The sequence below is a fragment of the Streptomyces sp. SPB162 genome (assembly GCF_029504575.1).
Classification (GTDB): domain Bacteria; phylum Actinomycetota; class Actinomycetes; order Streptomycetales; family Streptomycetaceae; genus Actinacidiphila.
On sequence record NZ_JAQFII010000001.1, the window covers coordinates 742,446 to 857,788 of the forward strand.

93 protein-coding genes and 8 pseudogenes (2 of these 101 cut by a window edge) are annotated in these 115,343 nt (G+C 71.5%); 43 read left to right on the top strand and 58 right to left on the bottom strand.

Annotated features, from left to right (window positions below):
- Nucleotides 1–89, bottom strand: partial view of a GMC family oxidoreductase N-terminal domain-containing protein gene (locus M2266_RS03460; protein WP_277436764.1) — the 5' end (the start) only. Its footprint begins 1,435 nt before the window's first position; only the first 89 of its 1,524 coding nucleotides appear in the window; its start codon is at nucleotides 87–89; its stop codon lies beyond the left edge, outside the window.
- Nucleotides 90–391: 302 nt separating this feature from the next.
- Nucleotides 392–589, bottom strand: a complete 198-nt coding sequence (locus M2266_RS03465; RefSeq protein WP_277436765.1) for a hypothetical protein — start codon at nucleotides 587–589, stop codon at nucleotides 392–394.
- Nucleotides 590–1,041: 452 nt separating this feature from the next.
- Between M2266_RS03465 and M2266_RS03470 the strand changes: the two genes are divergently transcribed.
- From M2266_RS03470 to M2266_RS03490, 5 genes and pseudogenes are all read left to right on the top strand, one after another.
- Nucleotides 1,042–2,448: a type III PLP-dependent enzyme gene (locus tag M2266_RS03470; protein WP_277436766.1), complete on the top strand. Its 1,407-nt coding sequence runs from the start codon at nucleotides 1,042–1,044 to the stop codon at nucleotides 2,446–2,448.
- A 94-nt stretch (nucleotides 2,449–2,542) separates the two neighbouring features.
- Complete coding sequence (locus M2266_RS03475; RefSeq protein WP_277436767.1) at nucleotides 2,543–3,574, top strand: phytanoyl-CoA dioxygenase family protein; 1,032 nt, start codon at nucleotides 2,543–2,545, stop codon at nucleotides 3,572–3,574.
- Nucleotides 3,571–4,873: pseudogene (locus M2266_RS03480) on the top strand (DUF6271 family protein); the annotation flags it as partial. The gene M2266_RS03475 and the pseudogene M2266_RS03480, both read left to right, overlap by 4 nt.
- Nucleotides 4,874–4,963: 90 nt before the next feature.
- Nucleotides 4,964–5,404: a GNAT family N-acetyltransferase gene (locus tag M2266_RS03485; protein WP_277441055.1), complete on the top strand. Its 441-nt coding sequence runs from the start codon at nucleotides 4,964–4,966 to the stop codon at nucleotides 5,402–5,404.
- 83 nt (nucleotides 5,405–5,487) lie between these two features.
- Nucleotides 5,488–6,669 (top strand): MFS transporter, encoded by a 1,182-nt coding sequence (locus M2266_RS03490; RefSeq protein WP_277436768.1) that lies wholly within the window; start codon nucleotides 5,488–5,490, stop codon nucleotides 6,667–6,669.
- Between the two features lie 46 nt (nucleotides 6,670–6,715).
- Here M2266_RS03490 and M2266_RS03495 read toward each other — a convergent pair whose 3' ends face one another.
- From M2266_RS03495 to M2266_RS03505, 3 genes are all read right to left on the bottom strand, one after another.
- The gene (locus tag M2266_RS03495; protein ID WP_277436769.1) at nucleotides 6,716–10,189 is read right to left on the bottom strand and encodes a hypothetical protein; all 3,474 of its coding nucleotides are present in this window, start codon (nucleotides 10,187–10,189) and stop codon (nucleotides 6,716–6,718) included.
- 1,836 nt (nucleotides 10,190–12,025) lie between these two features.
- Nucleotides 12,026–16,174: a hypothetical protein gene (locus M2266_RS03500; protein WP_277436770.1), complete on the bottom strand. Its 4,149-nt coding sequence runs from the start codon at nucleotides 16,172–16,174 to the stop codon at nucleotides 12,026–12,028.
- Nucleotides 16,175–16,388: 214 nt separating this feature from the next.
- Entirely contained in the window at nucleotides 16,389–18,959 is a 2,571-nt protein-coding gene (locus M2266_RS03505; protein ID WP_277436771.1) for a CHAT domain-containing protein, read from the bottom strand.
- A 167-nt stretch (nucleotides 18,960–19,126) separates the two neighbouring features.
- Between M2266_RS03505 and M2266_RS03510 the strand changes: the two genes are divergently transcribed.
- Entirely contained in the window at nucleotides 19,127–21,214 is a 2,088-nt protein-coding gene (locus M2266_RS03510; RefSeq protein ID WP_277436772.1) for a CHAT domain-containing protein, read from the top strand.
- Here the strand turns inward: M2266_RS03510 and M2266_RS03515 are convergent.
- Nucleotides 21,181–21,618 carry a hypothetical protein gene (locus tag M2266_RS03515; protein ID WP_277436773.1) on the bottom strand — a complete coding sequence of 146 codons (438 nt, stop codon included), beginning with the start codon at nucleotides 21,616–21,618 and terminating at the stop codon, nucleotides 21,181–21,183. The two genes, M2266_RS03510 and M2266_RS03515, sit on opposite strands and share 34 nt — an antisense overlap.
- Before the next feature lie 200 nt (nucleotides 21,619–21,818).
- On the opposite strand from M2266_RS03515, the gene M2266_RS03520 reads away from it, so the two are divergent.
- The gene (locus M2266_RS03520; RefSeq protein ID WP_277436774.1) at nucleotides 21,819–22,022 is read left to right on the top strand and encodes a hypothetical protein; all 204 of its coding nucleotides are present in this window, start codon (nucleotides 21,819–21,821) and stop codon (nucleotides 22,020–22,022) included.
- 82 nt (nucleotides 22,023–22,104) lie between these two features.
- Here the strand turns inward: M2266_RS03520 and M2266_RS03525 are convergent, their stop codons facing one another.
- Nucleotides 22,105–22,503 carry a VOC family protein gene (locus M2266_RS03525; RefSeq protein ID WP_277436775.1) on the bottom strand — a complete coding sequence of 133 codons (399 nt, stop codon included), beginning with the start codon at nucleotides 22,501–22,503 and terminating at the stop codon, nucleotides 22,105–22,107.
- Nucleotides 22,504–22,553: 50 nt separating this feature from the next.
- Nucleotides 22,554–23,042 carry a helix-turn-helix transcriptional regulator gene (locus M2266_RS03530; RefSeq protein ID WP_277441056.1) on the bottom strand — a complete coding sequence of 163 codons (489 nt, stop codon included), beginning with the start codon at nucleotides 23,040–23,042 and terminating at the stop codon, nucleotides 22,554–22,556.
- Between M2266_RS03530 and M2266_RS03535 the strand changes: the two are divergent.
- Nucleotides 23,014–23,494, top strand: a pseudogene (locus M2266_RS03535) (YbaK/EbsC family protein). The gene M2266_RS03530 and the pseudogene M2266_RS03535 overlap by 29 nt on opposite strands.
- Before the next feature lie 46 nt (nucleotides 23,495–23,540).
- Here M2266_RS03535 and M2266_RS03540 read toward each other — a convergent pair.
- A complete protein-coding gene (locus M2266_RS03540) occupies nucleotides 23,541–24,812 on the bottom strand; it encodes a low temperature requirement protein A (protein WP_277436776.1) in 1,272 nt (423 codons plus the stop codon).
- Nucleotides 24,809–25,354: a DUF6328 family protein gene (locus M2266_RS03545; protein WP_277436777.1), complete on the bottom strand. Its 546-nt coding sequence runs from the start codon at nucleotides 25,352–25,354 to the stop codon at nucleotides 24,809–24,811. The genes M2266_RS03540 and M2266_RS03545 overlap by 4 nt, the downstream gene beginning before the upstream one ends.
- Nucleotides 25,355–25,676: 322 nt before the next feature.
- Between M2266_RS03545 and M2266_RS03550 the strand changes: the two genes are divergently transcribed.
- Entirely contained in the window at nucleotides 25,677–26,543 is an 867-nt protein-coding gene (locus M2266_RS03550; RefSeq protein ID WP_277436778.1) for an SGNH/GDSL hydrolase family protein, read from the top strand.
- A gap of 40 nt (nucleotides 26,544–26,583) precedes the next feature.
- A complete protein-coding gene (locus M2266_RS03555; RefSeq protein WP_277436779.1) occupies nucleotides 26,584–26,829 on the top strand; it encodes a hypothetical protein in 246 nt (81 codons plus the stop codon).
- 191 nt (nucleotides 26,830–27,020) lie between these two features.
- On the opposite strand, the gene M2266_RS03560 is transcribed toward M2266_RS03555, so the two are convergent.
- Entirely contained in the window at nucleotides 27,021–27,170 is a 150-nt protein-coding gene (locus M2266_RS03560) for a hypothetical protein (protein ID WP_277436780.1), read from the bottom strand.
- A gap of 74 nt (nucleotides 27,171–27,244) precedes the next feature.
- On the opposite strand from M2266_RS03560, the gene M2266_RS03565 reads away from it, so the two are divergent.
- Nucleotides 27,245–27,994 (top strand): sigma-70 family RNA polymerase sigma factor, encoded by a 750-nt coding sequence (locus M2266_RS03565; RefSeq protein ID WP_277436781.1) that lies wholly within the window; start codon nucleotides 27,245–27,247, stop codon nucleotides 27,992–27,994.
- Nucleotides 27,991–29,394, top strand: a complete 1,404-nt coding sequence (locus M2266_RS03570) for a M48 family metallopeptidase (protein ID WP_277436782.1) — start codon at nucleotides 27,991–27,993, stop codon at nucleotides 29,392–29,394. The genes M2266_RS03565 and M2266_RS03570 overlap by 4 nt, the downstream gene beginning before the upstream one ends.
- A 7-nt stretch (nucleotides 29,395–29,401) precedes the next feature.
- Here M2266_RS03570 and M2266_RS03575 read toward each other — a convergent pair whose 3' ends face one another.
- Nucleotides 29,402–31,015 (bottom strand): APC family permease, encoded by a 1,614-nt coding sequence (locus M2266_RS03575; RefSeq protein ID WP_277436783.1) that lies wholly within the window; start codon nucleotides 31,013–31,015, stop codon nucleotides 29,402–29,404.
- Between the two features lie 232 nt (nucleotides 31,016–31,247).
- On the opposite strand from M2266_RS03575, the gene M2266_RS03580 reads away from it, so the two are divergent.
- A complete protein-coding gene (locus M2266_RS03580; RefSeq protein WP_277436784.1) occupies nucleotides 31,248–31,418 on the top strand; it encodes a hypothetical protein in 171 nt (56 codons plus the stop codon).
- Nucleotides 31,419–31,436: 18 nt separating this feature from the next.
- On the opposite strand, the gene M2266_RS03585 is transcribed toward M2266_RS03580, so the two are convergent.
- Both M2266_RS03585 and M2266_RS03590 read right to left on the bottom strand, forming a co-directional pair.
- Nucleotides 31,437–32,303, bottom strand: a complete 867-nt coding sequence (locus M2266_RS03585) for a geranyl diphosphate 2-C-methyltransferase (protein ID WP_277436785.1) — start codon at nucleotides 32,301–32,303, stop codon at nucleotides 31,437–31,439.
- 124 nt (nucleotides 32,304–32,427) lie between these two features.
- Nucleotides 32,428–33,582 carry a family 2 encapsulin nanocompartment cargo protein terpene cyclase gene (locus tag M2266_RS03590; protein WP_277436786.1) on the bottom strand — a complete coding sequence of 385 codons (1,155 nt, stop codon included), beginning with the start codon at nucleotides 33,580–33,582 and terminating at the stop codon, nucleotides 32,428–32,430.
- A 395-nt stretch (nucleotides 33,583–33,977) separates the two neighbouring features.
- On the opposite strand from M2266_RS03590, the gene M2266_RS03595 reads away from it, so the two are divergent.
- A complete protein-coding gene (locus M2266_RS03595) occupies nucleotides 33,978–35,399 on the top strand; it encodes a family 2B encapsulin nanocompartment shell protein (protein ID WP_277436787.1) in 1,422 nt (473 codons plus the stop codon).
- Nucleotides 35,400–35,441: 42 nt separating this feature from the next.
- Here M2266_RS03595 and M2266_RS03600 read toward each other — a convergent pair whose 3' ends face one another.
- Complete coding sequence (locus tag M2266_RS03600) at nucleotides 35,442–35,855, bottom strand: nuclear transport factor 2 family protein (RefSeq protein ID WP_277436788.1); 414 nt, start codon at nucleotides 35,853–35,855, stop codon at nucleotides 35,442–35,444.
- An 83-nt stretch (nucleotides 35,856–35,938) separates the two neighbouring features.
- Between M2266_RS03600 and M2266_RS03605 the strand changes: the two genes are divergently transcribed.
- Nucleotides 35,939–36,508: a PadR family transcriptional regulator gene (locus M2266_RS03605; RefSeq protein WP_277436789.1), complete on the top strand. Its 570-nt coding sequence runs from the start codon at nucleotides 35,939–35,941 to the stop codon at nucleotides 36,506–36,508.
- 101 nt (nucleotides 36,509–36,609) lie between these two features.
- Nucleotides 36,610–38,187: an APC family permease gene (locus M2266_RS03610; protein ID WP_277436790.1), complete on the top strand. Its 1,578-nt coding sequence runs from the start codon at nucleotides 36,610–36,612 to the stop codon at nucleotides 38,185–38,187.
- Nucleotides 38,188–38,202: 15 nt separating this feature from the next.
- Here M2266_RS03610 and M2266_RS03615 read toward each other — a convergent pair whose 3' ends face one another.
- The 4 genes from M2266_RS03615 to M2266_RS03630 form a co-directional block, all read right to left on the bottom strand.
- Entirely contained in the window at nucleotides 38,203–38,538 is a 336-nt protein-coding gene (locus M2266_RS03615) for a hypothetical protein (protein WP_277436791.1), read from the bottom strand.
- A 248-nt stretch (nucleotides 38,539–38,786) separates the two neighbouring features.
- Entirely contained in the window at nucleotides 38,787–39,785 is a 999-nt protein-coding gene (locus tag M2266_RS03620; protein ID WP_277436792.1) for an SCO0930 family lipoprotein, read from the bottom strand.
- A gap of 174 nt (nucleotides 39,786–39,959) precedes the next feature.
- Nucleotides 39,960–41,435, bottom strand: a complete 1,476-nt coding sequence (locus tag M2266_RS03625; protein WP_277436793.1) for an NADH-quinone oxidoreductase subunit NuoF family protein — start codon at nucleotides 41,433–41,435, stop codon at nucleotides 39,960–39,962.
- Nucleotides 41,432–42,172, bottom strand: coding sequence for a hypothetical protein (locus M2266_RS03630; protein ID WP_277436794.1), 741 nt, complete (start codon nucleotides 42,170–42,172; stop codon nucleotides 41,432–41,434). The genes M2266_RS03625 and M2266_RS03630 overlap by 4 nt, the downstream gene beginning before the upstream one ends.
- Nucleotides 42,173–42,887: 715 nt before the next feature.
- Here M2266_RS03630 and M2266_RS03635 point away from each other — a divergent pair.
- The gene (locus M2266_RS03635) at nucleotides 42,888–43,958 is read left to right on the top strand and encodes a helix-turn-helix domain-containing protein (protein WP_277436795.1); all 1,071 of its coding nucleotides are present in this window, start codon (nucleotides 42,888–42,890) and stop codon (nucleotides 43,956–43,958) included.
- A gap of 58 nt (nucleotides 43,959–44,016) precedes the next feature.
- Here M2266_RS03635 and M2266_RS03640 read toward each other — a convergent pair whose 3' ends face one another.
- The 5 genes from M2266_RS03640 to M2266_RS03660 form a co-directional block, all read right to left on the bottom strand.
- Nucleotides 44,017–44,823, bottom strand: a complete 807-nt coding sequence (locus M2266_RS03640; RefSeq protein ID WP_277436796.1) for a sigma-70 family RNA polymerase sigma factor — start codon at nucleotides 44,821–44,823, stop codon at nucleotides 44,017–44,019.
- Nucleotides 44,824–45,099: 276 nt separating this feature from the next.
- Nucleotides 45,100–46,584 carry a DUF1996 domain-containing protein gene (locus M2266_RS03645; protein ID WP_277436797.1) on the bottom strand — a complete coding sequence of 495 codons (1,485 nt, stop codon included), beginning with the start codon at nucleotides 46,582–46,584 and terminating at the stop codon, nucleotides 45,100–45,102.
- Nucleotides 46,585–46,588: 4 nt separating this feature from the next.
- Complete coding sequence (locus M2266_RS03650) at nucleotides 46,589–47,326, bottom strand: DUF4142 domain-containing protein (RefSeq protein ID WP_277436798.1); 738 nt, start codon at nucleotides 47,324–47,326, stop codon at nucleotides 46,589–46,591.
- Nucleotides 47,327–47,685: 359 nt separating this feature from the next.
- Entirely contained in the window at nucleotides 47,686–49,047 is a 1,362-nt protein-coding gene (locus M2266_RS03655; protein WP_277436799.1) for a glycoside hydrolase family 16 protein, read from the bottom strand.
- A 106-nt stretch (nucleotides 49,048–49,153) separates the two neighbouring features.
- Nucleotides 49,154–50,650 carry a glycoside hydrolase family 64 protein gene (locus M2266_RS03660; protein WP_277436800.1) on the bottom strand — a complete coding sequence of 499 codons (1,497 nt, stop codon included), beginning with the start codon at nucleotides 50,648–50,650 and terminating at the stop codon, nucleotides 49,154–49,156.
- 486 nt (nucleotides 50,651–51,136) lie between these two features.
- Between M2266_RS03660 and M2266_RS03665 the strand changes: the two genes are divergently transcribed.
- Both M2266_RS03665 and M2266_RS03670 read left to right on the top strand, forming a co-directional pair.
- Entirely contained in the window at nucleotides 51,137–52,198 is a 1,062-nt protein-coding gene (locus tag M2266_RS03665) for a right-handed parallel beta-helix repeat-containing protein (RefSeq protein ID WP_277436801.1), read from the top strand.
- 56 nt (nucleotides 52,199–52,254) lie between these two features.
- Nucleotides 52,255–53,307: a methyltransferase gene (locus M2266_RS03670; RefSeq protein ID WP_277436802.1), complete on the top strand. Its 1,053-nt coding sequence runs from the start codon at nucleotides 52,255–52,257 to the stop codon at nucleotides 53,305–53,307.
- 75 nt (nucleotides 53,308–53,382) lie between these two features.
- Here M2266_RS03670 and M2266_RS03675 read toward each other — a convergent pair whose 3' ends face one another.
- The 7 genes from M2266_RS03675 to M2266_RS03705 all read right to left on the bottom strand — a co-directional run bounded on the left by M2266_RS03675 (nucleotide 53,383) and on the right by M2266_RS03705 (nucleotide 58,790).
- On the bottom strand, nucleotides 53,383–53,715 hold the full coding sequence (locus M2266_RS03675) for a TcmI family type II polyketide cyclase (protein WP_277436803.1): 333 nt from the start codon (nucleotides 53,713–53,715) through the stop codon (nucleotides 53,383–53,385).
- Between the two features lie 34 nt (nucleotides 53,716–53,749).
- Nucleotides 53,750–54,205 carry an SRPBCC family protein gene (locus M2266_RS03680; protein ID WP_277436804.1) on the bottom strand — a complete coding sequence of 152 codons (456 nt, stop codon included), beginning with the start codon at nucleotides 54,203–54,205 and terminating at the stop codon, nucleotides 53,750–53,752.
- A gap of 1 nt (nucleotide 54,206) precedes the next feature.
- The gene (locus M2266_RS03685; protein WP_277436805.1) at nucleotides 54,207–54,464 is read right to left on the bottom strand and encodes an acyl carrier protein; all 258 of its coding nucleotides are present in this window, start codon (nucleotides 54,462–54,464) and stop codon (nucleotides 54,207–54,209) included.
- Nucleotides 54,465–54,534: 70 nt separating this feature from the next.
- On the bottom strand, nucleotides 54,535–55,818 hold the full coding sequence (locus M2266_RS03690; RefSeq protein ID WP_277436806.1) for a beta-ketoacyl synthase N-terminal-like domain-containing protein: 1,284 nt from the start codon (nucleotides 55,816–55,818) through the stop codon (nucleotides 54,535–54,537).
- Nucleotides 55,815–57,083, bottom strand: a complete 1,269-nt coding sequence (locus tag M2266_RS03695) for a beta-ketoacyl-[acyl-carrier-protein] synthase family protein (protein WP_277436807.1) — start codon at nucleotides 57,081–57,083, stop codon at nucleotides 55,815–55,817. The genes M2266_RS03690 and M2266_RS03695 overlap by 4 nt, the downstream gene beginning before the upstream one ends.
- On the bottom strand, nucleotides 57,080–57,520 hold the full coding sequence (locus M2266_RS03700; RefSeq protein WP_277436808.1) for a cupin domain-containing protein: 441 nt from the start codon (nucleotides 57,518–57,520) through the stop codon (nucleotides 57,080–57,082). The genes M2266_RS03695 and M2266_RS03700 overlap by 4 nt, the downstream gene beginning before the upstream one ends.
- A gap of 55 nt (nucleotides 57,521–57,575) precedes the next feature.
- The gene (locus tag M2266_RS03705; RefSeq protein WP_277436809.1) at nucleotides 57,576–58,790 is read right to left on the bottom strand and encodes a SchA/CurD-like domain-containing protein; all 1,215 of its coding nucleotides are present in this window, start codon (nucleotides 58,788–58,790) and stop codon (nucleotides 57,576–57,578) included.
- 233 nt (nucleotides 58,791–59,023) lie between these two features.
- Between M2266_RS03705 and M2266_RS03710 the strand changes: the two genes are divergently transcribed.
- The 4 genes from M2266_RS03710 to M2266_RS03725 all read left to right on the top strand — a co-directional run bounded on the left by M2266_RS03710 (nucleotide 59,024) and on the right by M2266_RS03725 (nucleotide 63,663).
- Nucleotides 59,024–60,664, top strand: coding sequence for an FAD-dependent monooxygenase (locus M2266_RS03710; RefSeq protein WP_277436810.1), 1,641 nt, complete (start codon nucleotides 59,024–59,026; stop codon nucleotides 60,662–60,664).
- 137 nt (nucleotides 60,665–60,801) lie between these two features.
- Nucleotides 60,802–61,254 carry a hypothetical protein gene (locus M2266_RS03715; protein ID WP_277436811.1) on the top strand — a complete coding sequence of 151 codons (453 nt, stop codon included), beginning with the start codon at nucleotides 60,802–60,804 and terminating at the stop codon, nucleotides 61,252–61,254.
- Nucleotides 61,255–61,413: 159 nt separating this feature from the next.
- Nucleotides 61,414–62,100, top strand: a complete 687-nt coding sequence (locus tag M2266_RS03720) for a class F sortase (protein WP_277436812.1) — start codon at nucleotides 61,414–61,416, stop codon at nucleotides 62,098–62,100.
- A gap of 150 nt (nucleotides 62,101–62,250) precedes the next feature.
- Complete coding sequence (locus M2266_RS03725) at nucleotides 62,251–63,663, top strand: pyridoxal-phosphate dependent enzyme (RefSeq protein WP_277436813.1); 1,413 nt, start codon at nucleotides 62,251–62,253, stop codon at nucleotides 63,661–63,663.
- 27 nt (nucleotides 63,664–63,690) lie between these two features.
- On the opposite strand, the gene M2266_RS03730 is transcribed toward M2266_RS03725, so the two are convergent.
- The gene (locus M2266_RS03730; RefSeq protein ID WP_277436814.1) at nucleotides 63,691–64,158 is read right to left on the bottom strand and encodes a DUF5990 family protein; all 468 of its coding nucleotides are present in this window, start codon (nucleotides 64,156–64,158) and stop codon (nucleotides 63,691–63,693) included.
- A 306-nt stretch (nucleotides 64,159–64,464) separates the two neighbouring features.
- Here M2266_RS03730 and M2266_RS03735 point away from each other — a divergent pair.
- Both M2266_RS03735 and M2266_RS03740 read left to right on the top strand, forming a co-directional pair.
- Nucleotides 64,465–65,337, top strand: a pseudogene (locus M2266_RS03735) (discoidin domain-containing protein); the annotation flags it as partial.
- Between the two features lie 247 nt (nucleotides 65,338–65,584).
- The gene (locus M2266_RS03740) at nucleotides 65,585–66,166 is read left to right on the top strand and encodes a beta-1,3-glucanase family protein (RefSeq protein WP_277436815.1); all 582 of its coding nucleotides are present in this window, start codon (nucleotides 65,585–65,587) and stop codon (nucleotides 66,164–66,166) included.
- Nucleotides 66,167–66,215: 49 nt separating this feature from the next.
- Here M2266_RS03740 and M2266_RS03745 read toward each other — a convergent pair whose 3' ends face one another.
- The 3 genes and pseudogenes from M2266_RS03745 to gdhA form a co-directional block, all read right to left on the bottom strand.
- Entirely contained in the window at nucleotides 66,216–67,754 is a 1,539-nt protein-coding gene (locus M2266_RS03745; protein ID WP_277436816.1) for an ATP-dependent DNA ligase, read from the bottom strand.
- Nucleotides 67,755–67,865: 111 nt separating this feature from the next.
- Nucleotides 67,866–68,495, bottom strand: a complete 630-nt coding sequence (locus M2266_RS03750; RefSeq protein WP_277436817.1) for an alpha-ketoglutarate-dependent dioxygenase AlkB — start codon at nucleotides 68,493–68,495, stop codon at nucleotides 67,866–67,868.
- 68 nt (nucleotides 68,496–68,563) lie between these two features.
- Nucleotides 68,564–69,896: pseudogene (gene gdhA, locus M2266_RS03755) on the bottom strand (NADP-specific glutamate dehydrogenase).
- Nucleotides 69,897–70,199: 303 nt separating this feature from the next.
- Here gdhA and M2266_RS03760 point away from each other — a divergent pair.
- A pseudogene (locus tag M2266_RS03760) lies at nucleotides 70,200–70,742 on the top strand (alpha/beta fold hydrolase); the annotation flags it as partial.
- 405 nt (nucleotides 70,743–71,147) lie between these two features.
- On the opposite strand, the gene M2266_RS03765 reads toward M2266_RS03760, so the two are convergent.
- From M2266_RS03765 to M2266_RS03775, 3 genes are all read right to left on the bottom strand, one after another.
- Complete coding sequence (locus M2266_RS03765; protein WP_277441057.1) at nucleotides 71,148–73,694, bottom strand: SpoIIE family protein phosphatase; 2,547 nt, start codon at nucleotides 73,692–73,694, stop codon at nucleotides 71,148–71,150.
- 187 nt (nucleotides 73,695–73,881) lie between these two features.
- Nucleotides 73,882–75,507, bottom strand: coding sequence for an MFS transporter (locus M2266_RS03770; RefSeq protein ID WP_277436818.1), 1,626 nt, complete (start codon nucleotides 75,505–75,507; stop codon nucleotides 73,882–73,884).
- A 123-nt stretch (nucleotides 75,508–75,630) separates the two neighbouring features.
- Entirely contained in the window at nucleotides 75,631–77,004 is a 1,374-nt protein-coding gene (locus M2266_RS03775; RefSeq protein WP_277436819.1) for a wax ester/triacylglycerol synthase family O-acyltransferase, read from the bottom strand.
- A gap of 230 nt (nucleotides 77,005–77,234) precedes the next feature.
- On the opposite strand from M2266_RS03775, the gene M2266_RS03780 reads away from it, so the two are divergent.
- Entirely contained in the window at nucleotides 77,235–78,311 is a 1,077-nt protein-coding gene (locus M2266_RS03780) for a M4 family metallopeptidase (protein WP_277436820.1), read from the top strand.
- Nucleotides 78,312–78,327: 16 nt separating this feature from the next.
- On the opposite strand, the gene M2266_RS03785 is transcribed toward M2266_RS03780, so the two are convergent.
- The 6 genes from M2266_RS03785 to M2266_RS03810 form a co-directional block, all read right to left on the bottom strand.
- Nucleotides 78,328–81,213 (bottom strand): glycoside hydrolase family 3 C-terminal domain-containing protein, encoded by a 2,886-nt coding sequence (locus M2266_RS03785; RefSeq protein ID WP_277436821.1) that lies wholly within the window; start codon nucleotides 81,211–81,213, stop codon nucleotides 78,328–78,330.
- A gap of 135 nt (nucleotides 81,214–81,348) precedes the next feature.
- Nucleotides 81,349–82,710, bottom strand: coding sequence for a M1 family metallopeptidase (locus M2266_RS03790; RefSeq protein ID WP_277436822.1), 1,362 nt, complete (start codon nucleotides 82,708–82,710; stop codon nucleotides 81,349–81,351).
- The gene (locus M2266_RS03795) at nucleotides 82,710–86,693 is read right to left on the bottom strand and encodes a Pls/PosA family non-ribosomal peptide synthetase (RefSeq protein WP_277436823.1); all 3,984 of its coding nucleotides are present in this window, start codon (nucleotides 86,691–86,693) and stop codon (nucleotides 82,710–82,712) included. The genes M2266_RS03790 and M2266_RS03795 overlap by 1 nt, the downstream gene beginning before the upstream one ends.
- A 362-nt stretch (nucleotides 86,694–87,055) precedes the next feature.
- Nucleotides 87,056–87,490, bottom strand: a complete 435-nt coding sequence (locus tag M2266_RS03800) for a subtilase-type protease inhibitor (RefSeq protein WP_277436824.1) — start codon at nucleotides 87,488–87,490, stop codon at nucleotides 87,056–87,058.
- Between the two features lie 335 nt (nucleotides 87,491–87,825).
- Nucleotides 87,826–88,323, bottom strand: coding sequence for a VOC family protein (locus M2266_RS03805; protein ID WP_277436825.1), 498 nt, complete (start codon nucleotides 88,321–88,323; stop codon nucleotides 87,826–87,828).
- 133 nt (nucleotides 88,324–88,456) lie between these two features.
- Nucleotides 88,457–89,350, bottom strand: a complete 894-nt coding sequence (locus M2266_RS03810) for a polysaccharide deacetylase family protein (protein ID WP_277436826.1) — start codon at nucleotides 89,348–89,350, stop codon at nucleotides 88,457–88,459.
- Between the two features lie 249 nt (nucleotides 89,351–89,599).
- On the opposite strand from M2266_RS03810, the gene M2266_RS03815 reads away from it, so the two are divergent.
- The 3 genes from M2266_RS03815 (at nucleotide 89,600) to lnt (ending at nucleotide 92,848) form a co-directional block, all read left to right on the top strand.
- A complete protein-coding gene (locus tag M2266_RS03815; RefSeq protein ID WP_277436827.1) occupies nucleotides 89,600–90,517 on the top strand; it encodes a hypothetical protein in 918 nt (305 codons plus the stop codon).
- An 88-nt stretch (nucleotides 90,518–90,605) separates the two neighbouring features.
- Complete coding sequence (locus tag M2266_RS03820) at nucleotides 90,606–91,202, top strand: histidine phosphatase family protein (protein WP_277436828.1); 597 nt, start codon at nucleotides 90,606–90,608, stop codon at nucleotides 91,200–91,202.
- Between the two features lie 125 nt (nucleotides 91,203–91,327).
- On the top strand, nucleotides 91,328–92,848 hold the full coding sequence (gene lnt, locus M2266_RS03825) for an apolipoprotein N-acyltransferase (protein WP_277436829.1): 1,521 nt from the start codon (nucleotides 91,328–91,330) through the stop codon (nucleotides 92,846–92,848).
- Here lnt and M2266_RS03830 read toward each other — a convergent pair.
- The gene (locus tag M2266_RS03830; RefSeq protein WP_277441058.1) at nucleotides 92,820–93,719 is read right to left on the bottom strand and encodes a Gfo/Idh/MocA family oxidoreductase; all 900 of its coding nucleotides are present in this window, start codon (nucleotides 93,717–93,719) and stop codon (nucleotides 92,820–92,822) included. The genes lnt and M2266_RS03830 overlap by 29 nt on opposite strands.
- 236 nt (nucleotides 93,720–93,955) lie before the next feature.
- Between M2266_RS03830 and M2266_RS03835 the strand changes: the two genes are divergently transcribed.
- On the top strand, nucleotides 93,956–94,333 hold the full coding sequence (locus M2266_RS03835; protein WP_277436830.1) for a hypothetical protein: 378 nt from the start codon (nucleotides 93,956–93,958) through the stop codon (nucleotides 94,331–94,333).
- Here M2266_RS03835 and M2266_RS03840 read toward each other — a convergent pair.
- The 6 genes from M2266_RS03840 to M2266_RS03865 all read right to left on the bottom strand — a co-directional run bounded on the left by M2266_RS03840 (nucleotide 94,321) and on the right by M2266_RS03865 (nucleotide 98,631).
- Nucleotides 94,321–94,815: a hypothetical protein gene (locus M2266_RS03840; RefSeq protein WP_277436831.1), complete on the bottom strand. Its 495-nt coding sequence runs from the start codon at nucleotides 94,813–94,815 to the stop codon at nucleotides 94,321–94,323. The genes M2266_RS03835 and M2266_RS03840 overlap by 13 nt on opposite strands.
- A 78-nt stretch (nucleotides 94,816–94,893) precedes the next feature.
- Nucleotides 94,894–95,571, bottom strand: coding sequence for a uracil-DNA glycosylase (gene ung / locus M2266_RS03845; protein ID WP_277441059.1), 678 nt, complete (start codon nucleotides 95,569–95,571; stop codon nucleotides 94,894–94,896).
- Nucleotides 95,572–95,725: 154 nt separating this feature from the next.
- Nucleotides 95,726–96,490 carry an SDR family oxidoreductase gene (locus M2266_RS03850; protein ID WP_277436832.1) on the bottom strand — a complete coding sequence of 255 codons (765 nt, stop codon included), beginning with the start codon at nucleotides 96,488–96,490 and terminating at the stop codon, nucleotides 95,726–95,728.
- A gap of 23 nt (nucleotides 96,491–96,513) precedes the next feature.
- The gene (gene fabG, locus M2266_RS03855) at nucleotides 96,514–97,275 is read right to left on the bottom strand and encodes a 3-oxoacyl-ACP reductase FabG (protein WP_277436833.1); all 762 of its coding nucleotides are present in this window, start codon (nucleotides 97,273–97,275) and stop codon (nucleotides 96,514–96,516) included.
- 139 nt (nucleotides 97,276–97,414) lie between these two features.
- On the bottom strand, nucleotides 97,415–97,813 hold the full coding sequence (locus M2266_RS03860; protein ID WP_277436834.1) for a DUF3037 domain-containing protein: 399 nt from the start codon (nucleotides 97,811–97,813) through the stop codon (nucleotides 97,415–97,417).
- Nucleotides 97,810–98,631, bottom strand: a complete 822-nt coding sequence (locus M2266_RS03865) for a HipA family kinase (protein WP_277436835.1) — start codon at nucleotides 98,629–98,631, stop codon at nucleotides 97,810–97,812. Before M2266_RS03865 ends, M2266_RS03860 begins: the two co-directional genes overlap by 4 nt.
- 312 nt (nucleotides 98,632–98,943) lie before the next feature.
- On the opposite strand from M2266_RS03865, the gene M2266_RS03870 reads away from it, so the two are divergent.
- Nucleotides 98,944–99,438: a Rieske (2Fe-2S) protein gene (locus tag M2266_RS03870; protein ID WP_277436836.1), complete on the top strand. Its 495-nt coding sequence runs from the start codon at nucleotides 98,944–98,946 to the stop codon at nucleotides 99,436–99,438.
- 390 nt (nucleotides 99,439–99,828) lie between these two features.
- Here M2266_RS03870 and M2266_RS03875 read toward each other — a convergent pair whose 3' ends face one another.
- Entirely contained in the window at nucleotides 99,829–100,482 is a 654-nt protein-coding gene (locus M2266_RS03875; protein WP_277436837.1) for an isochorismatase family cysteine hydrolase, read from the bottom strand.
- Nucleotides 100,483–100,674: 192 nt separating this feature from the next.
- Here M2266_RS03875 and M2266_RS03880 point away from each other — a divergent pair, with 192 nt between their 5' ends.
- The gene (locus M2266_RS03880; RefSeq protein ID WP_277436838.1) at nucleotides 100,675–101,133 is read left to right on the top strand and encodes a pyridoxamine 5'-phosphate oxidase family protein; all 459 of its coding nucleotides are present in this window, start codon (nucleotides 100,675–100,677) and stop codon (nucleotides 101,131–101,133) included.
- Between the two features lie 160 nt (nucleotides 101,134–101,293).
- On the opposite strand, the pseudogene M2266_RS03885 reads toward M2266_RS03880, so the two are convergent.
- Nucleotides 101,294–102,803 (bottom strand): annotated as a pseudogene (locus M2266_RS03885) (SDR family oxidoreductase).
- A 282-nt stretch (nucleotides 102,804–103,085) separates the two neighbouring features.
- Between M2266_RS03885 and M2266_RS03890 the strand changes: the two are divergent.
- The 6 genes and pseudogenes from M2266_RS03890 to M2266_RS03915 form a co-directional block, all read left to right on the top strand.
- Nucleotides 103,086–103,844 (top strand): SDR family oxidoreductase, encoded by a 759-nt coding sequence (locus M2266_RS03890; RefSeq protein ID WP_277436839.1) that lies wholly within the window; start codon nucleotides 103,086–103,088, stop codon nucleotides 103,842–103,844.
- A 199-nt stretch (nucleotides 103,845–104,043) separates the two neighbouring features.
- A complete protein-coding gene (locus M2266_RS03895; protein WP_277436840.1) occupies nucleotides 104,044–104,793 on the top strand; it encodes a TetR/AcrR family transcriptional regulator in 750 nt (249 codons plus the stop codon).
- Between the two features lie 157 nt (nucleotides 104,794–104,950).
- Nucleotides 104,951–105,304: a YciI family protein gene (locus M2266_RS03900; RefSeq protein ID WP_277441060.1), complete on the top strand. Its 354-nt coding sequence runs from the start codon at nucleotides 104,951–104,953 to the stop codon at nucleotides 105,302–105,304.
- Complete coding sequence (locus tag M2266_RS03905) at nucleotides 105,304–106,533, top strand: RNA polymerase sigma factor (protein ID WP_277436841.1); 1,230 nt, start codon at nucleotides 105,304–105,306, stop codon at nucleotides 106,531–106,533. Before M2266_RS03900 ends, M2266_RS03905 begins: the two co-directional genes overlap by 1 nt.
- 311 nt (nucleotides 106,534–106,844) lie before the next feature.
- Complete coding sequence (locus M2266_RS03910) at nucleotides 106,845–107,747, top strand: DUF72 domain-containing protein (RefSeq protein WP_277436842.1); 903 nt, start codon at nucleotides 106,845–106,847, stop codon at nucleotides 107,745–107,747.
- A gap of 25 nt (nucleotides 107,748–107,772) precedes the next feature.
- Nucleotides 107,773–107,967: pseudogene (locus M2266_RS03915) on the top strand (LLM class flavin-dependent oxidoreductase); the annotation flags it as partial.
- 37 nt (nucleotides 107,968–108,004) lie between these two features.
- Here M2266_RS03915 and M2266_RS03920 read toward each other — a convergent pair.
- The 3 genes from M2266_RS03920 to M2266_RS03930 form a co-directional block, all read right to left on the bottom strand.
- Complete coding sequence (locus M2266_RS03920; protein ID WP_277436843.1) at nucleotides 108,005–108,256, bottom strand: hypothetical protein; 252 nt, start codon at nucleotides 108,254–108,256, stop codon at nucleotides 108,005–108,007.
- An 81-nt stretch (nucleotides 108,257–108,337) separates the two neighbouring features.
- Nucleotides 108,338–109,543, bottom strand: coding sequence for a hypothetical protein (locus M2266_RS03925; protein WP_277436844.1), 1,206 nt, complete (start codon nucleotides 109,541–109,543; stop codon nucleotides 108,338–108,340).
- A 54-nt stretch (nucleotides 109,544–109,597) separates the two neighbouring features.
- A complete protein-coding gene (locus M2266_RS03930; protein ID WP_277436845.1) occupies nucleotides 109,598–109,909 on the bottom strand; it encodes a calcium-binding protein in 312 nt (103 codons plus the stop codon).
- Between the two features lie 85 nt (nucleotides 109,910–109,994).
- Between M2266_RS03930 and M2266_RS03935 the strand changes: the two genes are divergently transcribed.
- Nucleotides 109,995–110,891 (top strand): LLM class flavin-dependent oxidoreductase, encoded by an 897-nt coding sequence (locus tag M2266_RS03935; protein ID WP_277436846.1) that lies wholly within the window; start codon nucleotides 109,995–109,997, stop codon nucleotides 110,889–110,891.
- A 251-nt stretch (nucleotides 110,892–111,142) separates the two neighbouring features.
- Here M2266_RS03935 and M2266_RS03940 read toward each other — a convergent pair whose 3' ends face one another.
- Nucleotides 111,143–112,060 carry a LysR family transcriptional regulator gene (locus M2266_RS03940; RefSeq protein WP_277436847.1) on the bottom strand — a complete coding sequence of 306 codons (918 nt, stop codon included), beginning with the start codon at nucleotides 112,058–112,060 and terminating at the stop codon, nucleotides 111,143–111,145.
- Between the two features lie 73 nt (nucleotides 112,061–112,133).
- Here M2266_RS03940 and M2266_RS03945 point away from each other — a divergent pair, with 73 nt between their 5' ends.
- Nucleotides 112,134–113,108, top strand: a complete 975-nt coding sequence (locus M2266_RS03945; protein WP_277436848.1) for a DMT family transporter — start codon at nucleotides 112,134–112,136, stop codon at nucleotides 113,106–113,108.
- Between the two features lie 10 nt (nucleotides 113,109–113,118).
- Here the strand turns inward: M2266_RS03945 and M2266_RS03950 are convergent.
- A pseudogene (locus tag M2266_RS03950) lies at nucleotides 113,119–114,451 on the bottom strand (aminotransferase class I/II-fold pyridoxal phosphate-dependent enzyme).
- A gap of 35 nt (nucleotides 114,452–114,486) precedes the next feature.
- Between M2266_RS03950 and M2266_RS03955 the strand changes: the two are divergent.
- Both M2266_RS03955 and M2266_RS03960 read left to right on the top strand, forming a co-directional pair.
- Nucleotides 114,487–115,152: a pyridoxamine 5'-phosphate oxidase family protein gene (locus tag M2266_RS03955; protein WP_277436849.1), complete on the top strand. Its 666-nt coding sequence runs from the start codon at nucleotides 114,487–114,489 to the stop codon at nucleotides 115,150–115,152.
- A 10-nt stretch (nucleotides 115,153–115,162) separates the two neighbouring features.
- On the top strand, nucleotides 115,163–115,343 hold the 5' portion of the coding sequence (locus M2266_RS03960) for an FMN-binding negative transcriptional regulator (protein ID WP_277436850.1). It continues 464 nt past the right edge of the window; the window shows 181 of its 645 coding nt (coding positions 1–181); the start codon lies at nucleotides 115,163–115,165; its stop codon lies off the right edge, out of view.

Genomic DNA, 115,343 nt, shown 5'->3' on the forward strand with positions numbered 1-115,343 from the left:
AGCCGGGAGGCGATCACGCATCCCGCTGTCCCCGCTCCCACCACGACATAGTCATAAGGGCTCTTGTCCATCATGTCTCCGCTTTCCACGGCAGTCTCGTCCGACCACCGGATTCCAGAAAATCAGCTCCTCGACGAGCAAGGAGCTGATGATGCCTGTGTACCAACTCGTCTTGGGTGTGTATCCGTCCAGGAACAGCGCAGGTGTTCCCTCGGCCTTCGCAGCTTAGGAAGACCGGCACAGCGCGCACTTGAACCACCGCGACGTCTGTTCGGAACCTGCGCGCCACGAGGCGCCGTTGGGCACATCCCGGGCCGCACTGGCGCAACGCCGCGCAGGTCACCGGGCCGCTCATCGAGGCCCCTGAGCCCGAGGCCGTCGGCAGGGACGACTACCAGCCCCCCGTGTGCTCCACCCCGAGCAGGTGCTGGAGCACGAATACGGGGGCCTGCTGCCGCGGGGACTCCGTGAGCGCATCGCCGAGTGGGAGGACGGCGCCGAGCAGGAGGACGAGGAGGGCGTGGGACGCGGGCGGTCGCAGCTGGGTCCCGGTCGCGGACCAGCCCGTCATCGGTGTGTTCGACGCCATGTCCCCACCCGGATCTCGGTGGGGCGCTGGGATCACTGCGGATCTTCACGTGCCCCGCCGCACCGACCCACCCGCACCGCGTCAGTCTGCAGGAGCGGCCGGACTGTCCATCTGGATGACACCCGTCGCCGCTAACGGACTGACCAGCAGACATCACACAGCGTCATTTCTGAACCGTGGACCCCGGATTACCTTCAAATTGCCTACTGTGATGGCGAGTTGACGGCTGAAAAGGGTTGACGTCGAAACGTGGTCTAGTCCAATGTTGAGCCCAGGGACCGTGTGCGTGTCCATCCTCCCGCGGGGTGCGGTCCGCCGCCCTCCGACCGCCATGGGCTCCACGAAGGCATCACCCGCGCTTGCCCCGAGAACGCCGTTTGGGCGGTCCAGGACCTCGCGAAGGTGCCCGCCTTCGCGAGGAACGAGAACATGACCCGATCGCGGAGAGAGACATGGCACGTCAACAGATACCAGGGCCGACCGTAGGCCCTCACCGACGACATCGTCAGGAACGACCGGCCACGGCGGGGATCCGGCCGTCAGAATCCGGTGCGGCGAGGACCAGCCCGAATCCGGCCCCTGTCAGTCCGGCGCTGCACGCCGCCCTCGCGACCGAGTCCGAGGACCGGATCATCTACGACCTCGCCGGGATCGGCGAGCGGTACCGGTCCCTGGTCGAGGAACTGCCCGGCGTCGACGTCCGGTTCGCCATGAAGGCGTGCCCCGTCGACCAGGTGCTGAACCACCTGGCGGCGCAGGGTGCGGGCTTCGACGCGGCGAGCCCCAACGAGATCGTCCAGGCGGTCAGGACCGGTGTGCCGCCCGGTCGGATCCACTACGGCAACACCGTCAAGTCCGACCGGAACATCGCCGAGGCGTACCGCCTGGGGGTTAGGGACTTCGCCACGGACAGTTCGGAGGACGTCGCCGCGATCGCGGCCCACGCTCCCGGCGCCCGGGTGTTCTGCCGACTGGCCACCAGCGGGGAGGGCGCGCTCTGGGGGCTCAGCCGGAAGTTCGGTTGCTCGGCCGAAGACGCCGTACTCGTCCTGGAGGCCGCCCGGGCGGCGGGCCTGACGCCGGCCGGCCTTTCGGTGCACGTCGGCTCGCAGCAGATGACCGCCGACGCCTGGCAGGAGGCCTTCGAACGCATCGGCGACGTGCTGGTGAGCCTGCGGGCGAGCGGGATCCTGCTGGACCACGTCAACCTCGGGGGCGGCCTGCCCGCCCTCGGCTATCTGGACCGGCGGGGCAACCCGCTCGATCCGCCGCTGGACAAGATGTTCGTGGTGATCCGGGAGGGCATGCAGCGACTGCGGGAGATCGCCGGCTCCGAGTTGGACTTCGTCATGGAGCCGGGTCGCCATCTGGTCGCCGACCAGGGCGCGATCAAGGCGCATGTCCTGCGCCTGACGTCACGCCGGCAGCTCGACGGCGAGCGCGAGTACTGGCTCTACCTGAGCTGCGGGAAGTTCAACGGCCTCTACGAGATGGACGAGCTGCAGTACCGGCTGGTCTTTCCGACCCATCCGGACGGGGAGTACGTTCCGGCCGTCGTCGCGGGCCCCAGCTGTGACAGCGACGACGCCTACGCCCAGGAACACCGTCGCGTCCAGGTGCCCGGATCGGTCGCCTCCGGCGATCCGGTGTGGATCCTCTCCAGCGGTGCCTATGCGACCAGTTACATGACCCAGGGGTTCAACGGCTTCGATCCGCTTCCGTGCGGTTGGACGGCCGGTGAGCCGAGAGCCGCGAGCTCCGCGAGCTCCGCGGTGACGGACGTGACGGACGTCATGGACGTCATGGACCTCCTCGACGTGACGGACGTGACGGACGACGAGGCGAGCCGGCCCGCCTGATTCCCGCCCGCACACCCTCACGGTTCGCAGCCACCGGCGCGACGAGGGGGTGCCCCTGTACCCACCTGACCCACTTGGTTTCTGGAGTTCCTACATGCCCGCCTACGATCAGCACCTTCACCGCGCCGCCTCCCGCCGCCCGTATTTCAGTGCGGACGGTGAGACGTACCTCGCGCCGACCCCACTCCGCGACCTCCGCAAGGAGCAGCCCCTGCGCGTGCTCTCCGAGGCGGACTTCGCCTTCTGGCAGACCTACGGCTATGTCGTGGTCAAGGAGGCGATCCCCGCCGAGTCCGCCCGGCGCCTGCTGGACTTCGCCTTCGACTTCCAGGACCTCGACCCGGACCGCCCGGACACCTGGTACGAGCCGCGGCCCTACCGTGACGAGCTGGACCGCCATCTGCATGTCTACGGCTTCGTCGAGGCGTACCACCACCAGTTGATCTGGGACAGCCGGCAGACCCAGCGCGTCTACGACGCCTTCGCCGACGTCTGGGACTGCGAGGAGCTGTGGGTCAGCCTCGACCGTCTCAACCTCAACCCGCCCAACATCAAGAACCGTGACCGCGCCCTCATCGAGCCCACGGCAACGGGTTTCGACATCGAACTCCACTGGGACATCGACAGCACGCTCAGCGTGATACCGCAGCGGGTCCAGGGCATCATCGCGCTCAACGACACCCGGCCCGACCACGGCGGCTTCCAGTGCGACCCCGAGCTGTTCCGCCGGTTCGACGAGTGGAAGCTCGGTCAGCCGGCGGACCGTGATCCGATCCGGCCCGCCGTCGACCGGGACGAATACCCGGTGGTCCGACCGGAGCTGTCAGCCGGTGACCTGCTGATCTGGAACGGCGCCCTGGCCCACGGCGTCGCCCGCAACATCTCCGAGCAAGGCGTGCGGGCGGTCCAGTACCTCTCGATGATGCCCGCCTTGGAGGAGAGCGAGCAGATACGCCGCTCCCGGATCGGCTCCTGGGAAACCCTCAGCACCCCGGACTGGAACGGAACCCTGGTCGGCGACGCCGTCACGCACGAGTCGCTCCGGTACAAGACCGCCGAACTCAACGACCTCGGGGAGAAACTGCTGGGCCTCACCTCCTGGCACGGAGCGGAGTCCGCACAGTGAGTCGTGACACCGGCACGCGCAGGATCTGCCTGACCCTTCCCACCAACCGGGCCTGCACGGCCACCATCGCCGACATCGGCGAGGAGGCCGTCTACGCCGCCGGGCGGTTCGGCGTCGAGGTCCACCTGCTGATCCTCGATTCCTCCGATCCCTCGACGTTCACCGATCACGCCAAGGCCGTCGACGAGCTCCCCGCCGTGCCGAACGTGATCGTGCACCACCTCGACGAGGAGCGGCAGCGTGACTTCCTGCGGGAGGTAGATCGGGCGCTCCGGTCATGCCGAACCCGAGCTGCTGCTCGACCTGATGCTGCCGGACGCCGTCTCCTACGGAGCCTGCACCAACCGGGCGTTCCTGCTCGCCGCCGCACTCGGCTGCGAGTCGATCCACCGCCGGGACTCGGACAGCGGCTACCAGACCCTGGATGGCGAGCCGGTCTTCCCCATCCACCACGAGCTGCTGTCACTCGGTAAGCCGGGGGCCGACGCCGCCGACGGCGTCACCGAGAACGCGCTGGACCCGGCACACGGTCAGAAGCCGGTGTCCATGGTCGGTGGCTCGTTCGTGGGTGAGCTGTCGGTCGACGTCGGCGAGATCAAGGAGACCGACCCCGGGATCTACCGTGACGTGGTCAGCCTCTGGGCGCCGCCCGAGTGGCCGGAGGAGGAGGTGCAGGGACTGGTCGAGGAGTCGTTCATCGGCGCCGGCACCGAGCCGTTCAGCGTCGACCGGTCGGTCCTGGACGTCCCGGACATCTGGCGGCTGGACATGTGCAACATCGGCTTCGACCATGAGCTGTACGAGCGCGTCCCGCTGCCGCCCGCGACCGACACCATCGGCAGCGACTACTTCCTCCTGCACGTCGTCCGCCACGCCCCGCTGCCCGCGGTCGTGCACAACCGGCACATCGTCAACTTCTACACCGCGGAACGGCGGACCGGCAGCGGATTCACCGCCTACCAGATGCGGTTCGTGAAGTTCCTGCTGTCGATGCTCTACCTCCACCCCGTCTACTTCGACCTGGAGGAAGCCGGACCGGCGCTGCTCGACGCGGAGCACCGTGTACGCGCCGCCACGATCGCCGGGTTCGCCCGGCGGTCCGCCGGGGCGGACCGCGCGGAGAATATCCGGCGGCTGGACGTCATCGACCGCTGCTACCGGCAACTCGGCGGCAAGTACGCCGAGTTCGCCGACCACCTGCTGCCGCTGCGGCAGGGCCTGCTCGACCGGGCCCAGCTCGACATCGAGCACTTCGCGCTGCTCATCGACGCGTGGCTTCCGCTGGTGGCGGCGAGCAGGGCCGTCGGCCTGTCCGGCGAAGGGGCGGGAAGAGCGGCCGAGGACACCGTCCGCCTGCGTCCCCTGGCAGAGGCCGACTGGGACGAGGTGGTGGCGCTGGAAGCGCGCGCCTACGCCGAGAGCGGCCTGTCGGAGGGACGGGAGGTGCTGCGGTCCAGGGGCCGCGTATCACCGGCCACCTGCTTCGTACTGGAGCACGACGGGCAGTTCGGGGGTTATCTGCTGGCCCTCCCGTACCCATCGGGCCAGTGCCCGGATCTCACGCTCGTCGAGGCATCCGACCACACGTCGACAAATCTCCACGCGCACGATTTCGTGCTCACCGAGGCACTCCGCGCCAGGGGGCTGACACCGCAGTTCGTGCGGCAGATCGAGCAGCAGGCGCGGTCGCAGGGCTTCGACCGGATCTCCATGGTCGCCGTCCAACGCAGCCATGTCCTGTGGCGTCGCCTCGGCTACGCCCTCCACCCGGAGGTCAGCCTTCCCGAGAGCTACGGCACGGAGGCCGTCTACATGTCCAAAGAGCTGTAGAACGCGCCTCGGACCGGGATCGAAGTACCCAGCGGATCCGCCGCGCGGATCACCACCGTCGGACGAAGTAGGCTGATTCACTCATGTTTCGCATGCACGACCCCTTCCGCAGAGCGCAGTTGGCCATCGCGGCGCTGTTCCTCTTCCTCGGGTTCCAGTACGCCACCTGGGTCTCGCGGCTGCCCGCGTTGAAGACGCACCTCGACCTGAGCGCGGCGCAGGTCGGCCTGCTGCTGATGGCGGGCGGCGTGGGCGCGGTGATCTCGTTCCCGCTGGTTCCGGTGGTGATGGCACGCCTGGGCTCCCGGCTGCTGTCGCTGCTCTCCGCCCTGGTCCTGGGCCTGATCCTGCCGGTCCTGGCGGTGGCGCCGAACTACCCGGTCACCCTGCTGGTCATCTGTCTCGACGGCGTGGCGGTGGGCTTCCTCAATGTCGCGATGAACGCGCAGGGAGCCGCGCTCGAAGTCAGGTACGGCCGGACCGTGATGGCCCGGTTCCATGCGACGTTCAGCGCGGGCTCCCTGTCCGCGGCGCTGCTCGCCGTCGGCGTGAACCTGTTCACCTCGTCCTTGGCGGTGCACTTCACGGCGGCCGCTCTGGTGTTGTTGCTCGCGGTGGGCCTGACGCGGTCCGGGCTGCTGCCCGAGGACCAGCAGCCGCAAGCCGAGCCGGAGAACGCATCGGAACAGCCGGAGAAACCGAAGCGCCGCATGGTCCTGCCGTCCCGGGTGACCATCTGGATGGGCCTTGCCATGGTGTTCGGCACCGTGACCGAGGGTGCGATGAACGACTGGTCCTCCCTCTACCTCAAGGACGTCGCCGAAGCGGGGCCGCAGGTGGCGCCGCTGGGGATCGCGGTCGTGTCCGGAATGATGGTGCTGGCCCGCATCTTCGCCGACGGCTGGCGCGCCCGCTGGGGTGACGGACGGATCGTCGTGGCCGGAAGCGCACTCGCGGGCGCCGGTCTGACGCTCGCCCTGCTGGCCGGCGGTGTGTTCCCCGCACTGCTGGGGTTCGCCTGCGTGGGCCTGGGCGTCGCGGCCGTGACGCCGTGCGTCTACGTGGCCGCCGCCCGCCAAGGCCCGGACGCACTGGCCCTGGTCGCCGCGATGGGGACGATCGGCCTGCTGGCCGGACCGCCCGTCATCGGCTTCATCGCGAGCGGCAGCAGCCTGACGTGGGGCATGGGCGCGGTCGCCGCCTCGGCGACGCTGGTCGCCCTGTGCGCCACCCGAATCCGCTGGCCCGCCCTGACCCCCGCCTGACCGCCCCGGGCGCCCCGGCCGCCCCTCCTCGCGGCCGGGGCGCCCGTCATCCGCGCAGCCTGGCCGCGGCGCGCAGGAGTTGGGCGGCGTACTCCTCCATCGCCCCGGTCAGTGGTGCGTACGCGGGGAGGAGCGTCAGGGCGATGGTGTCCTCCCGCATGACCTTGTCGGCCGCGCTGCGCAGGACGGTCTGCTGCTGTGGCAGCAAGTCCCATCGGGGTACGCCGTCCCCGTGGGCGGGACGCAGGCCGGCGCCCAGTTCCGCGAGCCCGCGCAGGATCGGCGCATCGTCGATCAACTCCCCCGCGGCGGGGAGCGCGCCCACCGCGGCCAGCAGGCCGCGTGCCACCGGGGCCGCGTCGCTCTCTTTGAGGTTCAGCGCCGGACGGCTGGTGACCGCCTTGCCGAAGTCCACCACGGCGGCGACCTGGTTCGGGGTCAGCCTCGCTGCGATCTCCACGGTCCTGAGTCGCTGCCAGCCTCCCAGTGGGCTGCCGTGCCGCTCCCGCCTGGTGATCCACTGGGTGACCAGGGCCTCGGTGTGCAGGGAACTGACCGCACGGTCCCCGAGCCGGCCGAGCAGGTAGGCGAGCCAGCCCGCCGGCAGGCCCACCCTCCGCTCCCCGAGTCGCACGCCCAGCCGGCAGACCGCCAGCAGCGGTGCCAGGTCGACCTCCGCATGGCGCTGCAGCACGGTGTCCTGTCCTTCCGGCGAGCGGAGCCAGGAGCCTACGGCCGCCAATGCCTCCCCCCTGTCGTTCGCGGTGACCGGCTGCTCCGCGTCGTAGGTCCCCAGGGCCCGCAGTACCCGGTTCGCCTCCGCACGCGACTCGGGCTCGGGCTTTGCCACGGCGCCGTACCCCGCCAGGCCCTGTTCGTAAGCGGCCCAGTAGTCGCGGTACCGCTGGTCTACCAGCCGGTCGACGGGTTGCGGCCGGCCGTTCGACAGTCCGTCATGGAACAGCCGCTGCAGCGCACCGGTCATCCAGACCGGCAGGTCGAGCACGGTCAGGTTGCTGCCCGGTTCGACCAGTGACAGCGACCGCCGGCCGTCCGGGCCGCCGATCCGGGAGACCTCGGCGAACAGCGATTTCCCGGTCGCGGGTGATGCGGTTCCGTCCGACAGGGTGTAGACAGCGAGCATTCCCATGGGTTCGACCGACACCAGGCAGCGGCGGGAGGGCTCCGCGGTGCCCGCCGGGTCGGTGGGCAGATCCGGATCGACCACCGTGACGCGCCGCCGCTGGCCGCGAGCCAGGTTGTCGTACTCCCGCACATTCATGGAATGGCCGGTGAACGTGACCGTGCCGGGGCCCGTCCGCAGGACGGCCACGCGCCGCAACCCACTGAGGTGTTCGAGCAGCACGGAGCCGGTGAGGTCCGCGGTCCAGGCCGCGTCCTCCGCCGCCAACCAGCACAGCCGGTGCGACTGCTCGTCGTGGCAGACCACTCCCCGGCAGTTGCCACCGGCGTCGTTCACCGACAACCAGGGGCGGACGATGGTCTCACCCCGCTCGTCCGATCCCGCGGTGGTGTCGTCGGGGTCCGTGCCGTCGGCCGGACGGCCGGTCAGCGACCGGGCTTGCTCGTCCCAGTGCAGCCTCACGGTCGCCCCGCTGCCGACGAAGGCCACCGCTGCCGCCTCCGCCGCGTCCTTGGGCAGTCCGGGCAACAGCGCCGACATGTGCACCCGGAACAGCGCGGATCCCGAACGGACGGCGATCCGGCCGCTGCCCAGGTCGGCCACCGGCTGCACCAGCACGGACCCGGCCGACACCGACCCGCCGGGCTGGGCCCGGCGGGACACCGTGAGCGTGGCGGGCGAGCCCAGATCGACATGGAGCACCGTCACCGGCACGCCCGTCAGCCCGGCCGCCAGGACGCCGCCCCGGTTCGCGGCGACGAGCTCCTCCCGCAGCCAGTCGCAACCGGGCCAGTCACGTTCCGCGGGGCGGGCGACGATCACCCGGGCCTGGGGCAGGCCCAGCACCCGAAGTCCGCCGTCGGCCGCGGCGGAAAGGAAGACCACGTCCCCGGCGGCCACCGGGGAGTCCTTGAGGGACGTCAGTTCGTTGGACCGGTTCAGCCACACCGCGCCGTCGGTGGAGTGCTGGTCCAGAAGCCTTCGGTCGGCCGGATACGGGAAGGCGTCGGCGCCGTCGCCGAGCAGCAGGGCGCCGTTGGTCTCGTCGGCGAACGCGACGGGAAGCAGCATGCGCTGTGCGAGCTTCTGGCCGAGGGCCCCCCGGACTCCGGGGTGCCATGTCTCCAGAACCAGGTGGCCGCATTCGTTCACGCCGCCCTGGACTCGGCCGTAGACCATGTCGCCCGGGCTGAAGAACGACCACTCGAGGTCGGCCAGTGAACTTCCGTCAGCGAAGCGCACCAGTTCGGCGCACACCTCGACGACTCTGCCGGGCACCGTCTCCAGCCACACCGAGCGCCGGTCGGCCCAGGCCACGGCCCAGACGGTCCGGCCGGCGGCCTCGTTCGCCCGCACGTTCTCCACCAGTTCGGTGGCGGGAAAGCCGAACCGCCGCAGTGCGGAGGGCTCATGACGCAGCGTCCAGGTCGTCAGGTGTGGTGAGAAGAACACCGGCTCCTCCACCGCCCTGGCCTGCTTCGGCAGCCGGACGCGCACAGGCCGGTCCGCCCCCTCGGTCCAGTGCCGCGTCAATTCGTCGTGGTAGCGCCAGTTCCGCTCCCGGCAGGCGGTCGCTATCTCCTCCGCGCTGCCGTTCATGAAGGAGAGCCGCGCCCACTCCGTGTCCAGGATCCTTCCCTCGTCCTGGGCGCCTGCGGTGGGCAGCAGCCGGATCCGGACCCCGGAGACCGAGTCCCCGGCCGCGGGGAGGACGATCAGCCCGCCCGCGGCGGCACGCAGGGTCGTCAGGCGCACCGCGTCGGTGCGGGAGCCGGCCACGGTCACCGCTCCGGTGATCTTCGGGTGCGGGGTGAGCAACAGCGGTGCCCCGGTCCCCCTGGCCGCGGTGGCGTTGAGGCCGGGAAGTCCCGCCAGGGTGAAGTTGCCATGGGCGTCGGCGTTCTTGAGGGCCTGCTGAGTCTTCAGGACGTCCTTGGGGAAGGCCACGACCGGTCGCGGCCAGTCCGACAGGAAGGTGGCGTCTGCGGGGATCGCCACGTGGGCGCTCACGCTGCCGTCACCGTGGCGCCGCAGGCGCACCACCGAGCCGGGAGGGACACCGTCCGCGTCGCGCACGTCGGCGGCGGGGAACAGCACGCCGGGGCGGACCTCGATGGAGCCGCCGTTCGCGGCCATCACGCCGAAGCAGTCCGACCCGGTGGTCTTCAGATAGCTGCTCAGCAACTTCGATGTCCTGGCCATGGGTGACTTGGTGGAGCCACGCCACCGGTTCCGGTCCCCCTCGTACAGCTGTTCCAGGCGCACCAGCATCTTCGCCTGCCCCTGGTAGATGTCCGCGCGCGTCTCCACCGCCCGGCGCAGGCAGTTCTCCCGGTGGGAGAAGTCGCGCCGGCTCACCTCCGCGGTCAGCGGCATGCCCTGCTGCTCGAGTTCCGCGTGCAGGCCGAAGTGGAGGAAGTGGTTGTTGGACGACCGGGAAGCCAGTCCAGCCTCCAGGTAGAGGCTTTCGCCCTCGCGCAGGCCCACTCCGTTCCCGTCCTCCGGACACGGGGGGACGAGGGGCGAAGCACAGCCCCCAGCCGGGGCGGCCGCCCGGCACCGTCTCCAGGCGGGCCAGAACCTTCCGCGTGCGCTCCTTCGGCCCGTGAGCGGCCAGCAGAGCGACGACGTCCTCGGGGCGCAGGTAAGCGCTGACGGGCTCGTCCCTGACATGGATGCCCTCCTGCCCGGGGGTGAACCTGTCGCTGCCGGTGTACACCCGGTGCACCGCGACCCGGTTCCGCCGGTGGACCAGGTTGACGTCCAGCAGGTGCACCACACCGTTCCCTGCCTCACGGCGGACCTGGCTCTCGATGCTCTTGAAGACGTCGGCGACGGCGATGTCCACGGTGATCCCGTCGGGAGCGCCCGCCGAGCGGTCACACCTCCCGAAGGACATCGCGTCGATGCGATCACCGTGGAAGAGGGCGATGCCGGCCGGGTCGACGGGCTTGCCACCCACCGTCAGGGCCTGGCTCGGCACGTCCAGGAACCAGCCGTAGCCGAACTCGAACCGGTGGACGCCTTCCTCGGTGTTATCGGGGGTGCTTTGCAATCCGACGTAGAAGGGGCGCCTCGAGGCCTTACCGCCCGCCTTGATCTCCCAGCGCTTCCCGTTGGGGCGTGCCTGCGGTACCACCTCCGCCATGAACTCCGGCAGCGAGACCGGTGGAACCAGCAGATGGGAGCCGCGAGCTCCGCGTCCGCTGTCGACCGGCACGCAGCGGACGCGGTCCACCAGATACGTCCGTCCACCGACCAGCGTCTGCGGTTCGTCGAGCACCGCGAGCCACGGCTGGTAGGCCCCCGCGTCGTCCGGAGCGAGACCCGTGGGAAGCAGTACCCGCCCGTCCGGGGTCAATTGGCCCGTGACGACACCGGCTGCCCGGATGCGCTCCCACTCGGCCGCGGGATCGGCCGCCACCTCGAGCGGCGGGCGCTCGACGGCCTCGGAGCGGGCGGCTCGCGAGAGCACGAACTCACGGTGCACATCCCACAGGAGGAGCGGTCGCCGACTGCCGTCGGGCCGGTCCTCCCAGAACTCGATGGGCTCCAGGTCCAGACCGGTCCGCTCCAGGCGTACGGCCAAGGGGAGAGCGGTGGGCAGCGCCACACCGGTGGTACCACCCACCAGGTTGCGGCTCCCGACCCGGACGACGGCGCGGCGGGTGTCCTTCTGCTGACGGAATCTCACCGCCTCCGCGTCGCAGGCTTCGAACGCCGGGATTGCGCCCTCGGCACCGGAGACCTCACCCGGGTCGACGACAGCGATCCGGCCGAGGGAGGGGTGCTGGTAGAGCACTTTGTCCTCGCCCTCATCGCTGACCACGCCGACCGCCGTCCAGTCGGCTTCGGGCGCGGCGTCCCTGGTCCACAGACCCCGCAAGCGCAGCTGACGACGCTGCACGGCGAAGGTCCAGCCGGCCGCGGTCCGCCGCAGGGTCAGACGGCTTCCCGCCGGGGGCCGCGCGTTGTCGAAGCACGAGACGGGGAGCAGGGCCTCGGTCAGGTGGCTGCCCTGGCGGAGCCAGACCCTGATGCGGGTGATCTCCCGCCCGGCTTTGGTCAACCACGCGGCGACCATGCCGGACGGGGTGCCCTCGGCGAAGAATGCGGGGTCGGGCCGGCCGACGCACGCCCCGAGGAGTTGCTCGTGCGGGAGCGGTGTCGGTTGCCGTGAGGGCCGGCCCGCCGCGCGCGACACGTCCTCCGTCACGATCGCCCATCGACAGGTCGTTCCGCCGTCGGGGAACTTGCCCGTGAGAGTGAGCGACTCGGTGTCGGCGAAGCCGCAGATCCCGTCGACGGTCCGCACCAGGTTGTTGCCCTCCGCGGGGTCCCTGCGCTGCAGCAGCTGTACTTCGACCACCTCGTCCTGTTCGAACTGTTCCAGTAGCTCGAAGTTGCCGACGGTTCCCGGCACGGTGATGCCGATCTCGTCCACCGGGTGCACGTCCACCTCGGCACGCCGGGCCTCCGGCTCTCCCCACCTCCCGATGCTGCACAGCGTGTGACCGCCCTTGAGCCGCCGAGTCGTCCTCGCGGTGGCGACGACCCAGCGCGGGAAGCCCTCGATCCGCGGCATCTCGATCCGCCAGGCCGGCTTGCCGTCCGGACCGGTTTCGAGCACGGCCTCCTCGTACAGGTCCTGGTCGCCGACGCTGTCGCCGTCGGCAGGAGCCGCTGCGGAACGGGAGAAGGCGGACAGCCAGTCACAGTTGCGCCGGTCGATCGCCGAGCCACCGGGAACCAGGCGCAACCGATTTCCGTCCGGCGGGAACTGCGCGTGCACGATGAGCCCGGTCTCGGCATCCGAGCAGGCCTTCTGCAGCAATCGCCAGTCCTTTGCCTCCCAGGCGGACTCGCCGAGCACGTAGGTGCGCCCGGGTTGCAGCGCGAAGCGCAACGCCGCACCGAAGCCGGAGGGGTCCGTAGCCCGACCGCAGAGCACCAGGCGCATCCCCGGGTGGTCCGACCCTTCGGCGCCCGGCAGTTCGCTCGCGGCCGCTGCCAGCTCGACCAGGGGCCCGCGTCCAGCGGGACCCAGTGCCGGTGCTCGCCGTGCCACACGACCAGCGTCCTGGTGGACCAGGTGCGGCCCGGGGAGCCGAACCTCCGGGAGAGATCCGGGTCCCAGAGCCGGCGGGCGGAGATGTCCTTCTCCGCGGACTGCTGCGGATAGCAGTCCCCGCCGACGCCGTCGACGCCGTCGACCCGCAACGACAGCCACGGAAAGGATTCCGTCGTGCGGAGCGTGGCGTTGCGGATCTCTCCGATGCGGGGCTCCGGGACGGCCAGCCAGGCCACGGCGTCAGCCGTCCTGCCATCAGGTCCGACCTTGACCGCCAGGGTGCGGCCCATGGTCCACCGCCGGTCGGTGGGCTGGAGGGTGTGGCTGACCGGGTTGGGCAGGCCACAGTTGATCCACAGGTGGGTTTCCCCGCGGGTATGGACGGCGCTCGCGATGACCCCGAGGACGAAGCCGCCTCCCACCGCCTGCGGGGTGTCGCTCCCCGGACTGAACAGATCCCGCACCGACGGCCGGCCACCGCCACGGACCCTCTTGTCCAGTTGCTCCCCGCGCGGGTAGAGCACCGCCTCGCCGGTGCGCCGGTCGACCGTGGCGGCCACCACGAGCCGGGGGTCGAGCGTGACCGCGTCCAGCTCCTCGCGCCGGGCACCCAGCCGAGCGGGGCGCTGCGCCCGCTCCCACGCCTCGGCCATCACCGCGCCCAGCGGGACCGCCGCGGCTTGGAGCTCCTGGTGCGCGGTCGCCCGTACCAATGTGACCAGCGCACTCTCGGTGCCTCTGGCGCTGATCCTGGAGCCGAAGGTGTCGAATGGCTCGGAGCGGGACGCCGCGAACACGGAGGGTCCCCACTGGTGGTAGAACGCCCGGAGCACCCGGTGCCGCAGCAGGTTGGCGCTCTCGGCCGGCAGTGACATCGCATCGCCCGTCGCGCGGAAGAGCCGGTCGTAGTAGAGCGTCGCCCGTGGACTCAGCTCGATGATCACGTCGATGACCCGTTCCAGCACGGCGGACAGCCGCTCCTGGGAGCCCGCTCCAGCCACCTCGGCGCGGAACAGGTCGAGCAGCCGGCTCCGTACCACCCGCGGCAGCGCGGCGGCGGAGTTCAGCGCCGCGACCGACTCCGACCACGAGGTCACCCAGTCGTCGTGATGCCGCTGGTCGCCCAGGTCGGGGCGGCGCAGCAGCGCCGAAAGGCGCAGGGTGCGTGCGGTGAGCGGCACATAGCGCAACCGCGGCGACCCCTCGCAGCGCCGCTCCATCTCCTGCCCCATCACCTCCCACTCCTCGACGCTGAAATCCCTGCGCTCGGGGTCCGTGGGACCACTGAGCAGCAGCTCCCGGTGTCCAGGGACCACCGACTTGCCGGACGGGTTCCTGACCGGCGGCACGGGTAGTCCCCCGGGGGTCCAGTCCCAGCGGAACAGGGGCTCCTCCACCTTTTCGTCCCCGTGCACCTCCCGCCACGACAGGGGCGCCTGTTCACCCCCGGATATCTCCCGCCGCAGCAGCGCGGCGGTGATCGCGGTGCCGCGGGTCGCCGACCCGGGCTGCGCGGACACCAGATCGAACAGCACCTCGGCGGCGGACCGGTCACCGATGAACCAACGGCCACCCGCCTCCGTACGGTGGCCGCCGACTCCGCCCGCCGAGGACTCCCTCACCCAGAACAAGGCGGCGGCCAGACCGTTCTCCTCGTGCGCCAGATCCCGCAGTGCCTGCCCGGGGGGCAGGGGATCCGTCTGGGCGTGCAGGCTGCTGAGCACGCGCACCAGCTCCGCGGGGTGGACGGTGGGCCGCAGGCCCTTGCCCACCCGGTCCGTCATGTTCTGCGCGTGGGCCATCAGGCCGGCCAGGTGGCCCGCCGGGACCAGCGACCGTCCCGTGTGTTCCCTGATCGCGCCCATCAGCTTCTGGAAACGGCGGCCGAGGACGTCTCTGAGGTGGATGTTCAGCAACAACAGGAAGTTCGGGTGGTTCTCGCGCCGCCTCCCGTCGGTGAGCAGCCGCTCGCCCAGTAACCCGGCGCCCAGCAACCGGACCAGCTGCTCCGGCTCGTTGTCCGTCAGCCGCGTCGGACCGCCACCGCTCGCAGCGACACCGGGCCGATCGAACATCCACGGTGACCAGACCTGTGCCGCGACGGCGGGGACGGTGTCCGCGACCGGTCCGTCGGTGAGGATCGGCATCGGCCGGCGACGCCCGTCGGGCGGGGTGCGCAGGCCGAGCAGCCTGCCCACATGCAAAACGGCGCGGCCGTACTCGGGCCCGGTGTACTTGATGGACACCTGGACCTGCTGGGCCTGGTTCGTGTCGGGGAACGCCTCGGGGGGCTGCCACCAGCGCTGGAGCCGCTCGACCGTCTCCTCTGGGGCGAGTTCGACGGCCAGAGTGCTCAACGCGTTCTGCCACAGCACCGCCGGCATCGCGGAGTCGCGGTGCCCGGCCACGCCACCCAGCCGGGTGTAGGCCGCCTGCCGCCTGGCCGTGGCATCAACCGACCGCCAGTCCCAGGCCGCGGTGAACTCCTCGACCCAGCCGAGCAACCGGGTGCCGGAGAGCGCCTCGTTCTCCATCTCGTCGAGTCGGGTCGCCAGGACCGAGGGATCGCGTTCCTCGGGCAGGATGCCGAAGGACACCCGCGCCGCGCACATCAACAGGTCGGGCTCCATGTCGAGCGCGCCACCCGAAGCCCGGGCCAGGGCGCGCACCTCGTCCCCCGACTCAGGCCATGTGGTCGCGCTCCACTCCGCGGCCTGGGTCAGCGCGAGCCGGCCATGCTCGCCGCGCAGGGCCGCCACCAGAACGGTGGGGCGCTCTCCGAGACGCTCGCGTACCACCTGACTCCGGTGCGAGGCCAGGAAGCGGCCGACGGTCAGCACCAGCGTGGGGGCGAGCTGTTCCCCCAGATCCAGGTACGGAACAAGACCGGGAGCAGTGGCGTGCGACCTGGTCAGCACCTCTTCCAGGGCCGACTCCAGGAGGCGCGCCGCCTTCTCCCACTCCCCGCCGCCGGCCTCCCGGAGCAACGCGCCGAACCGGACCCGCAGATGGTCGGGGCTGATCCGGGCGATGGTCCGGTAGAGCACCAGGGCGCGCGCCGTCACCTCCGGGTTCCCCTGGAAACGCCGATGCGCTGCCAGGACGTGCGGCAGGGCATGCAGGGTGGCGGCGGTCTCGGCCGATCGCAGGCAGTCGAGGGCCGCGCAGACCAGTTCCTCGGCGCGGTCGACGCCCCTGGGCTCTCCGAGCGCCGCGATGATGTCCTGGTGGACGGCAGCGTCCTCGACAGGGAGGCCAAGAGAAGCACAGAAGTACCAGTTGTGAAGCACAGAGATGTCCCTTCCCCGTCCACTGGCGGTCCTAGACGACCCGTCAGATGGTGGCTCGATGGTAGGGGGCCGATCTGTCCGCTCTGAGGCGAGTCATCCGTATCGATGCACTCCTGTGACACGGCCCGTTCCCCCGCCCGCGCAGCTCAGCGGATGGGCGACGACAGTTCGGTGGACGGGCGACCGCAGCTCGAGCGGATGGGGCGACGGCAGCTCAGCGGAAGGGCAACGGAGGCCGCAACGCGTCGCGGTACTCCGCCATGTCCCCCTCCAGCCGGGCGTCGGGGACCACCGCGTCGGGTGCCAGGCCCACCATCCGCCGCCTGGCCTCGGACAGGTCCACCAGCCAGGCCACGACGTCCTTGGTCAACGGTCGCCGGGTCAACAGGGTCCAACGGCCACGGCTACGGCCTTTCGGATCGAGTGCCCACAAGTCGGTCGAGGCCAGCAGTCCGGCCCGGTCCAACGCGACGGCGTCCTCGGGTGTGCCGAGGTCCAGCAGCGTCAGAGGGGTCGAGCGTTCCGCCACGCGGACGGCGGCGTCCACAGCTGCGGACACGCCCTTCGCCTGCCACTCCTCCAGCTCGATCGGCAGGTCCGCACCTCCGAAGCGCGCCTCGGCGGGGTCCCGCTCCCGCAGCAGCCCGAGTACCACCGCATCGGCGACGGACTCGGGAACGCGTACCCGGGGGAAGTCGGACGGGCACGGCAGCCGACGTGCGGCAGCGCGGAGCCAGCGACCCAACTCGTCGTCCCGGGAGGCCGCGAGAAGAAGCGACGCGTAGCGCCCAACGCCGGTGCGGCGGGCGGCGTGCGCCTCCATGAGGGCCGGGAAGACCGCCGGCCACCGCGCCGCCACCGACCGCAGGACGTCCAGTTCGGCACGCCAGTCGCCCCAGCCGTCACCCACGTTCAGGTCGTCCACTACCGCGACGGCGTCGATCGGCAGGGTCGGCCCGCCGGAGAACGGCGCGGGCTCTTTTCGGACTTCTTCCAGAACGTGTGCGGCCGCGGTCAGGGCGTGCGAGCCGGCTCTGGGGGCCGCACCCAGCCGGGCACGCAGGGGCGGCAGCCTGATGAGGTACTCATCGCAGCGAAGGTCACCGGCGATTTCGACGGCGGCGTGGTGCACGTTCTCCGCGTCCTCCCCGTGGACCTGGAACACCACAGCCCGCAGGTCGGGAACCAGACGGCGCAGGCCCGCCAGGCAGGAGGGCCAGTCCAGCAGAGGGGAGTAGGCGTGCACGCGTCGCCGCACCACCAGACCGCTGCCCCGCCCGGGGAGATGGGCTTCCGACGCCTCGTCGTCCGATGCCGCGTCGTCCGAGGACAGCGCGGACAGGAGCTCGCGGCGGGCCCCCGGCTCGTGCAGGCGTTCGGCCTCCACCTCGTACCAACGCCGTCTGTCCGGACGCTCCTTGTCACCCCCCTTGAGGTCGAACTCCGCACGTTCCAGCAGGGTGACGAGGTCGTCCCCCGACGGGTCGGCCAGTACGTCAACGAGCGGACCGGCCTGCAGGCACCAGCGGGTCTCCAGGTGAACCCGGAAGCGTTCGTCCGCGGTCCCGAGATCTCTGCTCCCGGCCGGCGGCAGGGCCATGCGGTGGGCGACGGACGGCAGGACCGCCCGGCGAGGCGGCCGCAGCTCCCGCAGTCGCAGGGTTGTACTCCGTCGGCCGGTGTACAGCACCGGCAGCGCGGTCGGCTCGTTCATGCCAGTGGCCGCCTCGGCGACCGCCACGTCGATGTCCCGCCACTGCAGGAGAGCGTGGAAGAACCGGCCCGCGAAGCGCACCGATGCTCCGTCGCTCACGGTTCCGTGCACCGCGACGACATAGGGGACGCCGTCGATCGCCAGGCGCTCGGCGAGGGAGAGGTTCGACCGCTTCGACGCTGATCCCGATGCGGGGGCCGCTACGGAGGCGGAGGCCGCGTCGCACGCCATCAGCACGGCGATCCTGACCCCGTACCCGGTCAGCCAGCCGGACAGCGTGGCCGCGTCCAGGAGTTCTCCGCGCGACTCGCCTGGAGCACTGGCGACGACCAGACCGTCGTCGAGGTGATGACCGCCGAAGTAGAAGAGTGCCGCGTCCGGCAAGGCACTGCGGATGGCCTTCGCCGTCGCGGGGGCGGCCACTGACCGGCTTTCGAACGGGGAACCTCGCAGGGCTGCCGCGACCTGGCGTCCGTCGCGGTCACTCGTCGACCCGGCCGCAGGCTCGGGGACCGACTCCACCCCCCGCGGAGTGATGATGTCCCCGTGGACGGCCGTCGCGTCGGCGATCACCGCTCCCCCACCGCCGTCTGCCGGCGCGTGGGCCGTCGTCGAACCCGCCACCTCACGAACCACGGAGAACCGCGGATCGAAGCGCAGCTCCCGGTAGGGCTGCGGATCGTCCTCGCCGGCCGCCCACGCGCGCCACGCAGGGGGCCGCTGGTGGACATCGGCCTCCGGCACCCGCACCCGCTCCCAGGGCAGGGCACCCAACGAGAAGCCGCGCTCTGCCGAAGGCCTCGGCAGCCGGACCCGAATTCTCAACCGGTCGCCGTCGTTCAGGGCCTGCAGCTCCGCGAGGATCCGTCGTCGGACGTCCGGGGGCAGCAGTACTTTGCCCAGGAGAACCGCGTGCTGGTCACCGGGGAAGGGGAACGACAGCAGAGACCGCCCGACGAGGGCACCGCGGTGCGGCGCCACGACGAGGCCGTCACCGTCCACGACCGCGGCGACGACCCTCTTGTCGTCTTGCCAGTTCAGGCCGATCGTGATGTCTGGGCCGACGGCCATGGTGCCAGCCCCTCCCGCTGGTGCGATCCATCGCCCGGCCGCCCCCGGTGTGCTGCCGAAAGCGGCCATGACGTGTGGACGATGCCAGCACAATGGCACCACCCATCCGTCTTCTCAACTCGCCAGTGCGGAGCCCGGACCCGGACTGGACGACCGGAGCGTGCCCCATGCCCAGCGACACCACGCCTCCGCCGCCGAGGTCCGCGACCGAGGGGCTGTTACGTCTCCTCCTCGCCTCGGAGGAGGTCCCGGACAGCCTGCCGATGGAGGCTGAGGCACGAGCGGCGCTGCTGTTACTGCTGGCCGACGACGAACTCGACGCCGCCGCCTTCGACGAGGAGTTCACAGCGGTCTTCGTCGACTACGAGGCCTTCGCCCTGCTGTGGGACCACTGGATGAAGACTCGTCAGGACGGACTCCGGGGCTCCGCCCGCACCGACGGTGCGGACCTTCGCGAACAGGCGCCGACCGAACCCGAGGCCGATGCCGATGCCGATGCCGAGCGGCCCGCCGACCGGTTCCTGAACCTCTGCCTCACCTGGCCGCTTTCACGTCGTGTCGTGCCCCGGGACCGAAGGCTCGGGGTCGGCGTGACGTACGAGCTGCGGGTGGACATCGGTGACCTTTCCGCGGAAAGCCTGCTGGCGGCCGCGAGCCAACCCTTCCCGGAGCACCCGCTCGACCACAACGGCGACTGGCTGGACGTCCTCGTCATGAGCGCCGACTTCACCGTGTACGGCGAGCGCCACCCCTATTTCCTGCCGCGTGTCGGCCCCGGTTGGGTCTGCCCCTGTCAACCTGGTGGACACCACACCTGCGCGCCCGAACACCAGGACCGGTACCTGCGCGTACGCGTCAGCGCGCCCCCGGAGACCGGCCCGGCAAGCCTGCGGCTCATCGTGACCAACCGCGGCAACCAGCTCCAGTCGGTGTCCCTGACCGCCCAGGTGGCGTTGCGCGAGGAGCCGGGCGCGGAATCGCTCACGGCCCATATCGACCACACACTGGTCGACGGCTTCACGGGGATCGCCGACCTGCCGGAGCGCACAGCCGGCATCCGGGTCGCGCGCCGACGCGATGGTGGTGTCACCGTGGACGTGCTCGGCGCGGGCACGGCGGTGAGCACGTTCTGGCTGAACGAACTCCTGCTTCGCGGCACACTGGACCGGGCGCGCCGCGTGCTCGGCCGCGTCCACGCCGAGCGCGCCGACGGCGCGTTCCGCAACCGCCTGCGAGCAGGCAACCGCAAACCGGACGACGAACTGTTCGCCGATCTCTCCGCCCTGGCCCAACTCGGCTGGGATCTGCTGCTCGTGCTCGCCCCCCACGTCGAGCAGCGCACACGACTCGCCGAGGTGCTGGGCGGCCCCGGGGAGATCCAGATCTGCCGGCAGGACCGGCAGCCGATCACGTTTCCCTGGGCTTTCGTCTACGACATCCCGGTGGACGTCCGAGACACCTCGGTGCCCCTGATCAGATGCGAGGCCGGACGGAGGGAGATCGACAGGAACCTCGACGCGCACGCCTGCCCGGGCGAAAGCGAACACACCTACAACACGCTGTGTCCGTTCGGGTTCTGGGGATACCGCCACCGCATCGAGCAACCACTCTCCCTGCCGCCCGGCCGCTCGTTGCCGCTGCTCGCGGGCCGCGGGGCACAGGTGCCGAGCATGACCGTCGCGCGGAGCCTGAAACTGAACGAGACGCTGTCCGGCCTTCACATGCGGGCTCTACAGGAGTCATTCCCGGAGGGAATCACGGACTGTGACGGACGGGAGGCGCTCAAAACCGCCCTGGCTGCCGCGCGACACGACTGTGTGTACTTCTACTGCCACGGACGCACGCCCGACGGGTTGGACGAGGCCGAGGAGACCACAGTCCTGGAGATCGGCCTCTCGGACCGCATCACCCCGCCCGCGCTGACCGCCTGGGCAGCGGCGCCGACCACGTGGGAGCCGAGTTCGCCGTTGGTCTTCCTGAACGGATGCCATACCGCGAACAGCGAGCCGGCCACCTGGCTGAGCTTCGTCGACGCGTTCTCCGGGCTTGCGGCCGCAGGGGTGATCGGCACCGAGATCTCCGTCGAGCAGGCTCTGGCAGCCGAGGTCGCCGAGCGGTTCTGGCAGTACTTCCTCGACTCCCAGCCGGTCGGTGACGCGTTGCACCGGGTGCGCATGGAGCTGCTCCGCAAGGGCAACGTGCTGGGCCTCGCCTACACGGCCTACTGTTCGAACGGCTTGCGTATGCGGCGATGAGAGGGCTGGTCCTGCTCCCCGGAGCCCTGCCACGAACTTGTCTGGGGGGGCAGCGACGCCTCCGCCGACGCGGCGCTTCCCGCGCTGTCGGCCGGAGCAGAGGTCGCACCGGGCTGGGCCGAACCGGCAGCGCGTTCGGCCAGCAGGGCCGACCGGTCCCGGATGTCGAACCATGCGGCGGTCACGAAGTACCCGAAGAAGCCCGTGGCCAGGCCCAGTCCGTACGAGGCGAAGAGCTCGGGATCGGCGAAGCGGGCGTCGACGACCGCGCCGCCACCGAGCGCGGCGATCACCGTGACGAGATCACTGAGACCCGAGCCCTGCGAGCGCCGCAACGTCCGGTAAGCGATCCACCCGATCACCAGTCCGAACGCCCCGGCCCCCACATGGCCAAAGACCGACATCTGCCGCCCCCACTTCCCCCACCGCGATGCATCCGGGCACCACCCGTCGGTGATCGCACCTCGACACAGTGCCACACGATGACCCGCAGGGATGGCCGGACGGGATCAAACGATGCGAATCCACCCGCCGGGCATACGCGGGATTCGGCCGACTGTGAACTGTGCCGTGACCATCGCACGGGATTGCCGGTTGAGTGGGCATGAAGAAACGAATGATGCTCGCGGTCGCCACCTTCGCCACGGGAGTGGCGACGGCCCTGATCACCCCCAACGCACACGCCGGGGTCGCCGATGGCACCCTGAACAACCCGCATGCGCTGACGGGCACCGAGCTGCTGAACCCACCGGCGAACAGCACCGCTGACACCCCGGCCGACGGCCACCAGAACAGTCGCGAAGGGTAACGGGCGGCACCGGCACGGCGTTCGAGCGCCGCACTCGCCGGTTCCCGCCCGCCACCGCGCCGCCACCGCGCCCGTAGGACGGTCAGCGGGCAATCTCCCAGATGTGGCCGCCGGGGTCGCGGAAACTGGCGGTGCGGATGCCCCATGGGCGGTCGAGCGGGCCGTTGAGCAGGGTCACGCCGCGGGCGGTCAGTTTCTCGCACATGGCGTCCACGTCGTCCACGGGGAGTGTGAGCTGGAGCCGAGGGCCGGCGGTCGGGTCGCCGGGGTGTGCCGGGCTGATCAGCTCATGTGCCGCGGAGGTTCTCAGCAGGTTGACGAGGGCGTTCCCGAAGTCGAACACGGCTGAGTTGTCGTCCTCGAAGGCCGGCGGCAGGCCGAACACCTCCCGGTAGAACCGCTTGGTTTCGTCGAGGTCCTCGACGAACAGGGTGATGGCACTGATGCCTGTGGGCCACGGCGAATCCTCGGTGTGATGCACAACTACAGAGGATCTACCAAATTTCCCGGCTGTGTACAGGCATTGGCGTGTCACTGCGGGTAGCGCACGATCAGCAGCGCCTCCACGTCCCCCGAGGGCGCCTGATACAGGTGCCGGACATCGGCGGCCCAACTGCCGTGCATACCGGGACCGATCAGGACGGGGTCGGTGACTCCACCGACGCGCGCGGTGCCGGCGAGGACGATGATGTGCTCGGTCGTGCCGGGGGTATGGGCGCCGGACTCCTGTTCCGTCCCTGCGCGGATACGGATCCGGTAGGTCTCCGCGACGGAGGCGGCCGCCTCGAACCGCTCGATGAGGACGGCGTCCACGGCGTGACCGGAGATCCTGGCGGGAGAACCGAGATCGTGCAGCGCGGTGCTCAGAGGCACCTTGAGCGCTGTGGTGAGCGCGTAGAGCGTTTCCAGGGTGGGGTTGCGCCGGCCGCTCTCCAGTTCGGAGAGCGTCCCCTTGCCGATCTTGGACCTGCGCGCCAGTTCGGACAGTGAGATTTCCTGCTCCTCGCGCAACTCCCGCAGACGCGCGCCGACGCGATTCGCCGCGGCCGGCGTCGCGGGTCAGGTGCGTGAGTTGACGGAGTCGACGCGCACGGCCGCGGAGGCCGCCCAGGCCTTGGCGTGTGACGTGGGTGCGATCGCCAACAGCCTGGTGTTCATCTCCGACGAAGAGCCCGTTCTGGTGCTGACCAGCGGCCGGCATCGGGTGGACACCGCGGCACTCGCCGCCCGGTGGGGACGTGGCAAGCTCCGGCGCGCTACCCCGGAACAGGTGCGCCGGGCCACCGGGCAGGCGATCGGTGGTGTGGCACCGGTCGGGCCACCTCCACGTGCTTCCCACCGTGGTCGACGCGGCTCTTGCCGACTACCCCCGGCTCTGGGCCGCCGCCGGGACTCCCCGAACGGTCTTCCCCACCACCGTCGGCGAACTCCTCCGGCTCACGGGAGGGCTCCTACTCCCCGTCGGCCCGTGACCGGGGGCTCGTTCGAACGACTTGCCGGCACCACAGGGCGGCCAGGCTACGCCTCCGTTTCCACCCGGATCTGCGCCTCCGTCTCGGGCGCGCTGCCCTGTTCGCCGACGGTGGCCGCCGCGGCCGCCTCGGCGGCGTCTTCGGTCCCGGCCTTCGAGGCGGCGCGCCGCATGCGGTACCACTCGACCACGTCGAGGGCCACGATCAGGCCGGCCAGCCACACGACCGCTGCCAGCGCAGGCAGGCGGGAGGCCAGTGGCAGGCTGATGAGGACGGCCGCCGCGGCGGTGAGCCGGGTGACGGACCACAGCCGGAACATCCGCCAGCGGGTGTAGGCGAAGACGATGAGGAACAGGCCGCAGCCCCCGTACAGCAGTGCCGCGACGCCGATTCCGAGCCGGTGTCCGGGATGCGCGACCGCGTCGTGCAAGCCGACCGCGATGGCGATGACGGAGCTGATCAGGCCCAGGTGTGCGTACGACAGGACATGCCGGACCATGTCGAACTGCTTGTCGGCGGCCGCCACCGCGAACTGCAGGGCACTTGCCGCGAAGGCGAAGTACACCCACCACAGGGCCGCGGTCAGGGCGAACGCGGCGGCCACCGTCGCCAGTACGTCACCCCCCATGTGTGTGGTGCCGGTGACCGGGCTGCCGATGGCGATGATGGTCTCGCCGAGCGCGACGATCAGGAACAGTCCAAAGCGTTCGGGAAGGTGACCCGAATGGAAGTGTGCGGTCGCGCGGCGGCGCAGGAGTTGCGGAGCGAGCGTGTCGACGAGCGCGGCCGCCGCCCACAGGGCGATGCGCGCGTTGCCCTCCACCAGACCGCCGGCGAGCAGCAGGGGGCCGGTGACGACGGCCCCGACCAGGAAGGAGTTGAGGTGCAGTTTCTGCCAGCGCAGTGCGAGAACCTGGAGCACCAGCCGGGCTACGAAGTACGCGCCGCCGTAGAGCAGACCGCGGTCAACGTAGGCGCCGGGCACCGCCAGACCCATGAACAGCGCGCTCAGCGCGACCGCGAAGATGCCGATCCGGTCGGTGGCGTTCTCCACGTCCTGCCGGTTGGCATGTACCGAAGTGGCCGTCCAGGCCCAGTAGGCGGGGACGAATACGATCAACGCCCGGCCTGCGCCGGCCCAGGTGTGGTCGGCCTGCAACAGGGAGCTGACCTCGGTGATGGCGAAGACGTAGACCAGGTCGAAGAACAACTCGGCCCAGCTCACCTGCTTGTCCGGTTCCTCGGCGGCCCCGGCATCGCCGCCCGCCGTCTCGGGGTGCGGCTGCGCGGGGTCCACCGCCTCCCCGACCGTTCTCACCGTGCCCCGTCGCGTCGATCGGCGCGGTGCCGCAGCCAGACCGGCAGTCCGTACCAGCAGGCGAGGAACCACAGCCCGATGGCGGCGGTGACGATCTCGGCCACGACGTTGTTCAGGGCGACGTGCAGGATCAGCAGCACCACCGAGCCGACGGTCAGCGCGAGCAGGGCCATGCCGCACATCATCAGGCGGCCGGCCACATCGATGATCTCCTCCTTCAGGCGCCGGCCCGCGAGGATGCGGTGGATGGAGGCCGGGGCTATCAACGCGCCCGTCGCCAGGGCCCCGCAGACGACGGCGACGACGTAGACCGTGAGGTCGAACGTCCCCAACTCGCGGAAGTACGGCGTGAAGGAAATGCTGAGCAGGAAACCAAAGAGGATCTGCACCCCCATCTGCGCGACACGCGTCTCCTGCAGCACCTCGTTCCACCGCCGGTTGACGCGCTCCTGATCGCTCTCACCCCCCTCCCCCGGCGCTGGGCCGGAGTCTGCTGCGCGGGGCGGGTTCGCGTCGGCGCGGGCGGGCGGCGGGACGGACATGGAGTCTCCAGATTTTCCTATGGGAAGGTAAATATCTGGTTTCCCGCGAAGTCCGTTTCCATGCTGCGCGACGAGTTCCTCGCCGATCGTCGCCCCGCGCAGCAGCGCCCTGACGAGCGGGGGAAGGTTCGCCGTCGGCCAGCCGGGTAGGTCCTGTGGGGCACTTCGCGCGGTTATGGGGGTTCTGTCATCCGTCACGACTTTCCGCGCTGCGGCCTGGTCCCACTTCCCTACGCACCAACCGATAGCACGGAGACGTCATGGCGGCCGATGCCCGGTTGTTCGACACACCCCCGCTTCCCTTCTCGGCATCGGAGCATCCATGACCTGGTTCTCCCGCAGCCTCCTCGCCGCTGTCCTGGGCTGCGCCGGTCTGGTGGCCGCCGCCGTATCGGGTCCCGCACAAGCGCGGTCCGCGCGGCCCGTTGAGTACGTCGCCCTCGGCGACTCCTTCGCCGCGGCTCCCCTGGTGCCCCCCACCGATCCGGGCAAGGTCGCCTGCCTGCGGTCGCTGTCCGACTACCCGCACGTCGCCGCGCGGGCGCTCGGCGCCCGGCTCACCGACGTGACCTGCTCCGGCGCCAGGATCACCGACTTCGGCGGCAAGCAGTTCGCTTCCGTCCCGCCCCAGTACACGGCCCTGTCCGACGGGACGGACCTCGTCAGCCTCACCATCGGCGGCAACGACACCAACCTGGTCACCCGAGTCATCAGCTGTGTGAACCTGTTCCCCGAGCCTCTCGGCACCAGCTGCGCCGATCGCCTCACCGCCGGTGGAGGCGACCGGATCGCGGAGGACATCGACCGCTGGGCGCCCTCCCTGGGCGACGCGCTGGACGAGATCCACCGCCGTGCCCCGCACGCCACGGTGTTCGTCGTCGGCTACGGCACCTACATCCGGAAGGACGGCTGCTTCCCCAGGCAGCCGATCTGGGCCCGTGACGCGAACTACATCCAGGGCTCCGTCGGCCGGCTCGGCGACGCCCTGCGCACCCAGGCCGCCGCTCACGACGCCACGTTCGTCGACACCATCCCCCTCAGCGCCGGACATGACAGCTGCGCCCCTGCCGGAACGCGCTACATCGAAGGTCTCGTCCCCACCAGCCAGGCACTCCCCCTGCACCCGAACGCCGCCGGCTCGGCGACCTTCGGCGACGCCCTCGCGGAATCCGTGCGCACGGCGACCTGACCCGCCGCCGGCATCAACGGGCCGTACCCGGGCCGCCGGCGTGCGGTCGCAGCAAGCTCGTCAGTACGACGGCGGGGTCGGGGTCGGCTTCCAGGGCGCCCACGTCCACGCCGTCTACACCGGCGTCGAGTGGGGCGAGTGCGACCTGACCGGCATCACCAGCCTGGCCGAGTACCAGCGGCGCGTCGCCTCCTACGCGGCGGCGCACCCGGACCGGGGCTCCACCACCGTGGCCCTGACCTCCGTCGGCGGCGAGCGCGTCCACGCAGCGGCGGACGCGCGCTGACCGCACCTCCGGCCGGTGCCACGGACCACGCCGCGGCACCCCGCGGGAGCCCCCCGCGAAAACCACCGCGAAAAAAGTTCGCCCGGCGGGTAAACGCGGGGGCCGACCGCGGGTGTTCAGCGGTGTTGCAGTCGGCGGAGGACCTGCCGACGTTACGGGGTCGGCGAGGGGCGTGGTCGGATATGTACGAATCAGTGGTGCTGGCGGTGCTGGCCGCTACGGTCGAAGTCGTCTGCCAGGTAGTGGCCTGTTGGTGCGAAGTGACCCGTGAACGTGAACGTGCCCGGCTCGTGCTCGCCGCGGTCCGCCTGGCGGGACACGCGGTCCAGGTGGAGGACCACCGCCCGGATGGGGGCATCCTGACCGTGCGGGGCGATGGCCTGGCCGCCCCGGGCGGTCGGGAGGGGGAGACACGATGAGCAGGGGAACCGACAGCGTGCGCACCGGCGCACAGGAACCCGAACGCGGCGAAGTGGCGGAGGCCGAACGTGTCCCCGCCGACTTCGACGCGTTCTTCACGACCCACCGGCCGGCCCTGCTGGCCCGTGCGGTCATGCTGTGCGGCAATCGACAGGACGCCGAGGACGCCGTGCAGGACGCCTTCCTCGCGGCACTGGAGAACTGGGACCGGATCAGCGGCTACGAGCAGCCGAACGCGTGGGTGGGCTTGGTGATGCGGAGAAAGCTCTGGCGCGTGCTGCGTCTGCGGCTCAAGGTGAAGCGGGCGGCACTGGACGTGGCACTCCCCCGGCAGGCGCTGCCCGATGAGACGGCACAGGCCCGGCGGGTACTGACCGCGATGTCCGGTCTGCCACCGCGCCAGCGGATGGTGCTGGTCATGTTCAGCCTCTACGCCCTGACGCACCAGGAGATCGCCGACGACCTGGGCATCACGGCCTCCGCGGCCCGGGGCAACCTCCGCAAGGGGCGCGCCAACCTCCGGCGGCTGCTCGGCCTCGACCCGACCACCGATCCGCTGGGCGAGGTGCCGCTGCTGGGCACCGGCGGCCCGGCACCCGGGGACCGGCTCGCCGCGGCCCTGAACGCCACCGAGTCCTGGCTCCGCTCGGCCTTCGAGGAGGACGAACAGGCGGCGCGGCAGGCCGGTGCGGACCTGGCCGGCCGGCGAGGCGACGGCACCGGGCGTACGGGGCCGTGCGCGTGAAGCCCCGGTCGACCGCGGGGCGCGCCCTGCTCGGCTGCGCCCTGCTGGCCGGGGTCCACCTGCTCGCCGTCACCATGCTGGCCATCCAGCTCCTGCTGGTCATCGCCATCATGACCACCGAGACCTGGCAGCTCGCCCTGCTCGGCACCCTCACCGTGGTGCCCGTCTCCACCCTGGCCTACGGGCTGCTCGCCGGGACGTCCGCCGTCGTACTCGAAGGCCCCCGGATCGAGCTGACGCCCCAAGAGCAGCCCGAACTGTGGGCCCTGACCCTGCGGCTCGCCGCCGAACTGGACACCGCCCCGCCCACGACGATGCGGCTCACCGACACCGTCAACGCCTCTGCCGGTGAGCGTGGCAGACTGATGGGCCTGGTCGGCGGCCCCCGCACCCTGGACCTGGGCCTGCCCCTGCTCCTCGGGCTCACCCCGGACGAACTGCGCGCGGTCCTGTGCCACGAGCTGGGGCACTACGCGGGCCGGCACACCCGACTGGCGTCCGTCAGCCACCGCGGAAGCATCCGGCTGCAACGCACCGTCAGCTACCTGGAGTTCCTGGAGAACGACCAGACCAGCGTCAAACCGGTCGTGCGACTGCTCCTGAAGGTCACCAAGGCGTACAACGGGTTGTACCTGCGCCAGACCCTGGCCGTACGGCGTGGCCAGGAGCTGGAAGCGGACGCGGCGGCGGCCCGCATCGCGGGAGCGCACACCCTCGCCCGCGCCCTGCGGACCGTGCACGCCCTGACTCCGCTGTGGGCCGATCTCACCGAGAATCCGGACCGGCCCGCGGGACCGGCCCGCGCAAGCGGCGTCGCGTCACCGCAGACGCTTCCCGAGGGCGTGTTCCGGTCCTTCGCGCGTCGGCTCGCCGATCCGGACGACCCGGGACCTGCCACCGTGCACGTCGTTCCCGACGACGGGCTGGGCAGTCACCCGCCGCTGGCGGTCCGGCTGGCGACCCTGTGCCCCGGCGGCGAGCCGGACAGCGCGCACCGGCCGGCCGTGACCGCACCCTCGTCCGCCGCGGGGCTCCTGCGCGAGCTCCCCGGGCTGGTCGAGACTTTGCAGGACGCCCTGCGTCCCGCAGATGCCGCGGTCTCCCCACAGGCTGAGACCACGATGTCGGCGAAACCGCCCGCGTTCGACAAGGCGCTACTGCGCTTCCTGCTCAAGATCAACCTGATCGGCATGTCCCTGGTCCTGGCCGCGAGCATCTTCGTCCACACCGTCATCCACCCACCGCGACCGTACTCGGCGCCGTTCTCCCCGGCGCCCGTCATGCCGAAGGTCTGGCCCGTCGGCGGGTCGCCCCCGCCGACGACCGTCCCTCCGTTCACCCTCCCGCCGGCCCCGTCGCCGAGCCGGCTCAGCACGCTGCCCCTGCTGCCCGCGCGGTGAGCGACGCTCACGCGACGGGGACGGGTGGGGCCGGGACCGCTCGCAGATGGGCGGTCCCGGAGCGTACGGCCCAGACGAAGACCGCCAACGAGACGACGCCGACCACGAGCGTGTCGTACGGCGCGGGCAGCCGGCCGGAGCCGCCGAAGGTGCCCAGCCAGGACAGCAGGGTCAGCGCGGCCAGGTGGCACACCAGCCACGCGCCGTGCCGCAGCTCCTCGCGCACCGGCAGCCCGCCGGCGTCGCGCCGCAGCAGCAGGAACAGGGGCACCCCGGCGAGCACCAGCGGCAGTGCCAGGCGCAGGTCGTGCCAGCCCGACCAGTAGACGAACTCGGCGGCCACCACGAAGCTGACCGGCGCGATCCAGCGCACCCCGGGCACCTGGCCGTCCTTGCGGGTGACTCCCTGATCCCTGTCCTGCGCGCGGAACACGGCGACGGCGACCGCGGACGCCGCGTAGATGAGCAGGTACATGTCGCCCATCACGCTGACGATGTCCTGCCAGCCGCCGAACGGCAGCATGAACAGCACGATGACGACGAGGTTGAGCAGCAGCGCCCGGTGCGCCATGCCGGAGCGGGGGTCGATCCGCATGAAGAAGCGCGGCAGCAGGGCGTTCTTGGCCAGGGCGTAGGTGTGCCGGGCGTCGAGCGCGACCCCGACGTAGGCCGAGCCGCCGGGCGAGACCACCGCGTCGGCGTAGAGCAGGGTGGCCAGCCAGTGCAGGTTGAGCACCAGGGCGAGCTGCCCGAACGGGGAGTCGAAGTCGACGCCCTGCCAGCCGTGGCCGAGCAGTGAGTCCGGCACCGTGTACAGGAACGCCAGTTGCAGCCCCAGGTACACCAGCAGGGCCAGCCCGATGCCGGTGAGCACCGCGCCCGGCACGGTGCGCCGGGGGTTGCGGGCCTCGCCGGAGAAGTCGAGCGGCGCCTGGAACCCGTTGACGGAGTAGACGATGCCACCGCTGGCGAGCGCGGTCAGGCAGGCCGCGTAGCCGTACGGGGCGAAGCCGCCGTGGTCGGTCAGCCGCCCGGAGTGTGTGCCGGACAGGAACAGCGCCACGATGGTGACGATGGGCACGACGACCTTGAAGAGCGACACGAGGTTGTTCAGCCGCGCGAAGGTGCGTACCGCGAACCAGTTGAGCGCGGTCAGCAGGATGCTCAGCCCCGTGGCCACGGCGAGACCGGACGTGGTCAGCCGGCCGTGCGCGTACAGGCCCGGCAGGTAGTGGGCGGCGTACTGCATGATCGCGCTGATCTCCGCCGCCGTGCCGCCGACGGACAGCAGCACCGACCATCCGATCACGGTACCCACCAGCCGGCCGCTCGCGTACAGCGGCCAGCGGACGGTTCCGCCGCCTTCGGGGCGGGTGGCGCCGAGCTCCACCATCACCAGCGCCACCAGCCCGCACAGCACGCCCGCCGCGACCCAGGACAGCAACGAGGCGGGGCCCGCGGTCTGGGCGGCGAACATGGCGGCGAACAGCCAGCCGGAGCCGAGGATGTTGGAGAACCCGATCGCCGCCAGGCTCCAGAAGCCGAGCTCCTTGCGGAGCCGGCGTTCCTCGCTCAGCACCGTGGGAACGTCCGCGGTCGGCCGTGGCTCGTATCGCGGCACGTGCACGCCTCTCCTCGGTGGGAACACTGGGGTCCCCCAGCGTGCCACGCCGGGTGCCGCCTGCCACAGAGGACCGCCCCGCGGCGGGCCTGTCACCGCACGGACGCCGCACCCGGCGGTTGTCACGAAGTGAGTGGTGCTGAGTCCGCCGCGACCTGGCCGCGTAGGACTCCGTAGCGGCCGGAGACGGCGGCCGTGGGCGTCCTGCGCGATCCAGGAGGAGGTCGGTGAGTTGAGCGATCGACATGCGGACAGGCGATCGGAGATCATCGCCGGCACCGCGGCGGCGGTGCTGGCCGGGACGGTGCTCCTGCTCCCCCACGCTCAGGCGGCCCCCGACACCCCGCGCGCCCCCGAGCCCGCCACCTCGCCCGCGGCCGTGCGGCCCGCACCGGCCCGGTAGCGCTGATCACCTCCCGGTTCAGACGCGGTCGGCGGCGATGAGCAGGTACTGGAAGCTGCCGTCCCTGTACGCGGTCAGGAACGGGTCCTCGATACCGGTGACCAGCGACGACTTGGCGCGCAGCTCCCAGTACGGGATCGTCGCGGCGGTGAGGTCCACGACGCTGATCGGCACGAGCCGGTTGGCCGCCATCTCCTTGAAGTAGGTGCTGCGGGGGTGGATGTCGCAGATGTAGTGCGCGTTGATCTGGCTGACGGCCCGGGAGGGCAGTCCGTAGGTGTCGTTGTAGCAGCCGGTGATGGTGACGTACCGGCCGCCGCGTGCCAGCAGGCGGGAGTGCTCGGCGAACAGCAGGCCCAGATCGACGTACATGGTGCTCTCGTTGTTCCAGATCCCGCGGAAGGACCCGGTGTCGAAGCCGGTGCTCAGCATGTTCTTGAGGTGGAAGCGCACCTTGTCGTCCACACCGCGTTCGACGGCCCGGGCGTTGGCGAAGTCGACCTGGGACTGGGAGATCGACACGCCGTCGACCGCGCACCCGAACCGCTGGTTGGCCACGACGCTGCCGCCGCCACGGCCCGATCCGGCGTCCAGCAGCCGGTCCTCCGGCCCGATGTCGCCGAACTGGTCGAGGAGCAGCTCCGTCTGGTTGCACTCCAGCCGGTGCAGCTCCTTGGTGACCAGGTCCTCGCGGATGTCCTCCGGCGCGTCGAGCACCGACCAGTCGACCTCACCGATGCCGTAGTGGTGGTGGTAGATGCCGTCCACGTCGCCCAGGCGCAGGTTGACCGGGTTCTTCTCGGCGTTCCAGTACGCGGCGACGGACCGCTGGTAGGGACTGGTGTTCGGGAGCTGGGCCGGGACGGTGATGTGGTCGAGGGACATGTGTGGGGTGACTCCTTCGGTCGTGGCGTCCTGAGGTCGTGAGGTCGTGGCGTCCTGAGGTCGTGAGGTCGTTGCGGGGCGCCGCGAGGGGGCGCGGTGCCGCGGTTTCGGGGAGCGGCCGCGTTCAGGGCGAGGTGGCGTATCGGCCGCCGACGTGGCCGGCGTGCCATTCGTGGTTGCCGCCCATCCAGTTCGCCAGCCCGGTCACGTACCGGGCGGTGAGCGGATGGGCGGCCAGCGCGGCGGCCTCCGTCTCGAACGCGCGGACCAGGTCGTTGTGCACGTCGATGGCCTTCGCGAAGGCGTCGTCGATCGCGCAGTCCTCCTCCTGCGCGATGACGGTGGGAAGGCTGTAGTGGAACCGGCCGGATGCCTGCTCCTTGCGCAGGGAGTACAGGTCGTTGAGGACCGTGGACGCGGTGGAGGCCAGTGCGGTCGCGCGCTGCACGGCGGGCAGCGCGAACAGTTCGGCCGGCAGTTCGTAGCCGCCGATCGCGTCCGTGATCGCCAGGCACGGGCGGAACGAGTTGAGCTGCCGCTGCACCAGGTACTCCCACACCGGCGGGGTGCGCTCCTCCTGCACGCAGGCGCCTTCGGCCTCGTAGCCCAGGTACAGGCTGGCGATCTCATGGCGGAACCGGTGGGCCTGGGCGGGGGTGGCGAGCCGGTTGAGGGATTCCATGGCCGCGTGCATGCAGCGCAGCGCCGGGTGCCCGGCCAGGGCCGCCCGCCAGTGGGCGTCATACGGGGCGGGCATGTGAGTGGGGTCGATCGCGGACTGGGCGACGGCGAGGCGGGCGCCGAGCCCCTCGGGGGCGCCGCCCAGTTCGGGTTCGCAGAAGTAGTCGTCCACCGCGTTCTCACCGGTCAGGAGTTTCGCGGCGGTCAGGAGGTGTTCGGTGCTGGGGGCGTCGGGATGGCACAGCACGACGGACCGGCCCGGGTCGAACGACAGCAGGCCCGCGCGCAGGTCGGGGGAACGGAACAGCTCCACGCCGTCGGCCCATTCCAGCAGTTGCGCGTTGATCAGGTCCGCCAGCGCCCGGTCATCGCGCACCGCCGGCGGACAGTACACGCCCTCGATCCGCGCGGGGGCCGGTGTCCCCCGGCCCGGCGGGTCGCCCGGCTGCGGGGGCGTGAAGCGGATGGCGGCGCTTCCCAGCCCGGCCGGCCCCGCGAGGACACGTTCCAGCGCCTCGGCCGGCGGCCGGGAGGGACGGGTGGTGGTCGTGGCGTGGCTCTCCTTTCTGATGGTGGCCGGATGTTCGATTCCGTTCACGCGTCCCATCCGGAATCCTTCGCAGTCGCGATAAGTCGGTGGAGAGGAAGATGCGGGTCCATACGGGGCAGCGCCCGAAGAGAAGCATTTCCGCGGTATCCGCGCCTGATACTCATTCGATCGAGTGATGGCGCGGCCGCGGCGGATCCGCGATACTTCAACCGGCAAACACCCCTGCAACCAAGGGTGTTGGACCGGAGGCGACACCGGGTCCGCCGTATGCACAGCGATGTCACTGCCCGCGGCGGCAGTGCCCATCCGCCAGGACCGCGTTCATTCCACGATCCCGCGACCAGGTCGCGGCATTTCGCTCGTTGCGGAAACCGACGTCGTACGTCGCGCGGAAAAATCCATCCACGGACCTTCACGAACGCCACGGCAAAGGACTCTCAGCCATGTCCATCGAAGCACGTCCGGAATCCGCGCCCGCGCCGACCGACAGCCCGCACCGTTCGAGCCTCGATACGGCTGCCGCCCGGAATCTGGCGACCACGACCAAGTCCGCACCGCAGATGGCCGGGATCTCCTCCCGGTGGCTGCTGCGCATGCTGCCCTGGGTCGAGGTCACCGCAGGCACCTACCGGGTCAACCGGCGGCTGACCTACTCCGTCGGCGACGGCAAGGTCACCTTCGTCAAAACCGGCTCCCAGGTCCGGGTCATCCCCGCCGAACTGGGCGAACTGTCACTCCTGCGCTCCTACCAGGACACCGACGTCCTCACCGCCCTCGCCGAACGCTTCACCCAACACGAATTCGCCCCCGGCGACCTCCTCGCCGAAGCCGGCCAACCCGCCGACACCCTCTACCTCCTCGCCCACGGCAAGGTCGAGCAACTCAGCGAAGGCGAGTTCGGCGAGCAGAATCGTCTCGGCGTCCTGGCCGACGGCGCCCACTTCGGCGAACAAGGCCTCCTGGACCCCGACGCCTCCTGGGACTTCACCGCCCGCGCCGCCACCACCACCACCGTCCTCGCCCTGCCCCGCCAGGACTTCCACACCCTCGCCGACCAGTCCCCCACCCTGCGGGCCCACCTCGAGGCCTACCGCGCCATCCCCCGCCAACGCGTCAACAAGCGCGGCGAAGCAGCCATCGAACTCGCCTCCGGCCACAAGGGCGAAACGAACCTGCCCTCCACCTTCGTGGACTACGAACTCGCCCCGCGCGAATACGAACTGAGCGTCGCCCAAACCGTCCTGCGCGTCCACAGCCGCGTCGCGGACCTCTACAACGAACCGATGAACCAGATCGAGGAACAGCTCAAACTCACCATCGAGGCGCTACGCGAGCGCCAGGAACACGAACTCATCAACAACCCCGACTTCGGCCTGCTGCACGCCGCCGAATACGACCAGCGCATCCAGCCCCACGCCGGCCCCCCGCTCCCCGACGACCTCGACGAACTCATCAGCCGCCGCCGCGGCACCCGCTTCCTGCTCGCCCACCCCCGCACCATCGCCGCCATCGGCCGCGAATGGACCCGCAAAGGCCTCTACCCCAACACCGTCGAAGTCGACGGCAGCACGGTGCTTTCCTGGCGTGGTGTGCCAATCCTCAGTTGCGGCAAGATCCCGATCAGTCCGGCGCGGACCAGCTCGATCATCGCGGTGCGTACCGGGCAGGACAACCAGGGCGTCATCGGCCTGCGCCAGACCGGCATCCCCGACGAATACGAACCCGGCCTGAACGTACGCTTCATGGGCCTGAGCGAGAAGGCCATCATCAGCTACCTCGTCAGCGCCTACTACTCCGCCGCCGTACTCGTCCCCGACGCCCTGGGCATCCTGGAGAACGTCAACATCGCCAACTGGCGCGACTGACGTTCTCCAGGGCCCCCGCGGTTCCGCCCGGCGACGGCCCGATCACGCCAGGCCGTCGGCGGTCAGGCCGGCGAGGACCGCCTGGCCCAGGGCCTGCACAGCCGACTGCGGGCGGACCATCACCGTAAATTCCTTGATCCGGCCGGCCTCGTCGAACTGGAGCAGGTCGATGCCGTGGATCTGCCTGCCGTCCACGGTGGCCCGGAAGATCAGGATCTCCGACGGGGCCCGCTCCCCGTCGGCGCTGGTCTCCGCGGTGCCGTCGAGCTGTCCGACGTAGCGGAAGTCCTCGAAGGTACGCAGCAGCACCCCGAAGAGCCCCAGCACCATGGCCTTGCCCTCGAAGGGGGTGAACTTCACCGGGCTGTACAGACGGATGTCGTCGGTGAACAGATCGTCCAGCGCGGCCAGATCCCGTTTCTCCACAGCGGTGCGGAAGCGTTCGGCAGTCTCCATGACCCCTCCTATTACTCAAGGATATGACTAATCATGTTCTTGGGTATGATGCGCCGCAGGACGCGGAAAGGGAAGGGGGGCCCATGGCTCTGCGACATGCCGTGCTCGCGGCGCTGCTGGACGGCGAGTACAGCGGATACCAGCTGGCGAAGGCCTTCGATCTGGGCGTCGCGAACTTCTGGCACGCCCTGCCCCAGCAGCTGTACACCGAGCTGGCGAAGCTGGAGAAGGAAGGGCTGGTCGCGGGGCGGCAGGTCGTCCAGGAGTCCCGGCCCAACAAGCGCATGTTCCACGTCACCGACGCCGGCCGCGCTGAGCTGACCGCGTTCGCCGCGGCCCCCTCCAAGCCCTCCGTCATCCGCGACGACCTTCTGGTCAAGGTCCAGGCCGCCGACCACGTCCGCGCCGCACCGGTCATCGCGCAGCTGGAGGAGCGCGCCCGCGCGGCCGAGGCGAAGATCGAGGTGCTGGGCACCCTGCTGGGCCGGTTGCGCGGCGACCTGAGCGAGGAGGAGTTCCTGCGCCACGGCGAGCGGATCGGGCCCTATCTGACGTGCCTGCGCGGCCTGGCCTTCGAGCAGGACCACCTCGCCTGGTGCCGGCGGACCGCGGCCGTCCTGACCGAGAGGCAGACCACAGCCCCGGCGCCGTAGGGCCGCCGCTCGCGGCGACCGCCGCCTCGAGTTGCGGAGTGGCGGGGAAGCGGTTCACTGTGGAATCGGTGGGGTGGCTTCGGTGACCGGAGGCGGCCGAGATGGGTATGCCTGTTGTCCCGCCCGAGGCCCGACGTCCCTCGGGCCCGGGAGCGACGGAAAAGGGACTCAAGGGCGGCGCGCTGGGACTGTTCTCCAGCATGGTCATCGGCCTGGCCTCCACCGCGCCCGCCTACAGCCTCGCGGCCACGCTGGGCGTCATCGTCGCGGTGGTCGGGTTCCAGTCACCGATCGTGATCATCCTGTCCTTCATCCCGATGTTCCTGATCGCCCACGGGTACAAGCAGCTCAACGCGGCCGACCCCGACTGCGGCACCACCTTCACCTGGGCCTCGCGGGCGTTCGGCCCGCGGACCGGGTGGATGGGCGGCTGGGGCATCATCGCCGCCGACATCATCGTCATGGCGAACCTGGCGCAGATCGCCGGCGCGTACGGCTTCCGGCTCATCGGCGCCGACGGCCTGGCCGAGAACACCACCTGGGTCACCGTGGTCGGCGTGGTGTGGATCGCCGTGATGACCCTGATCTGCTACATCGGCATCGAGCTCTCCGCCAACCTGCAGAAGGTCCTGCTCACCATCGAGATCCTGGTGCTGTTCCTCCTGGCCGTCACCGCCCTGGTCAAGGTGTACGCGGGAACGGCACCGGGCGTGGCCACCGAGGTGTCGTGGTCGTGGTTCAACCCCGCGAAGATCACTTCGCTGGACGCGCTGACCAAGGGCGTGCTCGCGGGGATCTTCATCTACTGGGGCTGGGACACGGCCGTGTCGGTCAACGAGGAGACCAAGGACAGCAGCCGCACCCCGGGCCGGGCCGCGGTCCTGTCCACGGTGATCCTGCTGCTCGTCTACGTCGTGGTCAGCGTGTCCGCGCAGGCCTTCGCCGGGGTCAAGGACACCGGTATCGGACTCGCCAACCCCGACAACTCCGGGGACGTGCTGTCGGGTCTGGGCAGCGAGGTCTTCGGCACCGGAGGCTTGGGCTCGTTCGCCACCAAACTCCTGATCCTCATGGTGCTCACCTCGGCTGCCGCCTCCACCCAGACCACCATCCTGCCGACGGCCCGCACCACCTTGTCGATGGCCGCGTTCAAGGCGATCCCGGACCGGTTCGCCAAGATGCACCCGCGCTTCCTGACCCCGACGTGGTCGACGGTGGGCATGGGGCTGGCCTCCATCGCCTTCTATGTCCTGTTGACCCGGGTCAGCGAGAACGTGCTGGCCGACTCCATCGGGTCGGTCGGCCTGATGATCGCGTTCTACTTCGGGCTCACCGGGTTCGCCTGCGTCTGGTACTACCGCAAGGTCCTCACCCGCAGCCCCCGCGACCTGTGGACCAAGGGGATCATGCCGGGGGTCGGCGGCCTCCTGCTGCTGTACTTCTTCGTCAACGCCTGCGTCGTGTACTCCGCCGCCGACTACGGCAGCACCTCGTGGACCGTGCCGTTCCCGCCGCACTGGCAGTTCGGCGGCGTCTTCGTCACCGGTATCGGCGCCCTGCTGCTCGGCGGGATCCTGATGTTCCTCTACCGGGGAGTGCGCCCCACGTTCTTCCGCCAGGAGACCATCGCGGTCTCCGCCCACGAAGCCGCAGCCGATCCCCAGCGGGGGGAGCGGTAGGCCCCGCTGGGCGGCTCAACCGCCGTGGCCCCCGTGCTCCGGCGCCTGGATCGTTCCACCGAGGGTCGCGCGCAGGCCCGTCAGGGCTTCCCGGGACTGCGCCGTGACGATCCAGCGGGTTCCCACCAGGTAGATCCCGCCGTACGCCTGCGCCTCGGTCAGCCAGGCGCGCTGACCGCTGTCCGCAGCGAAGGTGAGCATGCGGAACTCGCCCTGATCGGTCTTGCACGAACCCTGGCGCAGTTCCGTCGCCACCACACCGATTTCGGCCTTGCAGCCGAGCACGGCGGCGATTTGCTGAATGGAGGCGGGGCCGGCCGGTGCGGGAACGGTGGTGGGAACTGCCGCCACAGTGCTGGGAGTACGCGCATTCGCAGCGCAGCCACTCAGCACCATCGCGCACAACGCCACCACGACGCTTCCCCGTCGCATATTCGGCACATCCACCTCATCGCCTCGGCCGGAATTCGCTGTGCGCCCATTCCGGGTTCCTGGTGCGTCTTTTCCGGTGCGTCGCCCCCGGCACCCGGCCGGGTCGCGCGGAAAGGTCCGGGACCGGACCCGGACCTTCCCCGCGCGAGCCCCTCCGGGGGTGGGGGTCAGGAGCCCGCGCCGGCCTTCTTGCCACCCTGGGTGACGGCGAACCACAGGCCCATCTTGCCCTGGCCGTTGATGTCACCGGGCTTCTCGTCACCGGTGAACCAGTAGACCGGCCAGCAGTCGATGGCGAGCTGCTTCGTTCCGTCGGGCCGGGTGACGGTGCCGACCAGCTTGGACGCCACGCCGCGCACCTTGGTCTTGTCGACGGGCTTGGCGGGCTTCCAGGTGTTCAGGCACGCGTCGAGGCAGGCGAACTTCATCGGCCAGGCGCTGTCCTTGCTGAAGCGGTAGAGCGTCCGCATCTTCCCGTCCACGATGATCTTGCCGAGTTCGTCGTTGTCGGTGACCGACAACGAGACGTCGCTGACCTGGTTCTGGGTCTGGGTGGGGCTGGGCGTCGGCTGGGCGGTGGCCGCCTGCTGTCCGGCCTTCTTGCCGTCGGGTGCCAGCGCGTTCCACGTCCCGCCGACCCCGTGGCCCTTGGTGTCACCGGCCTGGGTGTCCATCGAGTAGCGGTACACCGGCCAGCCCGCGAGCGTCAGTTGCCGGCTGCCGTCGGTCCTGATGACCTCGCCCAGCAGCTCGGGCTTGATGCCCGCGGAGGCGGTGGCGTCGTCCGCCGGCACGGCCGGCCAGGTGATCGCGCAGGCGCCGTCACAGTTGGACTTCGGCGGCTGGGCGGTGTCCTTGTCGAACCGGTAGAGGGTGAAGCCCTTGCTGTCGGTGACGACCGGCCCCAGCTTCCCGTCGCTGCGCACCGCCAGTTCCTTGGCCGGTTCGCCCTTCTTCGCCCCCGCCTGGTCGGCGCCGTAGCCGCCGGTACTGCTCGCACCGTAATCCGAGCCGTATCCAGTTCCGATGTCCTTGGTGTCACCGGCGGGCTGGACGTTGGCCCCCTGGGCGTTGTTGCCGGTCTTTTCGCTGCTGCCGCATCCTGCCGTCAGCAGAAAGACCACGGTGGCCGCTCCAGCGAATGCCGCTCGACGCCTGTTTACCATGACTGCTCCTTCGCATTCGGTCCGGCGGCTTCGTGCCGTCGCCCAGGGATACGGGCGGAACCGCGAAGGGCGTTCAGCCGATTTGAAACTTGTCACGAGAGGCAAAGAAACGAGACGTGTTCCCGACGTTTCCGGGCATCGTCCCCGGTTTCGGGAACCAGCGGGCGGGCCGTCCTACTCCTGGATGCGCAGCGCCAGCGCGGGGCAGCGCCGGATCGCGCGCAGCGCTTTGGGGCGCAGCCGCGCGGGCAGTTCCATCGACGCCTGCTCCGGGTAGCCGTCGGCGTCCAACTGGACGACCTCGGGGAGGACGTCCACGCACAACCCGTGCCCCTGACACCGCGTCCAGTCCACGACGAGCCGCTCGGTGACCTGCGGCGCGGGCGGCCGGGCCGCGGGGCTGCCGTTCAGGGTCAGTGGGAGCGTGCCGAGCACCGGGCGCCCGCAACCGCTGCCCAGCGCGTGGTCGTCGAAGTCGTCGGGGAACGCGGCCAGCGCGGATTCCACGAACGCCGAGGTCCCGTCGGGGTGGCTGCAGGCGCCGCGCTTGCGCACCGAGCGCATCCGGGCGCGCACGGCGTCCAGCGCGGCCTGCCCGCCGCCGTGGGCGGCCTGTTCGAGGACGTCGGCCAGCGCCGGCAGTCCCAGCACGCACGGCCCGCACTGGCCCGCGGTCTCCCCGGCCATCCAGCGCGTCACCCGCACGACCTCGCCGACCGGGCAGGTGTCCTCCGGCAGCGGCAGCACCGCTCCCGCGCCCAGCACGGCGCCGAACGAGGACAGTGACTCGCGCGAGACATCCGCCGCCTTCGCGGAGTACGGGTCCAACCACCGCCCGTGGTACCCGCCGACGAGGACGCCCTGACCGGGGCCGAGGCCGCACAGTTCCAGGACGTAGGTCAGCGGCACCCCGGTCGGGGTCTCCATCACCGAAGCGCCGGCGACGGTCAACAGCACCGTGCCGGGCTCGGTCGGCAGTCCCACCGACCGGTAGTCCAGCGCGCCCATCCGGGCGGCCACCGCGAGTTGGGCGTACGTCTCGGTGTTGGAGAACAAGGTGGGCACTCCGCCCAGGCCCCGATCGCTGGTGCGGATCGAGCGGCCGGACGGCAGCGTCGGACCGCCGTTGAGCCCGCTGGTCATCGCGGAACTCTCGCCGGTGACGAACCGTTCGGGCAGCCGCGTCACCCGCAGCCGGCGTCCGACCGGGCCGCGCTCGGCGATCGCGTCCTGCACCGACTGCTCGACGTCCTCCCGTGTCACGCCCAGGACGACGTCCTCGGCGTTCAGGGCCTCCGCCGCCAGCAGCGCGCCGTCCAGCACCAGGTGCGGGGTGTGCAGCAGCAGCGCCGTGTCCTTCAGGCAACTGGGCTCGCCCTCGCTGCCGTTGACGATCACGGCGGTGCGCCCGTCGCGGCGCTCGGCCGCCCGGGTGACGGCCGTGAATTTGCGGGCGAAGGGGAAACCCGCTCCGCCGCGGCCGCGCAGGTCGATGTTCTCGGCCAGCGCCAGCAGTTCCTCCGGCCGCAGCCGGGGCAGCGAGCCGTGCACCGTCAGATGGGTGACGCGGTCCAGCCGCGCCACCTCGTCGAGACCGGCCAGCAGCCGGGGCGGCCCGACGCAGCCGATCGCCGGCCGGGGGCCGTTCACAGCCGCCACCCGGCGGTGCTGTCGACCCGTCCGTCGGCCCGGTCCGGCCGGTTGTCACGGATCTCATCGCGGCGCGCGGCGAAGGCCACCGAGCGCGGCGGCCGGTCGGGCTGGGCGGCGGCGGGAACGCGGTAGGCGGCCGGCGCCACGGGCGGGCCCGCGGCCACCCGCTGCTGCCGGGAGCGCAGGCGTATGGCGAGCACCCCGGCCACCCCCACCAGGCACAGGGCGTAGGAGACGGTCACCCAGCCGCTCGCGGGTCGGCCGGCCTTCAGGCCGTGCAGCAACGCGGCGCCCCAGGCCGGGTACGCGCTCATGTGCAGCGCCCGCCACCAGCGCGAACGCGCTCCGGAGGCGAACGCGCTGCGCACCGCTCCGGTCACCGCCACCGTCAGGAACAGGTAGCCCGCCAGGGTGCCCAGACCGATCATCAGCGGTTGCGGACCGTCGGTGAACGGCACCGCCGCCGCACCGGCGGTGGTCTCCTGCTGCTCGACCTTCACCCAGATGTGCAGCGCGAGGAAACCCAGTCCGCCGCTGGCCATGCCCCGGTGCACCCCCTGGGCGAGCAGCCGGTGGCTGGAGTGCAGCAGCAGGCGGTCGGTGGCGGCCAGCCCCCACAGCACGGTGGCGGTCAGGCAGACCAGGGCCAGCACTCCCGCCCCGAAGTCCAGGAACGCCCAGGTCCGGGTGAAGGCGCCGACCTGGCCCGCGACGGTCGCCGTGAGTGAGAGCACCACAGCGAGGATGACGAACGTGACGGTCCGGCGCCCGCCGGCGCCGGACAGCAGAGGAGGCCGGCGGACGGCTCGCCGTCCACCGGCCGCTGCGGCACGCAGCCTCCTTCGGTGCGACCGGCCCGCCGGGGTCGACCCGTACGGGCGGGGGGTGGACATGGGGGACAAAGGCATGGGGAAAGCCTCCCGAGCGGGGGGACCGAGCACTGCACGTCGCACCCGGAGCCCAGGGGGTGGAGAGCGGCGCTGCCGGGCGGCAGCTGGTGAGGACCGGGGCAGCACGGCCCGCACGGGGACGAGAAGAGCCGGAACGCGCCGCGACACAGCGGCGGGCGGACCGGCTCCGGTGCGGATTCTCGGAGGGTTCACCTCCACAGCCGATGAGCAGTGCCCGGGGTGCAGCAGCATCGCTCAACTTCCCAGCATCTCCACAAGATTTATCGCATCGTGACAAGTTCCTGCTTCCCCGTCGTCGTCACGGTGTGCAACTGCGGAAGATGCTCACCCAAGTGCTTCCGGTTCCGGCCGGACCGGGTCTAAACCGTCCCGGCCGCACCCTGGTGGTAAAGACCCGGCAAAACAACGGGACCACTGGTGGGAAGCAACCTCTAGGAGGGCGCAGGAGGACCCTCAACTCCTCCGCCGGACAAGGACGACGGCGATGGAGGCAACCTCCGCAAGACCTGTCCTCCCCCCAGGCAGGTCTTACCCCGGCATGAACGAGGTAGAGATGTGCGAACTTCTTAACCGCATCTGGTCCCTCCCCCGTGGCGAATGGATCCGCGTTCTGCGCAAGGAACTTCCGTCACTGGCAGATGAGATGGTCGAAGCGCTGCGTCACGAGATTCCCGGCTTCGCCGGCCTTGTGCAGGACATGGGCCGCGAAACGGTCCGGCAAGGCCTCGAAGAAGCCCTGCTGACCGCTCTCGGCTACCGCACGCCACCGAAGGACGACGACATCCCCCAGGAGCTGACCACCCCCGCAGCCCCCCTCGACCGCTCACGCCAGGACCTGTTCAACGCCCTGACCGGAGCCACCGACGTACCACCGGCAGCCCTGCCGGAACTGGCCCGCAGGGCCGGCTGGCCGCTGCCCGAGACCATCCGCGCCGTCGCCGTCACCTCACCCGGCGAAACCCAGCAACTGGCGGCGGTGTTGGACGACTGCCTGGTCGGCATGGGCAGCGACGGCCCCTGCCTGCTGATACCCAGCCCCGACCCGGACACCCGCGGCACACTGGAGGCCGCTCTGCGCGGCCGCTCCACCGCCGTCGGCCACGCCGTCCCCGTCCGCGACGCCGCCTCCTCCCTACGCTGGGCGCGGCGCCTGCTGAACCTCACCCCCACCCCCCCAGGACCCGACGCCCGACCCGTCTTCGTCGACGACCACCTCTCCACCCTGCTGCTGCTCCAGGACGAACCGCTGGCCAAAGCCCTGGCAGCCCGCTGGTTGCGCCCCCTGGCCGGACTGACACCCCGCCAGAGCGAACGCCTCGAACTGACCCTGCTCGCCTGGCTCGAAGGCGGCGGCGCACCCGAAGCAGCCAAAGCCCTCAGCGTGCACCCCCAGACCGTGCGCTACCGCATGCGCCAACTCGAGAAACTCTTCGGCCAGGGACTGCGCGACCCACGCACCCGCTTCGAACTGGAGATGGCCCTGCGCAGCCGCCGACTCATGGCCGAGATCGGACGCCGCAGCTCCCGGGTGACCCGCCGGGCACGCACCGTAGCCGTCGGCTTCCGCCCCCTGGTCGTCGCCCGCGAAGCCCGCGTCAACGGCCTCTGACCCACCCGGCCACACCGCTCCGGCGGATCACACGACCCACCGTGATCCGCCGGAGACGTCACAACCCCGCCGGCACCGCCGCGCGCATCGTCGCGTTCAGATCGACCAACTCGCGGTAGGCCCGCGCGCACGAACCGCACCCCGCCAGATGCCGCGCCAGCTCACGCCCGCGCACCGCACCGCTGCGCCGTATCGCCGCACCGATCATGGCACTGAAGTGACGGCACCGATCGTCACCCACACTGTCGACATGCGCGTGCAGATACGCCTCCCGCAACCCCTCACGGGCCCGGAAGGCCAACGACGTCACCCCACTGGGCGTCAGACCCAGCAGCGCCGCCACCTCCGCCGGCGAGTCGTTCTCCACCAGCGTGTGCCACAACACCGCCCGCCACCGCTCGGGCAACGTGTTGAAACTGCGCACCAGCAACTGACGGTCCTCACTGGCCAGCAACCGCTGCTGCGGATCACTGCCCGCCGACTGCTGCCACCACGACGCGAAGTCCGCCGTCAGCAGCGCCCGACGATCCCCGGCACCCCACTCGATGGCCGTGTGCCGCACCACCGTCAGCAGATACGGCCGCCACGCCCCCCGCGGACCCGCCCCCGAACGCACCGCCTGGAACGTCCGGATGAACGCCTCCGACACCAGGTCCTCGGCATCGTGCACATCACGGCAGCACCGCTGCGCGTACGCCAGGACCGCGCCCCGGTGCCGGCGGTAGAGGATGTCCCCCGCGGCCGGGTTCGCCGTACCGCACCCATAGCCGTCCTTCAGCTGCCGGGTGAGCTCATCGTCACCCGGCCCGGCGTCCTGCCCCACCGTTGCGTCCCCGTCCTGCGCGGCTTCGAGAGAGCCCAGCACTGCCACCTCGCACCTTCGAGCGACCACGGAGTTCTCCGGATGCGGCCCCGGCTCCGTGGTCGTGTTCCGTGGGACGTGCGCCGTACCGTACGCGTTCCGCGGCCGCCGCACAGCACGGACCCCGGATTACCGCCCCCCACACGGCGGTGGCCCCGGAGACATCTCCGGGGCCACGCCGACTCGGGACCGGGCGGGGGCATGGGGAGCGCCCGACCCCGAGGACCTAACGGAGCCCGCCGCGCCGGATCACCCGGGCCACGGAACTCCCCCGCCGCATCAGCACCTGCGACCGCTGTTCACGCAGTTCACCGCCTGACGCATCAAACGGTCCGACATCGCCTCGACGAAGTCACCGTGATCGGTCACCGGCTTGTGCAACTGCTCGGGGAAACTGTCCACGGCGATCCGCGACCCCTGCGGAACGCTGTAGGTGATCCGCTCCACCAGCGCCGGAATCGCCTTGAACCCCTTGGCACACGCACCGTTGCGATCCGCGAAGGCCACATGCGTCCGGTGGTTGGCACTGTCGATGTTCTTGCCGTCCCAGCAACTCTGGAAATTGAAGGTCCGCACCACGTCACTGCCCTGCGGGCAGATCGGGTACTTGTCCTTCAACTGCCGGTTCTCGAACCCGGTGCAGCTCCACGACGCGTTGGCGTTGGCCGTCCCGTTCGTGAACGCTTTCGCGTCACCCGTGATGATCCGCAAGAAACGGGGCATCGCGGTCACCTTGGACACCGCACTGCCATCCATCCGGATCGTGACGCTCTTGGGCTGCAGAATCGTGCCGACGTTGGCGTCCTGGCCACCACCCGGCGCGTTCACATCCGGGCCCTGCCCGGCGTTCTGCACCCGCAGCACCGGCCAGTAGTACGCCGACTGGTCCCCGTTGGTGCACGTCGTACCGGCGGCGGCGAGCGAGTCGTTGGTGGAGAACGCGTCCGTGGTCTTGTTGCCCACGTAGTCGTGCATGTGGTGCGCACCGTTGCTCACACCGGGCGCGACGATGACATTGTCCGGATTCAGGTGCTTGTCCTCGTTACGACCGCACCTCGAGGTGAACGAACCGGTCGACGCACCCGCCCGCGCCCGCGGCTTCACCACGTTCGGCCTGACCTTCGTGATGTCGACGAAGTCGGCCTTCGACGGACCCTTGCCCTGCTTCTTGTTCTGGGCCTGACCCGACTGGTCCTGTACGGCCACGCCCTGGCCATCCTGCGCGGCCTGCCCATCCTGCGCGACCTGCCCGTCCTGCACCGCAGCGGCGTCCTGCTGACCACCCCCGGTATCACCCGGCTTCACATCCGTGGCCTTCATCGCACAGGCACTCAGCTCGTCCAACCCCGCCGGCGGCTGCGCCACCTGCGCTATCGCGTTGTCGATCTTCGCGATCGTGCCACTGCGCTTCTGCTGCAGCTCACCGAGCGACGTGCCGGCTTCCCACTGACCCGCCGCCAGCTTCTTGTACGACTCCGCGACCTGCGCGTCGAGCTCCGCCAGATTCTGGTCGACCTCCGGCTTGGCCTGCTGGGGAACATCCCGCAACCGGTCCCCCACATCGGGACACGCGATCGTGGACGCCCCCGCCTGCTCGGCCTGCTGGCCGGCCTGCTGCCCGGTCTGCGCCGCGTCCCGCCGCGAACCGCCGGCCGACGCGTTCGCCGCGACGAACGCCACCCCGCCCGCGCCCAACACCAGCGCGGTGACCACCGCGATGGCCTTGTTCGGCAGGCGGGAACGTTTATGGTCCTTCTTGCTCATGAGATCACTTCACTTCACTTCGTTGTTCCGGAGTCGAAACGGAAGCCGTGACGGTGACCACCGGCTTCCCGGAGGGCGAGGCCCCGTCAGCGAGCGCGCCGTAGTCGACGAGCCCGGATTCCTCGAGAACCGAGATGTGGTCCAGGACCACGGTGTTGGCCCGCGTGGCCAAGGACCGCACCATCGAGTTACGGGTCTGCCCCCGCACCTGCGCCACCAATGCGAACACCTTCCCGTGCGCACGACGCAACAGATTCACGAACACCCGGTCGTACTCAGCGCCCTGGGCGGCGTCCATCTGGGCCAGCCAGCCCCGCTGATCCGCGTTCGGCTGATTCGGCAGATCGACGTGGAGCGCCTGACCCACCTGGAGCACCCGCGCATCCAACTCGGTGTGCCCGTCGATGAGATGCCTGCCCGCGGTCCTGATCGATTCCTGCGTACCGCGCTGCTGCGCCTGGTGCCCGGCGGGGCCCTCCCACAGCCCGGCCAGCCGCACCTTCCGGACGAAATCCCGGTCGGTCGGCGTCAGCGGCCCGTACTGCGTGTTCTGAATTCCCAGCCCGTCGTCCGTGATCGTCGGAGGGGCGGCCACCGCGGAATTCTGGCCACCGAACTTCTGCATGGGGATCAGCAACGCCACGAGCGTCACCGCGAGAGCGCCGATGACCAGGACGGTTCCGGTGGTGTACCGGAAGCCGACGGACGCGCTGAGGGCGGATCGCCGGACGATTGTCCGCACAGTGCCTCCTTGCCGCTTGCCGGGAGGGGGCCAACGCGGAGGATCCGCACCGACATACGGCGGCGGGCACCACCTTCCCGGGGTGCCACCGGACGCTAGTGCCGGATGTGCCACTTCGGTTGAGGGATCATCACCATTGGATAAACATCGGAGTGATATCGGCGATGACTGCTACCGTGCCGTACTCGCGTGTGCACTGGCCTCCGACGGCGGCGTGAACACACCCCGACCACACCCCGACCACGCCGCGAACCCGCCGCGAACCCGGCGCCGACCCACCGTTGAACACGGCAGACCGGTGGGAACGGCGACCACGAGGATCACCGCTCCCACCGGCCAGGACACTGGGCCTACAGCACTCAGCTCTGCGTGTAGGTGAAGTGCGGAGTGTCGTACTGCGGACCGTTCTTCTCGTAGGTGAACCAGTACGTGACCACCGAGCCCGCGGAAAGCTGACTGACGGTCTGCGTCCAGGTCCCGGCGCTGTTCGCCATCCGGAAGTTCTGCTGACCCGCCCCGTTGACCAGGTAGTGCACATCCACGTACTGCGCGGCCGTAGTCGGCGTGAAGGATATCCGCGCCTGAGTGGCGTTGATCCGGGTGGCACCCGCCGAGTAGTCGGGCGAGGACGTCCCGCCGCCCGTCGTGCCGCCCGTGGTGGTACCACCGGTCGTCGTCCCACCCGTGGTGGTACCCCCGGTCGTGGTGCCGCCGGTCGTCGTACCGCCGCCGGTGGTGCCACCACCGTTGGTCCGGTAGACACCGAACCAGTCGATACTCATACCGGCGCCCGACGTGATGTCAGCCGAAGGCGAGGTACAGCCGCAGACCTTGTCGGGATACGAACCACCGATCGCCACATCGAAGATAGCGAAGAACCCGTGGTCGACCGCCGCCTGCCACGTAGCGGTGGACACCTGGTTCTGGTTGACCTGGTACGTCACCTGTCCGTCCAGCAGGAACCTCAACTGCTCGGCGGCGGCATTGGTCCGGTCCACGATCACCGAGTAGGTGTGGAACCCGGTCTGGCAGCCGGCACACGCCTGCAGACCGCTGCTGATGCCGTCCGGGTCATGGCACTCCCCGGCCCAGGCACCGCAGTGGAACGTGGTCGAGTGCTGACTCAGCGCGTTGACGTCCTCCATGATGTCCAGCTCACCGATGCTCGGCCAGTTCGTCGCCCCCACCGGGCGGGCTGCCGCACCCATCGCCCAGAACGCGGGCCAGTACCCCAGCCCGTGCGCCGGGTTGGGCTGCCTGATCGAAGCGCTGATCTGCAGCTGACCCCCGGCCGGAGCGGCGAAGTCGGTGCGCTGGGTCTCGATCCGGCCCGAGGTCCAGTGCCCGGCGGCATCCTTGATCGGCTTGATCACCAGATGCCCCGAGCCGTCCTGATAGACGTTGGCCGTCGAGTCGGTCGCCGTCTCCAGCTCCCCGGTGCCCCAGTTCCCGGCCGCTCCGGGGTAGTTGTAGCCGGTACCGAGGTCGTAGAGCCAGTCGGCCCGGTTCAGGCCGGTGCCCGACGCGCCGCTGAAGTCGTCGCTGAAGACCGTGGTCCACCCGGCCGGAGGAGCCGGCGCGGCGGCGGCCGACCCTCCGGAGACGGACAGGCCCAGGCCGCCGGCGACCAGCAGGAGCAGGGCACTGAAGACGGTGAGCGGAAGTCGCCGCATGCGGTGCGCGGCGCCCGGCGCGGAATCGAGCGGAACGTTTCTTCTCATGGGCGGTGGAACCTTTCTGCCGAACCGTGCGATGTACGAGATCTGCGAGATGTGCGGACGCGTGCGGGGACGCGGCACCGCACCGGTGACGGATCCGCCCCGCCCGTCAGTTGAAGGGGTCGAGGAGGAGCGACGCCTGCTGCGGGCTGCCGTCGTGCACCAGTGACTCGTGGTGGCCGACGTCGTCGAAGGCGAACGCGTACGCGTTCCCGTCCGCCATCTGCGCGTGGATGAAGCGTGCGTAGTGGTTGGTCACCGCGTCCTGGTAGAAGCTCGCGGCGGACGGGTCGGGCTGGTTGGGGTTGACCAGCAGCGTCGAGCGGTTGAATCCCGCGCACAAGGTGCGGGAGATCGGACCGCGCACCAGGTCGTTGGGGGCGTCCAGGCGCTTGTAGCAGCCGAAGACGCTGTCGGCGTCGGGCTTCTGGAAGCTGGTGACGACCGCGCCCGTGGAGTCGGTGAAGTTCATGACGTTCCCCGACACCCGGCCGGAGTACTTCGTGTTCGGCTGGTCGGCGAAGGGCGTCACGGTCAGCGTCGACGTGGAGTACTTCTGCCACACCCGGTTGATGTAGTCGTCCAGGACGCCGCTGGGCAGCGCACCGGACTCGATGCCGTGGCCAGGCGCCAGCGCCCGCAGCACCGAACCGTCCGGAGCCGTCTGGATCAGGCCGGCCCAGCCACCGGACTGGCCCCGCAGCGCGTTGAGGACGCCGTTGTAACCTCCGGGCTTCACATGGCCCGTGGTCTGGCTCGCTCCCGTGGTGGACTTCACCGCCACCGCGTAGGGCGCGGAGAACATGTCCACCTGCGTGCTGTTGATCCACAGCCCGCTGTCGTTGAGCGTGTACTCCGACCAGTTGAACAGGATGTTGCGGTTCGGGTCGCTCGGGTTCTGCACGGCGGGCTGCACCAGTCCGCCGGTCGCCAGCTTGAAGACCAGTTTCTGGCCGTAGGAGAAGTAGACCCGGCCCGAGAACTTGGGGATCCGGATCGTCACCGACTGGCCGGCGGCCGGTCCGGCGATCGACGCGTCCGGTGCCGGGGTGGGAGGATTGCCGCCGGCCGGCCAGGCGTGGAACCCGCCGTCGGCGTCGGCCCAGCCCTGTTGCCCGCTCGACAGCTGGGTGCCCAGGTCGTAGATGTAGACGCTGCCGCCGCGGCCGGAGTTGTTGGTGATCGTCAGCGGGATGGTCCCGGGCACCGGCTGTCCGCCGCCCCCGCCGCCGGTCGTCCCACCCGTCGTGCCGCCGCCGCCCTGGGTGTAGGTGAATTGGGGGGTGTCGTACTGCGGCCCGCTCTTCTCGTAGGTGAACCAGTAGGTGATGACCGAGCCCGTCGAGAGCTGGTCGACGGTGCGGGTCCACGTGCCCCCGCCGTTCGCCATCCGGAAGTTCTGCTGACCCGCCCCGTTGACCAGGTAGTGCACATCCACGTACAGGGCCGGGGTGGTGGGGGTGAAGGCGATCCGCGCCTGACTGGCGCTGGTGGGGGTGACGCCCTGGGTGTAGTCGGACGGTCCGGCCGCCGCGGTCCCCGCGACAGCGGTGAGGGCGAACAGGCCCGCGAGCACCAGGACTACGGAGGACACGAGGGCGGTCACGCGGCGGCTCCGGCGCCGCAGGGGCCGGTCAAGGCGCGGAAGTGGGGTTCTGCGCATCGGAAACTGTTTCCCTTCTTCTGTTCATGAAACGAAAGGGAAGTGCCGGTCCGGGCTGGTAGCGCTTACACCTCACAGCCGAAGGCAGGTGATGAGAGCGCTCTCAACCAACAGGATCGTGTTGGATTGTCAGCGCGTGACGAGAGCGCGTCAAGAAGTTGAACAGGATTCGACTGCGGGCCGGGTCTTTCCCCTGCCGGCCGGGTCTTTCCCCGGCGATCGAGACGGTCGGGCCACAGGGCTTGTTATTCGGTGTCCCCCAAGCGGTCGCGCAGGAGTGGCGGGGTCGGATGATCACCCTTAGCTTCGAATCGGCGGCCCCACGCCCACCATGGGCGACACCTGCGGGCCGCCGTCGAACGTCCCTCGGACCCGTCGCCGAGCCCGGCGCCGCTATGGGTGGACCATCCTGGAGAGCGGGTCTGGATCATGGCTGCACGACAGTTTCGTCGACTGGTCGCCACTGCTGTCGGTGTCGCCGCCGCAGGGTTGGCGGCCGCGCCGCCCGCACAGGCGGGGAGCGTGCTCGTCGTCGACAGGGGGCAGTCCATCCAGGCCACGGTCGACCGGGCGAAACCGGGTGACACGGTCCTGGTCCTGCCGGGCACCTACCGGGAGAGCGTCCGGATCACCGTTCCCGGCATCACGCTGCGCGGGTCCGGCGACCGGACGGTGCTCAACCCGCCGGCCGTGACCAAGGGCAACGCCTGCGCCGCGGGGGGCAACGGGATCTGCGTCACCGGAACGGCGGACCGGAAGGTCACCGATGTGACCGTCGAGTCGCTCACGCTCTCCGGCTTCGCCAAGGACGCCCTCAACGCGACCGGGACCGACCGGCTGAACGTGCGGTCCGTGCTCGGCCGGAACAACGGCCAGTACGGGATCAGCGTGGAGAAGTCGACCCGGACCCACCTGTCCGGCAACCGGCTGCGCGACAACGGGCAGGCGGGCGCCTTCCTGGCGAACCTCACCAACGGGGAGGGCGGCGCCCTCGACACCCGGGACGCGATGATCAGCGGCAACGACCTCTCCGGGAACCGGATCGGCTTCGTGGCACGGCGGGTCCGCAACCTGACGTTCCGGAACAACTCGATGACCGGGAACTGCGCCGGCGTGTTCGTCGTCGGGGACGAGGGGAAGCCGAGGGCCGGAGCGCTCCGCATCCGTCACAACAGGATCGTCGCGAACAACAAGTTCTGCCCGGCCAACGCCCGGCTGCCGTTCATCCAGGGATCCGGAATCGTCCTGACCGGCGTGGAGAACACGACGGTGGAACTGAACAGGATCACCGACAACGTCGGAACATCGCCGATGTCCGGCGGCGTCGTGCTGTTCCCGAGCTTCACGGGCGGCCCCAACTCCGGCAACACCGTCAAGGACAACACGGCCCTGCGCAACGGCCCGGCCGACCTGTCCGACCGGGACACCGGCCTCGGCAACACGTTCCGCGGAAACCACTGTCTGGTCTCGGCACCCACCGGCCGCTGCTGACCGCGTGGTCACCGTGCCACGTCCCGACACCCTTGCGAAGACAAGAGAGGCAGTCCATGACGACCCCACCTTCGACCGCGGCGCCCGCGCCGACCATCACCCCGCACGCCGGCATGCGTCTGCGGGAGATCGTGTTCGGCGCCGCCTGCGCCGCAGCCGTACGGGCCGCTGCCCGGCTGCGGATCGCGGACGCGCTGGGCGATGCCCCCGCGACCGTCGAGGAACTGGCCCGGGACGTCAACGCCGAGGCCAAGCCGCTGCGCCGGCTGCTCCGCGCGCTGTCGTGCCACGGGCTGTTCGCGGAGACGGAGGACGGCCGCTTCACCCACACCGAGATGTCGCGGCTGCTGCGCGAGGACTCCCCCGACAGCCTCCGCTACATCTCGCTGTGGTGCACCGAGCCGTGGACCTGGCAGGCGTGGCCGCTGCTCGACGACGCGGTGCGGTCCGGCAAGGACGTCTTCCCCGACCTGTACGGCAAGAACTTCTTCGACTACCTCCATGACGACGCGGGCGAGTCGGCCGTGGTGTTCGACCGGGCGATGTCGTCGTCCAGCAGGCAGTCCGCCGAGGACCTCGCCGCGTTCGTCGACCTGTCCGGGGTGACGAGCGTCGCGGACATCGGCGGCGGCCAGGGGCTGGCGCTCGCCTGTCTGCTGGAGCGGAACCCGGAACTGAGCGGGACCCTGCTCGACCTCCCCAACGTGATCGCGAACGCGGACCCGCGGCTGCGGGACGGCGGCCCGCTGGCCGGGCGGGTCCGGCTCATCCCGGGCGACTGCCGCGACGAGATCCCCGTCCAGGCGGACCTGTACATCATCAAGAACATCCTGGAATGGGACGACGCCAGCACCCGCGCCACCCTCCGCAACATCGTCAGGACCGCGCGCCCCGGCGCCCGGGTGCTGGTCGTGGAGAACCTGGTCGACGACAGCCCGTCGATGCGGTTCACCACCGCCATGGACCTGTTGCTCCTGCTGAACGTCGGCGGCGGCAAGCACTCCAAGGCGAGCATGGTCCTGCTGATGGAGGAGGCCGGGCTCGCGGTCGGGGAGATTCGGCCGGTCAACCCCTACCTGCACGCGTTCGAGGCGTTCGTCCCCGTCTAGAGCGGCCGGCGGGCACAACGCAGTGGCGCCACGCTCCCGAAGGAGCGTGGCGCTTTCGCGTGGGCGCAGCCCGGCTCAGCCGGCGTCGCTGCGCTCCCAGCGGTAGAACTCGCGGGCCATCGCGTCCTTCGGCTCACGCCAGGTGGCCGGGTCGTACGCCTGGACGTGTGCGGCGAGGCGGTCGCTGACGTCGCGGAACTCCGGGTGCCCCTTGTAGCGGGCCACTTCGGGGCCGGGCGGGCGGTCCGCTTCGATCAGGTGCAGGTACAGGTCGCCGAACTGGAACAGGCTGCGCCCGGTCACGCCGATGAGGCGGGGCAGTTCCCCGCGGTCGGAGGCCGCGAAGGTCTCGGCGATGTCGGGGGCGGCGTCGGTCCGCATACGGGCGACGATGAGAGAGCGGTGCATCGGGGTGGTCCCTTCGGGGTCGTAGCGGGGTCGGTCAGGCGACCCGGGCGTGCTGCTCGACCTGCTCGCGGATGCGTTCCATCTGGATCAGCGAGTTGCGGTTGATGTGGTCGGTCATGCCGGCGTCGTCGACCGGCGCGGTGGGCTTCATCGCGAAGTCCTGCAGCCAGCGCATGGACGTGCCGTCCGGCACCTCGCGGTACTCCCACCGGATGTTCATGTGCTCGAAGGGGCCGGTCTCGACCCGGCGGGCCCGCACGGTGAACGTCGTCCGGTCGGCCTCCCGCTCGGAGACCCAGCTCCAGACCGTGCCGTTCTCGTCGGGGTGCATCGTCAGCCGGAAGCGGACGGTGTCGCCCTGCCGCTCGAGCACGTCGACGGACGCGTACTCGCTGAACAGCTGCGGCCAGCGTTCGAGGTCGTTGGTGAGCTCCCAGGTGAGGTCCAGGGGCGCGGCGATGACGATCTGGTTGTCGGTACGTCCGGGCATGTCAGGCTCCGAGGGTGAGTTGGGCGTTGACGCTCTGCAGGAAGGAGTGCGGGGTCTTGCACGAGTCCGCCTCGTCGCCGATCTGCCGGCCGTAGCGGTTCTCGAGTTCGGAGACGATGCCGAGCAGGCCGAGGGAGTCGAGGTTGAACTCCTCGAAGGTCGCCTCGGGCCGGTTCGCCATCTCGCGTGCCTCGACGGACAGGCCGGCTCGGCCCTTCATCAGGGACGCGAGTTCATCGAACGTGACAGGTCCGGTCATCACTGGTTTCTCCTTGGTCGGGGGAGGCTGCGGGCAACAGCGGTCGGGGGAAGGGGACGGCCGGTGCGGGTCAGCGCCGGTCGTCGGGAACGCGGCGCAGCACCAGGGCCGAGTTGCAGCCCATCAGGCCGCGGCTCAGGACGAGGGCGGTGCGCAGGTCGGCGGTACGGGCCTCGCCGGTGACGAGGTCGAGGTCGTGGCGCACCTCGGTGATGTTGGGGGTGGGGGGCACCACGCCGTGCTCCAGGGCGAGGACCGCGGCGGCCACGTCGAGCGCCGAGGCCGCGGAGTACGCCCGGCCGAAGCCGGTCTTGGGGGCGGTGACGGGGACGTTCGCGGCATGCGGGCCCAGGGCGTCGGCGATCGCCAGTGCCTCGGCCTGGTCTGCCGCGGGCACGCCGAGGGCGTCGGCGAACACCACGTCGACGTCCTCGCCGGAGCAGCCCGCCTCGTCGAGTGCGCCCTGGATCGCCCGGGCGAGGCCCTGGCGGGAGTGCTCCCAGCCGGCGGTGCCGGTGAACGTGGCGGCGTGTCCGGCGACCACCGCCCGGATGGGGACACCGCGGCGGCGTGCCGCGGACTCCTCCTCGACCACGAACATCGCGCCGCCTTCGGCGGGCGAGAATCCGCAGGCGTCGTCGGTGAACGGCAGGTAGGCGCGGTGCGGGTCCTTCGCGAGGCTGAGCTCGGGGTATCCGAGCTGGCAGACCACCGAGTAGGGGGCCAGTGGCGCCTCGCTGGCGCCGACGACGACGGCGTCGGTGCCCCGCCGGATCGTGCGGCAGGCGTGGCCGAACGCGTCGAGTCCGCCCGCCTCGTCGTTGGCGAGCACGCCGCAGGGGCCCTGGAAGCCGCCCCTGATGGAGATCTGGCCGGTGCTCGCGGCGTAGAACCAGGCGATGGACTGGTACGGCCCGACGAACTGCGGGCCGTGGCCCCACAGCTGCTGCAGTTCGCCCTGGCCGAACTCGCCGCCGCCGGAGCCGGCCGCGGTCACCACGCCGATGGCGAAGGGTGCCCCCGGGTCGGCCGCCAACTGGGCGTCGCCGAGGGCGAGATCGGCCGCTGCCATCGCGAAGTGCGTGAAGCGGTCGGTCTGGACCAGGTAGCGGCCTTCGACGAGGAGGGCCGGGTCGAACCCGGTGACCTCGCCGGCCACCCGCAGCGGCAGGTCGGCGCAGCCCTCGCGGGTGACGGGGCCGAGCACCGACACCCCCTGCTGGACGGCCTTCCAGAAGGCGTCGGTTCCCACGCCGTTGGGCGCGACGACGCCGAGGCCGGTCACCACGGTCTGCCGGCCGGTGGGTCGGTCCTGCGGTGTCCGCCGCGTCCGGTCCGGGGATATGTGCTTCATGACGGGCTCCTCTCGGCGTGCCCGAGCACCACGGCGGACTGGAAGCCGCCGAAGCCGCTGCCGACCGACAGCACGGACCGCAGGGAGGCGGTGCGCGCGGTCCTGGGCACATAGTCGAGATCGCAGTCGGGGTCGGGGGTGTCGTAGTTCGCGGTCGGCGGCACCACGCCGTGCGTCAGCGCCAGGGCGCAGGCGGCGAGTTCGATCGCCCCGATCGCGCCGAGTGAGTGGCCGACCATCGACTTGATCGAACTCATCGGGACGGTGTGCGCGTGCGCGCCCAGGGAGCGCTTGACCGCGGCCGTCTCGTGCCGGTCGTTCTGCAGGGTGCCCGAGCCGTGCGCGTTGACGTAGTCGATCTCGGTCCGGTCGACGCGGGCCTGGTCCAGCGCCTGGTCGATGGCGTGGGACATCTCCAGTCCCTCTTTGGTGAGACCGGTCATGTGGTAGGCGTTGCCGAACGTGGCGAAGCCGCGCAGCTCGCAGTAGATCCGGGCGCCGCGGCTGCGCGCGTGCTCCCACTCCTCCAGGAGCAGTACGGCGGCGCCCTCGCCCAGGACGAATCCGTCACGTTCGGCGTCGAAGGGGCGGGAGGCGTGGGCGGGGTCGTCGTTGCGCGTCGACGTCGCCTTGATCGCGTCGAAGCAGGCCACCGTGATCGGGGAGATCGGCGAGTCCGCCGCTCCGGCGACGATCATGTCGGCCTTGCCGTCCTGGATCGCGTGGAAGGCGTGGCCCACCGCGTCCAACCCGGACGTGCAGCCGGTCGAGACCGTCTGGACCGGGCCCCGCGCGCCGAGGTCCTCGGCCACTTCCGAGGCCAGTGCGCTGGGCGAGAAGGCCCGATGCAGATGCGGTCCCGCACCCTCGGCCCGCACGTCCCAGCGCTCGCCCGAGTCGCTGACCGCCACGTAGTCGTTCTCGAGCCGGGTGGTGCCTCCCACTGCGGAGCCCAGGGAGGCACCGAACCGCCAGGGGTCCTGGGCGTCCGGGTCGAGCCCGGCGTCCCGGACCGCTTCGCGGGCGGCGACCAGCGCGAACTGGACGTACCGGTCGGCGCGCCGCACACGGTCCGCGTCGAGACCGCAGGCGGCGGCGTCGAAGTCGACCTCCGCGGCGATCCTGGAGCGGAAGCCCGCGGGGTCGAACAGGGTGATGCCCCGGGTCGCGGTACGCCCGGCGGTGAGCAGGTCCCAGAAGGCCGGCACCCCCACGCCGCCGGGGGCGACGACGCCCAGGCCGGTGACCGCCACCCGGCGGGTCACGTCCTCGCCCCCGCGGGGTCGGGGGGAGCCAGCAGGCCGGCCTGGACGTGCGCGGTCTCCTCGGTGTCCACATGGCCCAGCTCCGGGCGGGGCGCGAGCGGTCCCAGATGGAAGACCATCCGGGCCTCGGTGCTGCCCACGTTGCGGAAGCGGTGCCGGACGTCGACGGGGATCAGCAGCCCCTGGTCGAGGCGGAGCGGGTGGCTGACGCCGTCCAGGTCCACTTCGAGCGATCCGCTGACGACGTAGACGAACTCCTCGGAGTACGGGTGGTAGTGCTCGGCGATCTGCTCGCCGGGCTGGATGATCGCCAACCCCATGAAACCGCTCGTGGCCCCCACGGAGGTGGGGGTGAGCACGGCGCGCAGGTCTCCGCCGCGCCGGGTGTTGGGGCTGGTCTCGTCGAGGTGCACAATGCGTGGCTGCTGGGGTGTCATGGCCGCTCCTTGGTGGGTGCGCGTCCGGCTGCGGAGCCGGACGCGCTGGGGGATTTCAGACGGCCTGCGACCGGCGGTCGGTGATCAGGTCCATCGCCGGGACGCCGTACGAGAGCTCGGCGGCGCCGGACGGGTCGTGGCGCTTGCCGAGGTCGAGCAGCTTCTTGAGCTCCGCGGGCATCGCCTCCGCGCGTTCGCGGGCCGGCGCTTTCCCCCGCGGCTCCGCCAGGTCGACGACCCGGACGAGGACGTCGTCGCGGTGGAAGACCGTGCTGCCCACCAGGCGCCGCGTGGGGTCGGCGGCGGCCGCCGCGTCCAGCTCGGCGAGCAGGCGTGCGGCCGCCTCGCCACGGCCGGCCTTGACGGGGTAGAAGTACGCGCGGCGGGTCACGCCGTCGTCCTGACCGGTTTCGGCGGGGCCGGCGACGTGCCCGACGGCGGGGAGCGCGGCGCGGGCGAAGAAGGCGCGGGCGGACGCCCCGTCGGTGAGGTCGCGGGCCTCCTCGAGATACGGGTTGATCGCTTCTTCGACGGCCCTGACCTCGGGCTGGGCGGCGACGTGCCGCAGCGCGTTGCCCAGGTCGCCCGTCACCTCGACGGCCCGCACGACACGGTTGCCGTGCAGGAAGAGCGAGGTGCGGCGCAGCTGCGTGGTGGCGTCGACGCGGGCCTGCGGCGAGCGGTAGCCGGCCAGGATCTCCGCCACGGCCGGCTCGCTGCCGGGCTTGACGGTGAAGGTGATCGCGTGGCGCACGATGCCGCCCGAGCACAGCGGCGGCGCCGGCAGCGGGTCGTGGGCGGCGGCGCGCGGGGTACCGGCCGGTTTGGCGGCGCGCGGGGTACCGGCCGCCTTGGCGGGGCGCGTTCGGGCCGCGGGACGCTCCGGGTGCACCACGTGCCGCTCCGGGCGGGGCGGGGCCAGCGGATCGGGGGTCTCCCGGGCGATCACGAAGCGCAGGGACGTGGTGTCCCGGACGCAGCCGTGCAGCGGTTCGACCATCTCGCGGTGGGCCGCGCTCTCCACCCAGGCCAGGAAGGGCTCGCTGCTCTCCCACTCACTGGTGATGAGCCACTGCGACGAGTTTCCGAGCGACTGGCAGAGCTGGTCGCTGACGTGGCCCGGGACCCCGGCCACCTGGTGCCGGATCTCCTCGTAGGCCTCCAGGAAGCGGTCCTCACGTCCTTCGAGGACATCCAGCAGGAGCACGACGCGCAGCCGCGTCGTCTCCAGGGTGGCATCCGGTATCCGCCGGTCGTCCAGAGTCGTCACCTTGATCGTTCCTCTCGTTTTCGGGTGGCACGCGCCTTGCCCTGCGCATATGCGGCGGGCGTGTTCGGGCTACGGCCGATGCTCACATAGCGCCATGAATCGCGCACGGTACGTGAGGCGGGCGAGTGACTTGCCGGTCAACCGGCTTGCGATCGGGAAAGGAGGAACGCAGCCGGCGAACGGCCGTCACGAACCCGGGGCGGCCCCGGTCGGCGTGACTTCTTGGAGACCTCATGACGTCGGAGATCGACGAACGCGTACCCGTCCTGATCGTGGGCGGCTCGCTGGTGGGGCTGTCCGCCTCGCTGTTCCTCGGCCGCCTCGGCATCGAGCACCTGCTGGTGGAACGGCACGCGCAGACGTCGCACCACCCCCGCGGCCGCGGCAACAACGTCCGCACGATGGAGCTGTTCAGGACGGCGGGGGTCGAACCGCTGATCCGCGAGGCGGCCTCCGTGCTGGCGGAGAACCACGGCATCCTGCAGGCCGACACCCTGACCGGCTCGGACCAGGAGTGGCTGTTCAAGCAGATCGACCCCGGTGGGGCGCTGGCCCGGTTCAGCCCGTCCGGCTGGTGCCTGTGCAGCCAGAACGACTTGGAGCCGGTACTGCTGCGCAGCGCCCGCGACCTCGGCGGCGACCTCCGCTTCGGCACCGAACTGATCTGCGCCGAGCAGGACGCCGACGGCGTGACGGCGGTGGTCAGATCACGGGAGACCGGTGAGGACCGGACGATCCGCGCGGACTACCTGATCGCCGCGGACGGGCCGCGCAGCCCGGTGCGCGAGCGGCTCGGCATCGGCATGACCGGCGCCGGCGACCTGTTCCACAATGTGAGCATCACCTTCCGGGCCAAGCGGCTGGCCGACGCGGTCGGCGACCGCCGCTTCATCGTCTGCTACCTGACCAACCCCGAGAGCCCCGGCGCCCTGCTGCCGGTCGACAACGACCAGAACTGGGTGTTCCACGCCCCGTGGCGCCCGGACGGAGGCGAGACGCTGGAGGACTTCACCGACCAGCGCTGCCAGGCGCTGATCCGCACCGCCGTGGGCGTGCCCGACCTCGAGGTGGAGGTCACCGGGAAGGCGCCGTGGCATGCCGCCGAGCGGGTGGCCGAGCGCTACGGGGCGGGCCGGATCTTCCTGGCCGGCGACTCCGCGCACGAGATGTCCCCGACCGGGGCGTTCGGCTCGAACACCGGCATCCAGGACGCGCACAACCTCGCCTGGAAGCTCGCGGCGGTACTGAGCGGCTGGGCTGGTCCCGGGCTGCTGGAGACGTACGACGCCGAGCGGCGACCGGTGGCGGTGGCCACGAGCGCCCGGGCCTCGACCCGGTCGGCCGAACACCGCCACCCCGGGTACGACGTCAGCCCCGGCACCGGCCGCAGGCCCGGCATGCTCGCGGTGGTGCTGGGCTACCGCTACCTCGACGGCGCGGTCGTGGGCGCGGCGCAGGACCGGCCGGCCGTCCCGGAGGAGTTCAGCCCGCAGGCCGAGCCGGGCGGCCGGGCCCCGCACATGTGGCTGCGCCAGGACGACGTCCGGCTCTCCACCCTGGACCTGTACGAGCGGACACCGGTACTGCTCAGCGGCCCCGACGGCGACGACTGGCACGGAGCCGGGCTGAGCATCGCCGGGCGCACCGGCATCCCGCTGGCCTGCTACCAGGTGGGCCCGGACGAGGACCACGACCTCGTTCCCGAGGAAGGCGCCGACTGGGCGGGGTTGCACGGGACGGAGAGCGACGGCGCCGTCCTGGTCCGTCCCGACGGGTTCATCGCGTGGCGGGCCAGGACCTCGGACCCGAACGCGGAACGGACGCTGCGGGACGTGCTGGAACAGGTGCTGGGCAGCGCTCCCGGCAACGGGTGACGGCTGCCGCGTCACCCATTGCGCCCACTCCGGTGGCACGTCGAGGGCATATGACTGACGGTGATGACGTCGCTACTGCGCTTCCCACGGCTGATCCCCTGTCGGCCGGCGCATCACGCGGCGGAAGGAACCCTCCCATGCGTACTGCTCGCACCCTGCTCGCCGGAGCAACCCTCTCCGCAGTCCTCGCCATAGCCGCCCCGGCCGCCCACGCGGCCACGGGTGCCCACAACGCATACGACCCGAGCGGCTCCTCCAGCGACACCTACTCCACTTCCACCTCGACCTCCACCACCACGGAGCAGGGTGCGAAGTCCGAGGACGGTTGGAAGAGCCAGGAAGCCAAGAAGGGCGCCAAGTCGGAGGACGGCTGGAAGGGCAAGGAGGCCAAGAAGGACGCCAAGCCCGAGGAGGAGTACGCGGGCGGCGAAGAGGCCAAGAAGCCGCACGGTGGCATGCACACCGGCGGTGGCGGCATGGCCCTGTCGGGTGGCGGCCTGGCCGCCGGCTCCGTCCTGCTCCTCGGTGGCCTCGGCGCCGGCGCGTTCGTCCTGCGCCGCCGCAACGCCACGGGCGCCCTCGCGGTCTGATCCGACGACCGGACGGTCCGGCCCGGTCGCCGGACCACCCCGTCATGTCGTTGCCACCGTCGTCCCCGCGATGACGGTGGCAACGACGGTCTCGGGACCGGCCCGGCGCACGCGCCCGGGCCGCACGGCTACGAACACCGAGTCGACGAAAGGCATCGCATGGCCAAGCAGCCCCCACAGCCCGGCGCACAGGCGGCGACGACCACAACAGGCGGCGACAGCTCGTCCCGCGTACTGGTCTGGGCCACCGGCGCGGCTCTGCTCGGCGCCTTCCTCATCTACAACTCCGTCGACGCCTCCGACGCGGCCCCGCCCTCCGAGGCGGTCGTGGCGCAGGCCACGGCCCACGCGGCGGCCCCGCCCGTCGGCGCCCCTCCGCTTCCCGCATCGCGTCCCACCCTGCTGACGATTCCCGACATCGGCGTGAGCGCCCCCTTCACCCCGCTGCGCATCGGCGCGTCGGGCAAGCTCGATCCCCCGCGGGCGGACGACAACAACCTCGTCGGGTGGTACGAAGCCGGTCCCACGCCCGGGGAGCACGGCAACTCCATCGTCGCCGGCCATGTCGACACCAAGACCGGCCCCGCGGTGTTCTACCTGCTCGACATGGTCAAGCCGGGCAGCACCGCCGAGATCACCCGCGCCGACGGCGTCATCGCGAAGTTCAAGGTCGACTCCGTCGAGGTCTTCTCCAAGGACCACTTCCCCGACCAGCGCGTCTACGCCGACACCCCCAACGCCCAGCTGCGCATCATCACCTGCGGCGGCACGTACGACCAGTCGAAGAAGGACTACACGGACAACATCGTCGTCTTCGCCCACCTGGACTCCTCCCGCCGGGGCTGACCGGGGGCCGGCCGGGGCCCGGGACGGTCGCGGTATCGTGCACCCGCGGGTCCGTGGACCGAACGCCGGCCCCGCGGCGTCGCCGCCGGCCTTCCACGCCCGATGGTTCCGTCGCGTCGCAACCACCGGACGAGGGACGAGGTTCCAGGGATGACCGTCTACGAATCGGTCACGGACGCGATCGGCGGGACGCCGCTGTTCCGGCTGGCGCGCCTCGGCGAGGGGATCGCGACCCCCGTCTACGCGAAGGCGGAGTTCCTCAGCATCGGCGGCAGCGTCAAGGACCGTGCCGCGCTGTCGATGGTGCGCGAGGCCGAGCGGACGGGTGAACTGCGGCCGGGCGGCACGATCATCGAGGCGACGTCGGGCAACACCGGCATCGGACTGGCCATCGTCGGACGGCAGCGCGGCTACCGGGTCGTGATCGGAGTGTCCGAGAAGGCCGCCCGGGAGAAGAGCGACATCCTGCGGGCCTACGGCGCCGAGGTCGTCCTCGCCCCGACCGCCCTGTCCAAGGACCATCCGGACCACCTCTTCCACGTCGTGCGCAGGCTCGCGGCGGAGATCCCCGGCGCCTGGCTGGCCAACCAGTACGACAACCCGGCCAACCCGGACGCCCATGTGCTGACCACGGGGCCGGAGATCTGGGAGCAGACCGAAGGGCGGGTCACGCACTTCGTGGCGGGCGTCGGCACCGGCGGCACCATCAGCGGCACCGGCGGCTTCCTGAAGAAGGCCTCCGGCGGACGGGTCGCCGTCGTCGGCGCGGACCCCGAGGCGTCGGTGTACGCCGGTGGCGACGGCAGCGCCTACTTCGTGGAGAGCATCGGCCACTTCGTCCATCCGGAGACCTCTGAGGACGTCTGGCCCGAGTCGTACCACAGCGACGTGGTCGACATGTTCGAACGGGTGCCGGACCGGGAGTCGTTGCTGACCGCGCGGCGGATGGCCCGTGAGGAGGGACTCCTGGTGGGACCGTCCTCGGGGACGGCGGTGGCCGCGGCACTGCGGGTGGCGCGGCGGCTGGGCCCGGACGACCTGGTCGTCGTCCTGCTGCCCGACTCGGGCCGCTCCTACCTCTCCTCGGCGCTCAGCGACGACTGGCTGCGGCAGCGCGGCTTCCTGGAGGAACCGCGGCACGGCGACGACACGGAGCCGACGGTGCGCACGGTGCTGGGCGACGCCGCGGACGGCCGCGAGAGCCTGGTCACCGTCGCCTCCACCGCCTCACTCGGCGCGGCACTGGACGCGCTGCGCACCGCGCGCGCCGACGTCGCCCCCGTCGTGCTCGCCCGCGCCGAGCGGCCGTTCGGCGTCAGCGCCGGGGAGATCATCGGCTCGGCCGAGGCCGCCGGACTGCGGGCGGCGCTCGACGCGGGGGCGCTCCCGGAGGAGCCGCTGCGCGACCACCTCGCCCCGGCGCTGCCCGTCGTCGGCCTCGGCCAGCCGCTCTCCAGCGCGCTCGCCTGCCTCGACACCCCGCAACGCCGCCACGACGCGGCCGTCGTCCTGCTCGACGGGCGCGCGGTCGGCCTCGTCGGCCGCAAGGCGCTGGAGGCCTGAGCGACGCGGGGATCAGCCGGGGGCGCGCTACGCGCCGTCGTCCCGTGCCGACCAGGTCACCAGCGGCGGCCGCACCCGCCCGCACAGCGGCCGGCCCTCCGGGGTCGTCAGCCGCAGCCGCGCGGTCAGCCGGCCGCCGCGTACCGCCGCGGCCAGGGTCTCCGGCGGGATGTCGGCGAACATCAGTTTCGCCCGGCGCAGCATGTCGGTGACGCCCGAGGCGGCGTCCACCGTGACCCAGGCCAGGAAGACGAAGCGCCCGCCCAGCCGGTCCTGGATATACGGGCCTTCCAGGGCCGTTCCGGTGGCGGTCGCAGCGGCGACGGCTTCCAGGGTCCAGCGGGCCGAAGCCGCGTCCCCCGGATGCAGGCCCGTCCACTCGCCCGCCCGGTCCTTGCGCTGCACACCGATGTGGACGGCCTGGGCGGCGGGAAAGTCCGGGCCCGGCGCGACGGCACGCCCGGGCAGGTCGGTGGCCTCGATACGGATCTCCACGCGGTCATCATCCCCCGGCGTCGCACCGGCGTGTGGGTCCCGAGTTCACCGGTCGCCCCTCACCCGCGCACCGCCATGTTCAACCCTCGTTCCCAACAGGCGGGTTGGGGCGATTACGGGGCTACTTCTTGACGTCGGAGAGACGCGGTTGTAAACATCACCCCACCGGGAGAGCGCTCTCACGCGGTTCCGGCTCCATCACGGTCCCCCACCCGTTCAGGAGATGCCATGTCAGGCGATCGTTCCTTGCTGGTGCGCCATCGGTCGATCCGCGGCAGGCGCCGGCCCTATCTCCTCATCACCCTGCTGATCGCGTTGCTGGCGGGCCTGGTCTTCGTCATCACCCAGCCGCCGGCCGGTGCGGCGGGCGCGCTGCTCTCGCAGGGGAAGCCGGCCACCGCGTCGTCCGCCGAGAACGCCGGAACCGCCGCGGGCGCCGCCGTAGACGGCAACACCGGCACCCGCTGGTCCAGCGCGTTCAGCGACCCGCAGTGGATCCAGGTCGACCTCGGGGCCACCGCCTCGGTCAGCCAGATCGGGTTGACCTGGGAGGCGGCGTACGCGCGCGGCTTCCAGATCCAGGTCTCCGACACCGGAACCGGCAACTGGACCACCGTCTACTCCACCACCACCGGCACCGGCGGCACCCAGACCCTCGACGTCAACGGCACCGGCCGCTACGTCCGGATGAACGGCACCGCCCGGGGCACCGCCTACGGCTACTCGCTGTGGGAGTTCCAGGTCTACGGCGTCCTCACCCCCGGCGGCTGCGGTTCCGCCAACGCGGCACTGAACCGTCCGGCGACCGCGTCGTCCACGGAGAACGCCGCGAGCCCGGCGAGCGCCGCGTTCGACGGCAGCACCGGCACCCGCTGGTCCAGCGCGTTCAGCGACCCGCAGTGGCTCCAGGTCGACCTCGGCACGTCCCAGCAGATCTGCCAGGTCGTCCTGAGTTGGGAGGCGGCCTACGCGAGCGGCTTCCAGATCCAGGTCTCCGACACCGGAACCGGCAACTGGACCACCGTCCACTCCACCACGACCGGCACCGGCGGCACCCAGACCCTCGACGTCACCGGCACCGGCCGCTACGTCCGGATGAACGGCACCGCGCGGGCCACCGCCTACGGCTACTCGCTGTGGGAGTTCCAGGTGCGCTCCACCTCCTCCACCACCCCCCCCGACGGACCCCGGCTCGTTCTGGGGCGACACCAGCACCATCCCGCCCGCGCAGAACGTCGTCATGCTCAAGATCCTCAACCGGACGAACGGCAAGTACCCGGACAGCCAGGTCTACTGGAGCTACAACGGGCAGGTCCACTCGATCGCCGACCAGCCGTACTTCGACATGCCCGTCAACTCCGCCGGGCGGATGTACTTCTACGTCGGTACGCCGGGCGGCCAGTACTTCGACTTCATCGAGTTCACCGTGGGCGCGAACGTCTTCAACGGCAACACCACGCGCGTCGACGCGTTCGGCCTGAAGCTCGCGATGCGGCTGCACACCCGTGACGGGTACGACGTGGCCGTGGGTGAGGACCAGGCCACCTTCGCCGAGGACCGGTCGGTGACCTTCCAGAAGTTCATCAACGAGGTGCCCGCGCAGTTCAAGGTGCTCGCGCAGTCCCAGGCCCCGTACCGGATCATCGCGCCGGGCAGCGACCCGACGTTCCGGGCCGGCGGGGTCAACGCGAACTACTACACCGCCTACGCGAACTCGGTCGGCGTCAACGCCCCCACGTCCGACGTCTTCGGCTGCGCGGGCACCCTGTCCGAGAACCCGGGGATGTGCTCGGCGCTCAACCGGCACGTCGCCACGCTGCCGCAGTCGCAGTGGTCGGACCCCAGCCTGTACTACCAGGCCGGGCCGGCGAACTACTACGCGAAGTTCTGGCACGACCACGGCATCGGCAAACTGGCGTACGGGTTCCCGTACGACGACTACGCCGGCCAATCCTCGTTCGTCTCCCACGCCAATCCGCAGTACCTGCTGATCGCCGTGGGCTGGTAGGCACGCTCCGGTGCGTCCGGGCGCGGCGGCCACCGCGCCCGGACGAGCCTCACAGACCTTCCTCGGCGGCCAGCGCCCGCACGCCGGTGACCGTGTCCGCCTCGGCCGGGGACTTGTCGTCGCGGTAGCGCAGCACGCGCGCGAAGCGCAGCGCGAGCCCCGCCGGATAGCGCGGACTGCGCTGCAGGCCGTCGAAGGCGATCTCGACGACCAGTTCCGGCCGGACGTGGACGACGTATCCGTCGCGGCGCTCCTCGCGGGCCAGCAGTTCGGCGGTCTGCCAGGTGAGCAGCTCGTCGGTCAGCCCCTTGAAGGTCTTGCCGAGCATCACCCAGGGGGCGGGGTCACCCTCCTCGCCGCGCGCCGCGAGGTGCAGGTTGCTCAGCCACCCCTCGCGCCTGCCGTTGCCCCACTCGGCGGCCGTCACCACCAGGTCCAGGGTGTGCCGCGGCTTGACCTTGATCCAGCCGGCGCCGCGCCGGCCCGCCGCGTACGGCGCGGCCGGGTCCTTGGCGACCACGCCCTCGTGACCGCGGGCCAGCGCCCCGCGGAAGAAGGCCGCGGCGCCGTCCACGTCGGCGGTGACGGTCCGCGGCACCCGCAGCTCCGCGGGCACCACGTCGTCGAGTTCCGCCCAGCGGCGTTCGGCGGGCAGGTCGAGCAGGTCGGTGCCGTCGCGGTGCAGCAGGTCGAAGAAGAAGACGCTCAGCGGCACCTGCGCCCGCAGCCGCCCGGGATCCTGCCGCGAGGCGGTGCGGGCGGCGGTCTCCTGGAACGGGCGGGGCCTGCCGTCCGGGCCCAGCGCGATGGCCTCACCGTCGAGCACGGTCGTCCGCACGTCCAGGGCCCGCGCGGCCTCCACCACTTCCGGCACCCGGGAGGTGATGTCGTCCAGGCTCCGGGTGAACACGGAGACGTCGTCGCCGTCCCGGTGCACCTGGACCCGGATGCCGTCGAGTTTCCACTCCAGCGCGGCGGGGCTCACCCGCTCCAGAGCGGCGGCGACGTCGGGGGCCGCGGCGGCGAGCATCGGCCGTACCGGGCGCCCGACCTCCAGCCCGAAGGCGCGCAGCGCCTCCTTCCCGCCCGTCATGGCGGCGGCCGCGACGGCGCGGGCGGAGCCGCGGAACATCAGCGCCCGGCGGACGTCCGCGGCGGGCACCCCGGCCGCCTTGGCGACGGCGTCCGCCACCACCGCGTCCAGAGCGCCCTGCCGCAGCTCGCCGACGAGCACCGCGCCCAGGAACGTCTGCTCCTGTGCGGTGGCCCGGGCGAAGAGCTCCTCCAGCAGCCGGCGCCGTTCGCCCTGCGAGCCGGGTCCGTGCACGGCGGCGAGCGCGGCCAGGACGTCCTGGGCCTCCCGCACGCCGATCTCCGGTTCGGCGGCGGGCGGCGGCAGGTCGCGCAGGCCCGCGGGGCCGACCCCGATCCGCATCCGCCGGGACTCGCCGGACAGCAGGGACACGGCCGCGGGCAGCTCGTCGGGGCCCAGACTCCTGAGGTACCCGGCCAGCAGGGCGATCTTCGCGTTGCGCGCCGGCTCGACGGCGAGGGCCTGGGAGGTGACGGCCAGTTCGTGCAGCAGCATGGGCGGGGAACTCCAGGGCTGGGGCGGTGAGGACTGCGGCTGGCCCCATGCGTACCCGCTTTCCGCCCCGTCTCCCGGGGCGACCTCGCCCGAACCCCGGCCGCTACCGGTTCAGCGCACCCCGCGCGGCCGGAACTGCACGCTGATCCGCGGGCCCACCGGCCGCGCCGTCTTGGGGATCGCGTGCTCCCAGGCGCGCTGGCAGCTGCCGCCCATGACGATGAGGTCGCCGTGCCCGAGCGGCATGCGCACCGCCGCCGGACCGCCGCCGCGCGGCCGCAGCACCAGATTGCGCGGCGCGCCCACGGAGACGATCGCGACCATGGTGTCGTCGGTGCCGCCGCGGCCGATGGTGTCGCCGTGCCAGGCGACACCATCGCGTCCGTCGCGGTAGAAGCAGAGCCCGGCCGTGGTGAACGGCTCACCGAGCTCGGCGGCGTAGTGCGCGCTCAGCGCCGAGCGGGCCGCGTCGAGTGCCGGGTGCGGCAGCGGGTCGCGGTCGCCGAAGAACGAGAGCAGCCGCGGCACGTCCACCGTCCGCTCGTACATGACGCGCTTCTCGGCGTGCCACGGGACGTCCCGCGCCAACGCCGCGAAGAGCGCGTCCGCCCCGACGAGCCACTGCGGCAGCACGTCGATCCAGGCGCCGAGCCCGATCTCGGTGCGGCGCAGCCCGTCGAGCGGGCGCGGTGCGATCTCGTCCTCCTGGTCGAAGAGCGAGTTCTGCAGATGTACGGCCATGGGACCAGCCTATACACATTCGTACATCTGTGCGATTCTCGATCACCGGGAGTCCGGCCGGGGTCTCGTCAGACGAGGCCCTGGGAGAGCATCGCGGAGGCCACCCGCTCGAAGCCCGCGATGTTGGCGCCGACGACGTAGTCGCCCGGGGCCCCGAAGCGCTCGGCGGTCTCGTAGCAGGTGTCGTGGATGCCGCGCATGATGGTCGCCAGCTCGTCCGCCGTGCGCTCGAACGTCCACGACTCCCGGCCGGAGTTCTGCCGCATCTCCAGGGCGCTGGTCGCGACGCCGCCCGCGTTGGCGGCCTTGCCGGGCCCGAACGCGACGCCGGCGTCGCGCAGCAGCTTGACCGCGTCCGGGGTGGTGGGCATGTTGGCGCCCTCCGAGACGGCCTTCACCCCGTTGCGGATCAGCACGGCGGCCGCGTCCGCGTCGAGCTCGTTCTGGGTCGCCGACGGCAGGGCCACGTCGGCGGGCACGTCCCACACCCGGCCGCCGGCCACATAGCGGGCCGAGATGCCGCGCCGCTCCGCGTAGTCGCTGACCCGGCCGCGTTCGACCTCCTTGATCCGCTGCAGCAGTTCGAGGTCGATGCCCTTCTCGTCGACGACATAGCCGCCGGAGTCGGAGCAGGTCAGGACGTTGGCGCCGAGGGCCTGGGCCTTCTCGATGGTGTAGATCGCGACGTTGCCCGATCCGGAGACCGTGACCTGCTGACCGTCAAAGTCCTCGCCGCGCTTCTTCAGCATCTCGGCCGTGAACAGGACGTTGCCGTACCCGGTGGCCTGAGTGCGGGCCTGCGAGCCGCCCCACTCCAGGCCCTTTCCGGTCAGGACGCCGGCCCTCCCAGCGGTTGGTGACGCGCTTGTACTGGCCGAAGAGGTAGCCGATCTCCCGGCCGCCGACGCCGATGTCGCCCGCCGGGACGTCGGTGTGCTCGCCGAGGTGGCGGTGGAGTTCGGTCATGAAGGATTGGCAGAAGCGCATCACCTCGGAGTCGGACCGGCCGTGCGGGTCGAAGTCGCTGCCGCCCTTGCCGCCGCCGATGTTCAGTCCGGTGAGGGCGTTCTTGAAGATCTGCTCGAAACCGAGGAACTTCACGATGCCCAGGTTCACCGACGGGTGGAAGCGCAGTCCGCCCTTGAACGGCCCCAGCGCACTGTTGAACTCCACCCGGAATCCCCGGTTGACGTGGATCTCACCCGAGTCGTCCTGCCACGGCACCCGGAACATCAGCTGGCGCTCCGGTTCGCAGATCCGCTCGACCAGCTTCGCCTCGACGAACTCGGGACGCGCCGAGAGCAGCGGCGCGAGAGTTTCCAGCACCTCCTGCGCCGCTTGGTGGAACTCGGGCTCGCCCGGGTTCCGCTCGGTCAGCTGGGCACGGAAGGAAGGCTTCATATCGGATCCATTCAGGAGCGACTGCCGGGCTGGACTCTGTGCGCTGTTCTACGGACGCGGTGGGCCGGGCGTTCACGGCGGTCCCACCGGCACCGTAGCGGTCGATGCTCACACCGGGCCCCGGACGTCCACAAGTACCGCGAAACGAATCAGGGGTCACCTTCCGGCAAGTGTGGAGGGGCCACCGACGATGTCCGCTCGAGGCCCTGTCCAGCGGCACCGGAATCCCGCCTTTCGCTCCGGGGCCGCCGCGCCCGGCACGTCACCTACCGTCGGGTAGCTTCCGCGGTGATACTGACGGACATGACGACTGTGGCCCACTGGGGCGGAACCAGCCGCTTCGCCGACCTCGGCGGGCAGGTGCACTGGGTCGACTTCGGGGGGCCGCCGGACGCGCCGCGGGTGGTCCTCGTGCACGGGCTCGGCGGATCGCACCTCAACTGGTGTCTCCTCGCGCCCCTGCTGACCGCCCGGCTGCGAGTGGCCGCCGTGGACCTGGCCGGCTTCGGTCTGACGGATCCGGCCGGCCGGGGCACGGCTGTGCGGGACCACGTCGCGCTGCTGGACCGCTTCCTGCGGGAGGCCATCGGGGAGCCCGCGGTGTTGGTGGGCAACTCGATGGGCGGGATGATCGCGATCCTGCAGGCGGCGGCCGCTCCGGAGACGACCAGCGGGCTCGTCCTCATGGGCCCCTCCCTGCCGCTGCCGTTCGGCGCCCGCCCCGATCCGCTGGTCCTGTCCACGTTCCTGCTCTACGCCGTGCCGGTGGTGGGGGAACAGCTGCTCGCGCGCTCACGGGCCACCACCACGGCCCCGCAGCAGGTGCGGCGGCTGCTCACCCTGGTGTGCGCCGACCCGTCCGCGGTGCCAGCGGACCTGGTCGGCGCCTCGGTCGAACTGGTGGAGCAGCGCGCCGGGAAACCGGAGCTGGACACCGCCTTCTCTGACCGCCGTGCGCTCGCTGGCGCTGGTGAACGCGCGGCGGAGCAGGTACTGGTCCGCGATGCGGTCGCTGCGCATGCCGGTCTACCTGATGAGCGGGGAGCGGGACCGGCTGGTGCCGGTGCGCGCGGCCCGCGCGGCGGCCGCGCGCCATCCCGGCTGGCGCTTCGAGACGTTCCCCGGCGTCGGCCACGCGCCGCAGCTGGAGATACCGGGCGTCGTCGCCGGACGGCTGCTGGACTGGGTGGACGAGGCCCTGCCGGCGGCCGGGCCGGCGCGGTCCGGCGGCTGACAGCCCCGAGACCGGGGTCAGAGCGGCTGCTCGCTCCAGATCACCTTGCCCTCCGCGGTGTAGCGGGTGCCCCAGCGCTCCGCGAACTGGGCGACGAGGAAGAGCCCGCGGCCGCCCTCGTCCATCGTGGCGGCGTAGCGCAGGTGCGGTGAGGTGTCGCTGGTGTCGGACACCTCGCAGATCAGCGTGCGGTCGAGCAGCAGCCGGACCTTGATCGGCGCCGTCCCGTGGCGAATGGCGTTGGTGACCAGCTCGCTGAGGATCAGCTCCGTCACGAAGGCCGTCTCGTCCAGTCCCCAGTTCGCCAGCTTCCCGGTGACCGCGGCACGGACCTCGGACACCGCCGCCGGGTCGGACGGTACGTCCCACTCGGCCATCCGGTCGGCGGGCAGGACGTGGGTGCGGGCGACGAGCAGGGCGATGTCGTCCTTCGGGTGGGCGGGCAGGAGCGCCTCCAGGACCGCCTCGCAGGTCTCCTCCGGTGTCCGGTCGACGTCCTTGAGGGCGCTGCGCAGCCGCTCGAGTCCGTCGTCGAAGTCCCGCTCCCGGTCCTCGACGAGCCCGTCGGTGTAGAGCACCAGCCGGCTGCCCTCGGGCAGCCGCATTTCCGCCGTCGCGAACGGCAGGCCACCGACACCCAGCGGCGGCCCGGCGGGCAGGTCGGGGAACTCCACCGACCCGTCCGGGAGGACCAGCGCGGGTGGCGGATGGCCCGCCCTGGCCATGGTGCACAGCCGCGATACCGGGTCGTAGATCGCGTACAGGCAGGTCGCGCCCGTAACGTCGTCGCCGGAACCCGCGGCCGTCTGGTCCTGGTCGATGCGGCCGACCAGCTCGTCGAGGTGGCCCAGCACCTCGTCGGGCGGCAGGTCCAGCGTGGAGAAGTTGTGGACCGCGGTGCGCAGCCGTCCCATGGTGGCGGCGGCGTGCAGACCGTGGCCGACGACGTCGCCCACCACCAGCGCGACCCGGGCGCCCGGCAGGGGGATGACGTCGAACCAGTCCCCGCCGACGCCGGCCTGCGCGGGCAGGTAGCGGTAGGCGGCCTCGACGGCGTTCTGCTCGGGCAGCCCGTGCGGCAGCAGGCTGTGCTGCAGGGTGACGGCCATGGCGTGCTCACGTGTGTAGCGCCGGGCGTTGTCGATGGACACCGCCGCGCGGGTGACCAGTTCCTCGGCGAAGGAGAGGTCGTCCTCGTCGAAGCGCTCCGGCCGTTCCGAACGCCAGAACTTGGCGATCCCCAGCAGCACACCCCGGGCCCGCAGCGGGACCCTGACGACCGAGTGGATCCCGTAGTCGAGGAGCTCGGCGGCACGCTCGGGGTCCTGCACCTGCCAGCCGGTGGACGCCGTGAGGTCGGGGTCGTACATGCCCCGGCCGGTGCCGAGGCTCCACGCCTGCGGAGTGGAGGGGAGCACCGTGATCGGCCGGCCCACGGGGTAGAACGGAGCGCCGTCCCTGATGCCGCTGAAGGCGACCCGCTGCATCGGGGTGCCGACGCTCCCCGAGGGCTCCTCCCCGCGCAGGACGGGCACCGCGAGGTCGACGCTGACGAAGTCGGCGAACCGGGGGACGGCCACCCGCGTGAGTTCCTGCGCGGTCCGCGACACGTCCAGGGTGGTTCCGATGGCGACACTGGCGTCGTAGAGCAGCCGAAGGCGCCGGCTGCCGGCCTCGGCCCGGTCCGACAGCGAGTGCAGCTCCGTGGAGTCCCGGAGGGTCGCGACCATGCCGGGAGGGCCGCCGTTGCGGTCGGTGGGTCGGATGTTCACCACCAGCAAGCGGTCGCCGGCCGGCAGGACCTCGTCGCTGACGGCCTGTTCCGATGCCAGCAGCTCCGCCGCCCGGGGGCCCAGCCCGAGGGCGGTCACCGGGCGGCCCTCGGCGTCCGTCGGCAGGCCGAGCAGCCTGCGCGCCTCGTCGTTGGCGAGCAGCAGCCTGCCGTCCCCGCCGACGATGACCACGCCCTCGCGCACCGCGTGCAGCACCGCGTCGTGGTGCTCGTACATCCGGGTCATCTCGGCGGGTCCCAGACCGTGCGTCTGGCGCCGCAGCCGTCTGGTGGTGAGTGCCGCTCCGAACGTGGCCAGGGCGAGTGCGAGGGTCGCGGCGCCGAGGATGAGCGGCAGCTGGTCGTTGACGACCCCGCTGACCTTGGTGATCGTGATCCCGGCGGAGACCAGGCCGACCACCTTGCCGTCGGTGTCGTGGACCGGGACCACGGCCTGGACGAGCGGCCCGATGGTCCCGACGATCCGCTCGGTGATCACCTCACCGCGCAGGGCCGGCTCGAAGTTCCCGACGAACTTCTTGCCGATCCGGTCCGGCTTGGGGTGGGTGTAGCGGATCCCGTCGGTGTTGAGCACGACGATGAAGTCCACCCCGGAGCCGATCCTGGCGGCCTCGGCCTTCGGCTGGAGAATCGCGCTCGGGTTCCGGGAGCGCAGCGCCGCCACCATGCCCGGCGAGTTCGCGAAGGTCTGGGCGACGGCGACCGAGCGGTTGCGGGCCTCCTGCGTGCTGTCGTGCTCCGACTCCAGGACCAGCGCCAGCACCGCCGCCATCACCAGCAGCAGCACCACGACGACTTGCAGCGCGAAGACCTGGCCGGCGACGCTGCGTATCCCCCTGATCCACCTGCGTCGGCCGGCCGGCAGGGCGCCCGAGGATCGGACCGTCAACCGGGCCATGGCCTATGTCTACCTCTGTTGACCCCGGTAAGCGAGTGGCCGGAGTGCACGAGTCCGACCTTCAGCCGTGTGGAGGGGGCGTGTCGCGCGGGTTCGGCGCCCCCGGTGACGTGTCGGAAGCCGCCTCTCCCACCTCGGCCGGCACGAGGGGGACGCCGCCGCCACCTTGGAGGCGTTCCAGGTCGGAGGGGCGTACTTGGATGACCAGCAGGGCGATCAGGGCGCCGACGACGGCGAAGATGGCGGCGGCGACGAACGCGGTCGAAATGCCCGACGTCAGCACCTGGTCGCCCCAGGGCGACGGGAGCTGCCCGGTCCTGCGGAACTCCAGCCGCTGGGCCGGGGACGCCTGCGACAGGAACCGGGGCACCTGGTCGGTGGCCTCGTTACGGCTGGCCGTGCCGAAGACGGTGACCAGGACGGAAAGGCCGAGCGACCCGCCCACCTGCTGGGTGGCGTTGAGGATCCCGGAGGCCGCGCCCGTCTCCTTCGGCTCGACGCCCGATACCGCCATCAGCGTCAGGGACACGAACTGCAGACCCATGCCGGTGCCGAAGACCAGGATCGGGCCGAGGATGCTGCCCAGGTACGAGCTGTCGACATCGGTCATCGTCAGCCAGCCGAGTCCCACCGCGGCCAGGACCGCCCCCACCACCATGAAGGGCTTGGGTCCCCACTTGGGAAGCAGTTGCGAGGTGAATCCCGCGGCGATCGCGATGATCACGCTCACCGGCAGGAAGGCGAGGCCGGCCCGCAGCGGACTGAATTCCAGGACGTTCTGCACGAAGAGCGTCAGGAAGAAGAACATCCCGAAGATCGCGGCGGACAGGCTCAGCATCATCCCGTACACGCCGGCGCGATTGCGGTCCCGGAACATCCACAGCGGGGTGATGGGCTGCTTCGACCGGCGCTCGACGGTGAGGAACACGAAGAGGAGCACCACGGCCGCCACGAAGGACGCGATGGTCAGGTTGTCGCTCCAGCCGTCCTTGGAGGCGCGGATGAAGCCGTAGACGAGCAACACCATGCCCACGGTGGACGTGAGCGCGCCGAGGATGTCGAAGTTGCCCGGGTGGCGCTCGGACTCCCGGATGTAACGGGGTGTCGCGAGCACGATCAGCAGGCCGATGGGCACGTTGACGAAGAAGACCCAGCGCCAGTCGAGCCACTCCACGAGCAGTCCGCCCGCGAGCAACCCGATCGCACTGCCGCCCGCCGAGACGGCGGCGAACACACCGAACGCCCTGTTCCGCTCGGGTCCTTCGCGGAAGGTGGTGGTGATGAGCGCGAGGGCGGTGGGAGAGGCGATGGCGCCGCCCACGCCCTGCAACGAGCGTGCCGCGAGCAACTGCCAGGATTCCTGCGAGAGTCCGCCGAGCAGCGAGGCGAGCACGAAGAGCAGCACACCGAAGATGAAGACCCGGCGACGGCCGAGGATGTCGCCCAGTCGCCCGCCGAGCAGCAGCAGTCCGCCGAAGGTCAGCGTGTAGGCGTTGATGACCCAGGACAGGTTCTCGGTCGAGAAACCGAGGGAGGTCTGGATGTGCGGAAGGGCGATGTTCACGATGGTGATGTCGAGGACCACCATCAGCTGGCACGAGCAGATGACGAGGAGTGCGATACCGCTGCCGTGGCCCCGCTCCGGGGATGCGGCAGACTCCGGGGATGTCGTCTGAGAGTCCGTCATAGGAGTGCCTGCGGGGTTGCCCGCGCCTCACGTCAGAAGTGAGCGAATTCGGTCACTCCTTCGAGGCTAAGCCTGCCCGCACGGCCCCGCCAATCGATCACCGGGGCCGCGACGGAGCGCGTGTCAGGTCAGCGCGAGCAGCTCGTCGAAGCCTGCCCGGATACCGTCCGCGAGCACCTGGATGTCGGGTACCCCGTCGAAGTCGGCGTTGACCCCGAAGGTGATCTGGCCGAGGTAGGAGAAGATCCCGACGCTGATCCGCATGGTGCTGGCGATCGGCACGTAGGGGTAGATCTCGGCCAGCCGCCGGCCCAGCATGTACAGCGGCACGCGCGGGCCCGGGACGTTGGTGGTGACCGTCTGCAGGAACTGCTGCGGGAAGCGCATGGCGGTGCGCGAGCCCAGCGCGAGCAGGGTGGGGGCCGCGAAGTTCGCCATGCCGGTGATCGCGTCGGCGCCCGCCGCCTGGCGGCTGTGCTTGAGGTCGTCCATCTGCTCGCGCACCGCGGCGAGCCGCGCCCGCGGATCGGGCTCGCTGACCGGCAGGTTCAGCAGCACGGCGCTCACCCGGTTGTCCAGCTTGTTGCGCTGGTCCCGCGAGCGGACGGAGACCGGCACCATCGTGCGGACCACCATGCCCTCGGCCAGCTCACCGCGGCTCTCCAGCAGATCGCGGAATCCGCGGGTGATCGCGGCGAGGATGACGTCGTTGACCGTCCCGCCGGTCACCTTGCGTATCCGCTTGGTCTCCGTCAGGTCGGCCTTCGCCCACACCCAGCGGCGGTGCGGGCCCAGGGCGCCGTTGAGGGAGCCGGCCGCGCGGGTGGTCAGCCGGCGGGCGGTGCTCGGCAGGCTGCCGGCCAGGGCACGGCCGAAGCCGAGCAGTTCGGACCCGCTGCGCAGCCGCCGGGCCAGGGCGGGTACGGCGGCCAGGTGCCCCAGCGGGGTCAGTACCGCGTCGCGCACTCCGTCGGCGACGAGGTCGAGCGTGGACGGACTCGGCTCCGGCGTCCAGGGCCGGGGTTCGGACAGCTCGCTGTCCTTGCGCCAGTCCAGCACCAGCTGCATCATGTCGGTGCCGGCTATGCCGTCGATCATGCAGTGGTGCACCTTGGAGATGAGCGCCCAGCGGTCGCCCTCCAACCCTTCCACCAGCCACATCTCCCACAGCGGCTTCGTGAGGTCCAGGCGCTGGGCGAAGAGCCGGCCGGCGAGGTTGCGCAGTTGGTCGTCGCCGCCCGGTGCGGGCACCGCGGTGTGGCGCAGGTGGTAGAGGATCTGGAAGTGCTCGTCGTCGACCCAGACGGGCCGGCCCAGGTGCAGCGGCAGGCTCTTGACCCGCTGCCGGTAGCGGGGCACGTCGGGGAGCTTGGACACCAGCAGTCTGATGACATCGCCGTACGACGGCACGGGCCCCTCGAAGACCAGGACCGATCCCACGTGCATCGGCACGTTCTCGTCCTCGATGAAGTAGAAACCCGCATCCAAGGCGCTCATCCGGTCCACGGTCGCAACCGTAGAGGGGACCCCCGGCCCCGTCCAGGGTGCCTGGGGCCGGTTCTTGGCCGGGAGTCGCCCGTATCCGGCCTCCTGACCGGCGAAGGCGCGCCAATCTTTGACGGGCCCCTGCCAAGGATCGGTTCCACGCCGCCATGCTTCGTCCCGGCGCCCACCCCGGCGCCCCACGAGGCGGGCGCCACCGCGCCGGCGACAGGGAAGGCAGTCAAATGCGACGCAGACTCACCGTGGGGGCCGCTCTCGCGGCCGCGGCACTGCTGGCGACGATGCCGGGCACGGGCGCCGGGGCGGCGGCCGCCGACTCCCCCGCCCTCGGCACGGGGTACGGAGTGCACGACGGCCAGGTCCCGCTGACCACCACGAAGACGGCGGCGGCCTACCTGCTGCAGGACCCGACCCGCGGCAACACCGCCACCGTCAACGGCAGGACCAACGCCGTCCTCACGGACGCGGACAACATCTGGGGCAACAGCCTGCCCTCCAACATCCAGTCCGCGGGCGTCGACGCCCAGTTCGCCGCCGTCTCCACGTGGGACTACTTCAAGTACGCCTTCAACCGCCTCGGCGTCAGGAACGACGGCAAGGGCATCCGCAGCGTCGTCCACTACGGCAACCACTACGCCAACGTCTTCTGGAGCGACGCCTGCGGCTGCATCAACTACGGCGACGGATCCGACAACGCCCATCCGCTGACCGCCCTCGACATCGGGGCGCACGAGATCGCCCACGGCGTCACCTCCGCCACCGCCGGGCTCGGCTACAGCGGCGAGGCGGGCGCGCTCAACGAGGGCACCTCCGACATCTTCGCCACCATGGTGGAGTTCTCCGCCGACATCCCGGCCGACGTGCCCGACTACCTCATCGGTGAGAAGGCGGACCTCAACGGGAACGGCACCCCGCTGCGCTACATGGACCGGCCCTCCCGGGACGGCGCCTCCCCCGACTACTGGTCGACGTCGGTCCCGAACCTCGACCCGCACCTGGGGTCGGGGATCGCCAACCACTTCTTCTTCCTGCTCGCCGAGGGCAGCGGCCCCCGGGTCGTCAACGGGAACTCCTACAACAGCCCGACCGCCGACGGCTCGGTGCTGACCGGCATCGGGCGCGGCACCGCGGCGGCGATCTGGTACCGGGCGCTGACCGTGTACCTGACGGCCGGCGCCAACTACCACACGGCGCGGACCGCGACCCTGAACGCGGCGCGCGACCTGTACGGGGCGGGCAGCAGCCAGTACACGGCGGTCGCCGCCGCGTGGACCGGCGTCAACGTGACCGGCCGCGCGTGACACCGCCTCCGCGCGGTCAGGACCGGCTGACGGTCCACACGAAGCCGGCCGTGCCGATCGCGCCGGTGGGGCCGGTCGCCCTGACGGAGACCGTGCTGGTACCCGGGGCCGTCGCCGTACCGGAGATCACCCCGGCCGGGCTGATCGACAGCCCCGCGGGCAGCCCGGTCGCGGTGAAGACCGGGCCGGGCGCGGCCGTTCCGGTGACCCGGGCCGCGATCGCCAGCCGGACCGGGACCCCGGTCCTGCTGCTCATGCCGTGCGGATTGGCCACGGTGACGCTGCCCGCGGCATTGGCGGTGGCGGTCACCGTCCTGGCCGAGAGCGGCGCGGCGACCGTCAGGGTCCCGGTCAGCGGCAGGTCGCGGGACGAGTCGCCGACCAGGATCCGGTAGTCGCCCGGGGTGGTCGTCCAGCCGTCCGCGGTGTCCGACCAGTGCGCCAGGTCGTGCGCGGTGACGGTGAACCGCACCTGCCGGCTCTCCCCCGGCTGCAGCTCGACCCGCTGGAACCCCTTGAGCTGCCGGACCGGTTCGCCCGTCACGGCGGGAGCGCCGACGTAGAGCTGGGCGATCTCCGCACCGGCGCGGGCGCCCGTGTTGGTGACGGTCGCGGAGACGGTGGTGTCGCCGCTCGCGTCCGGCGTGCCGACCTGCAGGCCGGAGAAGGAGAACGTCGTGTATGACAGTCCGAACCCGAACGGGAACAACGGGGTGGCGCCGCCGGCGTCGTACCACCGGTAGCCGACCTTCAGTCCCTCCGAGTACTGCACGGTGCCGTCGGTGCCCGGCCACTGGGCGGCGGTGTGCGCGGGCACGTCGGCCAGGCTCGCCGGGAACGTCACGGGCAGCTTCCCGGACGGGCTGGTGTCGCCGAACAGCAGCCGGGCGACGGCGTTGCCGACCTCCTGCCCGGCGTACCACTCCTCCAGCACGGCCTGCACGTGGTTCAGCCACGGCATGGTGACCGCGGAGCCGGTGTTGAGGACGACCACGGTCCTGGGGTTGGCGGCGGCGACCTGCGTCACCAGGTCGTTCTGCGCGGCTGTCAGATCGATGCCCTTCAGGTCGGCGCCCTCCCCCTCCATGTACCCGACGCAGACGACCGCCACGTCCGAGGCGCGGGCCAGCGCGACCGCGGCCGCGATGTCCTGCCCGTCGGCGTACTGGACGGTGGTGCCGGTGCCCGCGACCCGGTTCTGGATGCCGGCCAGCGGTGAGACGGTGCCGGAGCTGGTGACGACGGCGCTGCCGCCGCCGACGCTGCGCACGCCCGCGCCGGCGTCGGGGCCGAGCAGCGCGATCGAGTGCGTCGACGCCGTCGACAGCGGCAGCACCCCGGTGTTCTTCAGCAGGACGCTGCCCTGCTCGGCGACCTGACGGGCGGTCGCCTGATGAGCGGCGGAGGTCACCACGGCCGTGGTCGACCCGGTGCGCTCCTTGTCGAAGAGCCCGAAGGCGAACATCTGGGTGAGCACCCGGCTCACCATGGTGTCGAGCGTGGCCTGGGTGACCTTGCCGTCGGCGACCGCCTGGGCCAGCAGGTTGGAGTAGAAGGACCCGCCCGGCATCTCCATCGTCATGCCGCTGTTCGCGGACTCCACGGTGGAGTGCGTCCCGCCCCAGTCGCTGGTGACGAAGCCGCCGAAGTCCGCCTGCTGGTAGAGGGCGGTGTTCAGCAGGTACGGGTGCTGGCAGTCGTAGGCGCCGTTGACGGTGCTGTAGCCGCACATCACGGAGGCGGCCGCGCCCCTGCCGACCGCGCTCTGGAACCCGGGCAGGTAGATCTCCTGCAGGGTGCGGGTGTCGACGACCGCGTTGTCCTTCGGCCCGTTGCGGTTGGTCTCCTGGTTGTAGACCGCCACGTGTTTGGCCTGCGCCATGACGCCCTGGCTCTGGATGCCGCGGATGTCGGCGACGGCCATCTCCCCCGACAGGTACGGGTCCTCGCTGTAGGTCTCGAAGGCCCGGCCCCAGCGCGGGTCGCGCACGATGTTGAGCGTCGGGCCGAGGGCCACGTCGGCTCCCTTGCCCGCGAACTCCTGCCCGGCGACGGCGCCGTACTGCTGCTGCAGCGCGGTGTCCCAGGTGGCCGCGGACGCCACGGCCGCGGGCAGCCGGGTCACGCCGGTCAGGCCGCCGCCCACCCCGCCGGGGCCGTCGTGGAGGCCCACCGAGGGGATGCACAGGGACGCGATCGGGGACAGGTTTCCCACGTACGGCGTCCTGTTGCCGGTGCCGTGGACCATCTGGATCTTCTGGGCCTGCGTCATCTGCGCCATGAGCTGCGTGACGCGGTCGGCCACGGGGGCGCTGGAGCCCGCCCATGGGCAGGTGCCGTCGCCGCCGCCGGGCACGCCGCCGGTGCCGCCGGGGGTCAGGACGCTGAACTCCCAGAGCGAGTAGCCCCACTGGGTGGCTCGCTGGAGGCCGGTCATCCGCACATAGCGGCCGGTGCCGCTCAGCGTGACCGTCTCGATGCCGCCCTGGCCCGCGGTGGTGTCGTAGAGCGTGGTCCAGTCGGTGCCGTCGTCGGAGACCTGGATCCGGTAGGCCTTCGCGTACGCGTCCTCCCAGGCCAGCTGGGCTCCGCAGATCTCCGTGGCGGCGCCGAGGTCGACCTGGAGCCATTGCGGGTCGGCCGCGGCGCTGGACCAGCGGGTGCCGGCGTTGCCGTCGAACGCCGCGGCGGCCGGGGTGTCGGCCCGCTCGGTCGACGAGGCGGTGGCGGGCCGGTTCAGCGCCGCCGTGGTGATCCCGCAGGGGACGGGCGCCGAGCCCGGCGCGGCCTGCGCCGCCGAGCCGGCCACCGCGGGCGTCAGACTCGTCGCCAGCGCCGCGACGAGCAGGACGGCGAGGTGCCGCGGGCGTCCGCGACGGGGGAGGTGGGGAGTGCCGGGCACGGGCGTCTCCTAGTCAAACCGATTCATCCCATATTGCGACGCCGATCCTATGCAGTTTGTATGACATATCCGTGTATTGCGCTCGCTATCCGGGCGTGTCTGATGGCGGGTCAGCGTGGCGCGGGACGTGCTGGGTTACCGGGGCCCCGGCAGCGCCGGCAGCGCGGGCTCGCGCAGCCACGCGGTGAACAGGGCGTCCAGTGGGCGCGGGGTGTACTGCTGCGCGAGGGCGGTGAACTGCTCGGTGCTGACGGTGCGGTGGCGGTACTGCGACGTCCAGGTGCGCAGCAGCGCGAAGAAGGCCGTGTCGCCCATGGTGGTGCGCAGCGCGTGCAGCGTGAGCGCGCCGCGCTTGTAGATCCGGTCGTCGAACATCCACTGGACGCCCGGGTCGCCGACCCGCAGATCCTGCGGCAGTCCGGCGAGCCGGGTCCGCGCCCGGGCGGCCAGGACGGTGGCGGGGGCGCCGCCCGCGGCCTCCGACCACAGCCATTCGGCGTAGCAGGCGAACCCCTCGTTGAGCCAGATGTGCCGCCAGTCGGCGACGGTGAGGCTGTTGCCGAACCACTGGTGGGCCAGCTCGTGGGCCACCAGGCGCTCGAAGCCGCGCCGCCCGTCGACGTGGTTGGCGCCGAACACCGACAGGGCCTGCGCCTCGACCGGCACCTCCAGCTCCTCGTCGACCACGACCACCGCGTAGTCGTCGAAGGGGTACGGGCCGAACAGGTCCTGGAACAGCTCCATCATCTGCGGCTGCCGGCCGAAGTCGTGGGCGAACGGGACGAGCAGTCCGGTCGGAACGGCCGCGGGCTGCGCGATCGGGCCGCCGAGGTGCTCCACCAGCTCATAGGGGCCGATCTGGACGCTGGCGAGGTAGCTGGCCATCGGTGCCCGCTGCTCGTAGACCCACGTCGTCGTGGAACCGCCGATGGTGCACGACTCCAGGGTCCCGTTGGCGAGCACCGTGCACACCGAAGGCGCCGTCACCGCGATGCGGTAGACGGCCTTGTCGGACGGGTGGTCGTTGCAGGGGAACCACGAGGGCGCGCCGATCGGCTGGCCGGCCACCAGAGCCCCGTACTCCAGCGCCTCCCAGCCCAGGTCGCCCCAGTAGCGGCTGCGGATCGGCCGCGGGGTGCCGACGTAGCGCACCTCGACGGTGAAGGCCGTTCCCGCGGGCAGTTCACGGGCCGGGCGCACCCGCAGCTTCCCGGCACGGTGGGTGTAGCGGGCGGGCCGCTTGCCGTCCACCAGGACCCGGTCGATCCGGAACGTCCCGAAGTCGAGACTGAACTCGGAGAGCGCGTGGTCGGCGACCGCCGAGATCCGTGCCCGCCCCGAGAGCCGGTCGGCGCTCGGCCGGAAGTCCAGCTCGAGGTCGTAGCGCACCGTGTGATAGCCGCCGTTGCCGTGCTGGGGCAGATACGAATCGGTGGAGACGGATGCCCCGGGTCTGGCGGGGGCGGCCGCGCGGCCGCCCCCCGGTGCCTTGTTCACTAACTGCGGGTCCCCTCTGCGTGCCGGTCGGTGTGCCAGGCGGCGATCGGATTGCCGAGCCAGCGGGTGCCCTCGGGCACCGACTCGCCGCGCATGACGAGCGACGCGGGACCGATGGTGGTGCGCGGTCCGACGGTCGCACCGGGAAGCACGATGCCATGCGGCCCCAGGGTTGAGCCATCCCCCAGCTCCACGGTGTCCATGCGCATGATCCGGTCGTGGAACAGATGGGTCTGCACCACGCAGCCCCGGTTGACGGTGGCCCCGGTTCCGACCCGTACGAGGTCGGCCTCCGGCAGCCAGTACGTCTCGCACCAGGCGCCGCGGCCGATGCGCGCGCCGAGCGTCCGCAGCCACAGGTTCATCAGCGGGGTGCCGGGGACCGAGCCCACCAGCCACGGCACGGCCAGCACCTCGACGAAGGTGTCGGCGAGCTCGTTGCGCCACACGAACGAGCTCCACAGCGGGTGCTCGACCGTGCGGAACCTGCCGACCAGCAGCCACTTCGCCGCGGCGGCGACCAGGCATGCCACCAGGCCGGCGGCCGCCAGCAGCAGGCCGCCGCACAGCGCGGCGACGGCGAATCCCGCCGTGCCCGCCAGCGCCTCGAACGCGCCGGCGACCAGGACCGCGAGGGCGACGGTGCACATGACCGGGACGACCCGGCACAGCTCGACGGCGGCCCGCGCCGTCATCAGGGCGCGGGGCGGGTCGTAGGTGCGGCTCTGGTCGCCGACCTCGGCCGCCCGGGGCAGTTTCATCGGCGGCATGCCCACCCAGGAGCTGCCCGCCTTGGCGCCCTTGGGCGTCGAGGACAACACACCCACCAGGCCGTTCTTCGGCACCGAGCGGCCCGGTGCGGTCATCCCCGAGTTGCCCAGGAACGCCCGCTTGCCGACCCGGGCGGCGGCGATGCGCATCCACCCGCCGCCCAGTTCGTAGGTGGCGACCATCGTGTCGTCGGCGAGGAACGCGCCGTCGCCGACGGTGGTCATCGCGGGCAGCGCCAGGACGGTCGACGCCTCGACGCGCCGCCCGACCTTCATGCCCAGGGCCCGCAGCCACACCGGGGTGAACAGGCTCGCGTACAGCGGGAAGAGCACGACGCGGGCGGCGCTCATCAGCCGCTCGGTCGCCCAGGCCCGCCAGGCGACGGCGCCGTGCACGGCGTGGTACCCCTCGCGCAGCCCGGCGCCCAGCGCCCTGACCAGGATCAGGACGAGCAGCGCGTAGGCGGCCAGCGACACCGCGGTGGCGAGCGGTACGGCGATCAGCGCGGCGGCGAGCACGGCGCCGGGCGCGGACTCGCCGCGGACGAACGACAGCAGCGTCAGCAGTCCCGGCAGCGCCGCCAGCGCGGGCAGCAGGCCCAGCGCGGTGGAGGTGAGGCCGTAGACCAGGGACCAACGCCGGGTGCGCGGCGGCCGGCTGCCGGGCCAGCGGTGGGCGGCCTTGCCGGTGCGCGCGGCCGGAACACCCGACCAGCGCTGACCGGCCGGCACCGCCCCGATCACCCCGGAGCCCGGCGCGATCTCGGCGCGCTTGCCGACGCGGGCGCCGGGGAACAGGGTGCTGCGCGCGCCGACCGTGGCCGCCGCGCCGATGCGGATCTTGCCGATGTGCAGCAGGTCACCGTCGAGCCAGTGGCCCGACAGGTCGACCTCCGGCTCGACGGCGCAGCCCTTGCCGAGCCGCAGCATCCCGGTGACGGGCGGCAGCGAGTGCAGGTCGGCGTCCGCGCCGATCCGCGCGCCGAGCGCGCGGGCGTAGTGGGTGATCCAGGTGCCGGTCAGGCGGTTCGCGCCGACGCGCTCGGCCAGCCGTTCCGCGGTCCACAGCCGCAGGTGGACGCTGCCGCCGCGGGGGTGGGTACCCGGGCGGACGCCGCGCAGCAGCAGCCGCGCGCCGCCGGCCGCGACGGCCACCCGGCCGGCGGAACTGACGAACAGCAGCCAGCCCAGCGCCACCCACCACCAGGACACGGCGGGCGCCCACGCGAAGTCCGCGTACCGGGCGAGCACGTTGTTCAGCGCGGCGATCCCCACGGCCCAGCGCAGCCCCGGGAACGTCAGCAGCGGGATCATCAGCGCCAGTTGTACGGCGGCGGCGCGCCGCGGGGTGGGCCGTACGGTCCGCACGGCGCTCTCGCGGGCGTCCGACGCCTCCAGCACGCGGGCCAGCGCGCCCAGCGCCGGGTTCTGGTAGATGTCGCTGACGGAGACGTTCGGGAAGCGCGCACGGATGAGGGCGACCAGGCGGGCGGCGCCGAGGCTGCTACCGCCGATCGCGAAGAACTCGGCGTCGGCGGAGCCGACGGAGGTGCCCAGGATCTCGGCCCACTGCTCCGCCAGCCACGCCTCGGTGCCTTCCAGCGGGCTCTCCTGCCCGGAGGTGTCCACCGACGGCAGCGGCCACGGCAGCGCGGCCCGGTCGACCTTGCCCGAGGTCCGGGTGGGCAGGGTGTCGACCACCGCGATGAGCGGTACGAGCGAGGCAGGCAGCGCCTCGCGCAGCCGGCGCAGCGCGTCGACGGGGTCGAACGCGGCGCCGGTTTCGCTGCCCGGTGCCTCTGGGTCGGCCGGGGTGTCGCCGGCCGTGTCCCGCTCCGCGCTCACCACGTAGCCGACGAGGATCTGGTTGCCGCCCCGGGTGGTGCGGACGGCGGCCGCCGCGCCCGCGACGTTCGGCAGCGCCTGCAGCGCCGCGTCGACCTCGCCGAGTTCGATCCGGCGCCCGCCCAGTTTGATCTGCTCGTCGGCCCGGCCGATGAACACCAGTCCTTCGGCGTCGGCACGGACGAGGTCGCCGCTGCGGTACGCGCGCTCCCAGCCCAGCGCGGGCAGCGGAGCGTACTTCTCGGCGTCCTTGGCCGCGTCGAGGTAGCGGGCCAGCCCGACCCCGCCGATGACGAGTTCGCCGACCTCGCCCATGGGCACGACGTCGCCGCGCGCGTCCACCACCGCCAGGTCCCAGCCGTCGAGCGGCAGGCCGATCCTGACCGGGTCCTCGCCGGTGAGCTGGGCGGCGCAGGCGACCACCGTGGCCTCGGTCGGACCGTAGGTGTTCCACACCTCGCGGCCCTCGACGGCCATCCGCTCGGCGAGTTCGGGCGGGCAGGCCTCGCCGCCGAAGATCAGCAGCCGGACGTCGTCGAGCGCCTCGGACGGCCACAGCGCCGCGAGGGTGGGCACGGTCGAGACGACGGTGATGCGCTGTTCGACCAGCCACGGGCCCAGGTCGAGTCCGGTGCGCACGAGCGAGCGCGGCGCGGCGACGAGGCAGGCGCCGTACCGCCAGGCCAGCCACATCTCCTCGCAGGAGGCGTCGAAGGCGACCGACAGCCCGGCCAGCACCCGGTCCCCGGGTCCGATGGGCTCCTCGGTCAGGAAGAGCCCGGCTTCGGCGTCCACGAACGCCGCGGCGCTGCGGTGGGTGACGGCGACGCCCTTGGGCTTGCCGGTCGAGCCCGAGGTGAAGATGATCCAGGCGTCGTCGTCGGGTCCTGGCCGCCGTCCCACGACGCCGTGCGGGGTGCCGCAGGAGCGGATCTCCCGGTGCGCGCCGATGACGGCGCTGACGCCCGCTTCCGAGAAGACCAACTCGGCGCGCTCGTCGGGGTCTTCGGCGTCCACCGGCACATAGGCGGCACCCGCGGCGAGCACCGCGAGGATCGAGACGTACAGATCGTTGGTGCCGGACGGCACGCGGATGCCGACCCGGTCGCCGACGCCGATCCCGGCCGCCGCGAGCCGCAGCCGCAGCGCCTCGGTCTCCGCCGCCAGCGCGCGGTAGTTCAGCGCCGTGGAACCGTCGTCGACGGCTGCGCCGTTCGGGTGCCTGCGGGTGGTCTCCGCCAGGATGTCGAGCAGGGTCCGCTCGGGCGCGGGACCGTTGGCGGAGAAGACCGCGCGGGGTCGTGCCGGCGACTCGGCCGGGTCGGCCACGGTGTCGAGCGTCAGCCCGGGTGCCTCGGCCAGCGTCATGCAGCGCCCCCGTTCCCGGCCGGTGCGAGGGACGGCGGCGCACAGCGCGCGTCAATCCGATCAATGCCGGCCAGGAACGGACGCATGTCTTACCCTCCGAGGTACGTGGACTGCTTGCCGGGTGCCGCGGTCGGGATCCGGGGGACCGGACCGTCGCGGCCCGCTTCGACGGCGGCACACGCCGCCGGCAGGGACTTCCGCCGGGGCCGTGGAGCACGCGCGCTCCACGACATCCCGCGCCACGGCGTTGGGGCCGAAGGGCACGTTACCGGTGCAAGATGAACACGGCCTGTCGGGTTTGACCCGAGTGGCAGGTGTCACAACAGCCGCGACACACCTCGGTGCAGGCGTTCACCCCCGGCTCAGAAGGCGAAGACCGGCCCGGTACCGCCCCCCTTGGCGCAGGAGTTCGCGTAGGTGTGCCGGTACGAGACCCGCTTGCCCTGCCACACCCCGTCCGCGGTGACCACCACCGGATCCCAGATCTTGGGGCAGATCCGGTCGGGGTCGGAAGCTAACAGCGCCTCGAAGTTCCCGCCCGCCAGGGCCAGTTCCGTACACGCGGTCTGCGGGTCCGGGTGGTCGCCACCGGCAGTGGGGCTACAGCGCAGCAGCGCGGCGCGCTGGATCGTGGCGGTCGCGGGGTCCTCCCCCTTGCCGATGGTCAGCACCATCGACGAGGGCGCGTACAGGCTCTGCGGCTGGGCGGACGCGGCCCGAGCGGTCCCACCGGCGCCCGCCGCACAGCTGAGGGCCAGGGCGGCGCCCACTCCGATCGCACCTAGGGTGTATCGCATTCCGAACACTCCTTCTCCGTTGGTTGCGGATAACGGACAGGAGTATGGCGGCGGCGTTCGAACGGATGCACCTCGCACGATCACTTCCGGTCGCGGTGCGTGATCGCATGATGGCTCATTGTTCGATACGGCCAGCTCAGCGACGGCCTCGCGCGCACCCGGCGAACCGTCCAGCATGCGGACACTCGCGCGTGGCGCGCTCTTGGGCACGTCCGTGAGCTGGGATGACGTGGCGCCCTGAGCGTTCCCGGCCCACCGCTCTCGACCGGAAACCGCCGCCGGGGGCGCCCGGAAGGCGAACGGCGACCGGCCCGCGGAGCGACGGCAGGGGTGGATCAGGTGGCCGAACCGGCGGCCGCACCGGTCTTCAGGTCCGGGCCCCAGCGGTCGATCGACTCCTGGAGGTCCAGCGCCCGCAGCTGCGGCTCGCCCCCGGCGGGCCAGTCCGCGCGCGGCACCCGCCACATGACCTCGAACTCGTTGCCGTCGGGGTCCTTGGCGTACAGGGACTTCGACACCCCGTGGTTGGTCGCGCCGACCAGCGAGCCGCGCTCGGTCAGCTTGGCGGCGGTCTCGGCGAGTTCGCCGAGCGTGCCGACCTCCCAGGCCAGGTGGTAGAGGCCGACACGGCCCTGCTCGGGGCCGGGGGCGTCCGCCCCGAGCGCGAAGAGGCCGAGGTCGTGGTCGTTGAGGGTCTCCTTCGCACTGAGGAACGCGGCCCGGCCGGGGATCTCCACGTCGACCTTGAAACCGAAGACGTCGGTGTAGAACTCGACGGCGCGCGGGACGTCGCGGATGTAGAGCACTGCGTGGTTGAGGCGGCGTACGGGCATGGTGACGCTCCTGGTCTCACATCGGTCGGCACCGTGGTGGCGGGACCCTTCCGACGGTACGCCGGCTCGGTTGAAACTTCAAGCAATTGCCTTGAAAGTTCAAGCACCTGGTCCCGGGGCTTCCGGACGGCCGTCAGTGCACCACGTCGGAGAGCCGGACGAACCGATGACCGGACGCGAGCAGCGCCGGCAGGGCACGGGCCATACCCTCGGCCGTACCGCCCGCGGGATGGTTCATATGGCCGATGACGATCGATCCGGCGGTCGCCGTGAGCGCGGCGCGGTGCACCTGGGCGGGGGTGAACGTCGCGCCGGCGTCGGCGTTGACGCTGAAACCCGCGAACCGCTCCCCCAACTCGGCGACGATGCGCGCCGCGACGTCGTCGCAGTACGCGGTGCCGGACCGGAAGAAGCGCGGCGGATGCCCGAGCAGGGCGGTGAGCTTGTCCCGGTTACCCGCGACCTCGTCGAAGACCTCGCCCGCGTCGCGCGTCCCGGCGATGCCGTACGCGGAGCGGCCGGATACCGACAGCGGCCGGTGACGCGTGCCGTGGTTGGCAATCTCGAACAGCGGATCGCTCATGAGCTGGTCGAAGCGGGCGCGGTTGGCGTCCGTCCAGCGCGCGTTCAGGAAGAGCGTCGCGGGCACCTTGCGGGCCCGCAGCAGGTCGATCAGCTCCCGGTCGTAGCCCCCGCCACCCGGCCCGCCGCACGCGTCGAAGGTCAGCGCTATCGCCCGTCCGGCGGCGGGCGGCAGCTCGGTGACCACTCCGGGGGCGGTGAAACCCCAGCTGACGGGGGTCATCCGGCCGTAGCGGGCGACGGTCGCGACCCGGGTCGCCCGGGGAGCCGGCCCGGGCGGGGCGGACGCCGAGGACGGCGGGGCCGGGGGCGGCGTGCGGACCGTGGCGGAGCCGGGCCGGGAAGACGGGCCCCGCGGCCGTTCGCCGGGGTCGGACGACGCGGCGCAGCCCGCCAGGAATCCGCCCGCTCCAGCGGCGAGTACCACCCGGCGACCCAGCGACATCCGTTCCCCCGCACATGATCCACAACGCGCTCACCCGGCCGCTACCAGCTATTTCCGATGACCATACGATGTGACCGCCGCCGGGGCGAACGGAAGATCGCCGAGCCGGGGCGCGGGCGGGTCGGCCGGTGCGGCGGCCGGACGCTCGGCGCCCGGTTTACGGAACTTTCTCCCTCCGGAGCGCGTCCAGTAGACCGGAGGAGAGGATCTCCGCGGCACGAAGCGGTACGGGAACGAACGGAGCTCTTGGTGTACATCGGCCTTCTGACAGCCGTCGCGGCATCGGCCTGCTACGGCACGGGGTCGGTCCTCCAGGCCGTCGGATCCCGTAAGTCCGCCCGCCGCGAGGCGTCCGCCGCCTCCACCGCCGGCACCACAGAGCACGGCGGACCGAGCCTGTCCTCCACCGCCAAGGCCGCCGTGACCTGGGAGTTCATGCTCGGAACGGTGCTGGACTTCATCGGCTTCGGGCTCGGGGCACTGGCCGCCCGGCTGCTGCCGCTGTTCCTCTCGCAGACGGTGATCAGCGCCAACCTGGTGATCACCGCGGTGCTGAGCATCCGCATGCTCGGCATCCGGCTGAGCCGCCCCGAGTGGACCTCCATCGGCGTCGTCTGCTCCGCCCTGGTGCTGCTGGCCACGGCGGCCGGCCCCGAAGGCAGCGGCCACACCCCGCGCGCCACCCACTGGTGGCTGCTGGTGGCCGCCGTGACCATCATCGGAGCCGGCAGTCTGCTGGTGCGCCGCCTCGGCACCCGCGGCGCGATCCTGGCCGGGCTGCTGTCCGGGCTGGGCTTCGGCGCCCTGGGCGTCGGCGTGCGCGTGCTCGACGGCGTGGACCCGTTCGACCTCCCGACGCTGCTCGCGGACCCCGCCCTCTACGCCATCCTGGTCGCCGGCATCGGCGGCATGTACCTCCACACGGTGGCCCTGCAGATCGGTTCGATCAACGGCGCCACGGCCGCCCTGGTGGTCGGCGAGACGGTGGTGCCGGGCATCCTGGGCGTGCTCTGGCTCGGCGACACCTCTCGCGACGGCTTCGGCTGGGTGGCGATCGCCGGCTTCGTCCTGGCCGTGACGGGCGCGGTGGCCGTCGCCTGGTACGGCCGGCACGAGAGCGCCGGGGCCGCGGAACCGGTGGCGGAGCTCACTCCCGCCGGAAGCTGACACGGCGGAGCAGGGGGGTGCGCGGCCGTACGCGTGGCTGGGCGTAGCGTCGCGGGGGTTGAGCACGTCAAGAGAAGAGGGACCTGCCATGGGTGAACTGATCCTGGTCCGGCACGGCGAGACCGAGTGGAGCGCGTCGGGGCAGCACACCAGCTACACCGACCTGCCGCTCACCGCCCGGGGCGAAGAGCAGGCGCGCGGTCTGGCGCCCCTGCTGGCGGAGTTCAAGATCTCGCTCGCGCTGACCAGCCCTCTGACACGCGCGGTGCACACCGCCGAGCTGGCGGGCCTCGCGCACGCCACCGTGGAACCCGATCTGCACGAATGGGACTACGGCGGCTACGAGGGCGTCAGCACGATCGAGATCCACCGCACGCGGCCGGAGTGGAACCTGTGGACCGACGGCGTGGCCGGCGCTCCCGGGCACCCCGGCGAGTCGCCGCAGGAAGTGGGCGAACGCGCCGACCGGGTGCTCGCCCGGGTGGACGCCGCGTTCCGGGACCTGGGGGACGACGGCGACATCGTCCTGGTGGCCCACGCCCACTTCCTGCGGGTGCTGACCGCCCGCCGGCTGGGACTCCCGCCGGCGGACGGCGCTCTGTTCCAGCTGGCCACCGGTACCGTCAGCCGGATCGGCAGCGAGCACGGCCGTCCGGTCCTGGTGTCCTGGAACCGCATGCCCTGAGCGGCGCCGGGCACCCGACTGCCGTGGGCCGTCAACACGGGACACGCCGGGTCACCGGTACGTCGCCCTCTGTGCAGCACGGCTCGCGCCCTCGACACTGGAAAAACACTCACAAGGGAGCGGGTATGACGGTGACAGCCGACCGGCAGGTATCCCGCCTCACCTCGCCCTGGGTACGCGGCCTCGCCGCGGCCGCGGCGGGCGCCCTGCCCGCGCTGGCCTTCCCCGCGCCGTCGCTGTGGTGGCTGGCCTACGTGGCGCTGGTGCCGTGGATCCTGCTCGCGCGCTCCGCCCCGACCGGCCGCCGCGCCGCACTCGACGGCTGGCTGGGCGGCGCCGGCTTCATGCTGGCCGTGCACCACTGGCTGTTCCCGAGCCTCAACGTCTTCATCGTCGTGCTGGCCCTGCTGCTGGGGACCTTCTGGGCGCCGTGGGGCTGGCTGCTGCGGCGGACGCTGGGCGGCAGCCCCGACGCACGGCACGTGGCCGCCGCCCTGGTGCTGGCGCCGTGCGGCTGGCTGATGGTCGAACTGGCGCGCTCCTGGCAGTACCTGGGCGGCCCGTGGGGGCTGCTGGGGGCCAGCCAGTGGCAGGTCGCCCCCGCGCTGCGGCTGGCGTCGATCGGCGGGGTCTGGCTGATCAGCGCGCTGGTCGTGGCGGTGAACACGGCGGTGGCCGCGCTGATCGCGGCGCCTTCCGTACGCGCTCCGGCAGGCGCCGCACTGGCCGCCGTGGCGGTCGGCACGACCGCCGTGTGGCTGGGCGCGCCGGTGCCGGAGCGGACCGGGACCGTACGGGTGGCGGTGGTGCAGCCCGGAGTGATCGAGGGCGCGCAGCAGCGGTTCGACCGCGAGGAGGAACTGACCCGCACCCTGGTCGGGCAGCGGGTCGACCTGGTGGTGTGGGGCGAGAGCAGCGTCGGCTTCGACCTGTCATCCCGGCCGGACCTCGCCGACCGGCTCGCCACGCTCGCCCGGGAGGTCGACGCGGACGTCCTGGTCAACGTGGACGCCGAACGGGCCGACGGGCGCGGTATCTCCAAGACGTCGGTGCTGGTGGGCGCCGACGGGGTCACCGGCGAGAGCTACGACAAGATGCGCCTGGTGCCGTTCGGCGAGTACATCCCGTTCCGTTCGATGCTGGGCTGGGCCACCTCGGTCGGCAAGGCGGCGGGCGAGGACCGGCGGCGTGGCGACCACCCGGTAATCATGACGGCCGGGCAGCTGCGCTTCGGACCGCTGGTGTGCTTCGAGTCGGCCTTCCCCGACATGAGCCGGAAGCTCGTCGACAGCGGGGCGCAACTGCTGGTGGCGGAGTCGTCCACCTCGTCGTTCCAGGGCAGTTGGGCGCCGCCCCAGCACGCCTCGCTCGCCGCTCTGCGGGCGGCCGAGACCTGGCGTCCGATGGTGCACGCCACCTTGACCGGGGTGAGCGCGGTCTACGACGGCCGGGGGCGGCCGGTGGGCTCGTGGCTGGGCACCAGCGCCGGCAAGGCGGCGGTGTACCAGGTGCCGCTGTCGGAGGGCCGCAGCCCGTACGTCCGGTTCGGCGACTGGGTGCCGCACCTCGCGCTGCTGCTCGTCGTGGTGGCCGCGGGGTACGAGGTCTCGCTGCGCGTCAGGCGGTCTGCTCGCCGATCGCGGTGACGATCCGCTCGCAGAGTTCATGGGTGCGCAGCGCGTCCTGGGCGTCGAGCAGCTTGCCGCTGCGCACCGCGTCCAGGAAGGCCAGGATGATCTGTTCGATGCCGCGCTGGCGGGCGACCGGAACCCAGTCGCCGCGGCGGCGCAGCGTCGGCTGGCCCTTGTGGTCGATGACCTCGGCGAGGTTGACGACCTGGCGCTTGGTGTCGTCACCGCTCACTTCGAGGATCTCCTCGGTGGAGCCGCTCATCCGGTTCATCATGCCGATGGCGGTGAATCCATCACCGGACAGCTGCAGGACGACGTGGTGCAGCAGCCCGTCGCGGACCTTGGCGCGGACGTTGGTGTGCTCGACGGGTCCCGGCACGAGGTAGCGCAGGGTGTCGACGACGTGGATGAAGTCGTCGAACACCACCGGCCGAGGCGCCTCGGCGAGCCCGATCCGGTTCTTCTGCATCAGGATCAGATCGCGCGGGTGGTCCGCGCACTGGGCGTAGCCCGGCGCGTAGCGACGGTTGAAGCCGGCCATCAGGCTGACCCGGCGCTGCTCGGCGAGGTTCACCAGGTGCCGCGCCCCGGCCAGGTCGGGCGCGAACGGCTTGTCGACATAGGCCGGGACGCCCGCTTCGATCAGCGCCTCGGTGATCTCGACGTGCCGGTCGGTGGGCGCGTGCACAAAGGCGGCGTCGAGCCCCTGGTCGAGCAGGGCCTCCAGCGCGGTGTGCCGGTGCGGCAGCCGCAGGGCGTCACCGACCCGGTCCAAGGTGGCGGGGGTGCGGGTGTGCAGGTGCACTTCGATCCCCGGCAGGGAGGCGAGCACCGGCAGGTATGCCTTCTGGGCGATGTCACCGAGGCCGATCACCCCGATTTTCAGGGGGGCGTTGCCGGATCCCATGTGCCTCTCCCGTTCTGCCGCTGCATGCGATGTGCTGTGGCAGCATACGGGGCGGCACACGGGGCCGCGGGAGCTCGCCCGCCGGTGGTGTCACCGCGCGTCACTCTTGCGGGGAATACCCAAAGGCGCCACCGACCGGCAAAGTTTCCCGAATGCGTCAATTCGCGGCAGTAGTGCTCATTGCGGCGGCTTCGGCCGTCACCGGGTGTACGACGGTGTCCTCGCAGCCCGCCCCCACGCCGTCGGCGGCGCCGGCTCTGCCGGACCTGCCCCGCACCCAGGACCGTACGGTCGTCCAGCGGCCGGACCCGGACCTGCAGTCCCTCGCGACCGTGGCCGCGGAGACGGACGCCGCTCCGCGGACACCCGACGCCTCCGCGCCGCCCGAGCGCGTTCGGCACCACCCCCGGGCGCACTCCCCCGTGGCGCCCGCCCGACGTGACGCGGCGCCTGCCGCGAAAGCCGCTCCGCACCCCCGCCCCCCGGCGTCGCTGCCGGGCGGGGTGGGGGTCTGCGCGCTGGGTGAGACCTACGGCGGCTGGGGCAAGGGCAGTGACGCGTCACGCATCTGCCACGAGGCCTACGGCCGGTGACCGGACCCGTCCAGACGCAGTTCCATCCGGCCGATCGCGGCCCGCAGGCCGTCGCCGTAGTCGTCGTCGCCAAGAGCGTCCGAGGCGTTCCTCGCGCGGAGGAGGTGGTTGCGCGCCAGCTCCCGCTCACCGACCTTGAGGTAGTCGGCGGCCAGGTTCAGGTGCAGTGACGGATAGAAGCCGCGCACGGCGAGCGACTCCTGGTGGCGGCCGGTGCGTTCGTCGCTGAGGCCGTCCGCCGCCCGCAGGGCTCGCAGGTCCCACTGCAGTTCGTCCTCGGGATCGTCCTGGACGTCGGCCATGAAGTGCGCGAGCGTGCAGCGGTGGAGGGGATCGCCGTCCTCGCCGATCTCCTCCCACAGGTGACCGAACCGGATCCTGGCCTCTTCCCGGTCGCCGCCGTGCAGCAGCATCATGACCTGGCCGATCCGCGTCATGACCGCGTCCTGACCGGCCCCCCAGCCCTGTTCCCGATCCGTCACTGCCGCCTCCTGCGCCCCGCGTGCGTCCCGTTCCCGCCGATCCCTGACGACGCTAACCGCCGGGTCCGCCAAACCCGGTCAGGCGCGGACGCCGAGGTCGGGCACCCGCCAGTCGATCGGGTCGTGGCCCTGCGCCTTGACCGCGTCGTCGATCTGCGTGAAGGGGCGGCTGCCGAGGAAGAGCTTCGCGGACAGCGGGGAGGGGTGCGCTCCCTGGATCACCGTGTGCCGCTCCGTGTCGATCAGCGGGAGCTTCTTCTTCGCGTAGTTGCCCCACAGCACGAACACCGCCGGGTCCGACCGCTCGGAGACTGCCTTGATCACCGCGTCGGTGAACTTCTCCCAGCCCTTGCCCTTGTGCGAGTTCGCCTCGGCCTCCCGCACCGTCAGCACCGCGTTGAGCAGCAGGACACCCTGCTCGGCCCACGGCATCAAGTAGCCGTTGTCCGGCACCGGGTGGCCAAGCTCCTCTTTCATCTCCTTGAAGATGTTGCGCAGCGACGGGGGGGTCCTGACGCCCGGCCGCACGGAGAAGCACAGCCCGTGCCCCTGCCCCTCGCCGTGGTACGGGTCCTGGCCGAGGACCAGCACCTTCACCTTGTCGAACGGCGTGGCGTCCAGGGCCGCGAAGACCTCTTCCCGGGGCGGGAAGATCTTGTGCGTGGCCCGCTCGGCCTCGACGAACTCGGTGAGCTGCTGGAAGTACGGCTTGTCCAACTCCTCGCCGAGGACGTCCTGCCAGGAGTCGGGCAGCATGCTGGGCACGTCAGGAACCTCCGGTACACGATCCGTTGCTGGAACTGCGAACGTACCGGGACCCACTGACAACGCGTCCCCCGGGTGCGCGCACGGCGGGGGAACAGCACAGCCGGGCCCGGGCCGAGGCCCGGACCCGGCTCGGGTGCCCGGCTCAGGCGACGCCCGCGTGCAGGAACAGACCGCCGTCCGCGACGAGGGTCTGGCCGGTGATCCAGCCCGCCTGCTCGGACAGCAGGAACGCGGCGGCGGCGCCGATGTCCTCCGGCACCCCGAGCCGCTTCAGCGGATAGCCCGACGCGGCCTCCTCCTCACGGCCCTCGTAGAGCGCCGCGGCGAACTTGGTCTTGACCACCGCGGGGGCGATGGCGTTCACCCGCACCCCCGGTGCCATCTCCGAGGCGAGCTGCAGCGTCAGGTTGACCATGGCGGCCTTGCTGATGCCGTAGGCGCCGATGAAGGGCGACGGGGCGAGACCGGCGACCGAGGCGATGTTGACGATCGCCCCGCCGTTCTCCTTCTGCCAGGCCTTCCAGGTCTGCTGCGCGAAGCCGAGCGCGGAGATCACGTTGGTCTCGAAGACCTTGCGCGCGACGTTCAGGTCCAGCTCGGCGATCGGGCCGAAGACCGGGTTGGTGCCGGCGTTGTTCGCCAGGTAGTCGACGCGACCGAACGCCTCCATGGTGCGTTCGACGGCGACGGCCTGGTGGGCCTCGTCGTGGGCCTTGCCGGCGACGCCGATCACCCGGTCGGCGCCGAGCTTCTCGACGGCCTCCTTGAGCGCGTCCTCGTTGCGGCCGGTGATGCAGACGCGGTCGCCGCGGGCCACGAGGGCCTCGGCGATGCCGTAGCCGATGCCGCGGCTGGCGCCGGTGACGAGGGCGACCTTGCCGCTGTCGGTGGGAATCTCACGTGTCATGGTGCTCAGATCTCCGATGCGCGTCAGTTGAGCGGGCCGCCGGCCACGTACAGGACCTGGCCGGAGACGAAGCCGGCCTGGTCACCGGTGAAGAAGGCGATCGCGTTGGCGATGTCGTCCGGGTTGCCGACCCGCTGGACGGGGATCTGGGTCGCGGCGGCGGCCTGGAACTCCTCGAAGCCCATGCCGATCCGCTCGGCCGTGGCGGCGGTCATGTCGGTGACGATGAAGCCGGGTGCCACGGCGTTGGCGGTGACGCCGAACTTGCCGAGCTCGAAGGCCAGCGTCTTGGTGAAGCCTTGCAGGCCCGCCTTGGCGGCCGAGTAGTTGACCTGGCCGCGGTTGCCGAGCGCGGAGCTCGACGACAGGTTGACGACGCGGCCGAACTTGGCCGCCACCATGTGCTTCTGCACCGCGCGGGACATCAGGAAGGCGCCCCGCAGGTGCACGTTCATGACGGTGTCCCAGTCGGAGGCGCTCATCTTGAACAGCAGGTTGTCCCGGAGCACACCCGCGTTGTTCACCAGGATGGTCGGCGCGCCGAGCTCCTCGGCGACCCGGGCCACCGCCGCCTCGACCTGCGTCTCGTCCGACACGTCGCAGCCGACCGCGAGCGCCCTGCCGCCGTCCGCCGTGATCTGCTCGACGGTCTCCTTGCAGGCGTTCTCGTCGAGGTCGAGTACGGCGACGGCGCGGCCCTCGGCCGCCAGCCGCCTGGCGGTGGCGGCGCCGATGCCGCGCGCGGCCCCGGTCACGATCGCGACGCGCTGCTCGGTCGTGGACATGCAGTCTCCTTGCCCTCAGATGCGGCGCCGCACGGAATCCCGCACGGACTCCGCACATGAGCAACCGCTTAGTAGGTTAGTTGTCGAAACCGTAGGAGTCCTGTGACCCGCTGTCAACGGAACCCCTCTCGAGTGTGTTTCAGCGCACCAGGAGACCGAGCAGCCGATCCACCTCGGCCTCGGGGTCCGCGGTCAGCCCGGTGTGGATCGGGCCGGGCTGCACCACGGTGCTGCGCGGGGCCGTGAGCCAGCGGAAACGCCGTCCCGGGTCGTCGCCGGCCGCCTGTCCCGCCCGCTCGCCGCCCTCGCAGATGCCCTCGTACCCGCGCAGCGCGGCACGCACCCCTTCGACGTCCGCCTTCTCGTCCAGACAGCGCAGCCGCGCCTCGTCCAGATGGATCCGCGCGCCGACGAAGGACTGGGCGCGGCAGTAGACCAGCACCCCCGCGTTGATCATCTCGCCGCGCTCGATCCGCGGGACCACGCGCACCAGCGCGTACTCGAACACATCGCGGCCACTGCCCCGGTACCCGGTCACTTCGCGGCCTTCCCGTCCACCCACGTGCGCAGCCAGTCCGGCGCGTCCTGCTTCGGTTTCCGCCCCGCCACGAGCACGATCCGCTCATGGACGTCGGCCGCGCGGGCGAGCAGCACCCGCTCGTAGGCCCTGCGCACCTCGTCGGGGCCCGCGAAACCGGGCTCCCCGGCTAGCCACTCGTCGGGCACCAGCGCGGTGACCTCGCGCAGCAGCTCCTCGGTGATCCTGGGGGCCAGCTCGGCCGCTGCGGCCGCCGGGTCGGGCGAGAACCGGGACAGCGCGTGGTCGGCGGCGTCGTACGGCTTCGCCGAGGCCTGCTCGGCGGTCTTCCAGTTGTGGTGCCAGATCAGCGAGGCGCCGTGGTCGATGAGCCAGAGGTCCCGATGCCAGATCAGCAGATTGGGGTTGCGCCAGGACCGGTCCACGTTGCCGACCAGGGCGTCGAACCAGACGATGCGGCCGGCCTCGACCGGGTCGATCTCGAAGACCAGCGGGTCGAACCCGAGCGACCCCGGCAGGAAGTCCATCCCCAGGTTGAGGCCGCCGCTGGATTTGAGCAGGTCCTGGATCTCCGCGTCGGGCTCGCCGAGCCCGATCACCGGGTCGAACTGGAACCGGACGAGTTCCGGTACGCGCAGCCCGAGCCGGCGGGCCAGCTCGCCCGCCACGATCTCGGCGACCAGCGCCTTGCGGCCTTGTGCGGCGCCGGTGAACTTCACGACGTACGTGCCGAGGTCGTCGGCCTCGACCACCCCGGGCACGGAGCCGCCCTCGCGCAGGGGGGTCACGTATCGGATCCCTGTTACCTCTGTGAGCATCGCACCAGGCTACTGGCGCGCCGGAGGGCGGCGGGGGTCGCGGCCGGTCGGGCGGGCGGTCGCTCGGTCGGGTGGCCGGTTGGGCGAGCGCGCGGGTGGCCGGTTGGTTGAGCGGGTGGGTGGCCGGTCGGTGGAGCGGGTGGGTGGCCGGTCGGTGGAGCGGGTGGGTGGCCGGTTGGGCCATCAGCCGGAATTCCCCCGCCGCTTTGAACGCACCGGAGGATCCCTGCGTATGACGGGGCGGGCGCGGCATCACGTCCTCCGGGTGGCTCCTCCCCGCCACCCGGTTTATCTACCGACAGGAAGTGCCACATGACCGACACCTCCGGCATTCCCGCTGCTCCGACCCGCCGCACGATGGTCGCCGCGGCGGGCGGCGTGGGTCTCATCGCCGCTCTGTCCGCGTGCGGCGGATCGGATTCGAAGGCCAGTGACACCCCGGCGGGTACGACCCCGGCCCAGCCGTCGGCACCGGCCGACTCCTCGGCGCCGGACGCCTCGGCTCCGGCCGCGGACGGCGGCGACGCGCTGGCCAAGACCGCGGACATCCCGGTGGGCGGCGGAAAGATCTTCGCGGACAAGAAGGTCGTCGTCACCCAGCCGACCGCCGGTGACTTCAAGGCGTTCTCGGCGATCTGCACCCACCAGGGCTGCGCGGTCAGCGAGGTGGCCGACGGCACCATCAACTGCCCCTGCCACGGGAGCAAGTTCAGTGTCGCGGACGGCAGCGTCAAAGCCGGTCCCGCGACCAAGCCGCTGGCCGCCGCCAAGGTCACCGTCGCGGGCGCCTCGTTGCAGCTGGGCTGAGCGTCGCGCCGGCGACATCGCGCTGGCTGGTGCTCTGGCCGGAAAGGTTTGCCTGGTGCGCGGCGTCCGGCGCGGTGCGTCGCACGGCGGAGGATCGTCCTCGCACCGGGCGTACTCGGACGACTCCGACAACGCAGCGAAGTGCCGTGCCGGACGCCGCGAACCGGTGAACCTTTCCAGCCAGAGCTCTAGGCCGTGTCTGACACATACCGGCGTCCGCCCGGAGGGCGGGGCCCGGGGCGTCTGGTGCGTGCGATCGCACGGCGGAGGGTCGCCCCTGTACCGGACGTACCGGGGCGGGCCCGACAACTGGGGGCCCCTCCCAGCGGTAGCTGGGGGAGAGCGCGCGTGCCAGGCGTCCCGGGCCAGGCAGGATGTGTCAGACACGGCCTAGCGCTCTCCGGTGCGCGGCCCCTGCCGTTTCCAGCAGGCCAGGATGTCGTCGGTCGCGCTGACCGTGGAGACGAGCGCGAGGGTGTGGCGGACGACGGCCTCGGTGTACTCGCGGGGCACCCCCGCGATGGCGTCGGCGGGAACCACCACCTGGTACCCCAGGTTGACGGCGTCGAAGACGGCGTTGGGGATCGCGATGTTCGCGGAGACCCCGGCGACGACCAGGGTGCGGCAGCCGAGGTTGCGCAGCAGCGCGTCCACGTCGGTCCCGGCGATCGGCGACAGGCCGTGCAGCCGCCGTACGACCAGGTCGCTGTCGGCGAGCGGTATCCCTTCGGCGAGCCGTACGGCGGGCGTGCCGGTCAGCTGCCGCACGGGCAGCCGCCCGGCGGCACGGAAGAGCCGTGCGTTGCTGTTGGCGCCGAGCCCGTCCGGGCGGCGCTCGGCGATGGCGTGCAGCACGGCGGCGCCCACCTCGTGGGCGCCGCCGACCAGCCGTGCCACGTTGCCCAGCGCCCCGGAGTCCCGGGCCTCGGCGGCGAGCTCCGGCAGTGCGCTGTCCGGGCCCACGACGCCGCGCTGGCACTCCACGGTCAGTACGGCGGTGGCCGCCGGGTCCAGCAACTCCCTCAGCCGGTCGCTCGGCGCCATGACTGCCCCCTCGTACGACGGACCTCGACGGATGACGACGCAGCGACCGTAACTGACGGGTCGTCAGTCGGGAAGGGAGTTGCGGGCGCGGACGCATGGGCCGGACCCGCCCACCACTGGACGACCGCTCCACCGTCCTCCATTATTTCTGACACCCAGTCAGATGTCAGACGCAATGGAGGTGCTCGACTCATGGCCGTCATTCAGCGGCGGGGCCGCAGGATCATGATGACCCCGCACGAGGTCGACGCCTTCCTCGCGGAGCAGCGCACCTGTCGTGTCGCCACCGTCTCCAAGGACGGCCGGCCCCACGTCGGCGCCCTGTGGTTCGCCTGGGACGGGGAATCGCTGTGGCTCTACTCCATCGTCCGCAGCCAGCGCTGGACCGACCTGCTGCGCGATCCGCGCGTGTCGGTCGTGATCGACGACGGGGTCGAGTACGGGGAGCTGCGCGGCATCGAACTCTCCGGGACCGTCGAGTTCGTCGGCGAGGCGCCGCGCACCGGCGAGCCCGTCCCTGAACTGGACACCCCCGAACGGCTCTTCTCGGCCAAGAACTTCGGGCTCGACACCATGCCCCACGACGGCCGCCACGCCTGGCTGCGCCTCACCCCGGAGCGGATGGCCTCCTGGGACTTCAGCAAGATCTAAGGGCTGCCCCACAATTCCTGGCGGGCGCCCGACGACAGCTGCGGCACCTCGCTGTGTTGTCGGAACGCCCGAATACATCCAGTATGCGGGTGTCCCTCCGCCGTGCGATGCACCGCATCTGACGCCGCGCGCTGCTCCACCAGGGATGACGGGACAGCCCTTAGGTGTTCTGTCCCGCGTCGCCCTCCCGTGCCGCGGCCTTCGCGATGTTGCGGGCCATGCCCCCGAAGACCACCGAGTGGAACGGTGCCACGCTCCACCAGTAGAGCTGGCCGGACAGGCCGCGCGGGTGGAACAGCGCACGCTGGCGGAAGACGGTGGCGCCCGCGTCGTCCCGGTCCACCGACAGCTCCAGCCAGGCCAGACCCGGCAGCCGCATCTCGGCACGCAGCCGCAGCAGACTGCCCGGTTCGATCACCTCGACCCGCCAGAAGTCCAGCGAGTCCCCCACCCGCAGCCGCGCCGCGTCGCGGCGCCCCCGGCGCAGCCCGACGCCGCCGACCAGCCGGTCCAGCCAGCCCCGTACAGCCCAGGCGAGCGGGAAGGAGTACCAGCCGTTCTCGCCGCCGATACCCTCGATCACCCGCCACAGGGCCGCCGGCGGGGCGTCCACCGTGCGTTCGCGGCGGTCGGTGTACAGGCTGCCGCCGGCCCAGTCGGGGTCCGTGGGCAGCGGGTCACTGGGGGCGCCGGGCACCGCGGCGGACGACCAGCGGGTCGGGACGTCGGCGTCCCGCAGCCGCTTGAGCGCCAGGCGCACCGACGCGTCGAACCCGATCCGCCCGGCGGGCGGGTCGGGGACGTAGCGCACGAGATCGTTCTCCGCGCAGACCACCTCGTGCCGCAGCGACTCGGTGAGCGGACGGGCGATGGAGCGCGGCACAGGCGTGACCAGCCCGATCCAGTGGCTGGACAGCGTCGGCGTGAGGACCGGTACGGGCAGGATCACCCGTCGCGGGAGCCCGGCGACGGCCGCGTACCGCCGCATCATGCCGCGGTAGGTGAGGACGTCGGGGCCGCCCAGGTCGAAGGTCCGGCTCACATCGGACGGCAGGGTGGCGGCGCCGACGAGGCAGCGCAGTACGTCGCGCACGGCGATCGGCTGGATGCGGGTCCTCACCCAGCTCGGGGTGATCATCAGCGGCAGCCGCTCGGTGAGGTAGCGCAGCATCTCGAAGGAGGCGGAGCCGGAGCCGATGATCACCGCGGCCCGCAGGACCGCGGTGGGTACCCCCGAACCGAGCAGGATGTGCCCCACCTCGGCGCGGGACCGCAGGTGCGGTGAGAGCTCCGACTCCGGCACCCCGGTCGGTGTCAGGCCGCCCAGGTAGACGATGCGCCGCACACCGGCGGCGCGGGCCCTGCTCGGCGAAGAGCCGGGCGGCACGGCGGTCGGTCTCCTCGAAGCCACGCCCGGTGCCCAGCGCGTGCACCAGGTAGTACGCGGTGTGCACGCCTTCGAAGGCAGGACGCAGCGAGTCCGCGTCGGTGACGTCGCCGCGGACCGTCTCCACCCGGTCGACCCAGGGGTAGTCGCGGAGCTTCTCGGGCGTGCGGGCCAGGCAGCGGACCGCGTAGCCGGCATCGAGCAGCTCGGGCACGAGCCGGCCGCCGATGTATCCGGTGGCTCCGGTGACCAGACAGCGGCGGGTGCTTTCGTCTTCGGGCATACGGGGATGCCTACCCGACTGCCGGCGGCAATCACAGCAGGTGGGTGGCGGGTGCGGTGGGGGTGCGGCCGGGAGGCTTTGGGGATGCGTCCGGGAGGCTTTGGGGGTGCGTCCGGGGGGCTTTGGGGGTGCGTCCGGGGGGAGCAAGGGCCACGGCCTTCGGCTCGGGCCGGGGGGGTAGCGTCGCTACGTAGAAAGGTAGCGTCGATACGGTATTGCTGTTAGCGTTGCTCTCGTCAGGTCGCGGAGAAGCCGGATCGGACCGAACCAGGGAGCACCGCCATGAGCGAGCAGCAGTCCACCACCTCGGCCGCTTCGAACCGGGTCGCGGTCGTCACCGGCGGGTCCCGCGGGATCGGCCGGCAGAGCGCTGAGCGACTGGCCGCCGACGGATTCGCCATCGTCGTCAACTACGCCGGCAACCAGACCGAGGCCGACGCGACCGTGGCGGCCATCAGCGCAGCCGGCGGCAGGGCGGTCGCCTTCCGCGCCGACGTCGCCGACGAGGTCTCGGTCTCGGCCCTCTTCGACACCGCCGAGCGCACCTTCGGCGGTGTCGACGTCGTCGTGCACGCGGCGGGCGTCATGACGCTGGCGCCGCTGGTCGACACGGATCTGGACGCCCTGGACCGTATGCACCGCACGAACATCCGCGGCACCTTCGTCGTCGACCAGCAGGCCGCCCGCCGGCTGCGCGGCGGCGGGGCGATCATCAACTTCTCCAGCTCCGTCGTCGGACTGGCCATCCCCGGCTACGCCGCCTACGCCGCCACCAAGGGGGCCGTGGAGGCGATGACGCTGATCCTGGCCCGGGAGTTGCGCGGCCGGGACATCACGGTCAACGCCGTGGCCCCGGGCCCCACCGCCACCTCGCTGTTCCTGGACGGCAAGGACGAGGAGACCATTGCGAGGATGGCCGCCCAGGCGCCTCTGGAGCGCCTCGGCACCCCGCAGGACATCGCCGAGGTCGTCTCCTTCCTCGCCGGCCCCGCCCGCTGGGTGAACGGCCAGGTCCTACGCGCCAACGGCGGCATCGTCTGACCACCGCCACATCGTCCGACCCGCGCCCACCACCGTGCGGCACCCCCGACACCCCCCCCCACGCGGCGAAGCCGCCCCGCATCGGACAGGAGATCATCATGGACACGACCGAACGGCACGCCGCCGGCCGCCGCGCGGAGGACGCCGGGCGCACCGCCGTCCGTAGCACCGCTACGCCGTGCTTGATAGCGTCCTCCTCGTGAGTACCCGAGCGCGCATCCTGGAGGTGGCGGCCGACCTGGTCGCCGAGTCCGTGGACGGGGACGTGTCCACGCGGGCGGTGTGCGAGGCTGCGCAGGTGGGAGCCCCGGCGCTCTACCGGTACTTCGGGGACAAGGAGGGCCTGCTGTCGGCCGTCGTCGACCACGGCTTCGACCGGTACCTGGCGACGAAGCGGCGGCGCGGCACCGGTACCGATCCCATACAGGACCTGCGCGACGGCTGGGACAGCCACGTGGAGTTCGCCCTGCAGAACCCGAACCTGTACCGGCTGATGAACTCCCCCGCGATGCGCACCGCGCCGGCCGCCGCACTGGAGTCCCACCAGATCCTCACCCGGGACCTGGAGCGGGCGGCGGCGTTGGGCCGACTGCGGCTCGCCCCCGATCTGGCCGCCCAGATGGTCATGTCGGCCAGCGTCGGCGTGGCGCTGATGCTCGTCGCCCGGCCCTCGACGTTCACCGACCGGAGCATCTCGCGCCGCATCCGGGACGCGGTGCACGCCTCCATCCTCACTCCGGACGGGTTCGACCCCGGGTCCGCCCAGGACACCACCGCGAGCAGCCGGGACGACGCACAGCTGCGGTCGACCGCCAGCCGGCTCAACGCGCTGTTGCGCCAGTCGCCCGACCAGTCCCTCAGCGTCGCCGAGACGGTTCTGCTGACCGAATGGCTGGACCGGCTGTCCAACGCTCCCACCGACGCCCCCGAAGCCGGCGGCCACCGCTAGTGCTCTGGCCGGGGTTTGCCGGTGAACCTTTCCGGCCAGAGCACTGGCCACCGAAAGCGTCAAAAGTTTTCGCCACGGGTGTCGATCCGGGGCCGAGCCGTTCGTTCAGAGAGTGAGAAGCCGGCTCGAGCCCGGCACGACGACCTGGGAGGACACCATGCCGCAGTACCTGCTCAGCGTGATGCAGCCGCAAGGGGAGCCGCCGGCCCCCGAGGTCCTGCAAGGGATCATGCGGAACGTGGAGGCCCTGCACGAGGAACTCAAGGCCGCCGGGGCGTGGGTCTTCGCCGGCGGTCTGCACGCCCCGAGCACCGCCACCGTGGTGCGTCTCCAGGACGGCGACGTGCTCACCACCGACGGCCCCTACCTCGAGGGCAAGGAGTATCTCGGCGGCCTGAGCATCATCGAGGCGCCCGATCTGGACGCCGCGCTGGAATGGGGCCGCAAGAGTGCCCGGGCGATCACCCTCCCGATCGAGGTGCGCCCCTTCGTCGGGGGAAGCACCGGCTGATGCCCGCCCCGCCGGCCGTCTCCGCCCCGGAGATCGAACGGGTCTTCCGGGCGGAGTACGGCCGCTCGGTGGCGGTCCTGGTCCGCGTCTTCGGCGATATCGACATCGCCGAGGAGGCGGTCCAGGACGCGTTCACCACGGCTCTGGAACGGTGGCCCTCTACCGGACTCCCCCCGAGTCCGGCGGGCTGGATCATCACCACCGCGCGCAACCGGGCGATCGACCGCCTCCGCCGGGAGGCGTCCCGCCAGGACCGGCACGCCCAGGCCGCTCTGCTGCACGCCCGCGACGCACCGCCCGAGGAGGGCCCCGTGCGCGACGACCGGCTCCGTCTGATCTTCACCTGCTGCCACCCGTCCCTCGCCACCGGAGCGCAAATCGCGCTGACGCTCCGGCTCCTGGGAGGGCTCAGCACCGCCGAGATCGCCCACGCGTTCCTGGTGCCGGAACCGACGATGGCCCAACGGCTGGTGCGCGCCAAGGGCAAGATCCGCGACGCCCGGATCCCCTACCGGATCCCGTACGAGGCGGATCTGCCGGGCCGGCTCCGGGCCGTGCTGGCCGTGGTCTACCTCATCTTCAACGAGGGCTACACGGCGAGTTCGGGCGACCGGCTGGTCCGCGACGACCTCTGCGCGGAAGCCCTCCGCCTCGGACGGCTGCTGACCGAACTCATGCCGGACGAGCCGGAGGTCATGGGCCTGCTGGCCCTCATGCTGCTCACCGAGTCCCGCCGCGGCGCCCGCTCCGCCCCGGACGGCGGGTTGGTGCCGCTGGCCGAGCAGGACCGCGCACGGTGGGACGGCGCCCTCGTCGCCGAGGGGCAGGCCGTCGTCCGGCGGTGCCTGCGACGCGGCCGGCCCGGCCCCTACCAGGTCCAGGCGGCGATCAACGCCGTGCACAGCGACGCCCCGAGCACGGCCGCCACCGACTGGGGGCAGATCCTGCGGCTCTACGACCACCTGCTGGCCCTCACCCCGACCCCGGTCGTGGCCCTCAACCGGGCGGTCGCGGTGGCCGAGGTCGAGGGGCCGCAGGTCGCGCTGGCCCTGGTCGACGAGCTCGGCCTCGACGGCTTTCACGTGTTCCACGCCATCAGGGCCGACCTCCTACGGCGGTTGAACCGCACCGGCGAGGCGCTGGCGGCGTACGAGCAGGCGATCGCGCTCGCCGGCAACGAGCCGGAGCGCGACTTCCTCACCCGCCGCCGCCAGGAACTCGGCCCCTGACCAGTGGCACTGGGTCGTGTTGCGGAAGTCCCGCCTGGCCCGCGACGCCGGCACGCACGCCTGCTGCATTGTCGGGCTCGTCCACGTACGTCCCGTACGAGGACGACCCTCCGCCGTGCAGTCGCACGCACCCCAGCCGCGCCCCAGCGCCTCCTCGGCGACCGCGCGCCCGACGAACTCCGTCCCACCCAGCAGCAGAATCCTCATGGCGTCACCCTGCCCCCCTGGCCGCAGCGGAGTTGACCGCGCACGCTGAGAGCGCAATCGCTCGCAGCGGAATCGGCGCGCCGGGCCGGGGCAGACGGGCGGGCATGGGAGAGATTCGCCTAGGCGCGTGTTCGTGGACGGACAAGGAACTCCTGTCCGGCGGCTGGTATCCGGAGGGCCTGCGCACCCCGGAGGCCCGGCTGCGGTACTACACCTCCCGCTTCCCCCTGGTGGAGGTGGACGCCACCTACTACGCGCTGCCCAGCACCCGCAACAGCGTCCTGTGGGTCGAGCGCTCCCCAGCCGGTTTCCGCTTCGACGTGAAGGCCTTCTCGCTGCTCACCGGGCATCCGACACGTCCGGGCGCGCTCCCCGCAGATCTGCGGTCGGCCCTCACCCGGCGAAGCGGGCGGCCGGCGGCGGACCCCGGGCTGCTGGACGACGTGTGGGGCCGGTTCAGCGGAGCCCTCGAACCCCTGCGCCAGGCGGACCGCCTCGGCACCCTGCTCTTCCAGTTCCCCCCGCAGCTGGGTCCGGGCGAGCGCGCGGTCTCGTTCCTGCGCGAGTGCCGGGAGCGCACGGCGGGATGGCCCGTCGCCGTGGAGTTCCGGCACCCCGACTGGTGGCGGGAGGAGCACTCCGCCTCCACCTTCGGCCTGTTGGCGGAGCTGGACATGACCGCCGTTGCCGTGGACATGGTGCAGTCGCTCCCCACCTCCATCGCCCCGGTCACCCCGGTCACCACCGACCGCCTCGCGGTGGTGCGCTTCCACGGACGCAACCGTGCCTGGGGAACCGGTTCGAAGGAGGACCGTTTCCGCCACCGGTACACGACCGAGGAGCTCTCCTCCTGGACGCCGCGCATCCGCGCCATGGCGGACCGCGCCCACGAGGTCCACGTGCTGTTCAACAACTGCTGTGGCGACGCGGCCGTCCGCGCCGCCGAGGCGATGAGTCCCCTGCTCGCCGCCACCTCGGCGGAGAGCGGAACGCCTTCCGCCCCGTAGGCTCGGGACCACGCGACTCAGTACAGTGATCCTTCCCGTGTACCGCTGGTCCGAGGGCCGGGAGGCGTGGCGGCGGGCCGAGTACCTCGGCTTCCACGCCGCCTACACCTACGACCACCTCTCCTGGCGGACGTTCCGGGAAGGCCCGTGGTTCGGCGCGGTGCCCACCCTGACCGCCGCCGCGACGGCCACCGAGCGGATGCGGCTCGGGACCCTCGTCTGGGAGAGAGCCTCGCTGTCGAGAACGAGAGTCCCGCTCATGCGGCGTCCGCTGGAGCGGATTCACCGCGGTGGGCAGCGTGGTGGGCGCGGATCCGCTCGGCCCTGGCCGACACATCAGCCGGGTCGACGGGGCCGTGCTCCGCTTCAGCGGCGGCGATGTAATCGTCGATGGCCTCGCGCTGGAGCTGCCGCTGTACGGCCTCCTCGATGTATGAGGAGACGCCCTGTTTACCGGCGCGTGCGCGAATCGCCTCCAAGGTCTCGGCACGCAGAGATACGCTGGTCACTCGATGACCGAGATCGACCGCAGGTGGGGGTGGTCGGCTCAGCCGGTCGCCCCGCGACCGCCGTGCCCGCGTGAACTGCGACTACCGGCGGCCGGCAAGGAGCGCACTGAGGCGGTCGCCGATCACGGAGACACCAGGGCGGGGCTCGTTCGCGAAGTACCAGGTCTTGCGTCGGCGCAACAGTGCCTCACCGTGCTCGCTCCAAGCGAATTCGGGCTTCCTCAGCAGCTTCTGGAACACCGCGTCGGCTGTCTCCGGGTGGGCGGCGACCAGCCGGCGGATCGGCAGTGGCGCGATCGACTCCTCGCGCAGGTACGTGCGCAGCAGGTTCTGGTGCTGCCGACGGCCCGCGAGCGTCGGGTCGGCGAAAAGGTCCCGCAGCATCCCGTAGTCCGCGTAGAAGTTGAGCCCGTCGACTTCGTCGTAGATGACGCCGATGGTGTCCGAGTCCGCGAGTTCTCGCGGCAGTTCGAAGAACGGCAGGTCCAGGCCCTGGAGCCGCCTGCGTCGGGCTGGATCGGACTGTTCGGCGACGGCGGCCTCCTGCCGGTGCCGGTAGTAGGCGTTGAGCCGGCCCTCGGCTTCGGCCGGGGGAACAACTAGTTCGTCGCTGCCGCAGAACTCGACGAACGCGGCCCGGTCCTCCCGCATCCGGTACCACCCCTGCTCGATCTTCTCTGGGTTACGGAAGACCAGCTCGGGTTGAGCGGTGGCCAGTTGGAGCGCTGCTTGAGCGATCTGCGCGGCGCTGGACTTCGGGTAGTACGACAGCGCCCCGGAGACCAGCCACACCCCGCCGGCTGAGCGGACGGGCACCAGGCAGGCGTGGAGGAACCCTCCCCTGAAGGCCCCGCGGAACGCCGCCCGCCCCGCATTCGAGTACGTGCGGTACTCAAGGTCGTCGACGAGGTTCAGCAGGATGACGGCATCCCCGTCCTTGCGCTGGACCTCGAAGATGCCGTCAACCGGGTCACGCCAGCCGAGCAGCATCTCCCGGTCGGATGCGGTCAGGTCCCGCCGTCCGGCAAGGAACCGGTCCACGACAGTCGCACCGCCGGGCAGGCGGTACCGCAGGATGAAGTGGTCGATGACCCGGATCGCGTCGCCCTCCTCCAGCTGCCGCTCGGGACCCGCGGCCTCCAGCAGGGCGGGAGTCAACCACCGGTCAAAGCGTGCGCTCTGCGCGAAGGCGACCAGTTCCCCCTTCAACTCGGCACTGCGTTCGATGAGATCGGTAAGCGACGGCTCACCGGGGCCTGGATCGGTGTACCCGACTGTGATGGCCACGTTCTTCCCTTCCGCGCAACCCAGTGCCCAAGCGAGCTCTGGGTTCTCTGCGTCTCAGCCGGCCCAGTGACGGTAAGCCTCGATCCACTCCGCGCCCGCCGGGGTCGGGGCAGGCAACGGCAGCTCCAGAATCCCGATCGACTGCCGTACGCGGCCGCGAGAGCACAGCGCGACGATCCGATCATCCGCGGCGAGATCGATACGGCGCACGGTCACCTCTGCTCCAAGAACCGTGGTGGTGAACGGCAGCATGAGGTTCTCCTGGAGCAGGGTGAGCAGACCGGTCAGCTGTTCGTCCTCGTTGTAGGCGTCGACAGTCGCCTCGTCGATCATGGCCTCGAGTTCAGCCTCGCTCAGCGCACCCATGGCGCCACCGTAGTGGTCGGGCACGTGCCACTGTCGCGACCTGGTCAGAACCTCAGCCCTCTCGCGTACGCGTATCGTCGCCGGTATGCACTTGAGTACGGTGATCCTCCCCATCCACCGGTGGGCCGAGGGGCAGAAGATCTGGCGGCGGGCCGAGGACCTCGGGTTTTACGCCGCCTATACCTACGACCACCTGTCGTGGCGGTCGTTCCGGGACGGGCCGTGGTTCGGGGCGATCCCGACGCTGACCGCAGCAGCGACGGCTACGCAGAGCATGCGTTTGGGCACGCTCGTCACGTCGCCCAACTTCCGGCACCCCGTGACGCTGGCGAAGGACCTGATCACGCTCGACGACGTCAGTGGAGGGCGCGTCACGCTGGGCATCGGCGCGGGTGGGTCCGGGTTCGACGCGACCGCGCTGGGCCAGGACGCGTGGACGCCGCGCGAGCGGGCGGACCGCTTCGGGGAGTTCGTTCCGCTGCTCGACCAGTTGCTCACGAACGACGTGGTGTCGTACGAGGGCGAGTTCTACTCCGCGCACGAGGTCCGCAACATCCCCGGGTGCCTGCAGCGGCCCCGGCTCCCGTTCGCGGTGGCCGCCACCGGGCCGCGCGGGCTGAAGCTGGCCGCGCGCCATGGGCAGGCCTGGGTCACCACCGGTGATCCGAAGCTCTTCGAGACGGGCACTCCCGAGCAGTCGCTGGAGGCCGTCCGCGGCCAGATCGCCAAGCTCGGCGCGGCCTGCGACGCGATCGGCCGGAACCCCGCCGAACTGGACAAGATCATGCTCACCGGATTCACCCCGGACCGCCCGCTGGACTCCTTCGACGCTTTCACCGACTTCGCCGGCCGCCACGCGGAGCTGGGCATCGACGAGATCGTCATCCACTGGCCGATCGCCGACTCCGACTTCGCCGCCGATGTGAAGCTCTTCGAGCGCATCGCCACGGAGGGGCTCGCCCAGCTCGCCGCACCGCGGTAACAAGTGGTGCCATAAAGGGCATTGCGGACGGAAGAGCCGACTCGGTCATGTCCGGATGGACCCAGTACGGCGATTCACGTGCGCACCTGGCGTCGCAGTGCGCACACTTGGTTGTGCGCTCAACGATTGACCCCGGTGCTTCCCCGCACGGTTCCGGCCGTCCGGCAGACGTGCACCCGCACACCGGCCTGACCGGGGTCATCCATGCCGTGCCCCGAACCCGCGCGCGGGCCGTACCGGCCTGTCGGGCGTCAGGTGGTCGTCGTGGTGAGGGCGGCGCGCGCTGAGGACTGGAGGGCTTCGACCGCGGCCCGGATCGCGGGGCGGCGGTCGGCGTCTTCGCGCCAGACCGCGTAGACGTGGCGGTGCATGGTGTGCCGGACGGGGACGACGCTCACGCCGTCGGGCACCGGGCCGCGGCCGAGTCGGGGCGCGACCGCGACGCCGAGTCCCGCCGCCACCAGGGCGAGCTGGGTGTGATGCTCCTCGGCGGAGTGCGACAGCCGCGGTTCGATCCCCTTGCCGCGCAGGGTGAACATGAGCCAGTCGTGGCAGAACTCGCCGTCCGGCCAGGAGACCCAGTCGTCGTTCGCGAAGTCCTCCAGCTCGATCTGCGCCCGGCGCGCGAGGGGGTGGTCCGACGACATCGCGACATCGGCGATGTCGTCCAGCAGCGGCGCCTTGGCGAGGCCGGGCGGAAGCGACAGCGGCCTGTTGTACCAGTCCAGGACGACGGCGAGGTCCATGTCGCCGCGCACCACCCGGGCCACCGACTCGGCCGGCTCCATCTCCTGCATCCGGGGCCGCAGCTGGGGGTGGTCCCGGCGCAGCGTCGCGAGGGCCTTGGGCAGCAGCCCGCGCGCGGCGGTCGGGAACGCCCCCAGGACGATCTCGCCGACGGCCGCTCCCCGGTGCGCCTCCAGGTCGGAGTGCGCCAGCTCGACCAGCGAGAGGATGCGTTCCGCGTGGCCGGCAAGCAGCCGCCCGGCGTCGGTGAGCCGGACCCCGCGGCCGTTCTTGGCCAGCATCTGCTGACCGGTCTCGCGCTCCAACTTGCCCATCTGCTGGGAGACGGCCGAGGTCGTCACATGCAGGACGTCCGCGGCGGCGCTGACCGAGCCGTACGTGGCGATGGCATGCAGGATCCGGAGGCGCTCCAGGTTCAACATGTAAGTGATTCTACGCGTTCCGCCGTACCGAATCTCCCTTGTTCTACGGAATCAAATCCGGCATCGTAGGGCCATGAGCGTTCCAGCCCCCCTCCGGCCCGCCCCCTCCGCGTCCACCCCGATACCGGAGCCGGCACCTGCCGTCCGCCGTGCGGTGGACTGGCGGATCCGCTTCGCCCTCCTGGGCCTCATCTGGGGTTTCAGCTTCCTGTTCATCAAGGTCGGCACGGAGGCGTTCGCGCCGTTGCAGGTGACGCTGGGCCGGATGGTCTTCGGCACGGTCGTGCTCGTCGCCACCCTGCTCATCAAGCGCGACCGGCTGCCCCGCGGGAAGCGCACCTGGCTGCATCTGACCGTCGCCGCCCTCCTGCTGAACGCGCTGCCGTTCTCGCTGTTCGCCTACGCCGAGCTGACCATCCCCTCCACCCTCGCGGGGATCTGCAACGCCACCACTCCGCTGTGGAGCATGGTGGTCTCGGTCGTCGCGCTCTCCGAGGACAAGCCGACTCGGCAGCGGTTCGCGGGGGTCGGCCTCGGCTTCCTCGGCGTGCTGACCGTGCTCGGCGCCTGGCAGGGCTTCTCCGGCCAGGACCCGGCGGGCACCGCGATGGCCCTGATCGCCGCGGCCAGTTACGCGGTCGGCTGGGCCTACGTGCGCCGCACCCTGGCGGGTGCCACGACCTCCAACCTCGCGCTCTCCAGCAGCCAGCTGCTGCTCGGCACGGTCCAACTCGCGGTGATCACCCCGTTCTTCACCTCCGTGCCGACGTCGTTCCCGATCCTGTCCGTGCTGTCGGTCGTCGCCCTCGGCGCCCTCGGCACCGGCATCGCCTTCCTGCTCCAGTACGCCCTGGTCGCCGAGAAGGGACCGACGATCGCCGTGATGGTGACGTATCTGATCCCGGTCGTCGCTACCGCCGCCGGCGTACTGCTGCTGCACGAGCGGCTGGGCTGGAACGAGCCGGTCGGCGCGGTCATCGTCCTCGCGGGCGCCGCCCTCACCCAGCTGCGCCCCCGTTCGCGACCGGCCGCCGAGCCCGTCCCGTAACCCCGACACCTCAGCCGTACCGTCCCCCGTCCGACGCGCCGACCACCCGGGCGACCGCGTCGGCGAGCGGCCCGATGTCGGTGTCGGCGAGGGTGGAGACCGTGAGCCGCACGCCGGGTGCGGACGCGAGGCGGAAGCGGGCGCCGGGCGCGGCGGCCCAGCCGGCCTGCAGCAGGCCGGCCACGGCGCCGGTCTCGTCGGGAAGCGGCACCCAGACGTTCATGCCGCTGCGTCCGTGGGCGGCGATGCCGCGTTCCGCGAGAGCGCGGACCAGGGCGTCGCACCGCCGCCCGTACGACCGCCCCACCAGCTGCGGGTCGACCGCCCCCGACTGCCACAGGTGCACCACCGCGCGCTGCAGCAGATGGCTGACCCAGCCGGCGCCCAGCCGGTAGCGGCCCTGGACGCGGTCGACGGTGACCCGGTCGCCGGTGAAAACCGCGAGGCGCAGGTCCGGGCCGTACGCCTTGGCCGTGGACCGGACCAGCGCCCAGTGCGTGGTGACCCCCGACAGACAGTGCAGCGGCAGGTCGACCAGTCCGTGCACGTGGTCGTCGTCCACCACCAGCACCTCCGGGTGGCGCGCCAGCACGTCGCGCAGCTCCCGGGGCCCGGTCCGCCGAGATCACCGCTCCGGTCGGGTTCTGGCCGCGGTCGGTGACGACCAGGGCGCGCGCGCCGGCCAGCAGCGCCCGCGCGACGTCCGCGACGACCGGGCCGTCGTCGTCGACCCCGACCGGGACCGCGCGCAGCCCGAGGGCGGGCACCAGGTCCAGCACGCTCCCCCACCCCGGGTCCTCGACCGCCACGGCGTCGCCCGGGCGCAGGTGCGCCGACAGCACGCGTTCGATGGCGTCGAGCGAGCCCGAGGTGAGCCCGATGGGGCCGTCGGGCACGCCGTCGCGGTCGAAGGCCGCGCGGGCGAGGCCGCTCAGCTCGGCATCGACGGCGGGACCGCCGTAGAGCGCCGGGCGCGCGGCGTTGTGGGCGACCGCCGCCGCGAACGCCGCGTCGAGCGACGGCAGCAGCGAGACGTCCGGGTTGCCGTCGGAGATGTCCCGCGTCCCCGGCGGCACCTCGATGCGGATCTGGTCACGCGACGTGGTGGCGGGCCGCGGGCGCACCCGGCTGCCGCGCCGCCCGGCCGTCTCGATCACCCCGCGGTCGCGCAGCAGCCGGTAGGCGGCGGCCACCGTGTTCGGGTTCACGTCCAGGTCCTGGGCCAGTTCGCGCAGCGGCGGCAGCGCCGCGCCGGGCTTGAGCGCGCCCTCGCCCACCGCCCGCTCGATGTCGGCCGCGATACCCGATGCGCCCCGGCCTGTGATTCGATACTCTCCTAGCACAAAGCCAATTATGCACTAGTTCAAAGGATTCCGCCATGGCCGACATCTCCGCCGCCCCCGCCCCCTCGTACGAGGTGACGGACCGTACCGTCCCCACCCGGGCACGGGAGCGCGCCACCTACGACCGTGACACCGTCCACGCGATCCTCGACGAGGGCTACCTCTGCCACCTGGGATTCGTCCGCGACGGCGCCCCCGTCGTCCTGCCGACCCTCTACGGCCGGGTCGGTGAGCGGCTCTACGTCCACGGTTCGACCGGATCGCGTCCGCTGCGCGGCGCGAGGGACCCCGGGCTGGCCGTCTGCCTGACCGTCACGCACCTCGACGCCCTCGTGCTGGCCCGTTCCGCGTTCCACCACTCGATGAACTACCGGTCGGTGGTGGTGCACGGGACCGCCCACCAGGTCACGGATCCGGCGGAACGCGCCGAGGCACTGGACGCCCTGGTCAACCAGGTCGTGGCCGGCCGCGCGGACGACTCGCGCCGGGCCGACGCCAAGGAGCTGGCCGCGACCACCGTCATCCGGCTCGATCTCCTGGAGGTGTCGGCGAAGGTCCGGACCGGCGGCCCGAACGACGAGCCGGAGGACAGCGGACTGCCGTACTGGACCGGCATCGTTCCGGTCACCAGGACCTACGGCACGCCCGTTCCGGCCGACGACCTCGACCCGGCCGTCGCCCTGCCCGCCTACCTCGCCTGAGGGGCCCGACATGCTGATCCACCCCTGGGACGCGGCGCGGGACGACGCCGAGTGGCAGAACTGGCTCGCCGCGCACGACTTCGGGCAGCTGGCCGTCAACGGCCTGCCGGACGAGCCACCGTTCGTGCAGCCGCTGCACTTCGCCTACGACGCCGGGCGCGACGAGGCGTTCACCCACCTCGCCCGCCCCA

Bases quoted from the DNA above. Each gene is read 5' to 3' on its own strand.
- M2266_RS03600 (WP_277436788.1), bottom strand. From the start codon at position 35,855: ATGGAGACTGCCGAACGCTTCCGCACCGCTGTGGAGAAACGGGATCTG.
- M2266_RS03645 (WP_277436797.1), bottom strand. From the start codon at position 46,584: ATGAGCAAGAAGGACCATAAACGTTCCCGCCTGCCGAACAAGGCCATC.
- M2266_RS03680 (WP_277436804.1), bottom strand. From the start codon at position 54,205: ATGCCCGGACGTACCGACAACCAGATCGTCATCGCCGCGCCCCTGGAC.
- M2266_RS03670 (WP_277436802.1), top strand. From the start codon at position 52,255: ATGACGACCCCACCTTCGACCGCGGCGCCCGCGCCGACCATCACCCCG.
- M2266_RS03465 (WP_277436765.1), bottom strand. From the start codon at position 589: ATGGCGTCGAACACACCGATGACGGGCTGGTCCGCGACCGGGACCCAG.
- M2266_RS03880 (WP_277436838.1), top strand. From the start codon at position 100,675: ATGGCCGTCATTCAGCGGCGGGGCCGCAGGATCATGATGACCCCGCAC.
- M2266_RS03725 (WP_277436813.1), top strand. From the start codon at position 62,251: ATGACCGTCTACGAATCGGTCACGGACGCGATCGGCGGGACGCCGCTG.
- M2266_RS03550 (WP_277436778.1), top strand. From the start codon at position 25,677: ATGACCTGGTTCTCCCGCAGCCTCCTCGCCGCTGTCCTGGGCTGCGCC.
- M2266_RS03865 (WP_277436835.1), bottom strand. From the start codon at position 98,631: ATGCTCACAGAGGTAACAGGGATCCGATACGTGACCCCCCTGCGCGAG.
- M2266_RS03775 (WP_277436819.1), bottom strand. From the start codon at position 77,004: ATGAGCGCCTTGGATGCGGGTTTCTACTTCATCGAGGACGAGAACGTG.
- M2266_RS03715 (WP_277436811.1), top strand. From the start codon at position 60,802: ATGCGTACTGCTCGCACCCTGCTCGCCGGAGCAACCCTCTCCGCAGTC.
- M2266_RS03675 (WP_277436803.1), bottom strand. From the start codon at position 53,715: ATGCACCGCTCTCTCATCGTCGCCCGTATGCGGACCGACGCCGCCCCC.
- M2266_RS03595 (WP_277436787.1), top strand. From the start codon at position 33,978: ATGTCCATCGAAGCACGTCCGGAATCCGCGCCCGCGCCGACCGACAGC.
- M2266_RS03655 (WP_277436799.1), bottom strand. From the start codon at position 49,047: ATGAGAAGAAACGTTCCGCTCGATTCCGCGCCGGGCGCCGCGCACCGC.
- M2266_RS03685 (WP_277436805.1), bottom strand. From the start codon at position 54,464: ATGACCGGACCTGTCACGTTCGATGAACTCGCGTCCCTGATGAAGGGC.
- M2266_RS03930 (WP_277436845.1), bottom strand. From the start codon at position 109,909: ATGGGTGCGCTGAGCGAGGCTGAACTCGAGGCCATGATCGACGAGGCG.
- M2266_RS03870 (WP_277436836.1), top strand. From the start codon at position 98,944: ATGACCGACACCTCCGGCATTCCCGCTGCTCCGACCCGCCGCACGATG.
- M2266_RS03750 (WP_277436817.1), bottom strand. From the start codon at position 68,495: ATGGCCGTACATCTGCAGAACTCGCTCTTCGACCAGGAGGACGAGATC.
- M2266_RS03955 (WP_277436849.1), top strand. From the start codon at position 114,487: ATGGCCGACATCTCCGCCGCCCCCGCCCCCTCGTACGAGGTGACGGAC.
- M2266_RS03700 (WP_277436808.1), bottom strand. From the start codon at position 57,520: ATGACACCCCAGCAGCCACGCATTGTGCACCTCGACGAGACCAGCCCC.
- M2266_RS03905 (WP_277436841.1), top strand. From the start codon at position 105,304: ATGCCCGCCCCGCCGGCCGTCTCCGCCCCGGAGATCGAACGGGTCTTC.
- M2266_RS03800 (WP_277436824.1), bottom strand. From the start codon at position 87,490: ATGCGATACACCCTAGGTGCGATCGGAGTGGGCGCCGCCCTGGCCCTC.
- M2266_RS03910 (WP_277436842.1), top strand. From the start codon at position 106,845: ATGGGAGAGATTCGCCTAGGCGCGTGTTCGTGGACGGACAAGGAACTC.
- ung (WP_277441059.1), bottom strand. From the start codon at position 95,571: ATGCTGCCCGACTCCTGGCAGGACGTCCTCGGCGAGGAGTTGGACAAG.
- M2266_RS03665 (WP_277436801.1), top strand. From the start codon at position 51,137: ATGGCTGCACGACAGTTTCGTCGACTGGTCGCCACTGCTGTCGGTGTC.
- M2266_RS03635 (WP_277436795.1), top strand. From the start codon at position 42,888: ATGAACGAGGTAGAGATGTGCGAACTTCTTAACCGCATCTGGTCCCTC.
- lnt (WP_277436829.1), top strand. From the start codon at position 91,328: ATGACGGTGACAGCCGACCGGCAGGTATCCCGCCTCACCTCGCCCTGG.
- M2266_RS03765 (WP_277441057.1), bottom strand. From the start codon at position 73,694: ATGGCGGCGGTGCTGGCGCTGGTCCTGGAGTCGGAGCACGACAGCACG.
- M2266_RS03510 (WP_277436772.1), top strand. From the start codon at position 19,127: ATGCCCAGCGACACCACGCCTCCGCCGCCGAGGTCCGCGACCGAGGGG.
- M2266_RS03875 (WP_277436837.1), bottom strand. From the start codon at position 100,482: ATGGCGCCGAGCGACCGGCTGAGGGAGTTGCTGGACCCGGCGGCCACC.
- M2266_RS03805 (WP_277436825.1), bottom strand. From the start codon at position 88,323: ATGCCCGTACGCCGCCTCAACCACGCAGTGCTCTACATCCGCGACGTC.
- fabG (WP_277436833.1), bottom strand. From the start codon at position 97,275: ATGTCCACGACCGAGCAGCGCGTCGCGATCGTGACCGGGGCCGCGCGC.
- M2266_RS03585 (WP_277436785.1), bottom strand. From the start codon at position 32,303: ATGTCCCTCGACCACATCACCGTCCCGGCCCAGCTCCCGAACACCAGT.
- M2266_RS03745 (WP_277436816.1), bottom strand. From the start codon at position 67,754: ATGCTGCTGCACGAACTGGCCGTCACCTCCCAGGCCCTCGCCGTCGAG.
- M2266_RS03515 (WP_277436773.1), bottom strand. From the start codon at position 21,618: ATGTCGGTCTTTGGCCATGTGGGGGCCGGGGCGTTCGGACTGGTGATC.
- M2266_RS03545 (WP_277436777.1), bottom strand. From the start codon at position 25,354: ATGTCCGTCCCGCCGCCCGCCCGCGCCGACGCGAACCCGCCCCGCGCA.
- M2266_RS03710 (WP_277436810.1), top strand. From the start codon at position 59,024: ATGACGTCGGAGATCGACGAACGCGTACCCGTCCTGATCGTGGGCGGC.
- M2266_RS03720 (WP_277436812.1), top strand. From the start codon at position 61,414: ATGGCCAAGCAGCCCCCACAGCCCGGCGCACAGGCGGCGACGACCACA.
- M2266_RS03490 (WP_277436768.1), top strand. From the start codon at position 5,488: ATGTTTCGCATGCACGACCCCTTCCGCAGAGCGCAGTTGGCCATCGCG.
- M2266_RS03620 (WP_277436792.1), bottom strand. From the start codon at position 39,785: ATGGTAAACAGGCGTCGAGCGGCATTCGCTGGAGCGGCCACCGTGGTC.
- M2266_RS03940 (WP_277436847.1), bottom strand. From the start codon at position 112,060: ATGTTGAACCTGGAGCGCCTCCGGATCCTGCATGCCATCGCCACGTAC.
- M2266_RS03945 (WP_277436848.1), top strand. From the start codon at position 112,134: ATGAGCGTTCCAGCCCCCCTCCGGCCCGCCCCCTCCGCGTCCACCCCG.
- M2266_RS03810 (WP_277436826.1), bottom strand. From the start codon at position 89,350: ATGTCGCTGGGTCGCCGGGTGGTACTCGCCGCTGGAGCGGGCGGATTC.
- M2266_RS03795 (WP_277436823.1), bottom strand. From the start codon at position 86,693: ATGACGCTGGCCGAGGCACCCGGGCTGACGCTCGACACCGTGGCCGAC.
- M2266_RS03780 (WP_277436820.1), top strand. From the start codon at position 77,235: ATGCGACGCAGACTCACCGTGGGGGCCGCTCTCGCGGCCGCGGCACTG.
- M2266_RS03900 (WP_277441060.1), top strand. From the start codon at position 104,951: ATGCCGCAGTACCTGCTCAGCGTGATGCAGCCGCAAGGGGAGCCGCCG.
- M2266_RS03495 (WP_277436769.1), bottom strand. From the start codon at position 10,189: ATGCCGCTGACCGCGGAGGTGAGCCGGCGCGACTTCTCCCACCGGGAG.
- M2266_RS03605 (WP_277436789.1), top strand. From the start codon at position 35,939: ATGGCTCTGCGACATGCCGTGCTCGCGGCGCTGCTGGACGGCGAGTAC.
- M2266_RS03770 (WP_277436818.1), bottom strand. From the start codon at position 75,507: ATGACGGACTCTCAGACGACATCCCCGGAGTCTGCCGCATCCCCGGAG.
- M2266_RS03520 (WP_277436774.1), top strand. From the start codon at position 21,819: ATGAAGAAACGAATGATGCTCGCGGTCGCCACCTTCGCCACGGGAGTG.
- M2266_RS03890 (WP_277436839.1), top strand. From the start codon at position 103,086: ATGAGCGAGCAGCAGTCCACCACCTCGGCCGCTTCGAACCGGGTCGCG.
- M2266_RS03505 (WP_277436771.1), bottom strand. From the start codon at position 18,959: ATGGCCGTCGGCCCAGACATCACGATCGGCCTGAACTGGCAAGACGAC.
- M2266_RS03690 (WP_277436806.1), bottom strand. From the start codon at position 55,818: ATGAAGCACATATCCCCGGACCGGACGCGGCGGACACCGCAGGACCGA.
- M2266_RS03935 (WP_277436846.1), top strand. From the start codon at position 109,995: ATGCACTTGAGTACGGTGATCCTCCCCATCCACCGGTGGGCCGAGGGG.
- M2266_RS03470 (WP_277436766.1), top strand. From the start codon at position 1,042: ATGGCACGTCAACAGATACCAGGGCCGACCGTAGGCCCTCACCGACGA.
- M2266_RS03610 (WP_277436790.1), top strand. From the start codon at position 36,610: ATGGGTATGCCTGTTGTCCCGCCCGAGGCCCGACGTCCCTCGGGCCCG.
- M2266_RS03475 (WP_277436767.1), top strand. From the start codon at position 2,543: ATGCCCGCCTACGATCAGCACCTTCACCGCGCCGCCTCCCGCCGCCCG.
- M2266_RS03565 (WP_277436781.1), top strand. From the start codon at position 27,245: ATGAGCAGGGGAACCGACAGCGTGCGCACCGGCGCACAGGAACCCGAA.
- M2266_RS03820 (WP_277436828.1), top strand. From the start codon at position 90,606: ATGGGTGAACTGATCCTGGTCCGGCACGGCGAGACCGAGTGGAGCGCG.
- M2266_RS03850 (WP_277436832.1), bottom strand. From the start codon at position 96,490: ATGACACGTGAGATTCCCACCGACAGCGGCAAGGTCGCCCTCGTCACC.